A 115,343-nucleotide genomic window follows, 5' to 3' on the forward strand; every position below is an offset into this window, starting at 1 on the left:
AGCGGCCCAGCAACCATGAGAGCACCAACGAGCACACGCTCGAGGACGAGATGAGCAAACTTCTCGAAGAGCTGTCGGAGCAGAAGCACTGATAATTGGCGTTCGACCATTTTCGAACACATGCAAGACAAGAAAAAAGCGCCAGCCCCGAGGGGTGGCGCGTACAAACAAGACAAACTTCCGTCCAAGCCTGTAACAAAATTAATCGTCGCGATAGACTTTCTCACGACGTTCATGTCGTTCCTGCGCTTCGATCGACAGGGTTGCGATCGGGCGTGCATCGAGACGTTTCAGCGAAATGGGTTCACCCGTCTCTTCGCAATACCCATAAGTCCCCTCCTCAATCCGCTGCAGTGCAGCATCGATCTTGGAAATCAGCTTCCGCTGACGGTCACGTGCTCGCAATTCGATCGCACGATCCGTTTCGGACGACGCTCGGTCAGCGAGGTCCGGGTGGTTTGCACTTTCTTGTTGCAGTGCCTCGAGGGTCTCGCGCGCCTCTTTCAGAATATCGCTTTTCCAACGCAGCAATTTCGCACGGAAATATGAACGTTGGCGCTCATTCATGAAGGGCTCGTCCTCGGTGGGCACGTATTCGGCATTACTGAGCTCATTCATCGAGTCACCCTGAGATGTTGTGACGCCCGCGCCTATATATTCACGCACCCCCACAACCACAAGCACAAAGGCCGCAAGCTTCACGCTTTTGTTAATTGCAGCGGAAAAAGTGGATATCTCCTACTCCGGAGGCGTGTTGCGTATAAACTCCTCAAACGGCATCAAGAAGTTTGACAGAGGGCGAAATGACAGAAAAACCGCGCATTCTGAGCTCAATCAGCAGGGTTTTGGGCAAGTTTCCTACAGATTTTATCGGTTTTCTCTGATGCCTCGGCTTCTTTTGCTTCGTCACGCGAAAGCCGGATGGGCGGCCCCAGGCGTCTCGGATTTCGAGCGCACTTTGACCCAATCGGGTCGAAATGATGCCCGGAAACTTGGTTTGCGCATGCGCTCCAGCGATTTGATTCCCGATCTGGTACTGTGCTCACCCGCAAAGCGCGCGGTCGAAACTCTCGAATTCGTTGCTTCCACGCTTTTCGAACAACCGCCTAAAACGGAGATGGTTCGGGAACTGTACAATTCCGATGCTGCCGATTACCTGCAGGCCGTGCGGGAAGCCTCGGCCGTCGAGACATTGCTGGTGGTAGGTCACAATCCCATGATGGAGGACCTTGCGTACGAGCTCCCATCCGCGAGCAGCACGCACGCAATTCAGGCGGCCGCCTCCGGCTTCCCCACATGCGGCCTTGCGGTCATCAGCTTCGATGGTCCGCTAAAGGACGTGCGGCGCAATAGCGGGCAACTCGAAACCTTCCTGAAACCGAACGAATGAGGAAACACTCTTCAATCACGGCTTCGGGTTCCTATATGCAAGGTCTTGCGATTTTTGAGGATTTCGTCATTTGGCTTCATTGACCACATACACCGACGAAGCACGGATCGCTCTCGACACACTGGCTGGACGCGCCGCCGGTCTCATGTCGCCATCGCTCAGAATTGGTGTGACAGGGCTGTCACGCGCGGGCAAGACCGTGTTTATCACCGCATTCGTGCACAATCTTCTGCATGGTGGGCGCCTCCCCCTCTTCGACGCACAAAATTCCGGCCGGATTTCGAAAGCTTTCCTGGAGCATCAGCCCGATGATGCCGTGCCCCGTTTCCAGTACGAAGACCATATCGCCGCGCTGGTCGAAAGCCGTGTCTGGCCGGAGTCCACACGCGCCATCTCCGAACTCCGCCTGACCGTTGAGTTTGAATCCGCGTCCGCCTGGAACCGGCTCCTGTCCCGTGGAAGACTATCCTTCGATATCGTTGATTACCCGGGAGAATGGCTGCTCGACCTCCCACTCCTCTTGAAGGATTTTGAGACCTTCAGCCGTGAAGCATTGGAGATGTCGGCCCTGCCTGGACGAGCAGATCTCTCAAAGGAATGGCGAAGCCAGAACCGCGATTGCGACCCCAATCAACCAGCCGACGAAATGACCGCACGCAAATTGTTCGAGGCTTTCTCGTCCTATCTGCGTGCATGCAAATCTGATCAACGGGCCCTTTCGACCCTGCCGCCAGGCCGGTTCTTGATGCCCGGCGAGCTTGAAGGTTCCCCGGCGCTGACATTCGCTCCCCTCGATGTCCAGCCCGGTGCAAAGGCGAAGCCCGGTTCATTGCACGCCATGATGGAGCGTCGCTATGAGGCCTACAAAACACATGTCATTCGCCCTTTCTTTCGGGAACATATCGCCCGGCTCGACCGACAGATCGTGCTGATCGACGCGATGCAGGCCATGAACGCCGGGACAGAAGCCGTGACCGACCTCGAGCGGGCGCTGACCGAGATCTTGTCCTGTTTTCGTCAAGGCCGCGGAAATCTCCTGACCGGTCTGTTTTCACATCGCATCGACCGGATACTGGTCGCTGCGACCAAGGCCGACCATATTCATCATGAAAGCCATGATCGGTTGCAGGCGATTGTGCGAAGGCTTGCCGACCGCGCCATTGCAAGAGCCGATTTCTCAGGTGCCACAGTGGATGTGCTCGCCATGGCCGCGGTGCGGGCCACACGAGAAGGAACGGTGAAACAAGGGAGGGAGGCACTGCCCGTCATCATCGGGACACCTCTCAAGGGTGAAACCATCGCGGGTGACACCTTCGATGGCGAAACAGAAACGGCGATCTTCCCTGGTGACCTGCCTGAAAAGCCCGGCTTGATCTTTCAACAGCCCAAACCGGGTAAAGACGGTGGCGATCCCCCTGCGGAAGAATCGCTGCGCTTTGTAAGGTTTCGCCCCCCGCGACTGGAAAAGACCGCGGAAGGGATAACCCTGTCCCTACCGCATATCAGGCTAGACCGGGCTCTGCAGTTCCTCGTCGGAGACCACCTCGCATGAAGAGAGCGCCCGCGTCATTTCGTATAGATCCGCCGAAATCCGCCAATCCCGAGAAGCCGGCGAACAAACGGAAACCCCGGTCGATCGAACCCGGCAAGGCGGTAGCCGTGGTCGCAGAGAGCGACGATTTTTTCGCCAGTCCTGACCCGGCGTTCACTGACCCGCCTCCGGTCCCCCCTCGCCGCCGATCCCTGCTCGGGCGCGTATTCTTTGCTGCCTTCGGAATTCTCATTTCACTGGCGATCGGCCTGTGGACCGACCGCTTGATCCGCGATCTCTTCAGCCGTGCCGACTGGCTGGGTTGGCTGGCGCTCGGTGTAGCGACCATCGCCTTGATTGCATTGGTGGCAATCATCGTGCGGGAGATGCTCGGCATTCTGCGGCTCGCCTCCATCGAGACACTCCGCCGTGATGCGGCGGATGCTATTCTTCGAAACGACGCCAGAGAGGCCCGAAAAACGGCGGAGCATCTCATGGAGCTGCTTGCGCACAAGCCCGAGACGGCGGCCGGACGCAAAACCCTTGAGGGCCTCAAAGATGATGTCATCGACGGGGCGGACCTGCTGGCGGTTGCCGAGAAGGAACTCCTTGCGCCCCTCGACGCGATGGCGCGCACGCAAGTCTTGAATGCCGCAAAGCGTGTTTCAGTGGTGACCGCCGTCTCCCCCAGGGCGCTGGTCGATATTGCCTATGTGCTCTTCGAGGCTGCGCGGCTGACAAGACGCATTGCAGACCTCTACGGCGCGCGTCCCGGGTTCCTCGGGTTTATGCGCCTCGTGCGCAGCATTGTCACACATCTTGCCATCACCGGTTCCATGGCCGCTGGGGAGACACTTGTGCAGCAGGTCGTCGGCCACGGGCTGGCTGCACGCCTTTCTGCGAAACTCGGCGAAGGCGTTGTCAATGGCATGATGACGGCGCGCATCGGCATTGCCGCCATGGATGCAGCCCGGCCGCTGCCCTTCAAGAGTGTTCCCAGGCCCGGCATAGGAGATTTTCTTAAAGCGCTGACGAGTTTTGCCACCAGCAAGAAAACGGGCTCTGATAACACTTAAACAGTTCCGAACTCGTTCACTCGAGAACGCTCAAAGTGAGTCACAAAAGACACACTCGCAAAATATGATCTCAGGAAACTGGGCTTGATGCGCGCACTGGCTGCACCGAATCGCCTCGGTATGGTAGATAAAGCCTTAACCAATCTGCGGCAGGATTTCCGACAGATTTTGTTTTAACCTGACCTGGTTCTTTAGCTCATGCTGAAATTCGCGCTCAAGCTTGCCCTTCTGGCCGCTGCTGCTGCCCCAATGTCCGGATTGCCGGGCGCGGCGGAAGCCTCGGAAAGCGAGAGGCGTTTTTTCCAGTCTGTCGAAGGCAGTTGGTCCGGTCCGGGCGAGATTGTCGCCGGTAAATACAAAGGCACGAAATTCGTCTGTAATTTCGACGGCGGCACGCCCGAAAAGAGTATCGGCATGGCGCTGGACGGAAGCTGCCGCGTTGGTGTTTTCACACAGCCCATGAAGGCCAGTGTGGTACGCGAAAAAAGTGGCTACCGCGGCACGTTCCTGGATGGTGCAGGTGGGAAGGGCCTCGATGTCACCGGAGGCAAGGTCATCGGGAATGACGTGGTCTTCGCGCTTCACCGTTCATCACTGAGCGGCGCCATGCGTGCCCGCATCAGCGACAAGAACACCATGCACATCACCATCTCCGTTCAGGTGAATGATGACATGGTACCGGTGATCGGAATGAAGCTGAAGCGCACGGGCTCCAGCAGCGGCGTCGAAGCCATTGCTCGTCAGTGACCGAACACGCCACGGGCAAGCGTTCTCGTTTGAGAATTGAGAATTGAGAATTGAGAATTGAGAAAAGCCGGTAGCGGCTAATTGTTGTCTTCGCCGACATGCCACCACGCGCCGTCTGGCGTGATACGTTGCATGCCGCTTTGATCGAGCGTTCCCACAAGCGCCTCAATCGATTTTCCGCCAATCTCCCGTGCCGGCGCAATCTCTGCCAGCGGAGCAAGCACAAAAGCACGCTCGGCCATTCGTGGATGCGGTATCGTCAGCCCGGCATCATCCACCACGAAATCCCCGTAAAACAAAATGTCCACGTCAATGGGGCGCGGGCCCCAGCGCTCCTGACGCACACGCTTGAGAGCGCGCTCAATCGTCAGGCATTGTTCAAGGAGGGGATAGGGAGCAAGATTGGTACGCACCCAGGCAACAGCGTTGAGAAAATCAGGTTGATCGAGCTTGCCCCAAGGAGGCGTGCGGTAGAGCGACGAAACCGAATGGACTTCGGTGTCATCCCTTGCATCCAACGTAGACAAGACCAACTGCATCGCTTGACGAGGATCGCCGACATTGCCGCCCAACCCCAGATAGACATCCTGCATCTTATTGCGGCCAGGCCAGGGAAACCTCGACATAGTCCAGCACTCCCGGGACGGGTGCATTGGGCTTGCGTATCGTGATTTCAGAGCGTGCGATCTGTGGAAAGCGAGAGGCCAGCGCTTGTGCCACTTCCAGCGCCAAAGCCTCGATCAGAAAACGGCGCTTGCCGGAAATGATCTCTTCGATGACCTTGAAGGCAGCGCCGTAATCAACCGTTCCTTCAAGAGAATCGTCGCTCAGGGCCCGCCCGGGCTCTACGATCAGCTCTGCGTCCACATAGAAACGCTGCCCCAGGCGCTCCTCTTCGTCATGCACGCCGTGTCGCGCGAAGAAAGCGCAATTCTTCATCCGGATTACATACATCATCGCCTCACCGGCCTATCTCTGAGCCGCAAGCATAGCATCCGCAACTCTCAGGGAATCCCTGTTGATTGCGACATTGTGCACGCGAAAAACGGCCGCGCCCTTCATTCTTAGCAGCGCACTGGTCGCAGCCGTTCCAACATCCCGCGCCTCGGCACTCGCCCGGTCTGTGACCGCACCAACGAAGCGCTTCCGCGATGTACCCACAAGAAGAGGAAATGCAAGCCCCGCCAATTCTTCAAAGCGGGCCATGATCTCGATATTCTCTGCCGTGTCCTTGGCGAAACCAAATCCTGGATCCAGCATGATCTGATCGTCTCTCACACCTGCCTCACGAGCAATTTCAAGAGAGCGACGCAGAAACGAGAACTGGTCTGCAATGACATCAGGCAGCTTCTCTCGCTCGCGCCCCGTGTGCATGATGGCGAGCCCTGCCCCGCTGTTCGCAGCGACAGCCGCAATATCCGGCTCGCGCTGAAGCCCCCAGACATCGTTGACGATATGCGCGCCTGCGGCGACCGCGAGCCGGGCCGTCTCGGTCCGATAAGTATCCACGGAGAGTAAGACGTCATCCCGGCCGGCAAGGGCTTCGAACACCGGCAAAATCCGGTCCTGTTCTTCACTTGACGACACCGGGGAACTGCCTGGCCGGGTCGATTCACCGCCAATATCGATGATGTGAGCGCCTTCGCCGATCAATCGGTCAGCTTGACGAAGCGCGGCATCGAGACTGACAAAAGCGCCGCCATCGGAAAAACTGTCGGGAGTCACGTTCAAAATGCCCATAATGATGGCATCAGGGCCGAGAACAAGGTCGCGGCCGTGCGCTAGTCTCCAGACAGAAAAGGTCATTGGGCGTTCACCCTCCGGATAACAACCAAGCGTTTTTGCGGCTCATTGACGCCAAAATCAACCGCAATGTGTTCGGTGGAGCGATTCGGAAACCGCTCACGCCAGACTTGTCATCATGCGTGCGAAATCGCAGGGTGTTTACGGGAGAAAACATGAAACGCATCACGCTGACCCTCGCCCTGATGACCTTCGCAGCAAGTCCTGCCGCAAGCGCCGATGTCGCCCGTACCTACAGCTATTTCTCGATCGGCGGGAGAACGCTCAGTGAAATCGAACAGCAGCTTCGCTCACGCGGTCCGCATGTGCAGAGCACCGGGCAGCGTCACCCCGGCGCGACGCGGATGGAGTTCAAGACCAAGATAACCTACGAGGAGGAAAAGCGCCGCTGCCGTATCGCCGACGTGAAGGTTTCCGTCGACGCGCGCGTCTTCTTGCCGCGCTGGCGCAACCGCAAGACTGCAGGCCCTGAAACGGCTCTTATATGGGACACGCTGTCCAAAGACATCAAACGCCATGAAGAGAGCCATCTGGGCATCGCCAAACGCTACGCACGCAGCATAGAAAACGAAATCGGGAACCTCCCGCCACATTCCGATTGTAAGGCGCTTCAGCAACGCGCGGAGCGCGTGGCACAAAAGAAACTCGATGAGCACGATGCAGCGCAGGTACGCTTCGACCGTATTGAAAGCGGGAACTTCGAATGGCGATTAATGCGCCTGCTGAACTATCGACTGGAGCAGCTTGAGAAAGGGCGAAATCCCGGTTGAGGCGCCTTGAAAATTCGGTAAGGGCGCGGAAATTGTTGCCTCAGGCTTGTCGCTCGGGAATGCGAACGACCAGACCGTCCAGTTCGTCACGCACAATGATCTGACAGGACAGACGTGAAGTCGGCTGCACCTCGTAGGCGAAGTCCAGCATATCCTCTTCCATGGCTTCAGGCTGGCCGACCGTGCCAGACCACTCTTCATCGACATACACATGACAGGTCGCGCAGGCGCAGGCTCCGCCGCACTCCGCTTCGATGCCCGGCACCGCATTGCGAATTGCGTTTTCCATGACCGTGGAACCATTGTCGGCCTCGACATCGAAGCGCGTACCATCGGGGATGATATAGGTGATCTTCGGCATGCGGTCACTCAGCTTTGGTGAAACGGTCGCGGATTGCGCGGCGATGGGATGAGAAACCGCCAATAGGCCAATTTCTCTCAACGTCCGCGCTTCACTTATGTTCTTTAAAGCGTAAAGGCAATCCGTGTCTGCAGATGCAGCATCGGATCAGCGCAATTGTGAAATGAATTCACTGGCTTCGTCGATCAGTTTCGACAATTGCCTTACGCTATTATCATCATCCGGATTCTTTTCGATGACCGCAGCACAGGATGCAATTGCCTCCGCCCCTACCCCACGCGCTGAACCGACAAGCGCATGCGCGATCTCGCGTCTCGATTGAAGGTCAGACGAAAGCATGCGTTCGCGCATGTCCCCTGTTTGAGTTTGAAACATGCCAAGAACTTCAAGCGCCAACTTACGATCACCCATGGTTTGACGCGCCAGATGCGCGAGATTGAAAGGTGCCGGTCCGGTTGCTGCGTGACCCTTGTCGAAAAGCGCGCCTGAAACGGTCTGCACATTCATCCCCAACTTACTCTACGTCAGTCTTTACACCCTATTAATGCCGAATGGACAACGGGTTAACGGCTTTGCTGCAAAGTGACTGTTTCACCATAAACGTCGTTAACCTTATGTTTAAACTTTTACACATCCGAGCGATTGCGTGTTTTCAACAAGGCCTTGTCCCATTACGATACGCTTGGCTCATTTTGGGCATAGTGTCGGAGTACGAGGTTCCTCTAGTTTGCGTATGAGGCTCCGGCTGAGAGTAGCTGAGGTTTGGCGGTATGGCGCGTACAGTAGCAAAGAAAAATCAACCCAAGCGCGATTTTGCGAAGGAACTCGAGGATGCCCTCGATCTGGAGCTTGCAGATGGCTTGGAGAATGGCGACCTCGACATCGCTGCCTCCATGGAGGACCTCGAAGCGCAGATCTCTGCCGCGGCCGAGGAACTCGCGCGGGAAAATCGCGATCAGAACGGAGACGATAAAGTCGCCGTGAGCGAGAAAAAAGACACAGCGCCGTCCTCCAAGGAAAAGGCTGAAACCACACCGGCCGCAAAGGCGAGTACTCCGGCTTCCATCGCCGCTGCGTCTGAAAAGCCTGGCAGCAGTACCGTGGCCAGACCCGAGAAGGCCCAGGAAACGCCTGCCAACCGGAAGAACCTCACACCGGTCGAACCCGCCCCTGAGAACGCTGCTGCCCAGTCATTCGCACCCGCCAACGACGACCGTGCCGGCGACTTCAGTGCTGTCATGCGCAAATTCGACCGACGCGCCCCAAACACCGCCTATTGGCTGGTCGCCATTCTCTCGGCTCTGTGGATCGGCGGAGGCCTTCTCCTTGGCCAGATGCTCTACGGTCCCGAAATTTGGCAGATCCGCTCGACCGACGCCCTTTTGGCGGCTCCGCACGCGATCGCCCTCCTCGTCGGCATTGTGGTTCCGGTCATCCTGTTCTGGGGCTTTGCAGTCATGGTGCGCCGCGCCCAGGAAATGAGGCTCGCCGCGCAATCCATGGCAGAGGCAGCCTTCCGCCTTGCCGAACCTGAAAACCTTGCCCACGAACGCATCATGACCGTTGGTCAAGCTGTTCGTCGCGAAGTTCAGGCCATGGGCGACGGCATGGACCGCACCCTCACCCGTGCCGTCGAACTCGAAACGCTGGTACACACCGAGGTCAGTGAACTCGAACGCGCCTATTCGGAAAACGAAACGCGCATCCGCCATTTGGTTGATGGTCTCGGATCAGAACGCGAAGGCATTGTAGGCCACGCCGAACGCGTCCGGGCGTCGATTGCCGGCGCACACGAAATTTTGAAGGACGAGCTGGACACGGCCGGAGAGCGCATCCGTGCGACCATCGCCGATGCATCCAGACAGCTGGCTGCTTCCGTCAACGCATCAAGCGAAGCTCTGCTGAAGCAGCTCGAAGGCACGGGCGGCACCCTCCACCAGGGCATCGACGATCGTATCCATAGCCTTTCGGAGCGCATCACGACGTCGGGAGATGCGGTTGCGAGCCTTCTCGATACCCGCATCGCCTCCCTCACCAAGGGCACAGAGGACGCAACCCAGAATCTGGCCACCCTGTTCGACACGCGAATGGCCACCCTTGCGCAGAGAACCGACGAAGCCACCGAGAAGATTGGCGGCCTGCTCGATTCACGCGTATCCGCTCTTGCCGATGGCGCAGAAGAAGCTGCCACCAAGCTTGGCAGCGTTCTTGATTCGCGCATCTCTGCCTTCAGCCAGAACACACACGATGCCGAACAGACCCTGACCAAGGTTCTTGATTCGCGTCTCGGTACACTTACCAAGGAAACTCAGGACGCAGCCCAGACACTCGGCAATCTGTTCGATGAGCGCATGGCGACACTCGCCGAACGCACCGACCAGACGACCCGCTCGCTCAGTTCGCTGTTTGAGACCCGCAGTTCCGCTCTGATGTCTTCGTTGGGCGAAGCTACTGAATCCCTGACCGGTGAATTCGACACCCGTCTTGGTCAGTTGGAAAATGCGGTTACCGAGCGGGGCCGCGCTCTCATCGCTGAATTCACCACACGCGCTGAAGCGCTCGACGCTGGCACGCAAAAGCTGAACTCCGCTCTCGAAGCGCGGGCGCGCAGCATCAACGAGACCCTCGTGGAAAGAACGCGCGAAATCGCAAATACGTTTGCGCAAGGAAAGGACGAAGTCTCCGCAGCTGTGGAGGCTGGCAAATCCGCTCTTAGCAGCGAACTGTCCGACCTTGTGGCTTCCACCAGCATCATGCTGGAGAACACAGCGGGCGAATTTGGCAAACGCCTCGACCAGAACTGGTCGCAGATGGCTGCACAGTTCGATGAAGGCATTGAGCGTATCGACGCGACCCAGTCGCGTATGGGCGAGGCAGCACAACGTCAGATTCAGGCTTTTGAAGAGACGCATCAGCGGCTATCCGGCGCATTCAGCGCAGATATGGAGAAACTCGACCTTGCACGCGCAACCTTCGAAGCCGGGATCGGGGAACAGGTACAACAGCTTGCCAAAACACGTGACAGTTTTGGTGAAGCGCTCGACACGAACATTGCCAAGATCGATGAACATCGCAACGCGCTCAACGCCGTGATCGAAGACGAAGCGCTGCGCGTCAACGAGATCTTCACCAAGCAGACGGGGATCATCGAAGAGCGTACACAGACGATGGAGAAAGCGCTTTCCATCGGCGTGGAAAATGTCCGCAGCACACTCGAGAACAGTGCCGTTGTGGTCGCTGGCTCCCTGCGCGACAAGGTCATCGAAGCGACCTCGACACTGAACGAGGAGGCAGCGAAGGTGTTCGAGGACGCAGATAAACGTATTGCCGCGCGTGCCGAACAGACTGCATCGACCCTCGGCGCGCGCATCGAGGACATCGACCGGACCTTTGATGACGCTTCCGCCCGCTTCACCGAACGCGCTGGCGTCTTCGCGCAAACCTTTGCCGAGGTTGACGGCCGCATCGCTGCACGCCTTGAGACGACAGCCGAAACCTTGTCGCAACACACCAAGGCAATCACCGACACCTTTGATGCAGCAGATCGCAAAATTCTGAGCAGGGTTGATCAGACCACAGAACAACTCACCGCGCGCACAGAGGATCTTTCGAAGACCTTCGAGGATTTCGATCAACGCGTTGTTGCCCGCACCCATCAGACATCGGCCGAGCTCGACGCACGCGCCAACGCCATGGGCGAATCGCTTTCGAAGCTGCAGGAACGTCTGTCGAACAGCGCCAGCATGATCGCCAGCACGATCTCCGGAGGCGTAGACGACGCGGATGCACGTCTGCGCGAGAGCGCCGAATCGGTAGCTCAGCACGTCAACCAGCAGCTCTCGACCACGCAGGCCCGGCTCGTCTCCACCGCCGATACCATCGCTCAAACGTTTGCGTCAGTTGACGAACATATCGGCAAGCGCACGAACGAAACCGTGTCCAGCCTGGAGGAGCGCACTCGCGAGCTCAATTCCATCCTGGCAGGCCGCACGGCGGAGATGTCACGTATCCTGGACGAGACGGCCAAGCCACTCGTGGAACGCTTCGCTGCCAGCGGTGGCGAACTGCGTGAGAGCATTCAGGCAATCACGACGGAAACGACGCAGCGTCTGCAATCCGAAAACGCTGCTCTGCTCAATGCACTGACCAACCGTACGAACGAAGCTCTGTCGGCTTTCGAGCATGTTCAGACGAACCTGACCGGACATATCGACGAGCTTCTGCAGAAACTCGGCGTTTCCGGCCAGCGTCTGGGCGCGTTGATTTCCACAGCGTCCAAGAATCTCTCCGAGGTGGACGAGCGCCTCAGCACCACCGCAACCAGCTTTGCCGAGAACGCGGAAAAGGCTGCCGAAACCTTCTCCAACTCGGCAAGCCTCATCAATGCAAACTCCGGCCGTCTGGCAGACTTCTCCGACAGGACCCTTCGTGAAATCTCTGCCATAGCAAGCCGTTTCGAAGATCACAGCAAGGTGCTGGAGACAGCGTCAGAGTTGCTGGAGCGTGCGCAATCGGGCTTGAGCGGCAATCTTGAGGACCGTCAGAAGGCGTTGGAGGCTCTCGCTTCCGGCTTGGCTGAAAAATCCGAGCATATCGAGCGCACGATGAACGCATTCGAGGATTTCGTGGGACGCACCCTCACCACCGCCGAGGGACGCACCCAGCAGTCGGTTGAAGGTATCCGTCAGTCGATTGCCGAGGTCGTTGAATCCGCAACCAGCCGCTTTAGTGGAGCAACGGATGAAATTCGCCGCACGGCTGCAGAGATCCGCAACGAACTGGAGCAGACGCGCAGCGATGTGAAGCGCGGCATTGCCGAACTGCCGGCGGAAGCCAAGCAGTCGACTTCGGCTATGCGCAATGCGATCACCGAACAAGTCAACGCGCTGAAGGAGCTTTCAGATATCGTATCGAAATCCGGCCGCATGCATGGACGTGATCGAGCGAGCGAAAATCGCCTTCCCGCAGACACGCCCCCACTGCGCCAGCCGGCGCCAGCGCCTGCTCCACAGGCGCCGTCTGGAGCCGCACAGCCTGTCATTGAAAGGTCACGCCAGCCGGCAGCGCCGTCTTCGCGCTCCACACAGCCCGCAAGCGCGCCGCAGCAGGGAAGCCAGCCAGCCGCTGGTGGGGGGTGGATTCGCGATCTCCTGCGCAGTGCTTCCAACGATGAAAGTCATGGCGAACGCGAACGCCCGGCCTCTTCCGTTCAGAAGGAAGACCGATCTGCCCTGCATGTCGTGGAATCGCTGAACTCGCTCTCGGTGGATATCGCCCGGGCCATCGATCACGAAGCGTCGATCGATCTTTGGGACCGTTATCGTCGCGGCGAGCGCAACGTCTTCACACGTCGCCTCTACACGCTCAAGGGACAGCAAACCTTCGACGAGATTCAGAACAAGTATCGTTCCGATCCCGAATTTCATGCTGCCGTCGATCTCTACTGCCGTGATTTCGAGAAACTCTTGCGCGATGTCTCCCGTTCGGATCGCGACAATATGATGACCCAGACCTATCTGACCTCCGACACGGGCAAGGTCTACACAATGCTGGCTCATGCCAGCGGCCGCCTCCGCTAGAGGCGGGATTGGACATCAGAATAAGTGAACGGGCCCCTGCGGGCCCGTTTATCTTTTGGCGCCATTCGGATCCGCGCATCCGGTAGTCAGCCATTGATTGCGGTAATCCACTAATCCCGCAGAACCAAAACAGTCTGTCTGAAGATCACACATCGTTGGCACGCATGGAATGAAGGCGCACCATTGTGACACGATGCTCTTCAAGGTGCAGGAAGGCAAACTCCCCCACCGGTCAGCTTGTGGGGCGCCTGCCCAGCCTCAAAATATCAATCGACGCTTTGATGCAGATGGACAAGTTTCCGGCGGTCGGAACGATGGTGAACAACCACTTTCGAACCGGCCACGTTCTCGGCTTCAGATATTCGAGACAGTCCAGTCCACAAGCCCGCTCATGGCCGAGCCGAACGCCCGGTCGAGCGCCGATGCAAATGCCTGTCCGCCGCTACCGCTCACAGGCATGGAAGCACTGAAAATGCGTGAAGCCCGCACCACCCCGTTTCGATCATTCAGAATGCGGACGAAGATCTCGACTTCGGCGCGGTCCTGCCCGTCTACGCGGACATTGAAGGCACGCAGGTCTGCCAGAATCTGGTAATCGATGGCCAGCCCCTCGCCTGGCATACCGACACCTCCGAAGCGACCCGAGCGCTGGTACAGATCGGCCATACGAGTCTGGACAATTCGCGGCAGGCGATCTGCCCACCTCACACCACCAAGATACTGGATGGCACCGCTCGACGTCTTGACGACGATGTCTTGCCCATCCAGCATCTTTATGGCTGTGGGCTCCGTAACCAGAATTTGTTTCCGGCTGACACGACGCCCATCCTGCGCCACTGAGGGTGTAGTGAGGTCAAACGCATCGACGGGCGCAGGCCCGCCGCCTGGCAAGGCAGCACAACCGGACAGAACGCCCCCCAGCGCCAACAGCGCTATAAACCTTGCCCTCGTCCTCAACAAACGCTCCTCAATCCGAACACCGGTGAACCCGGCGGGACCAGCCCCTGAAATCGTTCAAAAAACCAAAGACCTTCTGTCAACTGGTTTGGGATGATGCCGCATGAATGTCAACGTCGCACCCGGCCGTCATAACGACGAATCGTTCCCTCTCCGCCGGTAATGATGCGCTGCGGGTTCTGCTCGAAGTCCGTAACAGCAGTTTCTATCCGGTTGATAGAACGCCGTGCATCGCGAACCAGCGATTCGACCTCTCGCAAGCCGCCACCCGAAAAACGCTCAAGATTTCCGGAGATCGCATCCACCCGCACCGTGAGTGTTTCCGCCATTTTGCGAAACGATTTGAGCGTTTCGCGCGCATCAGCCATCAGGCCGTCGCCGTCACCGGATTCGAGCATGCCGTCGAGCTTGGCGAGAACCGAATCAAGCCGCACCGACGACGTGTTCAACTGGCTCGCCAGCTCGCTGGCGTTGGTGATGAACTGATCGATATCTTCCTTGCGCTTGTCCACAGTTTCGCTAACATCGGCGATGCTTTTCGCGGCACGGTTGACCGTGGCGCTTGCTTCTTCAAAATTTCCGACAGCGGACTTCACCGTAGCAGGATCCACGCTGTCCAGAACACCGTCGAGCTTGGCCAATGTCTGGTTGGCGTTGGTCGAGAATGTACCGATCGAACGCACGGTCTCGTCGACGCTGGACATGACCGTGTCCATGTTGCGGCTCGCCTTCTCCAGACGGCCGGAAAATTCGTCAAAATTGGTGACCATGGATGAAATTTTATCCCTATCCACCGAAGCGATCAGCTCTTCGGCAGCCTTCAGGGTGCTGTCGAGCTGCCCCGACACGTTCGAAATAGTCTCTGAAAGAGAGCTCACATTCGCGAGAAATGAATCGATGCCAGACGCGTTCCGCTCCAACGCCTCGGAAAATCGTTGAACGTTCTTGACTGTGTCGGTCAGAGGCTGCCGGGCGTCCTTTGTGAAACCTTCTAGCTGTGACACGACATTGTCGGCGCGCGTCAAAAGGCTCTGCGCAGTCTGAAGAAGATTGGTCACGGCCGAAGGGCTTGCCTGGATTTCCGCAACTGCATCCCGCTCTTCCGCCAGATCGAAGAGGTTGGGCTCTCTTGGATCGCCTCCCGTCAGCTCGATATTGGCCGTGCCGGTGAGCCCTGCCAATCCGACATCTGCCTTCGTCGAATGCGTGATGGGAGTCAGCCGGTCGACCTCCGCGTCGGCGATCGCGACACTTGGGTTCGAAAGATCCAGATAAACACGCCGAACGTCGCCCACTTTCACGCCATTGAACAGCACCGCACTGCCCCTCGAAAGACCGGATGCGGAGCCAGGAATTCGAAACCTCAGCACTGCCGTCTCGCCCCGATCTCCTATATTTGCGCTCCAATAGACGAAGCCGAACGCTGCCAGAATGACCAGCACGGTGAAAAAGCCGACAAGAACGTAGTTGGCTCTGGTTTCCATAGTAACCCTGCTAACCTCTCGCGGAACGGTCGATCTGCCGTGCCCGCTTTCCTCTAAAATAGGCTTTCACCCAAGGATCGTCGCATGCAAGCATGTCCTCGACCGTGCCTTCCACGAGCACACGTTTGCCACCGAGAACGGCAATGCGGTCACACGCCGTCAAGAGACTGTCGAGATCGTGCGTGACCATATAGACGGTCAGGCCCATCGTGTCGCGCAGTTTCCCGACCAGCTCATCGAACTCGGCCGCGCCGATCGGGTCAAGGCCGGACGTCGGCTCATCGAGGAACACGATATCCGGATCAAGCGCCAGCGCACGCGCCAGCGCCGCACGTTTGATCATGCCGCCTGAAAGCTCGGAAGGGTATTTTGGCGCGGCATTGCGCGGCAAGCCCACGAGCTCAAGCTTCAAATAGGCCAGCTCATCCATCAGCGCGCGCGGCAGGTCCAGATATTCACGCATGGGCACCTGGATGTTCTCGAGGACCGTGAGGGCCGAGAACAACGCGCCGTGCTGAAACAACACTCCCTGATGCATGTCGACTTTCAGCCGCTCTTCATCGGTCGCCGCGTCGAGATCCTGTCCCAGGAGGTGAATGGATCCCGACTGTTTTCGGACAAGACCGAGGATCGTGCGCAGCAGCACGGACTTCCCCGCGCCCGAAGCCCCGACAAAGCCGAGAATTTCACCGCGGTACACGTCCAGCGAAAGACCATCCAGCACCAGCGTCTCACCAAACCCCACGGTCACCTCGCGCACGGAAAGAACCACGTCCCGGGACTGCGCCACCTGATCTTCCTGCCGTTCTTGGGTCAGCACCATCCCGCCACCTAAAAGTCGATCGCTGCGTAAAAAATGGCGAACATTCCATCCACGACGATCACCACGAAGATCGCCTTGACCACCGAAGCGGTGACATGCGTTCCCAACGACTCTGCACTTCCCCCCACCTTCATTCCCTCGATGGAAGCGATAATCCCGACGATCAGAGCCATGAAGGGAGCCTTGATCAGACCAGCGAAGATCGTGGAAAGATCGATGGAATCCCTCAAACGATCGATAAATGCCTCCGGAGGGATGCCCGAATAAAGCCAGGCAATCAGCATCGCGCCTCCAAGCGCGGCGAAATTGGCCACAATGGTGAGGCAGGGAACTCCCACCATGAGCGCGACGAGACGCGGAAAGACGAGAACGCCGACCGGATTAAGACCGATCACCGTCAGCGCATCCACTTCCTCACGCATCTTCATGGAGCCGATTTCGGCGGTGATTGCGCTGCCGGAGCGTCCGGCGATCATGATTGCGGTCATCAACACGCCGAGCTCGCGCAGGATCAGGATCCCAACAAGGTCGACAACAAAGATTTCAGCGCCGAAATACCGCAGCTGGAACGCACCCTGCTGCGCAATGATGGCGCCGACGATGGCCGACATCAGCACGATAATCGGCACCGCTCCCACACCCATGCGATCAATCTGGTTGACGATGGCGGCGGGATTGATTGCGTGCGCGCGGCCAAGCTTCATTTGCGCGCCGCCGATGGTGGCGCCCAGAATATGGGCACCGTAGACAATATCGTCGCGCGCCTCGTACATGGCGTGACCGATACGCTCCAGAAGATGGACAATCAGCGAGCGCTTTTTTGGGGGGTTGCTCTCGCTGTCCTGTTCGACCGCGTCCCGAACCGCGGGCAGAAGTATTTTGGCGGCCTCACTTTCCCCGCGGATCGCGACCTCGGCGCCGCGCTTCTGATGCGCATAAATGAAGCGCTCGATGAGCCAGGCCCCTGCCGTATCGAGGTTGGTGATACCCGAAAGATCCATAAGAAGGCGCTGCGGCTCGTCCTGCGCTTCCAGCTTGCGCATGCGGGCATCGACCCGCGCGACGGTGCGCGTGTTCCATGCGCCTGTGAGCCGGCATGAAAGCACGCCGCCCTCGGTGCCTGTCTCCAGGTGAGGGTCCTCACTCTGGCCACTCGGGCGCCCCGCGTCGCTTGCGTCGTCAACGGAATTGGTCAACATGGCACCATCATTAGTGCGGAGCAGGTCCAAAGGGAACCGCTTGCCGGCTTATACAGCCTCCATATAAGGCATGTTCCTCTGATAGTTCGGATTTTTGCGAGAAGAAGGGCGGAAATGACACGCGAATTGGCCACAGGCACCGAGAGTTTTCCCATCGCTGGCGTTTTCACGATCTCCAGGGGTTCGCGCACCGAGGCGCGAGTCGTCACGTGCACGGTGAGTGAAAACGGAGTCCGTGGGCACGGAGAATGTGTTCCCTACCCGCGTTATGGCGAGTCGGAGGAGAGCGTGATCAGCCAGATCGACGCGATGCGCGAAGATATTGCCAACGGTATCAGCCGCGCTGATCTTGCCAGATCCATGCCAGCGGGAGCGGCACGCAACGCCGTCGACTGCGCATTGTGGGATCTGGAAGCGAAACTCTCCGGTCGGCGCGCTTCCATAACCGCCTGCACCATTCCGCCACGCCCCTTGCAGACCGCTTATACCATTTCTCTCGCTGAGCCTGAGGAGATGGCTGCCCAGGCACGCGCACATGCAACCCGGCCACTGCTGAAAGTGAAGCTAGGGGGCGAAGACGATGCAGCGCGGATTCATGCGGTCGCAGGCGCGGCCCCCGACAGCCGGCTGATCGTCGATGCGAATGAAGGCTGGACGGAAGAGAATATCCGAGAAAACATTCTGGCCGCCGCTGAATTCCACGTGGCCCTGATCGAGCAGCCGCTGCCCGCTGGAAAAGAAGAGATCCTGCGCGAAATTCCGCATCCTGTTCCAATTTGCGCGGACGAAAGCGTACACACCGCAGAGGGCCTTGCCGACCTCGCCGGGCTTTATGATTTCGTCAACATCAAGCTCGACAAGACAGGCGGCCTCACCGCCGCGCTGGAATTGCGAGATCGCGCGCGTGAAATGGGCTTCGGCGTGATGGTGGGCTGCATGGTGGGAACGTCGCTCGCTATGGCGCCCGCTGTATTGCTCGCCCAGGGCGCTGATTTCGTGGATCTGGACGGACCGTTGCTTCTGGCCAAGGATCGCCCCCACGGGCTCTCCTATACCGGTTCGCTGGTTTCGCCACCCTCGCCTCAACTCTGGGGCTAAAAGCGCTACGGCGATCAGGGCCGCTCAAGCAGCTTTGATCCGGTCTCTTTGAAACGCCGTCACCACACCTTGCTCCCGAATCTCTCCGGGAACCGGCTTCACATCAAGAAGCTGTGCCCAGGTGATGATTTCGAAACTCCCGTCGAAATGTTCGACAAGGGCCGTGCAACTCTCGACCCAGTCTCCAGTATTCATGTAGGTGACGCCACGAATATCCTCCATCGCGGCATGGTGGATATGCCCGCAGATAACACCGTCAACCTCAGACCGCTGGGCTTCCTGCGCAAGCACATCCTGGAACGAGCTGATGAATTTCACGGCCTTCTTGACCTTGATCTTTGCCCATGAGGAAAAAGACCAGTATGGGCGCCCCAACATACGCCGGACGCGGGCGATCACGCGGTTGACGACAATGGCAAGATCGTAAGCCTTGTCGCCAAGATAGGCGAGCCAGCGCACATTGTGAACGACCTGATCAAACTGGTCGCCATGGATGACGAGGAACTTTCGCCCGTCCACCGTCTCATGAACCACCCTGTCCACCACGACGATACCGCCAAAATGGACGCCTTGAAACGAGCGAAGAAATTCGTCGTGATTGCCGGCAATATATGTGATCTCGGCTCCTTTTCGCGCCTTGCGCAGGAGCTTTTGCACCACATCATTATGCGTTGCCGGCCAATGCCATGACCGCCTGAGGCGCCAACCGTCCACGATGTCACCGACCAGATAAATCTTGTCTGCATCATGGTAGCGCAAAAAATCGATCAGAAACTCGGCCTTTGCCGGTTTCGAGCCGAGGTGAACGTCTGAGATGAAGAGTGCGCGAAATTTGCGGTGTTCAGCGCCGGTCATTGTCCCGCCTGAGCCTTGTTAAGTCGCGCACTCTATGGCCCGATTCATGTCACAGACATATGACGGGTACCGTTTCGATACGGAAAATCGGTCACACAGGACCGCAAAAAATCCGGTCGCCGCCCAATTCGGGCACATGAAACTGCTTCTCAACATTCAACGCTGGAAAAAGCCTCAGCGAGCGCCTAAGCACAAAGGATGAATCAAACCATTTGAGCGTCGTGACCTTTTCAAAGAATTGGGTGACGCCTGGATGCGATGCCGCAAGTCAAACGGCCAAGCCGCCAGAGCCATAATGTGGAGCCGCCAATGTCGTCCGACAACAAGAAACCGCAGCGATCAGAATTCGACGAAGCCGCGCTCTTCTTTCACCGTCACCCCACCCCCGGCAAGCTGGAAATCCAAGCAACCAAGCCCTTAGGCAATCAGCGCGATCTGGCGCTGGCTTATTCGCCCGGCGTCGCCGCCCCCTGTATGGCGATCCATGATGATCCGAAGAGCGCTGCCGACTACACGGCTCGCGCAAACCTCGTGGCCGTTGTCTCGAACGGTTCGGCGGTGCTCGGGCTCGGCAATATCGGCCCACTCGCTTCCAAGCCGGTGATGGAAGGCAAAGCCGTCCTCTTCAAAAAATTTGCTGGGATCGACGTTTTCGACATCGAGATTGATGCACCCGAAATCGATCGCATGGTGGAAACCGTCGCTGCTCTCGAACCCACATTCGGCGGCATCAACTTGGAAGATATCAAAGCTCCCGAGTGCTTTGAGGTCGAGGAGCAGTTGAAGGCGCGCATGGGAATCCCCGTGTTCCACGACGATCAGCATGGCACTGCAATCATCGTCGCCGCTGCCGTGCTGAACGGTCTCGAACTGGCAGGCAAGGACATAGCTTCGGCCAAGATCGTTTCGTCTGGTGCCGGAGCGGCCGCGCTCGCCTGCCTCAATCTGCTTGTTTCGCTCGGCGCCAAAACCGAAAACATCTGGCTGACAGACCGGCACGGTGTCGTCTACGAAGGCCGCAAGGAAGAGATGGATCGCTGGAAAGCGCCCTATGTGAAGGATACCGAAGCCCGAACACTGGCCGAAGTGATTGGCGGCGCGGATGTGTTCCTCGGTCTTTCGGCGGCCGGTGTTCTCAAGCCGGAAATGCTCGCGAACATGGCTGAAAAGCCGCTGATCCTCGCGCTCGCCAACCCTGTACCCGAAATCATGCCGGACGTGGCGCGCGAAGCGCGGCCTGACGCCATGATCTGCACCGGGCGCTCCGATTTCCCGAATCAGGTGAACAACGTTCTGTGCTTCCCTTACATCTTTAGAGGAGCCCTCGATGTCGGAGCGACAGCCATCAACGAGGAGATGAAACGTGCAGCTGTGAAGGCCATCGCCGGTTTGGCTCGCGAAGAGCCTTCTGACGTGGCAGCGCGTGCCTATTCCGCCGAAACGCCGATCTTCGGTCCGGATTTTCTTATCCCCTCACCTTTTGATCCACGTCTCATCCTGCGCATCGCACCGGCTGTAGCAGAAGCGGCCATGGAAAGCGGTGTCGCCGCACGCCCGATTGAGGACATGGACCAGTATCTCGATCGGCTGAACCGCTTCGTGTTCCGCTCCGGGCTGGTGATGAAGCCCGTCTTCTCCGCGGCCAAGGGCGCAGGAACGAAACGCGTTATCTATGCGGATGGAGAGGACGAGCGCGTGTTGCGCGCAGCCCAGGTGGTCATCGAGGAAGGCATTGCAGAGCCCATCATCATTGGCCGTCCACATGTGGTGGAGACACGCCTGAAGCGTTATGGCCTGCGCATTCGGCCTGGCGAGGATTTTGCCATTATCAACCCCGAGGACGACCCGCGCTATCGCGACTATGTCGACCTTTTGGTGCAACTGGCCGGTCGGCGCGGCGTGACCCCCGAAGCCGCCAGAACGCTGGTCCGCACCAATACAACCGTCATTGCCGCCATCGCCATGATGCGCGACGAGGCCGACGCCATGATCTGCGGTCTCGAAGGGCGCTTTGAGAAGCACCTGCGCTATGTGGACATGATCATCGGCCGGCGGGAAGGTGTATGTGACCTCTCCACCCTTTCCATGCTCATCTCGCAGTTCGGTGTAACATTCTTCACCGACACCTACGTCACGCTCTCCCCGACAGCATCCGAGATCGTGGAAACGACGATCCTGGCGGCTGAGGAAATCCGACGCTTCGGTATCGAACCAAAGGCAGCGCTGCTGTCGCATTCCAATTTCGGCTCACGCGATTCCGAAAGCTCGATCAAGATGCGCGAAGCCGCATTGACACTGAAACGCATTGCGCCTGATCTTGTGTCCGATGGTGAAATGCATGGCGATTCCGCACTCTCAGAAGTGTTGCGCCAGCGCGTCTATCCGCAGGCGTCGCTTTCCGGCGAAGCCAATCTTCTCGTGTTCCCGAGCCTTGATGCAGCCAACATTACGCTCACCACCTTGAAGATCATGACAGATGCGCTGCATGTGGGCCCAATCCTGCTTGGAACCGCCATGCCTGCGCATATTCTCACACCATCGGTTACCTCACGTGGCGTCGTGAACATGACTGCTCTCGCAGCCGTGGAGGCATTGCAGAAAAGTAAGGCGGTCATGACCAGCTGATTTACCGGTCGTGTCTAGCGTGAATTGCAACGCGAGGTCGCGATGGACTGGCGTTTCTAACCGGAGCTTAACCTGGTTGCCCTATCTTCTTCGATCAACCGGCAGTGTTGACGGAAGTGCGAAGCGAAATGCTCGCGCGTCAGCCGGAAAGTGCAGGCGGGGCACACGATGCGTCTGGGTGGCAAATACCTGGTTCGATTGATTTTTCTGGCTTTTGCGGCGGCGCCGATCGCTGCAACTCCGCTTGTGCAAGCGGAGGCAGCATCGCGCATCTGCAAAACACTCGAAGCGCAACTCGCTGCCACCCCCTCCGGCTCTTCAAGCAAAAGCCGCAGCTATGCCCGCGCCATAGCAAAACAGCAGCATCAGCTCGGCATCGTGCGCTCGCGCATGAAGCAGGCAAAATGCGGCTTCGGCATTTTCGGCAACCGTATCGCTCAATGTGCTCAGTTGAGGAAGTCAGCTGCCAGCATGGAGAACAACCTCACAAAACTGCGCCAGATGGAGCGGCGGACCAATGTTGGCTCCAAGGCCGGACGCGCCAGCATTCAGGCGAGACTGCGAGCCAATAATTGCTACGACAAGGGCACGACACGAACGCGCAAAAACAGCAGAGAGCCCGCGAAGAGAACCGCAACATCAGAGCCTCGTAAACGGCACCGCCCAAGCACGGTTTTTCAAACCATGTGTGTGCGGACATGCGACGGGTATTATTTCCCGATCTCGTTTTCCGTGTCCAAGGACAAGTTTTCCCGGGACGAAACGACCTGCATGGCGCGCTGCCCTGGCGCCGAGGTGGCGCTCTATGCACATGACGTTTTGAACGAGGAAGCCGAAGACATGGTTTCGACGGCGGATGGCACCCCTTATCGTGAGCTTCCGAAAGCCTTCAGCTATCGCAGCACGGGCGTCTCGAACAAGGCATGCAGTTGCCGGAAGGATAGGCGATTTACCATCGTTGCTGGAGAAAAAGCGGTCGACGCGCGCCCGATTTCAAACGAAGAATCCACGTCCCTGTCGGAAGTTCAATCCGTTACAAAGGAAATGACCGGAGCAACGTCTTCAAGCTTTTACGTGGCAGTACCTCCAAAACGGGAGGCAGCACAAAGCGAAGTCGCAGAACCGATCGTTGTAGAACCGGTCGCAGACGACAGTCCCCCTCCGACCCGTTCGTTTGATGACGAAGCAGCCCAGCGCCCTGTCAGGATAGTCGGGCCAGCGTTTCTTCCCGACCCAGAAGGGGCAATAGACCTGCGAGCTCCGGCCCCTGTTCCCGCCCCGTAAGGGCAATCCGCAGAGGCATGAAGAGGCCGCGCCCCTTTCGCCCGGTCTCCGTCTTGACGGCTCCGGTCCATTCACGCCAGGTTTCTCCGTCCCACGGCTCCAGCGGTAGGCTTCTGGCAGCGGAGCGCACGAAATCGCGGTCATCTTGTGAAAGCTCCGCGTCGCTGGCCGGTCGATCCTTGACGATCCGCCACCATTCAGCCGCTTCGGCAACCGTGTCGAGATTTCCACGCACGGCGAGCCAGAATGCTTCCGTGTCATCTCCCGCGATGCCGAGCTCCGACAGTCTGTCTGAGACCTTGGTGAACGGCGTGTTCTGGATGATATGGCGGCTCAGCCCGGTCAGCTCCGCCGGGTCGAATTTCGCTGCCGACCTGGAGGTTGCAGTGGGCACGAACAGCGCTGCCAGTTCCTGCATCGAGGAGGCCGCTGTCACGTTCTCGGAGGTGCCGATAAGCACTGCCAGCGAAGCGACCGCCATCGGTTCGATGCCGTTCTCCCGCAGGCTAGCAACCGACAGAGCGCCGCGGCGCTTGGAAAGCCCTTCACCCGAGGCGGTGGTCAGAAGATTGTGATGGCCGAAGGCCGGTGGCGCGGCATCCAGAGCCCTGAACAGGGCGATCTGGGCGCCAGTGTTGGTAACATGATCGTCACCGCGAATGATGTGCGTCACGCCTAGATCAACATCATCGACCACCGAGGGCAGCGTGTAGAGATAGGTGCCATCGGCGCGGATTAGAACAGGATCCGACATCGACGCGAGATCCACCGTCTGCGGTCCACGCACCACGTCGTCCCACTGGACTTCCGTGCGTTCGGTCATAAAGGGATCATGCCGATAATTGGGCAGGAGAAAGCGCCAGTGGGGCTTGCGGCCCTCAGCCTCCAGCGCGGCCCTTTCCTCATCTGTCAGCTTCAACGCCTCGCGGCCGTAAACCGGTGGCAGACGGCGCGACAAGCGGATTTTGCGTCGGCGCTCCAGTTCCTCCGTCGTCTCGTAGCAGGGATAAAGAAGCCCCGCAGCCTTGAGCTTTTCCACCGCCGCGTCGTAGAGGCTAAACCTCTGCGACTGCGTGACGGTCAAATCCGGTTCAATGCCAAGCCATTCAAGATCGCGAGCGATGCCATCGGCATACTCCTGGCGCGAGCGCTCGATATCCGTGTCATCGAAACGCAGTATAAAGCGCCCGCCCTCTTTCTTCGCGTAGAGCCAGTTGAAGAGCGCAGTGCGCGTGTTGCCGATATGAATATGGCCGGTCGGGGACGGCGCGAAACGAACGGTGACTGTCATGGATGCGGGCGTATCCAAAAGCGCTGCGATTGGCAAGGAGAACCGGCTACGCAACTTGCTGACGGGCAGCGAGTCCACGAGACACAAACAGAAGCATCACGCAGGCAACGAGACAGTAGATCCCCATCACGCCAATCTGGAGGGGATAGCTGACGCCCCGATCGATCAAGAAGCCGGTTATGCCTGGGCCCATGGCGGTTGCAAAAACCATGATGGCGACAGTCAGCGCTCGAATGGAGCCCAGATGCCGGATTCCGTAGACCTCCGGCCATAACGCACCAAAAAGGGTGGACGAAAATCCGTACGAAACGCCCATCAGCCCCATAAAGACGAATGCACTCCACTGGGCCTCGCTGGCGGCAAGGATGAGACAGGCCGAGCCAAGGGGAAGCAGAAAGCCGGGCAGAAGCGCGACCGCAGAAAACCGGTCAATCAACTGTCCGGAAATCAGGGCGAACACAACAGTCATCGAGGCCATGAAGGTGAAAGAGGATGCAAACACCTCCAGCGACCAGCCCCGCAACTCTACCAGATAGACCTGATGGAAGAAGATCGTGGTGCCTATGAAGCCCGGCGCCATGACACCGAGCAGGAGCAAATAGAACACGGGATCGCGCAGAACTTCGCCGCGCGTCCAGTCGCGCGTGGTGCTGCGGCGTTCTGCCGGATCGCTGGCGCGCGGCGCACGCTCGACCGCGATCAACCCTGAAATGACGGGCAAGGCAAACAGGACAAGAAGGGCGGCAGCGATGAACCAGCTGTTGCGCCAGCCGACGAGAGCAGCCACGGCCACGAAGGTCAATGGCAGGATCGCCTCGCCAACGTTGTGACCAAGGGTCGCCACCGACACCGCGCGCCCCCGCTGGGCGGAGAACCAACGCCCCATCGCCGTCAATGAGTTGTGCGTCATCATTCCCTGCCCGAACAGGCGCAGCATGTAGATCGTCACCACCAGAACGAGGAGTGAATGCGATAGCGCCATGGAGACGCAAGCCACCGCAAGCAGGGGAACGATAATGAACGTGACCTTGCGCGCCGAATAGCGGTCTACGATCTGCCCGAGCCGTGGCAGCGTGAACGCACTGGCCAGTGTCGCCACCATGTAAAGTGTGCCGAATGTACCGTGAGAGAGACCATATTCTGCGCGGATCTCACCTGCGGAAAGCGAAATGAAGAATGTCTGCCCGAACGAGGAAAACAGCGTCAGCAAAAACCCGCCCGCAAGCCAGCGCGCGTTCTCGCGAAGAAAATTCAGGTAAGACATGGAAAGCTCTGATGTTTGGCCGGGCGGCCGTGGAACTGCCGCAAATGCGGTTGGGCGCATCCTAGCCCCCCGACGCGATTGCGCAATGGGCCAGTTCCAATAAGGCCTCTTGCAAAATACATAAGAATCAACTTATGTTTAAAGCCATGACAGAAGCAGAAATCTTCAAGGCGCTCGCCGATCCGACGCGACGGAAAATCCTGGAACGGTTGAGCAGCGGCGAGCACAACGCAACAGAGTTGCGCGATGGTTTGGCGATGTCGCAGCCGGCGGTGTCGCAGCATCTCGCCGTGTTGCGGACGGCCGGGCTGATTGAAGAGCAGAAACTGGGCCGGCAGATGCGCTACCGCATCAAGGCCGGAGGAATGGAGCCTGTGGTAAGCTGGCTGACACGATATCGCGCTTTCTGGCCTGACAGGGTCGAGAGGCTCCAGATACTGCTCAGGGAGATGGACCAATGAGCAATTCAGAAGTCGAAAAATCAAATGAAACCATAACTCTGGAGTATCTTCTGGACTCGTCTCCAGAGAAGGTCTGGCGTGCGCTCACCATCCGCGAGCTCGCTGAAATCTGGCTTGGGGAGCCGGATGGCGTCACAGGCATGCCAGAATATGAAATGCTCGACACGATACCCTTTTCCAAAGTTCGCTACGCCTTGCGCGACATTGAGACGGATGCGCCGCACACGCTGGTGACCTTCGAGATTGCTCCGGCACCTGGCGGCAAGACCTGGTTCCGACTTACACACAGTCCGCGCGCCCTAACCCGCATGGCTGCGAACACAAATGGGGCCCCCACGGCGCTCGCCGCGTAAGGTCCATTCCAAACGACATCGACAAAAAAGGAGATCGCGCATGCGCGACACGATGGCGCTCGTCCCCATGGTGGTGGAGCAATCGCCGAGAGGCGAACGCTCCTTCGACATCTATTCCCGGCTCCTGCGGGAGCGGATCATTTTTCTAAACGGAGAGGTAACCGACGAATCGGCGGCGCTCATTTGCGCGCAGCTCCTGTTTCTGGAATCGGAAAACCCGGATCGGGAAATTTCCTTCTACATCAATTCGCCGGGCGGCGTGGTGTCGAGCGGCCTTGCCATCTATGACACGATGAATTTCATCAACAGCCCCGTGGCGACGGTCTGCATGGGGACAGCCGGTTCCATGGGATCGTTTCTTCTGATGGCGGGCGAGCCCGGTCGGCGCGCGGCCCTTGCCAATGCCAGCATCGTCCTCCACCAACCCTCCGGCGGGTTTCGTGGCCAGGCCTCCGACGTGCAGCGCCACGCAGAAGACATATTGAAGCTGAAGCGGAGGCTGATCCGGCTTTATGCTGAGCATTGCGGGCGCACCGAAGAGGAGGTGGAGCGCACGCTCGATCGAGACTTCTTCATGAGTGCACAGGACGCCTGTGACTGGGGTCTCGTCGACCGGGTCTATTCAACCCGAAAGGAGCTGGAGGCCCTGACGGAACACCAGCCTGAATGAACCAGACAAATCGCTAAAAAACAGACACTTAGGACCGGTCTCTGAATCTGTTTGTGATCGGATAACGGCGGTCACGACCAAAATTCTTCCGGGTAATCTTCACACCGGGTGCAGCCTGCCGGCGCTTGTACTCGGCAATGTAGAGAAGATGCTCAACCCTATGCACCGTTTCGCGATCGTGCCCGCGCGAGACGATCGCGTCGACGCTCATTTCCCCTTCGACGAGGCATTCCAGAATATCGTCGAGCACCGGATAGGGTGGCAGGGAATCCTGATCCGTCTGATCCGGACGCAGCTCGGCAGACGGCGCCTTGTCGATGATGTTTTGCGGAATGACTTCTCCGGAAGGCCCCAGCGCGCCAGGCGGAACGGTGGTGTTGCGCCAGGCCGACAGGGCATAGACCTGCATCTTGTAAACATCCTTGATCGGATTGAAGCCGCCATTCATGTCGCCATAGAGCGTGGCGTAACCGACGGACATTTCTGACTTGTTGCCCGTGGTGACGACCATGGAGCCGAACTTGTTCGAGACAGCCATGAGAATGGTGCCACGGGTGCGACTTTGCAGGTTTTCCTCCGTCACGCCTTCCTTTGTGCCTTCGAAGAGTTGGCCAAGCGCATTGGAAAACCCCTCCACCGGCTCGAAGATCGGAACGATGTCGTAGCGGCAGCCGAGCGCACGGGCACAGTCTTCCGCATCCTTGAGCGAATCCTTGGAGGTGTAGCGGTACGGCATCATGATGCAGCGGACCCGCTCCTCGCCCAACGCATCGACCGCCAAGGCCGCGCAGATGGCAGAATCGATGCCGCCCGAAAGACCAAGAACCACATTCTTGAAGCCGTTCTTGTTCACATAATCGCGCAGGCCCAGCATGCAGGCGCGATAGTCGGCCTCTTCCTTTTCGGGGATCTTCGACATGGGGCCATCATCGCAGCGCCATCCCCCCCCCTCGCGCTTCCAGGTCGAGATGGAAACTGCTTCCTCGAACTGGCTCATCTGAAACGCGAGAGACTTGTCAGCCTGGATGGCAAAGGAGGCGCCGTCGAAAACGAGTTCATCCTGCCCGCCGAGCTGATTGGCGTAAAGAACCGGCAGCCCGCTTTCGATCACCTGGCGAATGACCACCTGATGCCGCACCTCAACCTTGCCGCGGTAATAGGGCGACCCGTTCGGCACCAGAAGCATCTCGGCACCGGATTCGGCCAACGTCTCGCATACGCCGAGTTCTCCCCATATGTCCTCGCAAACGGGGATGCCGATGCGAACACCACGGAAATTCACCGGCCCCGGCATATGCGGCCCTGGCTGAAAGACACGCTTTTCATCGAACTCGCCGTAATTGGGAAGGTCGAGTTTGAAGCGCTCGGCGATCACCTCACCACCGTCGACTACCATCACTGCATTGTGCAGCCCGCTGTCGCGTTTCAGCGGCACCCCGATGATGACGCCCGGTCCACCATCCTTTGTCTCGGCGGCAAGCTCACGAACCGCCCTTTCACATGCCTCGACGAAGGCCGGCTTCAGGACCAGGTCTTCCGGAGGATAACCGGCGATGAAAAGCTCGGTGAAAAGAACCAGATCGGCGCCGTGGCGCGCGGCCTCCGCCCGGGCCTCACGTGCTTTTTCCAGGTTTCCCGCGATGTCACCGACAACCGGATTGAGCTGAGCGGTGGCGATGCGCAGAATGTCGGAGGGGGCAGAGTTGGGGGCCATGACGTTCCTGTTCGATATGCCTGAGGACGCGAAGTGCCTTAAGCGTGTAGCCGCTGCTCCCCCTGCTGGCAACACTGCGGTCTTTGTCAGATACCGACGCCAAGCCCCTCTTCGCTTCGGTCCAGAATGAGCGGTATAATCAGGTCTTCCTCATCGTTGAGATGCCGCAAGAGCATGCCAAGCAACGCCTCATTCTCCCGAGCATAGGCATCTGCAGAAAAGCGTTCGCGAGAATTGTCGGCCTGCAGTGCGTGTAGGAAGGTCGTCCCGGCCTGTGCATTGCGCTCCAAGGCGTCATGAATCACATGATGATCGCTGTCGAGCAGATCGAAACCCCGTTTCATGCGCGGCTCGGCTTTCGCAAAAACCGGGAAGTAGTGCATGTCCTCGATCTGGTGATGTCCATGAAGCTGCTGCAGGAAGAAGCGCAGGCGCGGCGCAAACCAGCCAGCAAAATCACGCGGTGCAAGCCTGCCCTCTCGATAGTCGTCCATGCCTGTCTGTAGCATTCCGCCCAATTCACGAAACATGTCGTGTCGCTGAAGCCAGAAGCGGGCCATTTCACCGAGATTGGGATGCCCTTGCCAGACCTCGCGCGGATATTTGTCGACGAGATAGCGAAGATCCACCGGAAGACCAACGCGCTTTTCGAGTTTCAGGGCGTCCGAATTGTCAGTCATTCCTGCTCACATTCCTTCGCAACAATGACGCCAGGGCTGCCGCGCTGATACTGAGGCAACCCATCCGCGATATCATAGAAATCGCCCTTGTCCGCCACGAAAATATGGCTTTCGGCGGTGAGCCCGACCGGGAGGTCGAACGCACCAGCCAATATTGAGAGCTTATCCGCCCCAAGCCGTTTCCAGAACAAGGCTGAGCCGCATATCTTGCAAAATCCACGTCGCGCAAAGTCGGAAGCCGCATACCAGGTTAGTTGATCCTCGCCTTCGATCGTCACATTCGAGACGTCGACATCCGTCGCCGCATAGTAGAGCCCCGTCTGCTTGCGGCACTGCGAACAATGGCAATAGACCACACCGCGCAATATACCCTTGGTACGAAAACGGACCGCACCACACAGGCACGATCCGCTACATTCGTTTGTCATGGTTCTCTCCCAACGCGACCAGGTCGTATCGAGACCATGTTTACCAGTGGCACGCCCCAAGCGACATCAACTATCGCTGAAGCTATGGCTCAAACCGTTTCAGCCGTTGGCGACCTTGCCCGCCGGCAATGACTCTCGGTCTTTCTTCAAGAGCTCCGCCACCAGGAAGGACAGTTCCAACGCCTGATCGGCGTTGAGACGCGGGTCGCAATGGGTATGGTAGCGATCCTGCAGTTCCTCGTCGCGGATGGCGCGCGCACCGCCCGTGCATTCGGTCACGTTCTTGCCGGTCATCTCCACATGGAGGCCGCCCGGATGAGATCCCTCAGCGCGGTGCACCTCGAAGAAGGTCTGAACCTCCTTGAGGATGCGGTCGAAGGGCCGCGTCTTGTAGCCGGCGGCAGTGACGGTGTTGCCGTGCATCGGATCGCACGACCAGACGACCTTGCGACCTTCTTTCTCCACCGCGCGAATGAGCTTGGGAAGATATTCGCCCACCTTGTCCGCGCCGAAACGCGCAATCAGGGTCAGGCGACCTGGTTCGTTTTCCGGATTCAGAATGTCGATCAGCTCAAGCAGACCGTCCGGCGAGAGCGAGGGGCCGCATTTGAGCCCGAGCGGGTTCTTGATGCCGCGGCAGTATTCCACATGAGCGTGATCGGGCTGGCGCGTGCGGTCGCCGATCCAGATCATGTGGCCGGAAGTGGCGTACCAGTCGCCGGAGGTGGAATCGACGCGCGTAAGCGCCTCTTCATACCCCAGAAGCAGGCCCTCATGACTGGTGTAGAAATCCGTCTCGCGCAGCGCGTGCGTGCTCTCGCCCGTGATGCCGATGGCGCGCATGAAGTCGACCGTCTCGGAAATACGGTTGGCCAACTCCTGATAACGCTCGGCCTGCGGGCTGTCGGACAGGAAGCCGAGCATCCACTTGTGAACGTTTTCCAGATTGGCGAACCCACCCTGCGCAAAGGCGCGCAGAAGGTTCAGCGTTGCCGCCGACTGACGGTACACCATTTCCTGACGTGCCGGATCGGGAATACGCGAGGCTTCGTCGAATTCAATTCCATTGATGATGTCACCGCGATAACTCGGCAGCACCACGTCACCTTTGGTCTCGTTATCTGAGGAGCGTGGCTTGGCGAACTGGCCGGCAATGCGCCCGACCTTCACAACGGGCTGAGATCCGGCATAGGTCAGGACCACAGCCATCTGCAGGAAGGCGCGGAAGAAATCGCGGATGTTGTCAGCGCCATGTTCAGCAAAGCTTTCGGCGCAATCGCCACCCTGAAGCAGAAAACCATTGCCCTCGGCCACCGAAGCAAGCTGCTTCTTCAACTTGCGCGCCTCGCCTGCAAAAACGAGCGGCGGATACGTGGCCATGCGCGCCTCGACCTCGGCCAGCGCGTCAGCGTCCGGATAAGCCGGGACCTGCAGGATTGGCTTGTTTCTCCACGAATTCGGCGACCACTTCGTCATCTTGCTTACTCGACAGTTGCTACAGGATCATGCCCTCTATCCGCTCAAACTCTCCAAGACGGATACTGGAAGGCCGCTTCTTAACCAAAGGCGGCGGCTGATACTAGCCCACAATTGTGGCGCGGAGGAAACACTAACGCACGAAAGATGCAAAATCAGGGATTTTTTGCATCAACAATGCATCGAAATAGACCTCTTCCTCATGCCGGAGCGTCACTGCACGCGGATAGGTCGGCGCCTTGCGATCTGCAATCACAGCAAGGTCAAACCCATCGGTCTCGTGAACGAAACGCTCAACGCCGTCACGGCCATGTTCTCGCAGAAATCCCTGCAACACGGCATCGAGATAGGACTGGATGATCTCCAGAGGCTCCGCCCCATCGAACACGCACGCTTCATATACATAGAGCGCACAACCGGCAGGCACCGCCCCAGATAATTCGAGTTCGTCCGCCGTGATGGAGACCCGCTTGTAACGCTCTTCGCGCAGGTCGACCGCGGGAAGGTTCTCCGCCCGATCCAGGACCAGCAGACCGTCCACGACCGCCCCGGGCTCCCGGCGCACGCTCAGAAGCGCTCTATTGCTTTCACCATCCCGGCGAACCCAATGGCGCCGCCAGCCCCTGAGCCGTGCAGGCAGTGCATCAACGATCTCGGTGCGATGAGTGTCACGGTTGACGAGCGACCCGTAACCGAAATAGCCGACCAGATCACCCGGTATGTCACCCGCGCCCATGTCAGTCGACTCGCTTCAGTCGACTCGCTGGCCTTTTTCGACATGGTAGGTCGGCTGATACATGGTGACCAATTCTTCCGCCGCAGACGGGTGCACCGCCATGGTACGATCGAAATCGTCCTTGGTCAGCCGTGCCTTGAGCGAAATTCCCAGAACCTGAGCCATTTCGCCGGCGTCCGGTCCCATTACATGCGCGCCAAGAACGCGTCGGCTCTCAGCGTCGACAACAAGCTTCATGAGCATCTTTTCCTGACGGCCGGAAAGCGTGTGCCGCATGGGGCGGAAGCTGGCGCGATAAATCTCCAGTCGGTCGAAACGCTGCGCGGCCTCGTCCTCGGAAAGCCCGACCGTGCCGATCTCCGGCTGAGAGAACACGGCGGTGGCAATCGTCTCATGGTCGACTTCAGTCGGATTATCCTTGTACTCGGTCTCGATGAAGCACATCGCTTCGTGTATTGCGACCGGCGTCAGCTGCACCCGGTTGGTGACATCGCCCAGCGCCCAGATATTGTCGACATTGGTGCGTGAATACGCATCCACGATGATCTCACCGGTCTTCCCCGTTTCAACGCCAGCCGCTTCGAGTCCCAGCCCTTCAGTGTTGGGAATACGGCCAATGGCCAGCATCACCTGACCCGCTTTCAGCGTTTCACCCGACTTAAGATGAACACCCAGTTGACCGTCCGAGCGCTTTTCAACCTGCGTGAGGACGTCCTGGCAGATGATGCGGATCCCCTTTGCCTCCATGGTCGCGTGAAGTTCGCGCCGCAAATCGAGATCAAAGCGGGACAGGATTTCCTTGCCGCGATAGACCAGTGTCGTGTCGACACCCAGGCCGTGGAAAATGTTTGCAAACTCGACAGCGATATAACCACCACCTTCAATCACAATGCTCGAAGGCAGTTCAGGAAGATCAAATGCCTCATTGGAGGAAATGCAGAGCTCCTGACCAGGCAATGCGACGTGCGGGTTGGGGCGGCCGCCCACCGCGACAATAATCTTGTCTGCGGTTACCCGTTTCCCGCCCATATCGATGGTGTGCCTGTCTACCAGCGTGGCGCGTGTTTCAAAGATCTCAGCGCCCGCATTCTCGAGCCCCTTGCGATAGAGACCTTCCAGGCGGGTAATCTCACGGTCTTTGTTGGTGACCAGTGTCTTCCAGTCAAATGTGGGCTTTGGGACGGACCAGCCATACCCGGCAGCATCCTCGAAATGCTCCGGAAACTGGGAAGCATAGACATAGAGTTTTTTCGGCACGCAGCCGCGGATGACACATGTGCCGCCGAACCGGTATTCCTCGGCAATTGCGACGCGCTTTCCAAGCCCCGCGGCAACGCGTGCTGCCCGCACGCCGCCCGAACCGCCACCAATCACAAAAAGATCGTAATCGAAATCGCTCATCGTCTGTTTCTCGCCCCTTGGATATCAGAAGTTCGCCACGTCGGCGCAGTTCAGCGCACCTGCTACGACCTGATTGCAGCACTCACTTAGAAACGCCCATAGAAGAATAAAAGCCCGGTGCGAAGACCGGGCTCTAACTGTTTCGTGATCGAAAGCTTACTGAGCCGTCGTGCCCTCTTCGGAAGCTTCGCCATTTCCGGTCGCCTCGGTCGCCGCCTGGATCTGCTGCCCCACCATCTGTGCGAGATCGCGAGCGACCCCTCTCCGCCAGATTTCCCCGGCTTTCAGGACCTCACGGGTCACGATCGGGCCATCCTCAATCAACTTGATGCCAGTCGGAGATGAGTAAAATTGCGCGATCTCCGTAAGCTCCTGCTCGGAGAATACACGCGCATAGGCCTGCGCTGCTTCGCGCTCCAGATCGACCCGGCGACTGGCCAGTTCGATGGCCTTCTCGTCCACCGTGGCATTGATCAGGGCAACCATATCCGGATTTTTGCGGATCAGTTCTGACTTCAAGGCAGCGGCGGCCTGTGGCAGAACGCCATCGAAATCATCAGTGGCATTGATCGCATTGATCGCGGAGCGCGCCGCGGCAAGATGCGAAGCAGAAATCTCCTGCGCAACGGCAGGGGTGAAAGCGAACGTCATCGCCAAGGCTGTGGACGCTGCAACAAGGCGGATGCGGGTTGCCAGATTCATATGTTTCTCACTCCATTCTTTTTCATGCGGCCCGGAGGGTTCGCACCTCGCCATCACCAGCCACAAAAGCGGTGTCTGCAAGGTCGAGGAACAGGCCGTGTTCTACAACACCCGGTATGGCGTTCAAAGCGCTTGCCAATGCTCTTGGATCGGGAATGCGGCCAAAAGATGCATCAACGATCAGATGTCCCCCGTCGGTAACGAACGGTTCTCCGCCCCTCTCCCGAACATCCAGAGGCCCATCAAGCCCGAGCGCGTCTGCAGCTTTGCTGATGGCCCGCATCGTGGCACCAAGGCCGAAGGCATTGACCTCGATGGGCAATGAAAAATGACCCAGCGCTTCAACGATTTTGGACTTGTCGGCAATGACGATCATCCGTTTTGAGGCCGCCGCGACGATCTTTTCACGCAGTAGCGCACCTCCGCCCCCCTTGATCAACCCGAGTTGAGGTCCGATTTCATCGGCACCATCGACAGTCAGGTCCAGTTCGGGCGTTTCCTCAAGCGTGGTGAGCGGCACGCCAAGTTCGCTGCAAAGCGTCGCCGTCCGCTCCGAAGTAGGAACACCGATTATGGACAGGCCTCCCGCTACACGCTCGGCCAACAGGCGCACGAACTCCTCGGCGGTGGACCCCGTGCCGATTCCCAGTCGCATCCCGCCTACAACTTGATCAAGCGCTGCCCGAGCGGCTTCGATCTTCAATTCCCGCATATCCGCCGACATTTTGCCCCCGGTCATATCTCAGCGGTTCCTAACTCGTTTTATCGCTCCCCGCAATGCAGGCTTGCCGCTGTACGCCTCTGGAGAGTGCCCAACTTGCTTCACCCCGCCTTGCGCGGTATCCCAGTGAAGCTCAACCAAGGGAACACCATGTCAGCGCCAATCATTGTCTTCGATCTCGATGGAACACTGGTCGACACGGCTCCAGACCTGCTCGACAGCCTCAATCACTGCCTCGAGACTGTCGACATGGAACCGGTGAAGCAGGAAGACATCAACCGTATCGTCGGTTTTGGCAGCCGAGTGATGATCGAGCGGGCGTTCGCTCTCCGAAGAAGGCATCTTGCCGGGAACCAGTTGGATGCGCTTCAGGCGATCTTTCTCGATCACTACACAGCCAATGTCCCCGGACATTCCCGACCCTTTCCCGGAGCAGTCGATACCATCGAACGCTTTCGGACGGCCGGATACACTGCGGCTGTGTGCACCAACAAGCTCGAAGGCATGTCCCTGTCACTTCTTGAAGCGCTCGGCCTTGTCGAACATTTCCAGGCGATTTGTGGTGGCGATACCTTTCCCATGCGCAAGCCCGACCCCGGCCATCTCCTGCGGACGATCGCCATGGCCGGTGCGGATCCGCAACGGGCAGTGATGGTGGGCGATTCGCGTACGGATATCGACACCGCGAAGGCTGCCGGCATTCCCGTTATCGCAGTGGATTTTGGCTATACCGATCAGCATGTAAGCGCATTCGAACCCTCGCGTGTGATCTCAGGTTTTGACGAGCTCACGGTCGAAATGGTGGAGAATCTGATCGCTGCGACGGCATCCTGACCGAGCCAACGAAAGCCCGCTTGACACCCACCCTCCCCGCCCCTTATATCGCGGCTCGCTTGACGACACGTCGTCAGCGGGCGCGTAGCTCAGCGGGAGAGCACACCCTTCACACGGGTGGGGTCGCAGGTTCAATCCCTGCCGCGCCCACCATCACCATTCCCCTTACAGCTTTTCTGACCGGTCTGAAGCGCACGCTTTCGGTGAGCTGCAAAATCAGCCATTTCGTTAAAATTTTATTCTTATCCTATTGTTTTTACTTACTTCTCTTTCATCAGAATCATTGATCTCTCATTAGGCGACGCACAGAGATCAACCCGATGAAGGAGACGGGAGATGAAACCCCGTTACGAGATAATCCTGGACCCTTCAGAACTCTGGACCGTTTGGGACAACCTTCGCGAGGAGCCGGCAGTGATCGGCATGACTATTGTAGCCGGCATCAGCAAATCTGAAGCGGAAGACGCGTGCTATGTTCTAAACGAGGTGGAGAAACGACGCCTCGCGCGGGAAGAGCGCAAAAAGGTCGCCAACTCCTGACGGATACAGACTTTGGTCGGCCGCCGGCGCCAAACACTCCATCCGTGGTCTCGCATCAAGACACGCACGATCTTGAGCTGCATTTCCCATTACCGGCCTTTTCAAGATCCGCAGATCATCCTAAGCGGTGGGAGTGATCCTACACCGGAGTGAGCCCGCATGAACCGAACAGCGTCCGCCTTCCTTCTCGTTGCCGTCCTGACGGGATCGCTGGTCGCCCTTGGGTTTGCACTACAGATAAAAGGGTACGGTGTCGGCAACCTCGGCAATGAGAGACTTGATGGTCTCGCCAGCGCATCAAGTTTCGTGCCACTGGCCGCTCTCTATGCCCTCGCAGCCATGCTGGTCACGATACTGCCCATCCGGGCAGCAGCTATGGTTCATTCCAGCGGTACCACCCCGCTCTATCTGGCGGCCATCGTGCTATTTGCGACAATTGTCGGTGTGCAGGGTGCAAGGCTGGCTTTCGGCAACACGGAGGCGCTGCGGGCGCTTCTCGACTGGCAGTTCCTTTTCGTCGCAGGGATCGTGGCGGCTCATCTGTCGCTCGACACACTGCGGCGCAATGTGCTTTTGCGGACTTTGGCCTTTATCGGCTTCGGGCTGTCTACGCTCGCCTGTCTTTACTGGACTTTCCGCTTCTGACCGATTTCACCGAATCGCGGTGATCCCAATCAGTTCGCCCAGCAGGTACAAAGCTGTGAAAAGCGGCATAGTCCTGTCACGCTTTCTCCGACTCACCCAAACCTGGCTACCCCACCTCTACCCATTTTGATGTGGTGGGTGGACCTATGGTCAGGCCTCGGTGAGCCTCAATCGACCGAATTTGCAGGTTTTTTGTTGGCTGTCCCGGCACGACAATTCCTCTCGTCGGATAACCCGTCCCCGCTGTGAAGACTGTTCGCGGGTCGCAACGATGATGTGGGCGGTGGGGATTCACACCGGGATCACGGGTCTCATTCGACAGAGGGAGGAGTGCATCTTCATTCGTTCTCCGAACGTTGCTCTGCACTTCCAAAGGCGGCCCAAGGGCCGCGAAACAGCAGGACCGTGTAGGCACAATATCACCTGAGAGATGAACAGTGATCGTGTCCACACGGTTCTCATTTTGAGGATGAGGACACGATCATGCCTAAGCAAAACGGTTTTGGCGTTTTCTTCCCTGGCTGGCCTGGCAACAATCAGGACCAGGATCAACACCAGCATCAACATCAGGGTGAATGGCAGCATCAGGGCCAGGAACAGACCGCAATCAACACCGCGGATAACACCGCCGGCAACAATGCGGACAATGGCGCTACCAATGATGCGGACAACACCAGCAACAACGCTGGGACGAACGTCGCATCCAACGCGGCGCAGAATGGCGCAACCAATCAGGCTGACAACACTGCTGAAAACGCGGCGACCAATGCGGCCGACAACACGGCGAGCAACAGCGCCCGCAATGCCGCGCAGAACAGCGCCGAGAACAACGCGACAAACAACACCGATGTGGCCACCAACGTCGCCACCTCAGTCAATACATCCGTGAACGTCGGTCTGGACGGCTTTGTGCCTACCGACAACGACTTCGCAGATGTGGACATTTACGGGGGCTCGACCGTCGATCAGTTGTTCATCAACCGGGACGGTGAGATTTCATACGACCCAGGCGATGACATGTCCTTTGAGGACATTCTCAACGATTCCCTCAATGGTGGTGGAAACGACAACGCCTTCGTGATCGGTCAGGTGAACGACCTGGTTGATAACGACAATCTTGAGAACCCGAACGTGTCGAATGAGGCAGCCTTCAATCAGAACGGCGACGCCACGGGCGGAAATGCGACAGCCGATGACGGCATCGTGGCCGGTGGCGACGGTGGCGAAGGTGGCGGCGATGCCGATGCCGATGGCGGCAATGGCGCGCACGGCTATGCCGATGGTGGCTATGCCCGTGGCGGCATGGCTGACGACGCCAAGGCCTACGGCGGCAATGGCAACGGCGCCGCAGGCGGTTCAGGCGGAACAGCCACCGGCACAGGTCTCGGCCTTGGCGGCCTCGGCGTCGGCGTTGGCCTTGGCGGCGACGGCGGCGCAGGTGGTGCTGGTGGCGCAGGTGGTGCTGGCGGCGCAGGCGGCCTCGGTGGCTATGGCACTGGCGGCACGGGTGGCACCGGAACGGGGGGCGCCGGCGGTGAAGGCTCAGGCGGCGAAGGTGGCTCGGGTGGCGAAGCCGGCAGCGGCGGAAACGCCGCGGCAGACGCTGCCGCTGCAGCCGATGCGGCCGCGGCATCCGGCGGTCTCGGACTTGGCGGTGCAGCAGACGCTGCCGCTGCAGCCGATGCGGCAGCGGCCGCAGGTGGTGCTGGCGGTGCAGCTGGCGCCGGCGGCGCAGGCGGCACCGGCACCGGTGCAGCAGGTGGTGAAGGCTCCGGCGGAAACGGTGGAACCGGCACTGGCGGCGACGGCGGTGTAGGCGGCATGGGCGGCATCGGTGGTCTGGGCGGCGCGGCTGACGGCGGCGCAGGCCTTGGCTTCGGCCTCGGCGAAGGTGAAGGCTTCGGTCTTGGCGCCGCACGCGGCGGCGACGGTGGCAATGGTGGCAACGGCGCAGGCGGTTGGGCTTCTGCAATCGGCGGAGACGCTGGTGACGCATGGGCCGGACCGGTCTCAGGCGGCAACGGCGGCGCCGGCGGCATGGGCGGTATCGCGACCACAGGTGCGGGCGGCGCAGGCGGCGCTGGCGGCATGTGGGGCTCCAACAATGGCGATGACGGCTATGTAAACGGCATCTCCGAAGCGAGCGCTGATGCGCTTGTGGATACCAGTGCCTTCAATCAGCAGATTGTCATGGGTGCAAACGTGCTTGGAAACTCCGTGGACACAACAGTGGTCGGCGGCAATCTCAACAGCACGGTCGTCGGTGAAGACGACGCCTAGAGGACAAGCAACTTCCGGCGCCCGCCCCCCTGGGCGCCGGTCTCGGAGGTTTGCGCCATTCACCCTTCGTCTGACACCCGCAAACCTCCGCACCTTTCAACCGGTGCGCACAGGCAATGATGGTCGGCAGGATGTCGATCCAGCCAGGGTCGAAGCAAGGTGATGCTTTATGCATATGGATCAAACCACAGAAGCGATCGCCCACTTCATAGGACTGTTCTCCCAGGCCATTGAGGAAGCCAGGCTGCGGCTTGACTATGCAGACTTCAAGGCACTGTCCGATATTCCCTTGGAGCCCAACGAACTTCTCAATGTCCGCATCAACATTGTCAGTCCTTACGCCCTTGAAGGTTTCTCCCCTCGAATCGAATACGCACCGCCGCCAATCGATGGATTTGACGCGCATGTCATCGTCCATGTCCATTACGATCCAATCCCAATACAGCTTGACGGTCAAAGCGCTGTCCCTCCTCTGACGGGTGGCAGCACCCCCTTCACGGCAGGTGGCACAGAGGTTTTTGGTGACTACCAGCCGCTCGGCTCGCTTGCTTTTTATCTCAAGCAGCAGGCGTATTTGGAGGACAATGACTATCTGAGCATTGGCGATCACGGGCTGCGCCTCAATCCCGTCGGTGAGGCTGACTCAGCACTCGCAGATCTGATCGACGAAGCCTCGTCTCTCCAGCCGTTTGCGGATCTAGAGGAGCCAGGCTCCACGGCTGAGATCGGGGACTTTATCATGCATGCGCCCGACCTTGCTGACGCATTCATCGAGACGCTGGGCGAAGGCGACGGTGTGTTTGTCCTGCGGAGCGAAGCCTTAGAGGGCAAGTTCGTGAACGGTCAGGAAGTCGAGGATTTGCCTGTACTGGATGCCCATCTCCCAACAAAAATCGCGGAAGATGAAAGTTCCGAAGCGGACGTGACCGATTTCTCGACGCACTCGACAATGAATGTCGAGGCAGGAGCAAACCTTCTCGTCAACGAAGCAATACTGGTGAATGACTGGTATGGAGCCCCGGTGCTCGTCGTAGCCGGCGACTACGTCCATTTCAACGTCATCAGCCAATTGAATGTGTGGAGCGACAACGACACGACGAGCGAAGCACTCGACGGCTGGCAATCTTTGACGGAAACGTCGACCGAAGCTTTCAACACCGCCACCATCCAGACGATCGACAATCCGCCTCCGGCCGGCGTCCAGAATGCCGAAGGCGATCCGGTATTTCCCGCCCACTGGCAGGTCTCACGGATCGACGGCGATCTGATGCTGACCAACTGGATCAAGCAGGTCAGCTTCGTGGAGGACAATGACATCACGATAATGTCGGCTTCCGGTGGCGGAACGGAAATCGTTCTCGGCGACAACACGGTCATAAACGCCTCGTCGCTCGCCGAACTGGGGAACTATTACGACCTCATCATCGTCGGCGGTAACGTCTACCATGCCAACATCATAAGCCAGACGAACATACTTTTGGATGACGATATCGTTGGTACGGTCGGGGATTTTCAGACTGTAGGCTCGGCCAGCCTGTCGACCAGCGGAAATCTCCTATGGAACGAGGCTTCCATCACCCAGTATGGAACCATGTCGTTCGATGAAATGCCCCCTTCCTATCTGGAAGCGTTGAACCAGCTGGCCGAGGGCACAGGCCCCGCCCCACAATCGCTTCTTTCGGAAATGGATTTCGCCGGGGTGCCTAGCATCCGGGTTCTCTATATTTCCGGCGACGTGGTCGATCTACAATATGTTAGCCAGACCAATGTTTTGGGCGATGCGGACCAGGTCGCGCTTGCAAAGAGCCAGGCCGCTGAAAATGCCGACGCGACTTGGGATGTCTCCACCGGCTCCAACGCACTTGTCAATCAGGCTTCCATCATCGAGGGCGGTGTTGATTCCACGACATATACCGCAGGGTCGGTCTACTCCGATGAGCTGCTCATTCAGGCTGAGCTGATCTCGCACGACACGGGCCTCTATACCAAGAGCGCCGACACGCTGATCAGCGAGGCGGTGGTGTTTTTGAGCGATGATCTCGTAGCACCAGGCGAAGGGGACGCCGGACAAAATTCACCCGACGCGTCGATCCCTGACGGTGGCACCGCGGATGTGATGCAGACGATGCTTGGGTAGCAAAGGCCGGGGGGAAAAACATGCTGGACAAACCGACAAAGCGGCTGGCCCATGTGAATGACGCCTCTTCCTGTGCGTTTGGCACGGAAGAGGAGGCGCGCAAACAACGAATTCTGCGCGCTGCTGATGAAGAGATTTCTCGCATCTTCAAGGAAGTGGATGCACGCGCGGGAGGACAAAGCGCAGAGATCGGAAAGGCCGAGTCCAGTGACGATCCGCCCCCCGCGGATGACAGCGCGTCGGGGGCACTCGAGGACAAACCGTCTACCGGCTCACAGCGGTCCGGGGATAGCACCGCAGAAGCGGGCACCCCGCATCCGGGTCGTGAGGGTGGTAGAACCGAGATCGACGACACCCGAGCAGGCACCGAAAAAGCGGAAGTTTCCAAGAGCAAAGACACCAAAGGCTCGTTTCACCGCCGGCTTGGCCCAGTCGACTTTTCTAAAAGCCTGACCGCAGGCCTCTCGGCAGTTCGCAAAAACATGCTCATGGTGCTCCTTTTCACAAATGCCAGCAACATTCTCGTGCTTGCCATCCCGATCTACCTCTTTCAAATCTCCGACCGCGTTCTAACCAGCCGCTCAACCGACACTCTCATCATGTTGACGATCGTCATTGTGGGCGCCGTGCTGCTGCAAGCCGTTTTCGATGCGATACGACGATTTATCCTCATGCGTACGGCGGTCGAAGTGGCGGCTCAATTGGGGGCACCGATTCTGAGTGCTGCCGCGCGCGCCTCGCTTCATGGAAGCGGACGGGAATACCAAACCCTCGGAGACCTCCAGCAATTGCGCTCATTCCTGGTATCGGGCACCCTGCTCGCCTTTCTCGACATCCCCTTCGCCCCGATCTTTGTGCTGGCCGTATTCCTTGTTCACCCCCATCTGGGAAGCATCGTGGTCCTGTCGGCACTCCTCCTCACCCTGGTCGCGTTCATCAATCAGCGCGCCACCGCAGCCCCGTTCGGCGAAGCGAATGTCTTTCAGAGCAAAGCCAATCTGCATCTGGACTCCATGGCGCGAAACTCCCAGATCATCAACGCGCTGGCGATGATCCCGGAAGCGGTGAAAATCTGGGGGCAGGATACGGCTGGTTCCCTGAAGGCTCAGGTCAAGGCGCAGGACCGCAACATCGTTTCAGCCGCCACCTCCCGCGCCATCCGTCTTCTGACCCAGGTGGCTCTGCTCGGCTGGGGCGCATATCTCGCCATTCAGGGGCACATAACTGGTGGCATGGTAATCGCGGCCTCCATCATCGCGGGCCGGGCACTGGCGCCGATCGAAGGCTCCATCGAGGGCTGGAACCAGTTCATTCTCTCGCGGGGGGCCTATCGGCGCATCAGCACACTGCTCCGTTCCTCTCCCCTGAATCTTGAACGGCTGGTTCTGCCCAAGCCCGAAGGCAGGCTGGATGTCGAACGGGTGCTTTATGTGCCACAAGGCACCAAGCGGGTCGTTCTCAACGGCATCAATTTTTCTCTTCGGCCGGGAGATTCACTTGCAGTCATCGGCAATTCCGGCGCCGGGAAAACGACACTCGGTAAAATGCTCGTCGGGTCGATCTTGCCCACCTCGGGCAGCGTTCGCCTGGACCTCATGGACCTGCGCAACTGGGATCAGCGTCAATTCGGCGACAATATCGGCTATCTTCCGCAAGACGTTCAGCTCTTCCCCGGTTCGATCAAAGCCAACATTGCCCGAATGCGCGATGATGTAGCTGATCAGGAGATCTATCAGGCCGCGATCCTTGCCGATGTGCATGAGATGATCGCAACATTCCCGCAGGGATACGAAACAATCGTTGCCGCCGACGGCTCCCCCCTGTCGGGTGGACAAAAGCAACGTATCGCCCTCGCCCGTGCGTTCTTCGGCAATCCGCGCATGATCGTTCTCGACGAACCGAATTCGAATCTGGACAGTGCCGGCGATGCCGCCCTTGCGCGGGCGTTGAAGCACGCCAAGCAGAACCGGATCACCGCGATCGTCATTACGCAGCGCCCGTCCCTGCTCCAGCATGTCGACAAGATCCTGCTGATGACGAACGGAACGATCTCCATGTTCGGCCGCCGCGAGGACGTGCTGCGCGCGCTTGCAGCCCACCAGGCCGGCCAATTGCAAAATGGCCCTCTGGCCACCCAGCTTCCTTAAAGGCAGACCTCCCATGAGCTCCGCAGATATTGCTAAACTCCAGGACATGACGTGGTATGCGGACGTTCCGCGTTCGATCCGCAAGCAATCGATAGCCGGGATCATTCTGCTGGTCGCGTGCTTCGGCGGTTTCGGTCTCTGGGCAAGCTTCGCCCCTCTGGCCGCAGCCGTCATCTCGCAAGGCAGTTTTGTCGCAACTGGTCAGAACAAGATCGTCCAGCACCTCGAAGGCGGCGTCATCAAGGAAATACTGGTTTCGGAAGGCGATCACATTGTTGCCGGTCAACCCTTGCTCCAGCTTGATGAGACCTCGGCTCTCGCCAACGAACGACAGCTTTTTCTCAGGCGCGCCCGCCTGCTGGCCATCGTCGCCCGATTGAGCGCGGAATATCAGGAAAGGGATAGTATCGACTTTCCCGACGAGTTGACGGAGCGAATGATCGATCCGGAAGTCGCTGAAATCCTCGATAGCCAGAAACTCAACTTCGCGTCCTCGAAACGCAAATTGAACAGTGAGTTGGAGCTGCTCAACAACAATATCACGGCACTTGAAATTCGCGGACGCGGTTACGAGGCTCAACATCAGGCACTCAGCCGCCAACTTGACTTTCTTTCCGACGAATTTACCGGCAAGCAAAAGCTCTATGAGCAAGGACTGATGCGCAAGCCGGAGATTTCGGCGATCAAACGGGCCATGGCCGAAGCGGAGGGGCAGATCGGACGACTTGCCGCCGAGGTAGATGAAACACAGGCCCAGATCGCCCGGTATCGTCAACAGGCAGCTCAAACCCTTGCGGCCTATCGGCAGGCCGCCCTCGATGAGTTGCAGGCAATCGAGGCAGAGCTTGATGCGGTGCGCGAACAATCACGCGCAGCCGAGAACGTCTTGCGACGCGCCACCATCAATGCGCCCGTTACCGGCACCGTTATACGGCTGTATTACCACACCCCCGGTGGGGTCATTGAAAGCGGCAAAAGCATTGCCGAGATTCTCCCCTCCGATGTCCCCCTCATCATCGAAACCCAGATTCCGCGAACCAAGATCGACAGTGTGCGAGTTGGCCAGGAGGCCACCGTTCGGCTGACCGCCCTCAATCAGCGCACCACACCGGTCCTGATGGGCGAGGTTTTCTATGTTTCAGCCGACGCCCTGCGTGATCAGTCGGCGGCCGACAAGCGTGAGATCTACCTTGCGCGCGTTCGCCTGCCCCCAAGTGAACTCGCCCGCGTCCGCGGGTTTCTGCCCACACCAGGCATGCCTGCCGAAGTTCTGATCCAGACAGCGGAACGCACGTTCTTCGAATATCTCTCGAAACCGATCATGGACAGCATGAACCGCGCTTTCCGCGAGGATTGAAGCGCCATCGTTCGTTGGCGTGGACGCTTGAAATCCGCAGTGTTAGCATGCGTTTCATCGGGCCATTCAAGGTGAGTGCGAGCACTCTTGCGATGAAGGAAGGCAATCAGCGTTTCCGCGACGTGCTGACCCTGCTGGGGCAGTTGAACTACACGTGGACGAACACGGAAAGTCTTCTCATCCATCTTATCGCGGGGCTTGCGCGCGTGGACATGGAAACCGCCACCGTGATTTTCCTGACCCTCAACACCTCCAGGGCGCGTGTGGATCTGGTCGAGCGACTCGCCAAGCTTGAACGAACCGATCCGCAGACACGCCAGGATGTGCTCAGCGTCACACGAAGCATGATGAGCGAGGCCCGGCTTCGGAACAAATACAATCACTGCATCTATTCCTTCGATGACACCGGAGAAAATGTCTCGACACTGCTCATGCGGATCTCGGATTCGGGCGATCGATTGAAGTATGGAAAGGTCGACGCCATCGATGACGCCGAGATCGCCAACATCACCAGTTCCATCAATCGCCTGATCGCCACGAACCGCGATATCTGGGCGCTGGCAAAGAAGCATGGGTTTCCGGTTTGAAGCCTTCTGAATTGTTCATCCTCCCCGCTCTCTAACCCGATCGGTCCGGGCCTCAGCCGGATTGATGAATTGGTGGAAACGGGGCGGAAAGGCTACGTTCTTGTCAGAACATCCGGTTTTCAGAGAGAACGGGCCGAAATATCAGAAATGTCGCTGAGCCACATCAAACAGGGTATCAAACGAGTGCATGGAACAGCGCTTCTGCCGTTTCAGGCGGCAGCGGGGCGCATGCGGATGGTCGCGCATAGTTCGGTTCGCTTTTCCGGCGTCTACGCCAACTATCACGACGCCTTGAGCGCCGCCAGCCGGCGTGGTCTTGCCGGCTACGATCATGACACAGTCGCTGGCGTGGCTTTCGAGCAGATGTGCCGATTGATGCCGTGGGACTACCCGGTTCTGTTCTGGCTCAGTCAACTCCGGCAAGACATCCGTTCACTGCTGGATGCAGGTGGCCATATGGGCACGAAGTTCCGCGCGTTCAGAGGCCTTCTACCTGAAATCGACCATCTTCAGTGGACCGTTTATGACGTTCCTGCCATTGTCAAAGCTGGAGAAAAACGCGCTCGCGACGATGGTATCGAGAGTTTGCGCTTTACAGGTAGCCTGGACGATCGCGGCCCCTACGACCTGTTTCTCGGATCGGGCTTGCTGCAATATCTAGATCTCCCCTTGCCCGATCTTCTTGGGCGTTTGGTTGCGCCGCCAAAACACCTTCTCTTGAACAAGGTGGCACTGCGAAAGGGGCGAACGATTGTCACGCTGGAACGGATCGGGCCTGCCTTGGTCCCTTATCAAATCCGTAGCGAAGCTTCTTTTCTAGAAGCGGTCGAGGGCATGGGCTACCGGGTCGTCGACCGTTGGACTATTCCCTCACTTTCTCATGTCATCGACACACATCCCGAATATGGCGCGAGCGAAAGTGCCGGTTTTTATTGCGTAAGAGACTGACCGCCATGTCTTGCCCGGCGCCTGCGCCCAAAGTCATGCTGATTGTGCATGTCTGCACTGCTTTTGAAGTCTCTTTCCTTGATGCTCAATCTCCTCTACCACGGAGCCGGTTCATTTCGAGGTAGAGAAAGTGCAACCATCCACAATCCGGACGGCCACTTACCCAGCGGCCATTTTCGCTGTTTATGTCGCCGCTTCGATGCTTCTGCCAGCCGCAGTTGACCTCTATTACGCGAATGACGACTGGCAGATCTTTGTCGTCTGCTCATTGGCAACCGGCGCCATTGCACTCACCATCGCTGCAGCCACACGCGCACCACTCACCCGAGGTTCCACCCAGACCACTTTTCTGGTCGTGGTGCTGCTTTGGCTGATGCTGGGCCTCGTTGGAGCCCTCCCATTCTACACGGCGTCGCTGAAACTCAACCTTGCCGAAGCCGTTTTTGAATCGGTGTCTGCCATAACCACAACCGGATCCACCGTCATTGCGGGGCTGGACACCTTGCCGCCCGGACTTCTGCTATGGCGTTCGATCCTGCAATGGATTGGCGGGATTGGCGTGGTCGCACTCGGCCTTTTCCTGCTTCCGCTGCTCAAGGTGGGCGGCTTTTCCTACTTCCGCGTCGAGTCATCAGACATTGAAAACCGGCCCTTTGAACGCTTTATCAGCTTTCTCATCGCTCTTGTCGGCATCTATTGTCTTTTGACGGCACTGTGCGCCCTCGCATATGCGGCGGCTGGCATGAGCAATTTCGACGCAATCAATCACGCCATGACCACCATCGCAACGGGTGGTTTCTCCACACACGACGCGTCGTTCGGTTATTTCCAAGGCAATGCCGTCTTGTGGGTCGGAACGGTCTTCATGTTGCTCGCCGCCCTTCCCTTTTCCATTCTGGTGCTGTTCTTCGCGCGTGGGCGACTTGATGCCCTGCGTGACCCGCAGATCAGGCTTTTCCTCAGCTATGTGGCGACGATCGTTCTTGTTCTGGCGGTGCAGCGTCGCATCACCACCGGTGATCCGTTCGACGACATTCTTGCCTCTACGGCCTTCAATTTTGCGTCGATCATCACCACGACCGGCTTTGCAAGCGAGGATTATACGCTTTGGGGGCCATTTGCGGTTACGCTGGCCTTCTTCGCCACTTTTTTGGGAGGTTGTTCCGGTTCTACTTCCGGCGGCATCAAAGCGTATCGCTTTCTCATTCTGGGAGCGATGCTGCGCAACGGCTTGCTCTTGCTCATTCACCCCCATTCCGTTCAGGCCTTGCGATATGGCAAACGCGTCGTGGACGAAGAGATGCAACGCTCCGTCGTCCTTTTCGTCACCAGCTTTCTCATATCGTGGGTGGTTGCAACGCTTTTGCTGGCTACGACAGGTCTCGATTTCCTCACCTCGATAACCGGTTCACTCACCGCATTGACCAATGTCGGTCCCGGATTGGGCACGACGATCGGCCCCGCCGGCAATTTCGTTCCGCTCAGCGATTTCGCAAAATGGGTTCTTTCTGCAACGATGCTGCTCGGTCGGCTGGAGATCCTCGCCGTCGTGGTTCTCTTGGTTCCCGCTTTCTGGCGTGATTGAAGGACAGCCGTATCCCACCCGGCGGACGGCCTGGTCCGCCGGTCAGTGCGGGATCAGATGCTCGAAGAGCGTATATCCGTGGTTTTCTCCAGCGCAGCTTTCAAATGGGCGTCACGCTCATAAATATCGCCGTGATAGGCAATCACGCCATCGGTCTGCGGCCAGGCCGTGAAATAGCCGACATACACTGGAATATCGCGTTCGACCTTGCGCCGGGTAGGACGACTGCGATCTCCAGTCTCGATGGCGCGCGAGACCTCATCGACGGAAACATCAAGAACCGCCGCGGCCATGGCGCGTGGATCGGCCAGCCGAACACAACCATGGCTGAACGCGCGTGTGTCTCGCTGAAACAGACTCTTGGCTGGTGTGTCGTGCATGTAGATCGCATGGCGGTTGGGAAACAGTATCTTGAGTTCGCCCAGCGCATTGCTTCGTCCCGGCTTTTGGCGAACACCGAAGGGAACATTGGCTCCATAGCGCCCCCAGTTCACAGAGGAGGAGGAGACCTTGCGACCCTGGCTGTTGATCACCTCATAGCCGTTCCTGTCGAGGTAGCTTGGGTCACGCCAGAGCTTAGGAAGCATTTCATTGACGATGATCGACCGTGGAACGCCCCAATATGGATTGAACTCCACGGTTTCCAGCTTGTCGTAGAAAAACGTGGTCTGGTTGCTATTCCGCCCGACCACCGTGCGCATGGAAAGCCGCGGCTTTCCATTCTCGAAGAAATCGACGTTAAAGGCGGCGGCGTTGATCACTACACGCGTGTCGCCCAGTTCCGAGGGATGCCAACGCAACCGTTCAAGCGTGTAAAGCACCTTTTCGATACGCGCTGTTTTTGAAACGCCCGCGATCGCCGCGACCGTCCGTGGTCCTATGATGCCATCCGGTTTAAGACCATGACTCTCCTGCGCTGCCTTGATCACCGGAACCAAAGCTTCGTCATAGGCTTCACTTCCCTGATGGTCCTTCAACATCGCACCATGAGCCTTCAAGAAGGCGTCATCGGCGTCGCGTTCGATGATCTTTAGCAATTTGGCGAACTCGGCCGACTTTCCACCCGGCCGAACAATCGTCTTCGGGTCGACGATGATCTCACGCTCGGCAGCACCACGTAAAACTTCCAACTCAGCACGAAGCTGGCGGTAATCGTCATTGCGCGGATGCAAACCCTCAAGATAGCGGTCCGCCTCCGTCATGTTTGCCATGAAACCAATGCTCTGAACCAGATCCATCGGCTTCTCTGGAAAATCATGATAACCTGAGAGCTTGTTGGGTTTGACACGGCCTGCATGCGCATCGCGCGCATAACGCAGAGCGCGAGCAGTCAGCGTCATCTCGAAACGGATCAGCTCTTTCTGGCGGCTTGCGAGGTCGTCATAGGAAAAGTCGCTCGATGGAACCCCGACAGTGTAGTCGACATCGGAGAGCCCGTGGCTGGAAGCTTCAGAGAGCACCCGCAACACGCGCCTTGCCCGCTCGTTGATCTGGTGACCGGAGACCCAGATGAAGTCGGGCCTCTTCGAGTAAAATGCCACGATTGCTTCAGTGATTTCCTTCTCAGCATACAGCTCGACGCCTTCCAGCATCGGAAGGGCCTCACGAAAGGACACGCCTTCAAGTGCCGGCGCGAACGTGTCCTCGGTCGCGGGGATCGAAATTTCGGAAAATGCCACGGGAACGAGCGGCTCCGGCTTATAACTGTAATAGGACGGGCCTGATATCTTTGGCGCTTTGGCAGGACTTCTTTTTACCGGAGCGGGCTGGGCGTTGCGCGGGGGCTCGCTTCGGGCGCGGTCAGGTTTTCTCATACCCCCGCCAAACAGCATGTCAAAAAGATTATCCGACTGCGCATGGGCCTGCCCCATACCTCCAGCGAACAGCACGGCTGCCATACAAACCAGCCCGCTTTTGCGCATGGACTTCAACATGATTGATCACCCCGCCGAGATTTGTGCCCGTTGCCACAACCAAAAAGTTTTGTTTCACAACCAAAATAACAGGTCTCGGCTCCGAGGTCGCGGGCTGATAGATAAAATTGTTTTGAAATCCTCACTCAATCGGGGACTGGTAAACGATCTTCTAACGGGGCTCCTACCGTGGACTTCAGCCATCGGTCCCTGTGCGTCGCCACGAATGCCGCCGCCTGCGCGGCGATACCTGTGTCAGCGATAATGCGACGATGTCCAAGGCCCGGCGCCCAGACCACTGAAACATGCTCCCCCACCCCGCCCATCGCGATGGCGTCCGGTGCGGGCACCTCCTTGTCTTCGGGAGCGTGAACGATCAGTGTCGGAATCTGGACCTGCCGCAGTTGATCAACGGCCACGAATTCCCGCAAAGGCAATCCGGCGATGTCTTCGACACAGCCTTCAAATTCGTTTTGAGTTCTCACACCGAGCCCCAGGAACGCGCCGAACTGCAAAAAGAGCTCAGGAAGCGCATTGGGGGAGGCAACCATTACGAGACGTCTTACACGCACAGGCGCAATTCCGGCCACAGAACCGGCGATTGCGTTGAGCGCAACCGCTCCACCGAAGGAGTGTCCCACCATTGCATCGAACGGCCCGAGCCATTCGTTGGCGGAACTCACCGCGGCTACTGCATTGACGATGTTCAGGGATCTTCCACCCGATGCTCCGTGGCCAGGCAGGTCCAGAGAAACGACGCGAAACCCCCGTCGAAGCAACGCTTCCACAACGGCCTGCATATGTTCGGCACGTGAACGCCACCCGTGAAGAACAAGAACTGCCGGTCCGTCACGCCGAGCGCCCCAGTTCACGAACTCATGCGCTACGATTTCGCCATGTGTTGTCGTCAGGTGGTGCCTGCGTGCCTGTTGCATGAAGTTCTTGGACCGCGCGAGCCGGTGTCTTTCCTTCTCAGACAGCTGCATCGGATCAGGGGTTCGGCAAAACCACCAGAACGCCAAACGCCCGCCGAGACTTGGCGCGACATATTCGAATGTGCCAAAAAGGATTTTCAGAAAGCGTACGCTGAAACGAGTCATGGTAGGAACCCAGATAATGTTCAAGCATGAACAAAGTTAGTTCAATCATGAACAAAATACAAGAACTCCCCTGGGACAATCCGCGCTTTCGCACATGGATCGCCGTCGCACGTGCTGAGAAAGCCATCGTACGGGCGCTCAGCAAATCGCTCGAGCCCCTCGGCCTCAAGATTGCGCAGCTCGACATGCTTATGAACCTGTATCGGCATCCCGGCCAATCCCAGCACGATCTCGCCCGCCGTCTTCTGGTCGGCCGCTCGAACATCACCATGCTGTTACCTCAACTGGAAACTCAGGGATTGGTGCGCCGTGAAAACGACGCCAATGACCGACGTGTCTTGCGCCTGTACCTGACCCAGAATGGCGAACAGCGGCTGATGGAAGCGCTAGCGGTTTATACAAAGCTCATTGATCGGGTGATGGCGCAATCAACGCCAGCACAATGCGAAGCAATGGGAGAGCAGATGCGCCGCATCAGTGAGGCACTCGCCGAAGAGTGAAGGACCGACTTTCAACAAACGCGGGCTATACCTCGGCCGCGCTTTCTGCCTCCGGCTCTCTCAAATAATTGCGCGGCGAAGCACCCAGCATTCTTTTGAACATGGTGGTGAAGGCGGCGACGCTTTCATAGCCCAGGTCCAGAGCCACGGTGGTCACGGCTTCTCCGCTTGCCAGTCTCGGCAACGCGGCAAACAGGCTGGCCTGCTGACGCCAAAGCGAGAGGCTGAGCCCCACCTCCTGCTTGAAACGTCGCGTAAACGTGCGCCTGCTCATGCCCGCCGAATGCGCCCAATGATCGATGATGACACGGCTCTCCGGTGCTTCAAGAAAGGTTCGGCACATGCGTGCAAGACGGGGATCTGAGGGAAATGGCAATCCCAGCGGCAACTCGGGCAAACGTGGTATCTCATGCATGATGAGCCCGTAGAGCAGACCGTTTCGTCCGGTTGGACGCACGATATGTGGCAATGTCGCCACCTCCTCCAGAAGGCTTCGCATGAGCGGGGTTATTCGAACGACACGGGGCCTCGATGGCAGATCAGGGATCGCTTCAGGCAAAACATAAACCGACTGCACACGCACATCGGTCATCATCTCCACCGCATGCTCCAGCCCGGAAGGTATCCAGATGGCCTGTCCGGTTGGCACGATCCAATGACCAAACCTGGTCTTGACCAGCACCACCCCGCGGCTGGCGTGAAGGAGTTGCCCCCGCGTATGACGATGGGCAGGCACCTCGGCATGCGCGGACTGCGCGATCTCACCGATGACAAGATCACCCTCCATGTCCTCCAGCCATGAGCGACGCTTTTCATCGTCGACCGGCCTGTCGCTATTGAAGACAACTTTATTGGGGCTAGAGGGAGAAATCATTTGGCCCACTTGCGAAAAAACTAGACCAAATCACCGAGGCAGGTCATTTGCAAGGGGCGTATAAGCGGCTGCCGTCCATTCGGCGAAGTTTTCCCATGGAGCATTGACGTGACCGACACCACCGCCGACCGGCCCGCCGCACCAGCAGAACAGACCGCGTTTGCGGTTCTACTGGCCGTCAGCTTCTGCCACATGCTGAACGACATCATGCAGTCGATGCTCGCGGCGATCTATCCGATGCTCAAAAGCGATTATGGGTTGGATTTCTGGCAAATCGGCCTCTTGACCATGGCGTTTCAGGTGACCGCGTCGCTGCTCCAGCCGGCTATCGGGCTAACCACTGACAAGAAGCCCATGCCGTACTCCCTGCCCGTCGGCATGGGGTCGACCTTCATCGGACTGCTTCTGTTGGCCACGGCCGCCAATTATCCGCTGCTCCTGATCGGGGCCATGTTCATTGGTCTGGGATCTGCGATCTTTCACCCTGAATCCTCCCGTGTGGCCCGTCTTGCATCGGGTGGTCGGTATGGGCTGGCGCAGGCGGTCTTTCAGGTGGGTGGCAATGCGGGCACGGCAATCGGTCCGCTGCTCGCCGCCTTTATCGTGGTGCCACGAGGTCAGGGCAGTGTCGCGTGGTTCTCTCTTGCTGCACTCCTCGGCATGATCGTTCTGTGGCGCGTAAGCGCGTGGTATGCAGCATACCGCCAGCGCACCGCAAAACGTGCAGCACCCTCCCAGGTCGTTGCCCTTCCACGCGGCAAGATCGCCATGTCGCTCGCAATTCTGGTCTCTCTGGTCTTCGCGAAGAATGTCTACATGGCTGGAATTTCAAGCTATTACACGTTTTTTCTGATCGAGAAATTCGGGATCAGTGTCCAGCAGTCCCAGATTCTTCTGTTCGTTTTCCTGGGATCGGTCGCAGCCGGAACCGTTCTGGGTGGGTTGATCGGTGATCGTATCGGATCGAAAACCGTGATCTGGTTCTCCATACTCGGCGTCCTGCCATTCACCCTGGCTCTCCCTTATGCCAACCTGTTCTGGACCCCGGTCCTTAGCGTTGCAATCGGCCTTATTCTCGCGTCCGCTTTCCCGCAGATCGTGGTTTTCGCGCAGGAGCTGTTGCCGGGCCGCGTGGGGATGGTCGCCGGCATGTTCTTTGGCTTTGCCTTTGGCCTCGGTGGCCTTGGGGCAGCGGTGCTGGGCATCGTCGCAGACAGCACCGGGATCGAATTCGTCTACAGGATCTGCTCCTTCTTGCCATTGCTCGGCCTGTTGACCGTGTTTCTCCCAAACCTCAAAAAGACGGGATGAGATCGAACGGAGACATGTCGTGCAAGTGAAGCGGATTGTCGCCAACATAGCCTCGGACCAGGTCGACAAGGCGAGGCAATTCTACGCCGATGTCCTTGGGCTCGACATCCTGATGCATCAGGGCTGGATCGCGACCTATGGCGCGCAGGAAAAGATGACCCTGCAGGTGAGCATCATGTCACAGGGAGGATCGGACACGCCTGTGCCCGATCTTTCCATTGAGGTGGACGATCTCGATGAGGCGCTTGGGAGGGTCCGGAAGGCAGGATATCCCGTTGAATACGGCCCGGCCGAGGAGCCTTGGGGCGTCAGGCGCTTCTACACCCGCGACCCCTTCGGAAAGCTGGTGAACATTCTCGTTCACCGCTGAGGTGAGCTACCACATGCTCTTTCGGGCACGGTCAGGCCATTCCCTGTCATAGGAAACACCATCGATCTCAGCCCGGCTTGTCACCTGAAGGATTTGCCCAAGCGTCGGCAGGTTCTTCGGATCGACATGCTTTTCGCTGTTCCAGAGGTCGGAGCGAACGATCGCCCGCGCGCACTGAAAATAAACCTCCACCACCGAAAGGACGATGACCGATCGCGGTGCGGCTTCATCAACAGCAAAGGAAGCACACAAATCAGGATCGATCGAAAGCCTCGCACGGCCGTTGACGCGCAACGTCGTACCGGATCCCGGAATCAGGAAAAGAAAGGCGGCCCGTTCATCACGAACAATGTTGCGTAGCGAATCCATACGGTTGTTGCCGCGCCGATCGGGCATCATGAGCGTTTTCTCATCATGAATGCGCACGACGCCGGGTTTGTCGCCGCGCGGCGAGCAGTCAATCCCCTCAGAACCGATGGTGGCGAGCGCCACAAAGGGCGACGCTGCAACCAGCGTTGCATACTCCGGTATCACCCGGTCCGTGACCTTGACGAGAGAGGCTTGGCCGGCCGTCCCGTAAAGCGCTTCAAGGGCCTCAATCGACGTAATGGAATGTGCGTCCGGCTCAAGCATCACGGCTCAATCCTTTTTGCTTCAGATCGTCCAGATACCACTGCCACTTGGCCTCTTTGCTGGTGGAGAGTTCATGCAGATAGGCCCAGGTGAAAATGCCGCTTTGGTGTCCGTCGCTGAACACAAGTCTTACCGCATAATTGCCGACGGGCTCGGCCCGGCTTATGGTTACGTGACGTTTTCCTGAAACCGTTACGCGCTGTTCGGGCGAGTGTCCCTGCACCTCGGCCGAAGGGGACAACACGCGAAGCATTTCAGCCGACAGCTCGACTGGTTCGGCATCCGAAAACAGAACCGCCATCACCGAGCGGTCCTTTGAAACACGCAGTTCCTTGGGAGGTTTCATGAGCCACCGCCTTTCGGATCTAGACCTATTCAGCTTTGGCCCAAGTGAAAAGCCCTTCCCTGCAATTGCCCGGACAATTGCACCAATGCTAGCCTGTGGCGCTTGACGGGCGAGCCGTATGTCACGACATAACAGAGTACCAACCCGATGAAGAATGCCAGCGGAAGCGAGCCTATGACGCAAAGCACCATGACCGATCCTTTTGGGCGCGCCATTGACTATCTGCGCGTTTCGGTCACCGATCGCTGCGATTTCCGTTGCGTGTATTGCATGGCGGAGGACATGACGTTCCTCCCCAAGCGGGACTTGCTGAGCCTCGAGGAACTGGACCGGCTCTGCACCGTCTTTATCGAGAAAGGCGTTCGACGCCTGCGTCTCACCGGCGGAGAACCATTGGTACGCAAAAACATCATGCATCTGGTGCGCCAGCTCTCACGGCATTTGAAAACCGGGGCGCTTGACGAGCTTACCTTGACCAGCAACGGCTCGCAGCTCGAGCGTTTTGCGGGTGAGCTGGCCGACTGCGGTGTGAAACGCATCAACGTCTCGATCGACACGCTGGACCCGGGCAAATTCCATGCAATCACCCGGTGGGGCAAGCTGGAAAAGGTTATGCGCGGAATTGAGGCTGCGGAAGAAGCCGGGCTGAAGATCAAGCTCAATACCGTGGCACTCAAGGGTTTCAACGAAGATGAGATTCCCACCATGTTGCGCTGGGCGCATGGTCGCGGAATGGACATGACCGTGATCGAAACAATGCCCATGGGTGAGATAGACGGTGATCGAACCGACCAGTATCTCCCACTGTCCCTCCTTCGCGCTCAACTGGAGCGGCAATTCACGTTGACAGACATTCCCTTCAAGACGGGCGGCCCGGCGCGCTACGTGGACATTGCCGAAACGGGTGGCAAGCTCGGCTTCATTACACCGATGACACACAATTTCTGTGAAAGCTGCAACCGCGTGCGCATCACATGCACCGGCATGCTCTATATGTGCCTCGGCCAGGACGATTCAGCCGATTTGCGCGCCGCGCTGAGAGCATCGGAAGGCAATGATCTTCTCGCCACGGCTATCGACAATGCCATTGCGCGCAAACCCAAGGGGCATGATTTCGTCATTGACCGGCGCACCAATCGCCCATCGGTCTCACGGCATATGAGCGTCACTGGCGGTTAGGTCGCAGCCTCCGGTTTTTCAGCCACGAACCGATTGCCAATTCAATAAGGTATACTTAGCATCGGATCCCATTGTGGAGGTGGGATTCGTTTTTTCCCGAACACCATAGGAACTCATTCAAGGTGGGCACGGTACGTTGAAAACCGTCACCTGTTCGCCATTGTGCACTGCGGGGTGGTCGTGTCGTTTTCGCCGAATGCGCGCGGTGCGCTTTTTATGTCCGTTGCCATGGCTGGCTTTACCGTCAATGACGGCCTGACAAAGCTAGTGGCCGAAAACATGAATATGGCGCAGGTCATGCTGGTGCGCGGGGTCATGGCTACGCTGGTCATGATGCTGCTCGCATGGCACTGGAAAGCGCTGAAAGCGCCGCGCGCCATCTTCCACCCCATGGTAGCCTTGCGCGTCGCGGGCGAGACCGGTGCCACCATCTGTTTCCTTTCGGCCCTTGCCCATATGCCGATTGCCAACCTTGCAGCCGTCATGCAGGCACTTCCACTAGCTGTGACACTCGGCGCGGCCTTCGTTTTGGGCGAGCCCGTTGGTTGGCGCCGCTGGAGCGCCATTCTGGTGGGTTTCATCGGCATCTTGATCATCATTCGGCCCGGCTTCGATGCCTTCAATGCCTATTCGCTCTACGGTGTGGCAGCAGTGGCCTTTGCCACGATGCGTGATCTCACGACCCGGAAGATACCGCCAGATATCCCCTCTCCCTTGATTTCTGCTGCGACCGCCGCCTCGGTGACGATTGCCGGCGCCGTTTTACTCGCACCCTACGGAGGCTGGACACCGATGAGCGGAGCCGATTTCACTGTTCTTGTGGGCGCCACATTGTGCATTGTTTGCGGCTACCATTTCATCGTGCTGTCGCTGCGGGCAGGCGAGCTCTCCTTCATCGCACCCTTCCGCTATACAGCGCTCTTATGGGCCATCGGGCTTGGCATTGTGTTTTTTGCCGACTGGCCCGATCGCGTGATGATTGCAGGCGCCCTGTTGGTCGTATGTTCAGGTCTCTACACGCTTTACCGCGAACAGATCGTCAACCGAACGAAGCCTGCCGCAAAAAGCACCAGTCCCGGAATGGCCACTGAAGGCACATGACGTGATTCATTAAGTCGTTCAATTCCGCCGGCCCAAACGAGCATCTTCAAAAAATGCCGGCACCACTCGGCCACAGTCGTCAGGCCGATGAACATGCAAGGTTCGCAAGACGTTATGGAAAAAAAAATCCTATCTCGCTCAGCAACACCGCCTCACATCGTGACACTCGTGATCGCGACCGCGACGGCGGCCGTTTCCATGAACGTTTTCCTGCCCTCCCTTCCTGGCATGGCTTTGTATTTCCAAGCGGACTACAGCATCGTTCAACTGGCGGTTTCGCTTTACCTTGCGGCCACAGCCGTCCTTCAGCTGGGGATCGGCCCCGCTTCGGATCATTTCGGTCGCCGTCCGGTCATGCTTACCTGTTTCGCAATATTCATTCTGGCAACCATCGCCGCACTGATTGCGCCCAACATCACCGTTTTCCTGATCTGTCGGGTGATGCAGGCCTTCGCCGCCGCCGGCATGGTTCTCTCAAGGGCTATCGTGCGCGACACGGTCGGTGCGGATGAAGCGGCAAGCCGAATAGGCTATATCACCATGGGCATGACGCTCGCTCCCATGCTTGGGCCCCTGATCGGAGGGTTTCTGGATGAGCTCTACGGATGGAAAGCAACGTTTTACCTGATCCTCGGCTTCGGGATCATCTCGTTCGTGGTGGTGTATCTCGACCTGGGCGAAACAAACCGCAACCCATCCGCCAGCATGACGGCCCAGGTAAAAAACTATCCCGAGCTTTTCCGCGCCAGACGTTTCTGGGGCTACACGGCAACCGCCGCCATGGCGTCAGGAGCATTTTTTGCATTCCTCGGCGGCGGCCCCTACGTCGCCACGGAAATTCTCGATCTGACGCCATCTCAATACGGGATGTATTTCATCCTGATCTCGGTCGGTTACATGATCGGAAATTTTCTTACTGCTCGCTTCTCGAGGCGGATCGGTATCAATCCCATGATGCTTGCGGGCAATATTCTTGCCTCTCTCGGACTTGTTCTTTCGCTGGTGCTTTTTGCAGCAGGGCTTCTTCATCCGATGTCGCTTTTTGGTCCCTCATTCTTCGTTGGCATCGGTAACGGCATGACCATGCCAAATGCCAATGCGGGCATTGTCAGCGTCAGGCCGCATCTTGCCGGTTCGGCCTCGGGCCTCGGCGGGGCCCTGCAGATCGGCGGAGGAGCGGCGCTTTCAGTTATTGCCGGGTTAGTGCTTTCTCGGGAAACCGGCCCATTCCCGTTGATATGGGTGATGCTCGCATCCTCCACGCTCGCCATCGTCGCATCGCTTTATGTGATCTATGTTGCCCGCCAGGCAGGAAACATCTGAGGGAGCGATGAGTTTGGGCGTAGCAGGGGTCATCCTCGCCGGTGGAACGGCGCAGCGCATGGGTGGCGGCGACAAGGGACTGCTGCGTCTCAACACTAAAACGATCATCGAAACGGTGATGGAGCGGCTAGCACCTCAGGTCGACCGCATGGTGCTCAACGCCAACGGCGACCCGCAGAGGTTCGCTTCGCTGGGGCTTGAGGTGGTTGCAGATCCCCTCCCCGAACCCATGGGTCCGTTGGGCGGCGTTCTGGCGGGCCTTGAATGGGCGGAAGAGAACGCACCCGGGCTTTCCCATATCGTGACAGCTGCAGCAGACACGCCTTTTCTTCCTGCAGACCTTGTTCCGCGCCTGATGGATGCGGCTCTTGTTTCAGGAGGGCCCGCAATGGCGCGCAGCAACGGCGCACTTCATCCGGTCTTCGCTCTCTGGCCTCTGCCACTCGCCAATGACCTAGCCCGCCATCTTATCAGCGGCGGAACCCGTCGCCTCCGCGCCTATGCTTGCGAGCGACACAATACGGCTTTCGTGGACTTTCCCTGCAGTCCCGACGCCGATCCGTTCTTCAATATCAACACGCCCGAAGATCTCCAGACGGCGCGTGAAAGACACCAAAGGGAAGCAATGTGATACAGGCGGTTTTTGGCATTGTAGGCTGGAAGAATTCCGGAAAAACCACCCTTGCGGCGGCTCTTGTCACGGAGTTGACGAAGCGCGGTTTCCGCATTGCCACCCTGAAACACGCTCACCATGCTTTCGACATAGATCATGAAGGCACCGATTCTCACCGCCACCGAACCGCGGGAGCCAAGGAGGTGGCAATCGTCTCCGGAAAACGCTGGGCGATCATTCACGAATTGGACGGAGCACAAGAGCCGCCCCTGACCGAAATGCTCGCACGCCTTTCACCGTGCGACCTCGTCCTGATCGAAGGTTTCAAACGCGAAAATCATCCAAAGCTGGAATGTAGGCGGCAAGAAGCGCGCAATCTGACCTTCCTGGCAGCAGAAGAGCCGACCATCGTCGCTGTTGCCGCAGACCACGAGACTGAGACAGGCGATCTTCCATCGTTTGATCTCGGAGAGGTGGAGCAGATCGCCGATTTTATCGTTCGCCACACAGGTATCGGCCGGCCAGCTCGCTAGGAGAACGAACCCTCTCTTCATTGCATGGGACCAGTCACCTTTAAGGTTGCAATTTGAATAGGATCGGTGGGAATATCCGGCTTCATGTTCCGCCCGGCAGGAGGCCGGAAGCGGCAGATAATAAAATTGAGAGGAACCAGAATGCGAATTTCAAGGCGTATCGCGCTTGCACTGCCTGCGGCAGCTTTGGCTCTGGCAGTGGGCTCGGCTCATGCCCAGGACATGATGAAGCTCAAGATCGGCACCGAAGGCGCCTATCCCCCCTTCAACAACCTGACCGCAGACGGCTCTCTTGAAGGGTTTGACATCGATATCGCCAAAGCGCTTTGCGAAGAGATGAAGGCTGAATGCGAGTTCGTCACGCAGGACTGGGACGGTATTATTCCCGCGTTGCAGGCGGGCAAGTTCGACGCCATCGTGGCTTCCATGTCAATCACGGAAGAGCGCAAGAAACAGGTCGACTTCACCAACAAGTATTACAACACACCACCCGCACTGGTCGTGCCCAGGGAGTCGGATATTGCCGGCACCTCCCCGGAGGATCTGGCGGGCAAGGTCATCGGCGCACAGGGGGCGACGACCCACGCGAACTTTGCCGAAACCACCTTCGCCGATAGCGATGTGAAGGTCTATCCGACCGCGGAGGAATACAAACTCGATATGGTCAATGGACGGCTCGATGCCGTCATCGATGACATCATCGTTCTGCAAGAGTTTCTCGACAGCGACGACGGCGCCTGCTGCAAGGTTCTGGGCACACTTACCCCGCGTGAGGACATTTACGGCCCAGGGATCGGCATTGCTGTGCGTCAGGGCGAAGACGAGCTTCGCGAAAAACTGAATGCCGCCATCACAGTCATTCGCGAGAATGGAAAATACAAGGAAATCAACGACAAGTATTTCACGTTCGACGCTTACGGCGACTGAGCGTCGTTATGTCCTGATGATACTGTCACAGGCGGCCGCCTCCGGGAGTGCGGCCGCCTGAATTGCATGCGGCTCTGGTGTGAGAGCCCGAACAAAAAAATCGCCAATTCGCATCAAATGCCGGGTCAGGCGGTTCGGACAGGGGTGTTGGGAGATGGAAAGGGTCTGGACCCTTTTGAGTTTTGGGCCGGAAGGCTGGGGCGATGATATAGCCAAGGGCGTGCTTCTGACGGTTTCTTTGGCATTGGCAACGTTGCCGCTGGGACTGGCAATCGGTTTTTTCGTCGCCTTGGGAAAGCGCTCGAGCGACAAGGCCTTACGTCTTGCGGCCAACATCTATACGACGATCTTTCGCGGGTTGCCTGAGCTTTTGACGCTCTTCCTCGTTTTCTACGGCGCGCAGATTGGCCTTCAGCAGATCGTGCGGCTGTTCAATCCAGAGGCGAGCATAGAGATCAATGCTTTTGTGGCAGGCATGGTCGCGCTCGGCGCCGTGTTCTCCTCCTACGCCAGCGAAGTGTTTCTGGCCGCGTTCCGGGCCATTCCGCAGGGTCAGTATGAGGGCGGTCAGGCGATCGGTCTTTCGAACGGGCAGACCATGCGCCTCATCATCCTGCCGCAACTCCTGAGACTGGCGCTGCCTGGCCTTTCAAATCTCTGGCTCATCCTATTGAAAGACACCGCGCTCGTTTCGGTGATCGGCCTCGCCGATATCCTGCGCCAGACCGGCATTGCCGCACGCGTCACAAAGGAAGCTTTCCTGTTCTTTGGGATAGCCTGCCTGCTTTATCTCGTGTTGGCCATGCTATCCTCAATCGTGCTCGGAATGATCGAGAACTGGACCAAACGTCATGGAGTCCAGCGATGAGTGTCGAAACACAAGCAGCAGTCGAGCGTCCGCCCGTCATCAAACAGGGTTGGACGCGCGCCCGCATGATCGGCGTGGTCCTGCTTGCGATCTGGGCAGCACTAGGTCTTGCTGTTCTGGGCTTCATGATCAACAGCTGGGACCCGGACATTTTCACCCGCTACGCGCCGCGCTACCTCTCAGGCCTGTGGATCACCGTCCAGCTTGTCGTCGTTTCAGTGTTCCTGGGCGCAATCCTTTCCGTGCCCATCGCTCTTGGGCGCTCCTCGAAGAACAAGCTGGTCGGCACCCTCGCCTACGCCTATGTCTACTTTTTCCGTGGAACCCCTCTGCTCGCCCAGACCTTCCTGGTCTACTACGGCCTCGGTTCATTCAGACCGGAACTCCAGGCTGTCGGATTGTGGACGTTCTTCCGGGAAGCCTGGTACTGCGCCGTCTTCGCTTTCACGCTCAACACTGCCGCCTACCAGGCAGAGATCCTGCGCGGAGCCATCGAAAGCGTCGGCAAGGGCCAATGGGAAGCGGCGGCGGCAATGGGCCTGTCCAGATTTCAAACCGCGCGAAAAATCATCCTCCCGCAGGCGCTTATTGTCGCGCTCAGGCCCTATGGCAATGAGATCATACTGATGATCAAGGGATCGGCCATCGTCGCTATCATCACGGTCTATGACCTGATGGGCGAGACACGCCGCGCCTACGCACGCACCTTCGATTTCCAAACTTACATCTGGGCGGCGATCATCTATCTTGGCCTCGTCGAGATCCTCCGCAACGCCGTTGATTGGATCGAACGTCGAATTACCAAGCATTTGAAGCGCTGACGCGCGCAACACAGCATACAAGGGAGAAGGTTTCGAAATGGCGGAAGTCGCATTCATCGGACTCGGGGTCATGGGATATCCGATGGCCGCACATCTTCAGAACAAGGGCGGTCATGCGGTTACCGTGTACAATCGCACGGCAGCGAAGGCCGAGAGCTGGGTCAAGGAGCATGGAGGCGCGTACGCGCCGACACCGCGGGAAGCAGCGATCGACAAGGATTTCGTCTTCGCCTGTGTGGGCAATGACGACGATCTTCGCTCGGTGACGCTCGGCGAAGATGGCGCCTTCCAGAGCATGAAGCAGGGCGCGGTCTTTATCGACAACACCACAGCGTCGCCAGAGGTTGCGCGCGAGCTCGCCGACGAGGCGAAGAAGCGTGGCTTCGCTTTCATCGACGCACCCGTCTCAGGTGGACAGGCCGGTGCGGAAAATGGCGTCCTGACCGTGATGTGCGGCGGCGAAGAGGCAGTCTTTGACAAGGCCAAACCGGTGATCGAAACCTTTGCACGTATGGTTGGCCTGATGGGTCCGGCCGGCGCGGGGCAATTGACGAAAATGATCAACCAGATCTGCATCGCAGGGCTGGTGCAAGGGCTTGCCGAAGGCATTCACTTTGGCCAGAAGGCCGGACTCGATATCGAGAAAGTCGTCGACGTCATCTCCAAGGGAGCGGCCGGCTCCTGGCAGATGGAGAACCGTCACAAGACCATGAGTGAAGGGAAATACGACTTCGGCTTCGCGGTTGACTGGATGCGCAAGGATCTGGGCATTTGCCTGGCAGAGGCTGATCGCAACGGCGCCAGCCTGCCCGTCACCGCGCTGGTGGATCAGTTTTACAAGGATATACAGAAAATGGGCGGAAATCGCTGGGATACGTCGTCCTTGCTCGCCCGGCTTGCGAAATAGGAGCCGATAATGACCAGGCGATGCGCGGCATGTCTGGCAGCAGCACTTGCTGCTCTGCCCGCATCGGTCTGTTCCACTTCAACGGCTAACGGTTCCGGAATTCCCGAGCACTCGGAAGGCGTTCCTCTGATCACATGGAGCGATCTTGCCTCGCCCGCTCCTGTGGAGAAACGAAACACTCGCTCAGCCGATCTCAGAGGGCAGACTGTCAGCCTCTCCGGCTTTCTTCTAGCTGCCGACTTGGAAGGTGAGCTTGTCTATTCCTTCATCCTGGTGGCCCGCCGTGGTGCGTGCAGCCACATGCAGCAACCATCTCCCGATCAGGTCGTCCGAGTCGTTCCGTCGACCCCGTACCGGTTGAGCTCCAACTATGAGCCAGTAACAATAACCGGCTCTCTCCAGTCCGGACATGAAAAAACTCAGCTTTTCATTCTCGACGGCCCAGCGATTATAGAGTCGGCCTACACGATGCGGCGTGCAACGGTCACTCCAAACAAGAGTTCGCCGGCACAGCGGACGCCCTTCTTCGGCAATCCCTGGCATCGTGTCGTGAACGACGACGAATAGCCTGCTCAGCCACCATTGCCGCCGCCTGAATCCTTGTCCAGTACAAGATAGTCGAGCGGCAGTTCGGTCGTGTATTTGATCTGCTCCATGGCGAATGTGGATGACACATCGCGGATTTCGATCTTCGCGATCAGCTTCTTGTAAAATGCATCATAGGCGGCGATGTCCGGCACCACGACACGAAGCAGATAGTCCACCTCGCCACTCATCCGGTAAAACTCGACAACCTCGGGAAATTGCTGGATCACCTCGGAGAAACGCTTCAACCATTCGTGGCTGTGCATGTTGGTGCGGATCGAGACGAAAACGTTGACCCGGGCATTGACCCTTTCCGGATCAAGCACCGCGACGCGCCGGCGAATGACGCCTTCTTCCTCCAGCTTCTGGATACGCCTCCAGCACGGCGTGGTGGAGAGCCCGACCTTTTTTGCCACATCGGCTACGGCAAGGGTGGAATTTTCCTGCAGCAAACGCAGGATCTTGCGATCAAGGCGGTCCATAATCAACTCCGAGGAAAATGATTTCCTAAAATGACAAGAGATCGCGCTGGCAACAAGAAATTTTTTGCCCGTATCGAACGATACTCAATCGGATATTCCTCATTTTTCGGAAAGAAGCCGATGAATTTCCTCACGCAGCACCGGCAATAATTCGCGTTCAAACCAGGGATTCTTTTTTAGCCACCCTGTGTTGCGCCATGAAGGATGAGGCAGCGGCAAAACGCGGGGGCGCAGGTCCAGCGAGATCAGGCGACGCCAGTCAAGCACGGTTTCGGTCAGGGTCCTGGATTTCTCGAACCCGAGGTGCCAGGCTTGTGCATACTGCCCGATGACGAGAACAAGCTCGATCTGCGGCATTGCCGCCATCAGTTGCGCCCGCCATGCCGGTGCACACTCGCGACGGGGCGGCAGATCCCCGCCTTTGGCATCAAGACCCGGGAAGCAAAATCCCATCGGCGCAATGGCAAAGCAGGCGGGGTCATAAAATTGAGACCGCTCCACCTGAAGCCAGTCCCGCAAGCGATCCCCGGACCGATCGTCGAATGGCAGACCCGAGGCGTGGACCCGCGTCCCCGGTGCCTGCCCGGCAATGAGGATGCGAGCCTTTTTCGACCCTACCACAACAGGGCGGGGCTCATGCGGCAGAGGGGCGCCCATCGGTTGCTCGACGCAAATCCGGCAACTGCGAATTCGCGCCAGCAATGGTTCAAGTTGCGGCTTCTGCACGTCGGGCCTCTCAGGCCTTCGCGCTCGGGCGGCCGGCGACGGTGTGATACCAGCGCATCAAATGATCGAGCCCATCCGGCACTGACAGGCGTGCAAGCTTCATGAAATCGATGCTGACAAGCCCGGTAATGTCGGCGATTGAGTAAACTTCACCCGCAATGAATGGACGGTCGGCCAACGCCTTATTGAGATAGTCAAGAAATTCCAGAGCCTTGGGTTTGTTTGCTTCCCCCCATTCCGCAATCTGCGGCACTTCCCAATCCTTCATGGCCGGATGCAAATGCCGGAAGGCTTGCGCAATGGGATGAAACAGATGCATTTCAACACGGCGCTGCCACATTTCTACGGTTGCGCTGCCGAGTGCACCATTGCCGAAAAGTGCCGGCTCGGGCTGGAGCCCCTCAAAATAGCGGCATATGGCAACCGTTTCAGTCAAAACAGTCCCGTCGTCCAACTCCAGAACAGGCAGACGTTGCAGCGGGTTGAGACGTGTCAGCGTTTCAGACTTGTGCTCCATGTCGCCCATGTCGACCGGCTCGATCGGCACTTCAATCGCCTTCTCCGCAAGAAATATCCGCACGCGCCTCGGGTTGGGTGCCCGGCCACCATCATAGAGCTTCATGTTCTGCTCCCCTTACCTGAAAACCAACCCATGCCCCACTCCCAAAGGCGCCTCAATAAATCGCCGTCGCCGGTAAGTGGCTCTCCCTGATGTTGCTCTCGCCAATCGCGCGGCGCCTCGAAGCTGCCCGCCCATATGCCGTTCTGGGCCCTGCGCGCATCCGCTTCAACCGCATCATAATCGCCATAGGCCAATGCCCAGCCTGATGCTACGAGCGCCTCCCCCAGATCGGCATCCTGGACCCTACAGCGCGCGAGCAAGCGATCATAGCGATCACGCTGATAGCCCTCGCAAATGACCTCCCTACCACTCACCAGCTGGCGCAAAGCCCGAAGCGCCTCGCGCCCGCAAGCATAGTCCTTACCATCGCGGGTGCACCGTTGCTGTAATTCCGGAGCATCAATACCTTCCAGGCGAATGCGCTCGCCCGCGAGCGTCAGCGTATCGCCATCATGTACGATCACGTTACCTCTCAGCGTCTGCCCGCCAAGGCGTTGCACCCTGTCGACCAAGAGCGCAATTCCGCCCAACAACAAGAGTGTCAGCAGGATATCCGTGAAGCGAATTGATCTGCGGCCGCGGCTCCCTCTGTTTCGTCGGCCTCTCATGCTTTGAAGGGTCTCTTAATCATTCACGAATAAGTTGAGCAATGAATAGCGGGAATTCAATATCGGGTTATGGTGCCGGAAGCGTCAAAATCGGCCAACAAGTTCGCCGACAAGTTCATTGTGGACCGCACCAAGCCACATCGCAACAGCAATGTGGGGCTTGCCGTGCGGCGTACGCGCGACAGGCTGTCTCAAACTCTTGGGCCACCCGACTTCAATCGCGACATGCTGAAACTCCACGCGCGCGATATTGTCTCAAACGCCGTCAAGCCGACTTTACTCATACTGGCGATGAGCCTCGGCGGCATCTATCTTGGGCTTGATCCGATAGCCACATGTCTCTGGGCCCTCACCTGCCTTGTCTGTTATGCGCCGCTTTTCTTGCTCGCACGTCACGTGGAGCGGATGTTGGAAAACGAGATTGAAGTCACGCGCATGCGGCAATGGTTGTTTGCCGCCCATTTCATCAGCGGCCTTGGCTGGGCGTATTTCGCATATCTGTCTCTTCCTGCCAGCACATTCTCCGAACCACAAATCATGCAGGGCGCGCTTCTCCTTCTCGTCATCGCCGGGACCGCAATTGCGACGGCGACCCTGGGCGGTGCCCTGGTGGCAGCGTTCGCGCTTCCGATCTGCATGTTTGCCTTTAAAGTCAGCGAGGGCCCGACAACGGGTTCGATGATGATGTGTCTGGTTCTGGCGGCTTCGCTCCCATTTCTCGCCTACGTCGCACACCATCGAAATCGTGCCGCATTGACGCTGCTTTCGTTTCAAAGTGAGAAGAATGCGTTGGTAGGAGAGCTGGAAACTGCCAAATCCATGTCCGACGAAGCCCGCCGGCGCGCCGAGGAAGCCAATCTGGCAAAATCGCGCTTTCTCGCATCCATGAGCCATGAGCTTCGAACGCCGCTTAATGCCATTCTGGGATTCTCAGAAGTTATGGCAAACCAAGTTCTGGGACCGCTTGAGAACACCACGTATCGCGAATATGCGAACGATATTCACAGTTCCGGCAAACACCTGCTTAGTCTGATCAATGAGATACTCGATCTCTCGCGCATCGAAGCTGGGCGCTATCGGCTCAACGAAGAACCATTGTCCCTCGACGCGATTGTGGAGGATTGCTGCCGCCTGATGGAAATGAAGGCGCGTGGCAAGGACATTTCTTTCAGGATTGATGTCGAGCCCACTTTGTTGAGACTTTTTGCCGACGAACGCGCGGTTCGCCAGATCACACTCAATCTTCTGTCAAACGCGATCAAGTTCAGTCCGACGGGAAGTGCTGTCCACATCAGGGTTGGATGGACGGCAGGAGGCGGCCAATACATCGCGATAAAGGACAATGGTCCTGGCATCCCGGAGGACGAACTCGCAGTGGTGCTTTCCGCGTTCGGACAAGGTTCCATAGCCATCAAGAGCGCTGAACAGGGCACAGGCCTCGGCTTGCCTATTGTGCAGGGCCTGGCGGCTCTGCACAACGGCGTTTTCGAGCTCAATTCGAAACTTCGTTCAGGCACCGATGCCATCGTTGCCTTTCCGCGTTCGCGCGTGATGGAGGAACTCCCGGCTGTACCGACTGAGCGCAGGCGCTCAGCAAGCGGGAGTGTCTGAACCTGAATCTTGCGGAAATGGTTCGCTTAGTGCAGGCGCTTGGCGACCTCCGCGACGCCACCGGCAAGCGCGGCCGCTGACTTGACAAGCCCCGCCGCCACAGCACCTGCGCACCCCGCCTCCCCCGTAAACTGCAGCTCGAGCACTGGTTGAAGCGCAAGCTCCTCAGCCACCCATGCTTCAAACGGGTCGTGGCAGTTTGCGAGAGCGCAATGAGAAATCGCGTGCGGCGCTAATTTGTGGAGTACTGCAGCCGCCGCCAGAGCCGGCAAACCGTCCAGAATGACAGGAATGTTCTGAGCACGGGATGCAAGGATGGCGCCCGTAAGCGCGGAGATGTCCCGCCCCCCCAATCTCCGCAACACTTCGAGTGGGTCAGTCAGATGTTCGGCATGGTGTGAGAACGCTTCGGAAATAACATCCCCATCAGACTGGCTTAGCTGCGCTAACTCCCCATTCAAAAGAGTAAGAAGAATAGCCCTTGCGGCAACTGATGCCTGCTCTCCCAAAGCTCCGACGCAGAGTAGATCCCCTCCCTCGGCGGTGGCTTCCATCCCGAATGCGATCGTCGCAGCACAGGCCCGCTCGTCCAGAGAGGCATCGTTGCGCATGTCATTCGAGGGCAGATCAAGCGCCAGATCGAACACATTGAGAGAAAGGTCATTGGCCACGCACAGATGCGACACCGCGGCAGCCCCCGCTGCTACCGCATCCACTCGCGCCCGCTGCTCGGAAAGACCCGTATCGCTAAAACCATGGGTCGCCGCATAGAGTGCAACACCGGATTTGCCGATCAAGGGCGGCACTGCGCCCCGTGTGCGAGCGAGCCAGACGCCAATCTCGTGCAACCGCCCCAGCTCCTTGCCGGTGTAACCTGCTCGAGCGAATGCCTTCGACATCGCCGCGGCGGCCCCCTCGTCAGGTGCATTCAATTGCGAAAGCAGGGAGCGGACATCGTCGAAAGGCAATCCAGAAAAGGACATTGAGTTGTTTCCCGTTTGGTATCGCAAACGAGATAGCCACCAAGCGCGCCAAGCGCAATGGTACACCGACCGCTTGCGTCGATGGACATCATGCCCCATGTCTGTTGAAAATATTGGAAAGAAGATGGTCGACGTCAAATCTCCGTGCATCCTTGTTTGCTCAATCGATGTGATTTCCGGATGCTGCTTCGGTTGTGGACGCACGCGCGCTGAAATCGCAAATTGGCTCTCTATGAGTTCGCAGGAGCGCGACACGGTCATGGAGGAACTTTCTGCGCGCCTGGAACAGGTGGAACGTAGACCGCGCCGCGAAACCCGGCGCGCGCGCATCGCGCGCCAACGAATGGAGGGTCAATAGGAGCCATGCGCCTGTTCTGGTTGTTGATGTCGGCGCTTGGCGGAGGCTTGATCCTGCTGATTGCCAATCACGATTCTGGCCGGGTGTTTGGGCTTGAAAACTCGGCCTTCGCTGCCACCCTGTATCTAGGCCTCTGGGCAGCCGTCCTTATCGTGGGCTTCTTGGGGTCGGGACTGAGGATCGGAGACGTTGCAAGAACCCTCGCCTTCTGGGTTTTTCTGCTTCTGGCATTGGTGGCTGCCTATCAATACCGTTATGAACTTCAGGATTTTGCCAGTCGCGTAACGGCTGGCCTGATGCCCGGCAGCCCAATGACCACTGTCAGCAAGAACGGCCAAATCCATGTGATCGTTGAGCGATCCTCTAGCGGCCAGTTCGAGGTTATCGCAGACGTGAATGGCACCCGTCTGCGAATGCTGATCGACACGGGCGCCAGCAGCATGGTTTTGTCGGATGAAGATGCTCGCGCCGCAGGTTTCGAACCTGAGAGATTGCGCTTCGTAGTACCGGTGGCAACAGCAAATGGCACCACAGTTGTCGCCCGGGCAAGAGCTGATACGGTCAATGTAGGAGCCATTTCGCGCAATGACATCCCGATTTATATGGCACAAGCGGGGCGCCTTGACCAAAGCCTGCTCGGCATGAGCTTCATAAACACATTGAATGGCTTCGATCTGCGGGGCGACCGCATCGTTCTTCGCGACTGAGCACGGCATAAAACGGAGACAGGGTCTATTTGTAGACTGCATTCCTGGCGGATCTCGCATCGCGAGGGGCTGCACTCTGAACACGCGTTTCGACTTCCAAGTGATAGCGACGACCGACATCCCGCCATTCGTTCGCAATCAATCTGCGCAACGCACGCACACGCCTGTTCGCAAGTCGTCTTCCTTCACCTCCTTCCGCATAGACGAGACGAAGTGTCGAAGGCTCTTTTTCCAGAAGGTTGATGAGTTGTGAAACCTGGTGCTGCCACTCCGTCATGAGGTCATGTGCCCCCCGGACGAAGGCAGCATCGGTCAGGTCCACTCGCACCACGCGGCCGATTGAGGCTCCAAACATAAACTCCGATGCCTTGCCCGCCGTGAGGCGAACCACACGTGGATTTTCCGTCGTAAGGCGGTACCCGGATGGAAGCGAGCGCGGATCGAGCTTCATTATGTAATTGCTCCCGATCCGCCGATCGGGCAAATCCGCACAGGCGACATGGAAATGCCCGTGAACGTCTGCCGTGAGCAACAGGCCCTTGACCGTGGCGACCCGCACGCCAGGCAAGCCCGCCTCCCCGGCATCCTGGTATCCATTGCGGTTACGGTCGTCGAAGACCTTCCCAAGAATGTCACCACAATCGAAAACAGCTTCCACCACCACCTCAACGGTTGCTTCTGCAACTCGTGAAACGACTTCTCCAGATAGATCCTCTACCCAAGCCTGGTTTACATATTCTCCAGGCTTGGCAGCGGCGGTCACGCCCAGTTCGAGATCGATCAGAACCTCTCCTCCGGCAGGAAGGGCGACATCCTTAAATGTTAGCTTCCGCCCTTCCGCTACGGGTGTGACAGAACTGCCGTTCAACAAAGCAGAACCGCGTACAAACGTTAGCCCCGGGGGCGTCATGTCGGTGACGGTGATGGTACTGTCTGTCGAGAGGCCAAGGGACTTGACGCGGATCGTGTAAGGAACACGACCACCGCGTGCCACTTCCGCCATCGGGGTCTCATTGGCGATGGCATAGCCAGGCAGATCAACAACAGCTTCATCCTCGGGTGAGATCACCTCCTGCCCTACAGGACCTTTGCCTCTTGCAGTCGCAGTGTTCTTTCTGCCCCCTTCGATACCTTGCGCTTCGTCGATGTCACTTTGTGTCATCGTATTCGTCCCCTCGAATGTGATACTATCCCCTGCCCCCAATTCCCCAACAGCCGGTGTGAATGACGACAGTTTACCGCTACCTGGCTGTCCGTTGAAGCGAGGTCCGGGATCGGATGGAACTACATCTGTGGCGGTTACATTGCCGTCGTTTGTCACCTTGAACGTATAAGGAACGGTATCTCCCGGCTCGGCAAACTCTTCGTCGGCAGACTGAAGCTCACCATGTTTTTCCAGCGCTAGGGAGATATTTTGCGGCAACGGCGTCGGGGTTGCATCGTCAGGCTCCCTGTCTCCTTCCAAATCAACGTCAGCTGTCTCCTCAGGATCATCAGATATGTCGGAGACCGGCGTATTGTTGGGTGCAACGCCATCCGCGGTGGCGGTCGCGACGATCCCGCCAGCATCGATGTCGGCCTGAGTGATCTCGTAGGCCCCGGTCAAATCGGTTTTGTTGTCCCTTGGGAGCAGCAAGGCAATCGGAGTATTGGAGAGCGCGATTTTGTCATCCGTCACGACAATGTCCGTGAGCGTCACGTTGCCAGTATTTTCGACGCTGAAAGTATAGTTGATCAGTTGCCCCGCATCCGCCAGTCCATTGCCATTGGTATCTTCCAGCTCCCCTTGCTTGACAAAATCGTCGTCGGGATTGGGTGGGAACATTACACTGGTAGGGTTCTCGTCTACGCCTGCCGCATCACTGGAAATTTCGCTGAAAAGATTGCCGTTCTCATCCGTCCCTTCTGCGGTCGCCTGATTGGACAATTCACCCGCATCAATGTCCTCTTGTGTGAGTGTGTAGGTCAGCGTGTAAGTGGCCGTCTCCCCCTCAACCAGCGTGCCTTCGGAGGAACCGGATGACGCGGATACGAATGTCGGACCGCTGTCAGCCGTCAGGGGCGTACCGTCAGCACGCGCCAGGTTCTCTTCGCTGATCGCAACGCCGGTCAATGAACCGATACCTTGGTTCTCTACAGTCATCGTGAAGGTCAAGACATCGCCAGCTTTATCACCCTCCGAAACCGTTTTGATAATCTCAATGACCTCCGCGCCCAAGACGAAACTAATCAGGCAGTTGGAGGTGCCCTCTGCGGCAACGTCAAGGGTTTGCGAGCTCGACACGGCAGTGAAGACAAAAACAGACTGTTCCCAAGCAGTCGTATCGGGAAACATGATTGTTTCATTGGCACCGCTTGTCGTCAGCTTGAGCCCTTCACAGGCACTTGGGTGATTGCCGGCAGCCGATGCGCGTCCAATCCCATAGAGCGGAATTCGATATGTACGGCCAGGTACAAGCCCGTTGATCGTGGTGAGGATGGATTCGTAATAGTCTGGTCCGCCGATCATGGAGAGGAACGTCGTATCACCTGTTGGAACGGCCGGCAGTGGCGCGTCATCCCAGGCATAGGTTGCGCCCCACTCCTCAGGCGTCGAACAATCCGGACTGCCTTCCCCGTCCGTCCATCCGGCAGGCGTCTGACCGATACCCGGCGTACAGGGTGACGTGGGCGGAATGTCCTGCGCGTTCGTCTGCCCCACGCCAAAAGTGATGGAGCCAAAGGCAATGAGAAGAACAAGCACCATCACGCGAACTGCCAATCCCGCCCATAGGCTCATCTGCAGTTTCCAGCCGGTTATGGGGCTAAAACATCCCCTCAATGGACCAATTTTTCTTTCCCTCTGATGTTTCGACAGACCACATGTAGCCCAGCCAAAATTTTGATGGGAACTAATTGTTTTTAACACCCCGTGCTGCTCAAGTGATGTCGTCTGGTGAATTCTCAACATGACAAGCCTCATCATACCATCGTTCATGGTTCGGTTTCTGATTAGGCCTCCTGGCCAGACGCGAAACTTGAGACTGGGACACTGGTCGTTCGAACGGCAAAGGAATTTGCGAGCACTAGGGCAGGCGCACGCGGCACACGAGTTACAGAGAGGTAGCGTTACAGTTGAGGCTCTCTAATGCGCTTTCCTCTGCAGGTGCCGCAATCATTTGAACTTTTCTTGTTGGGCGGAGGGCTCCACGCTCTGAGGCTGAAATCGCGTTTCAATCGCCAGGTGATAGCCTCGCCCGGCTCGGCCCCATGCCGCAGCAATCATCCGGCGGATTTCCCGCAAGCGCTTCAGTGCCGTCCGGTTGTTATCCTCGGAACCCGTATAGATGAGGCGCAGAACGGACGGCTCCTGATCGAGCAGCACTATCATTTGATTGATTTGCCGTTCCCATTGCGGGTTCAACTTCGCGGAGCCTTGCAAAAACGCTGCGTCGGTCAGATCGAGTCGAACCACACGGCCGATTGTCGCGCCGAACAGGAACTCCGACCCCTTACCGGCTGTGAGCCTTACCACACGTGGATTCTCCGTGGTGAGACGGTAGCCGGAAGGCAATGACCGAGGATCAAGCTTCAGAATGTAGTTCGCGCCAATCCTTTGATCAGGCAGATCCGCACAGGCGACATGGAAGCGCCCTTGAGCGTCTGATGTCAGCAACAGGCCTTTTATCGTCGCGAGCCTCACCCCCGGCAGACCTGGCTCGTTTTCCTCCTGGTATCCATTCCGGTTCCTGTCATCGAACACCTTTCCGATGATGTCGCCGCAATCGAAAACAGCTTCGACAACCACCTCTACGACTGCCGTTGCAATACGGGAAGCAACGCCTCCTTCCGTCGTTTCCACCCAGGCCTTGTTTACGTACTCTCCAGGCTTGGCGGCTCCAGTCACGACGAGGTCGAGCTCAACAATTGCCGCTTCGTCAGGGGATAGTGTGACGTTTTCGAATGTCAGTCTGCGGCCTTCGACCAATGGCTCTGCAGCATTGCCGTTCAGCTTCGCGCTTCCACGGGCGAATGTCAGCCCCGCCGGTGTCATGTCGATGATTTTGACAGCGCTGCCGCCGGCAGACCCAAGCTGCTTCACGGTGATCGTGTAGGGAACCCGATCACCACGCCGCACCTCCGCCAGCGGTGTCGTTTTGCCAACAGCGTAGCCCGGCAACACCACGGTAGCCCCTGCAACCGGTGAGAAGACTTCCCGCCCATCCGCCCCACGGCCGGAGGCTTTTGCAGAGTTTTGAATGCCGTTTTCAAGACCCTCCGCTGCATCAATGTCGCGCTGAGTGAGTGTGTATGTCGCGGTGAAGGTCTTGGTTTCTCCTGCAGCAAGATCCGCACTGGCTGGAGAGAAAGGCGTGAAACTCCCACTGCCCGGCTGCCCGTCAAATCGTGGTCCTGGATCCTCAGGTCTGACACCCGAGACGGTCACGTTGCCTTCGTTGGTCGCAGTCAACGTGTATAGGATGGTATCGCCAGGTCTAGCGAGCCGTCCGGCGCCCCCCTTTAATACACCTGACTTCTTCAGTCCAAGTGCACTGACCTGCAGTAGCGGAGTGTAGTTGGGATCATCCGGCTCCCCATCGCCATCGAGATCCTCATCTGATGTGTTATTCGGGTCATCGGACGTATCCGAAACCACCGTACCATCTCGGGTGCTACCGCTTATCCTGGTCGTAGCGGCAACACCGCCAGCGTCGATATCAGCCTGCGTTATAGGGTAGGAAACCTCCGGTAGGGAATCCACTTGCGCCCCCGGCTTGAGAGCTGGAATTAAGCCACTGTAGACAGATGCGGCTCTCGCCGCCGGGCGGACTCCGGACTTTTTCCAATCGATCGAATCGATCGCGAGGTCCTCCAACGTTGTATTGCCAGTGTTGCGAACCGAGAATGAATACTGAATGGGTTCACCTGGATCTGGAAATCCGTTTGAGTTTGTGTCGATCCATTCTCCTGAAAGCTCAAGCTCTAAGGACGGGACTATCTCGAAAGGTATGGTCGTTGCATCGCCGGGTCGCCCCCCCGGCGGTCGAGCATGTCTGACCACGTCTTCGCCCTTGGGATTTTGAGCTACGGCGGCCGCATTGTTCGAAAACGAGCCTTCATCAATGTCTTCTTGAGTGATGACATGCTCGCCTGTGACGTTGGAATCACTCTGCCCCGGCGCCAACGACGCTATAGGGCTGTTTTTGATCTCCGCTTTGTCGTCAGTTACCGCGATGTTGCTGAGTGTGACATTGCCCGTGTTCAGAGCGGTGAATGTGTATTCGATTACCTCACCAGCATCGGCAAATCCGTTTCCGTTGGCATCGATATGCTCTGCTTTCTTGACAAGATCGTAGTCAGACACGGTTGCCAGGCCGCCAGGTGGCGGTGTGGGCTCGCCTGCTTCTCCGCCTGGAGGACGCGACTGCTTGGATAGGCGATCTCCATTGGGCAACTTGGCGTTCGAGGTGGCAAGGTTATCGAGATCACCGGCATCGATATCTGACTGGGTGACCTCATAGGTGCCGGATATGCTTTCTTCGTCCTTCTGGCCTGGAGCGAGAGGCCCGGCCACCGGGCTGCCTTCCACCCTGGCCCGCGAATCCGTTACCACGATGTCGGTGAGCGAAACATTCCCCGTGTTTTCAACGGTGAACCTATACCTGATCACCTCACCAGCATCGATCAAACCGTTTCCATTCGCATCCTCATGTTCCGATTGCTTGACGAAATCGTAGTCGCCCTCCAGGAGCGTTTCGACGCGTGTTGCCTCCCCTTCCCGACCACCTGGGGGGCGCGATTGCTTATCGAAATCCTCGCCGTCCGGTCCCTTCGCAGTCGCCAGCGCGACATTGTCTATGCTGCCCGCAGCCAGATCTTCTTCGGTGATCTCGTGAACTCCCTTGACCGAATCCGAGTCAACTTGCCCTGGCGCCAAGGAAGCAATCGGACTTCCTGATATCTCGGCGTTCGGGTCCGATATGTCCACATTGGTCAAAGTCGTGTTGCCGGTGTTTGCCACCGTGAAATCGTACTTGATCTCCTCACCAACATCAGCTCGACCGTTACCATTCGCATCGTCGTGCACCGCGCTTTTGACCACATCATAATCGGTTTCCTGCTCCAAGCCCCCAGGCGGTCTGGTGGGGTCGCCGGCATCGCCCCCAGGCGGACGGGATTGCTTCGTGACGTCGTCGCCGGTCGGCAGCTTTGCGGTTGAATCGGCAACGTTGTCGAGATCACCAGCATCAACATCATCCTGTGTTACGACGTAGGTGCCTTTGACACTTTCCTCGTCTTTAGCACCGGGCTCCAGCGGTCCCGCTAGCGGGCTGCCTTCAATCGTCGCTCGAGAATCCGTAACCACAATATCCGTCAGCGGAACATTGCCGGTGTTCTCCACGATGAACTTGTAGCTGATCGTTTCGCCGGCATCGATCCGCCCATTACCATTTGCGTCTACGTGCTCTGCCTCCTTTACGAAGTCGTAGTCACCTTCCATTGGGGTTTCGATGCTTGTGGGATCTCCCGGGTTGCCGTTCGGTGCCCGAGATTTTGCGGTGACGTCTTGACCGTCTGGCCCTTTCGCTGAACCTGAAGCGAGATTGTCGATCTTCCCTTCGATCAGGTCCGCTTCGGTGACCGTGTAGTATCCCTTCACGGTTTCGCTGTCGCTTGCCCCTGGAGCTATGGAGAGAATTGGATTTCCCTCGATTCTCACCTTTGAATCGGTGACCTCGATGTCGGTAAGCGTCGCGCCACCGGTATTTTCAACTGTGAAGTCGTAAACGATCTCCTCGCCGATATCGACTTTGCCATTTCCGTTGGCGTCAACATGTCTGGCTGCCTTGATAATCGACATCGAGGCTTCAAGGTCGGTGTCGGTATCACTGTTGTCTTCTGGAGAATTGTCGATGATCGTGTCAGGAAGATTGAGCGTCGCCGTGTTGATCAAATCTCCCGAATGATCCGCTGGGATTGAAATCGTCAGATTATACGTGACCACGCCCCCCACCGGAAGACTGGCGGTCTGATTGTCAAGCGCGCCTGTTCCGCTTGCCGCGTCACACACGCCGTCGTTTAATCCGAAACAGGTCCAGTTCGCTCCGGTGACCCCTGCTGGCAACGGGTCATCCACCCCAATGTCGGTAGCCCCGAATGGACCGTTGTTGACCACTGTTATGGCGTAGGTCACGTCCTCCCCGGGGAGGTAAGCCTCCTTCCCATCCGTTTTGGAAATGGCGATGTCCGCTGGAAAGCTGAGTATTGTTGTCGCGCACTTCATGCCGTCGTTGATTGACGAACCCGGGGAGTTGGAAATGCGGGTTGCGCGCCCGGTAGCAGTATCAAACTCGAAAAAGCCCTCTCCGCTATTTCCGGAGCCATAGACGGTATTTGGTGTGCCGAACATGCACCGAAGAGGCTGCTCGCAGCAAGCCCTGTATCACCAATATTTTTAACCGCCCCGGTCACCGGGTTGATGGAAATCAGTTGGCGCGAGTCACCTTCTTTGGCGTAAAGAAGCCCGTTGGACCACGCCAGATCCGTAAGAAACACACTTCTAGTTAGAGGTATTCTGATTGCTGATGCTGAAGAGATATCTACTTTGTATAAACTGTTATCATGAGTTCTACTATATATATAGTAAGAGCCATCATCAGATATATCTCCCGTATTCGCCTTAAAACCCGACGGTAGACCGGTAATAGTTCCAATATTTTGAGCCTGAGCGTTAGAACCAATTCTATAAAGGGTTGGCGAATTATTATTTACAGCATACCCGTAATTGTCCAACGGGTTGTAAGCCGTTGCGTTATAGGTGAAGGACACGCTCCCCAGGTTCACAAATGTGAAAGGGTTCGTGGACGTATCGATTGCATTCAAGCTGGTCTGCGTTCCCTGAGACAACCACATGCGAGAATCGCACGTTCCAAAATCAGGCAAAGTTTGAGCGCCGGCGCCCCCTCCTGATATTCCAGGAAAGCCCCCCAGGAAGGCGCCCCCCCAAAAGCAGACCACTGAAAAGAACTTCATAAAATCAAATATTGATGATCTAATAATTTTTATCATATTTTATTTCCCAAAATTAGGGAAAAACTATTTAATAATAAATTTATATTAAAATAATCTTCTAACTCATCTCCGTACATGGAAGTTTCAGCAGTCCTCGCTCAGCCTTCCATCACATGGGCTCGTGAAAACACCCAAATTTCAAAAGCGGAAGTCTCTCGTCTCTTTATCCTTTAGGTCACTTCATGCACGAGCATCACGAGGGAGACAGAGACCGTTTGTACGTTTTTGGAGACCGCCCCTGAAACACCCGGCTTGACTTTCCGCGCGTACCCTTTATGTGTCCGCCAGACTCTTTAAGCGCTGGTGGAGAGATTCTGCTTTTGCGCAACCGACAAACCACCAGAAACGGACGACAGACATGGCGAAGGCCACGACCATCAAGATCAAGCTGCAGTCTACGGCTGACACGGGCTTCTTCTACGTCACGAAGAAGAACAGCCGCACGATGACCGACAAGATGACCAAGCGGAAGTATGACCCCATTGCCAAGAAGCATGTGGAGTTCAAGGAAACCAAGATCAAATAGATCCGTTTTCACCGCATTCTATCGGAACGCCGCCTTCGGGCGGCGTTTTTTTTTGAGACAGCAACATTTGTGCGGCCCCGAAGATGCGCGCTGCAAAGTGTTTTTCAGCTACGCCGTAGCCAGTCGTCTGGATTTTCTGAAAATTAGGGCCGGAAGAAAAAGGGGGCCGGTCGGCAAACTGGCAGCGGTACGAGGAGGCCACTATGAACCAGCGCCGGCCGGCCGACCCCACGGACCCAGGAGATGCGGCGGACCTGAGCATCATGGGGTATTCTGAAGCGGCGGCCCGACAATAACGCCGAGATATGAAGCCCGCCCCTTTCGGCCGAGATTTGCGCAGGGTGGTCAGAAAATCAACACTTACTTAACCATTCCCGCCAACTCCCTGACGTTAGGGTTAAATATGGGGCGGATGCGGCGCTCCGTCAGCCCCCAAAATTGGTGGAGTGCTTCATCACTCTTTCGTGCTTGTGCCGTAACCGAGCCCCACCATGGATTACTGCGACTGCGGAGAACGGCCGCATGATTGCAAGCCCGTGTTCGTTGCGGTTCAAACAGGCGCGGTGGTAAGTGCCAAATTCAGGCTGCGGACGCCACAACGCGGTTACGGCCTTTGCTCTTCGCATCATAAAGCGCAATGTCCGCGCGCTTTATCAGTTCGGCCGGATCAACGTTGCCGTTCCTGCAGCCGACAACCCCCACGCTGGTCGTAACGGCAATCGCATTCTTGCCTCTGTCGACCGTGAAGGGCTCACTGGCAATGGCGGCGCGCAAACGCTCGGCCACCTTCTCCGCCATGTCGCGTTCGGTATCTGGCATCACCACAACAAACTCTTCGCCCCCGAAGCGGCAAATCAAATCGATACCACGGATGTTCTGACGTAATCGGTCGGCAAACTCGCGCAGCACATCGTCACCGCTGGGGTGACCCCAACGGTCGTTGATCACCTTGAACCGGTCTATATCGACCATCATCACCGATAGGGGGCGTCGCCGGGCGACAGCGCGCGCCAGAAGCTTTGGCAGATGCGTGTCCAGATAGCGGCGATTGTAAAGTCCTGTCAGCGGGTCAGTGACCGCCATTCGAAAACTCTGGCTGACACTTGAGCGCAGGCGGTCGTTGTAGCGCTTGCGTCGCAGCTGTGTGCGCAGACGCGCCTGCAACTCCTGTTCGTCGATGGGACGAACGATGTAATCGTTCACGCCCAGTTCCAGCGCCCTGGAAATCAGTGTTTCCTCATTCCTATCAACCACCAGCATCACCGGCAGAAGTCGGGTGCGGTCCAGCGCCCGCAACTGAGCACAAAGCCGCAGCGGATCGTAAGAAGCGTAACTGGAGGTAACGAGAACGCATTCATAACCGCCTTCTGCCGCTCGAAACAAACCCGCCTGCGGATCGTCCTCGACGTCGAGTGAAAAGCGTTCCTGCAACATGCCGGAAATCGCTGCAGAAGACCGGGCATCTTCGTCAATCAACAGAACAGTAGGCAGGCCGCGCCGGTCCCCCTCCAACCCCGGTGCAAACCCCAGATTGTCGATCGTCTCGGTGCGCAGACGCAATTCATCCGTAAGCATTTTCAGACGAACAAGGCTTTTGACCCTTGTGACCAGCTGGAGATCGTCGACCGGCTTCGACAGGAAGTCGTCAGCACCGGCTTGTAGACCTCGCACCCGGTCCGGTGTTTCACCCAACGTTGTCAGCATGACAACCGGTATGTGTTGGGTGGCATTGTCTGATTTCAGCCTGCTACAAACCTCGAATCCGTCCATTTCCGGCATCATGACGTCCAGCAGGACGACGTCCACTTTTCCATCAGCGCAGATTTTGAGCGCCTCTGCGCCGCTATAGGCACAGACGACGTCGAAATACTCCGCCATAAGCCGGCTTTCGAGCAGTTTCACATTGGAAGCGACGTCGTCGACAACCAGAACGCGCGCGGTCATGGCCGGCTCCTCACGAATGTCTTCGGGAAGCCATCCAAGACATCAGGCATCCCCCAGATAGGATTTGATCGTTTCTATGAAACTCGGCACGGAAATGGGTTTCGAGATATAGGCCTCGCAGCCGCCCTGGCGAATACGCTCCTCATCGCCTTTCATTGCGAAGGCCGTCACCGCAATTACGGGGATCGTATGGAGATCATCGTCCTGTTTGAGCCATTTCGTGACCTCAAGGCCCGAAACCTCCGGCAACTGAATATCCATCAGAATTAGATCGGGGCGATGCTCACGGGCGAGGTCCAGAGCATGCAGCCCGTCGCGGGTCCGCACGGTGTCATAACCGCTTGCCTCGATAAGATCGCGAAAGAGCTTCATGTTGAGCTCATTGTCTTCGACGATCATGACCTTCTTCGACATTTCACCCCGTCCCACTCAACCCCGCATCGCCGCTTGGCACCTGCCCTCGTCGACACCGTACCAAATCGCGAAATTTCGGGCACTACCCTTGCACGATTTGATTTATGAATCGGTAATGGGCGCCTGCGAATCGTAGCTTTACAGCATAGCGGCCCAGGCTTGGTGCGCAATTCGTCTGATCGAACGGCCACAAAGGCTTTTGATGTCCAATGGAGAAGGTCCACCATGCAACGAGAGGAAGCCGAGACTATTGCCGTTTCCGCCCTGGCATTTATAGCGGCAGATGATCAGCTCCTCCCCCGGTTTCTCTCACTCACCGGCATCGAGGCAAATCAAATTCGCGCAGCGGCTGCCGAACCGGGGTTTTTGAACGGGGTTCTGCAGTTCATCCTCGCGCATGAACCGACACTGCTCCGTTTTTCCGAGGAGAGTGGCATCGCGCCTGAGGTCGTCGCGCGCGCGCCGACCTTCCTGCCTCATGGCCACACATCCTACGACATCCAGCCTTGATACGATTTTGGACGGAATACATGACCATTGATCCTGAGACCTCCAGGCAGATTGACGAGCTATCCCTGAGCAATGATCCACTGCTTGTGCTCGATGTCGACGACGTGGTCCTGGAGTTCATCAGACCGTTTCCGGAATATCTGCGCACCCGAGGCTTCGAACTCAAGCTCGAGAATTTTGGCCTGAACGGGAACATCGTTGACCTTTCCTCCGGTGATCGCGCCACTGACAAAGCGGTCTCACAGCTCGTCGATGCCTTTTTCGAGGTCCAGCATGATTGGCAGAAACTCGCCGAAAATGCCTCCGAAACCATCGCACGTCTGTCCAAAGCAAGTCAGGTTGTCCTTCTGACCGCCATGCCGCACCGCTATCGGCAGACACGGCGAACATTGCTCGATCAACTCGAAATGCACTATCCGCTGCTGACGACTGAACGCGCCAAGGGTCCTGCAATCAAGCGCCTGCGTGGAGATCAACTCCGCCCCGTCGCCTTCGTTGATGACATGTATTACAATCTCGTCTCCGTGCGCGACACGGTTGAGGATGCTCATCTTTTTCATCTCATGGCCGACAATTCCGTCCGCGCGCTCATGCCGCCAATCCCCGAGGGCATTACGGTGGTGGAACACTGGAAAGAAGCCGGTGAAAAGATCGCGCGCGCGCTCAACCTTTAGCTGACCGTCTCACCGCCGTCGATTAGGCGGGAAACCGCGCATGGTAATGCCGGTAAACGCTACAGTGTCATAGGGTCAAGCGCATGAGTGGGCGCCCCACCTTGCGCTCGAGAACCGTCTTGAAACCCGCCTTTTCAAAAACCCGCGTCGCCCCCACGAAAAGGCCGATGGAGCGCGCATCCTTGGAGCATGTGATTGGACAGGCTTCCAGAATGCGGGCACCTTCATGACGGGCATAGTCGATCCCCGCTGCCACAAGCTGGTGCGACAGCCCCTTCCGGCGCACAGAAGGCCTGAGAAAAAAACAGGACACTGCCCAGACCCCAGGATCCCCGGCATCGCCATCCTCCACCGGTGCTGATACCCTACCCTTGTTGTTCCACTCCGGAATGTCCGCGCGCGGACCGATCTGCATCCAGCCATCCGCACGGCCGCTCTCGATCAACAGCAGCCCGGGCGGCGGGCCGGTCTCGATCCGAGCCTTGATGTGATCCTTGTTACGCTCGCGATTGTTCTCGCGCCTTACCGCAGGCGGCAACCGAAAATGCGTGCACCAACACCCGTAGCAGGCGCCCTGCTTACCAAACAGATCCTCGAATATCAGCCACAGATCCGACGTCAGAGGTGCAACTTCATGGGTCACCCAATACACCTCCACGCCGCAGCTTGTGCTGCGCCAGCGTTTCCAGTAATATGCATGTTCACTTTATGTTCACATGATCCGCCATGCCTGTCAACGCCCTCCCGCACGGCCTTTGCCGTGACTGCCTCAGTCCGGCGCAGACGGCGTCCAGGCGGTGCCGGTCGTGCGGCAGTCCACGTATGCTCGTCCATGCGGAACTGGACGCCCTTTCCCTCGCACATATCGATTGCGACGCCTTCTACGCCGCTGTTGAAAAGCGTGACAATCCTGCGTTGCGTAACAGACCCGTCATCATTGGCGGCGGAAAACGGGGAGTGGTGTCCACGGCCTGTTACATCGCCAGGATCAACGGTGTGCACTCAGCCATGCCCATGTTCAAAGCGCTTGAGGCCTGTCCGGAAGCAGTCGTTATCAAGCCAGATATGGAGAAATATGTACGCGTCGGACGCCAGGTGCGCTCGATGATGGAAGCGCTCACTCCGATGGTGGAGCCGATCTCGATTGACGAGGCCTTTCTGGATCTTTCCGGCACAGAAAAACTTCACGGTGCTCCACCCGCACTGGTGCTCGCACGGTTTGCTCGCCAAGTGGAAGAAGAAGCCGGGATCACCGTTTCGGTTGGGCTGTCCTATTGCAAATTTCTGGCCAAGGTTGCCTCCGACCTGGACAAACCGAAGGGCTTCTCGGTCATTGGAAAAGCAGAAGCTTTTTCCTTCCTTTCGCAAAAGCCTGTCACCCTCATCTGGGGTGTGGGCAAGGCTTTTGCCGCAACATTGGCGCGGGACGGACTTAAAACCATCGGACAGCTACAGACCATGGAGCGTGGCGACCTCATGCGCCGCTATGGCACCATGGGAGATCGTCTTTATCATCTGTCGCGCGGACTGGACGCCCGTATCGTAAAGCCGCGCGGTGAGGCCAAGAGTGTTTCTTCGGAAACCACGTTCAATACCGATCTTTCAAGCGCTGAAGATCTGGTTCCGGTGCTGCGCGCACTGTCAGAGCGAGTATCAACACGTCTCAAGAAAGCAGACATTGCAGGGCGTACGATTGTCCTGAAACTCAAAACCACCGATTTCCGTATTCGAACGCGCAACCGGCAATTGGGAGACCCTACCCGCCTGGCCGACCGGATTTTTCATACGGGGCTGGACCTGCTGAAGCGGGAGATTGACGGCACGCGCTTTCGTCTCCTCGGCATCGGTGTGAGCGACCTTACGGATGCAGGCAAGGCCGATCCTCCCGATCTGGTGGACCGTCTCTCTCACAAACGCGCGCTTGCAGAAGGCGCGATGGACAGTCTTCGTGAAAAATTCGGCAAACAGGCCGTGGAAACCGGCTACACATTCGGTCACGGTCGCGCAGGCCGTCCGCAGCGCGATGAAGAAACCTGACCGCTGGCAGACATGTGCACCAGCCCCTGCTCAGCCGTCGGGAAGGAAAGCTGTCGGAACTTAGACGAGTTCGACCTCGACGACGCCCGGCACAGCCCGCATCGCGGCTGCTATCTGCGGCGATATGCGGTATCGGTTGGGCAGACCAACCTCGATCTCGCCCTGCCCGCCTTCCTTGATGACGACGAGGCTGACCTGGGCGTCACCGCGCTGTGTCAGTTGCGATGAGATTGCGGCCAACGGCTTCGGGTCGCGCAGATAGATGCGCAACGCCTTCTGCATGCGGCAGGCCTCTTCCTCCAGGGACTGCACGGCCTGGATGCGAAGATTGACGCCTTCCGGCCTATTCTCTGCGCCCACCATGATCACCACTGAGGAGCCTGCTTCCAGAAGGTCGCGGTACTGCGCCAGTGCCTCGGAGAACAACACCGCCTCATACTGTCCCGTAGCGTCGGAAAGCTGGATGATGCCCATCTTGTTGCCGGTGCGCGTGCGCCGTTCCTGTTTAGACGTAACGGTGCCGGCAAGGCGGCCGGCACTGGCACCACGCTTCACGGCAGCCTGGAAATCCCCCCAGTTCTGCACCCGCATCTTTTCCAGAATCTCTGCATATTCATCCAGCGGATGCGCCGAGAGATAACAGCCGACAACCTGGAACTCGCGGTGAAGTTTGTCGGCAGCCGGCCATGGCTCGACCGTCGGCAGGTGTATTGTCTGTGGCTCGCCGCCACCCGACATCCCGAAAATGTCGCCCTGCCCCATGGCGGCATCTTCCGCAGCGCGTGCTGCCATGCCCATCAATCGGTCGATGCCGCCAAAGAGAGCCGCGCGGTCGTGTCCGAAACAGTCGAAGGCACCGGCCTGGATGAGACTTTCGAAGACGCGCTTTCCAACAATCTTCGGGTCAATGCGGGCGCAGAAATCCTCAAGGCTCTCGAACTGCTTCTCGTTGCGTTTTTCGACGATGTGCTCGACCGCAGCGTCGCCAACGCCCTTGATCGCGGCCAGGGCATAATAAATCCTGTTCTCGCCCACTTCGAACGGGCGATGCGATGTCAGAACCGAAGGCGAAACCACTTCAATGCCGAGCCGCATGGCGTCGCGGCGGAAGTCGTTGAGCTTGTCCGTATTGGCCATGTCGTAGGTCATGGACGCGGCCAGGAACTCGACCGGGTAATGCGCCTTCAGATAGGCCGTCTGATAAGAGACGATGGCATAGGCGGCCGCATGCGACTTGTTGAAGCCGTAGTCGGCGAACTTGGCCAGAAGGTCGAAAATGAAATCGGCCCCCTGTTTGCTCACGCCCCGCTCGGTGGCACCATCAACGAAGATGCTCCGCTGCTTTTCCATCTCCGAGCGGATCTTCTTGCCCATGGCACGACGCAGAAGATCGGCCTGTCCGAGCGTGTAGCCGGCGAGCTCCTGCGCGATCTGCATCACCTGCTCCTGGTAGACGATGACACCCTGCGTCTCCTTCACCAGATGGTCGATCTTGGGATGGATCGAGGCGATTTCCTCTTCGCCGTGCTTGCGCGCATTGTAGGTCGGGATGTTCTCCATCGGACCTGGACGGTAAAGCGCCACAAGCGCGATGATGTCCTCGATCCGGTCCGGCTTCATGCCGATCAGCGCCTTGCGCATGCCCGCCGATTCCACCTGGAACACGCCGACCGTCTCACCGCGCGAGAGCATGGCATAGGTGTCCGGATCATCGAGCGGAATGCGCGACAGATCGATCTCGATCCCGCGCCGGCGGATGAGCTTCACCGCCGTTTCCAGAACAGTCAGTGTCTTGAGGCCAAGAAAGTCGAACTTCACCAGTCCCGCCTGCTCGACCCATTTCATGTTGAACTGGGTGACCGGCATGTCGGACCGCGGGTCTCGATACATCGGCACCAGTTCCGACAGCGGCCGGTCACCGATCACGATGCCGGCGGCGTGCGTCGAGGCGTGGCGGTAAAGGCCCTCAAGTTTCTGGGCATAGTCGAGAAGCGTACCGACAATCGGCTCCTTCTCCACCTCCTCGGCAAAGCGCGGCTCGTCCTCGATCGCCTTGGGCAGCGGGGTGGGATTGGCTGGATTGGACGGCACCATCTTGCACAGGCGGTCCACCTGCCCATAGGGCATCTGCAGCACGCGCCCCACATCGCGCAGTACAGCACGGGCCTGCAGCGTACCGAAGGTGATGATCTGCCCCACCTGATCGCGGCCATACTTCTCCTGCACGTAGCGGATCACCTCCTCGCGGCGGTCCTGGCAAAAGTCGATATCAAAGTCGGGCATCGACACGCGGTCTGGATTGAGAAAGCGCTCGAACAGCAGCGAGAAGCGCAGCGGATCCACATCCGTAATCGTCAACGCATAGGCCACCAGCGAGCCGGCACCCGAACCACGCCCCGGCCCCACCGGAATATCCTGAGCCTTTGCCCATTTGATGAAATCGGCAACGATCAGGAAGTAGCCAGGGAATTTCATCCGTTCGATGATGCCGAGCTCGTAGTCAAGCCGCTCGACATAAGTCTCGCGCGTGTAACCTTCCGCCAACCCCTGTGTTTCAAGCCGATGCTGCAGCCCCTCATGGGCCTGCCGCCGCAACTCGTCGGCTTCTGCCTGAAGAGCAGCTTCCGCATCGGCGGCGTCCGCGCCCGTAAAGCGTGGCAGAATCGGCGGATGCGTTTGCGTGAAATAGGAACAGCGCCGGGCAATCTCGATTGTGTTGTCGATGGCCTCGGGCAGATCGGAAAAAAGCCGTGCCATTTCGGCCTGGCTCTTGAGGTAATTGTCCGGAGTGAGTTGCCGGCGGTCATCCATGGCGATGACCGCCCCTTCCGCGATGGCGATCAGCGCGTCATGGGCTTCATAATCGTCGCGGGCGGGAAAAAATGCCTCATTGGTGGCAACCAACGGCAGTTCATGCCTGTAAGCAAGCTCGACCGTGGCCGCTTCCAAAGCTCGGTCGTATCCCTCAAACCGCTCCAACTCCACATAGAGGCGATTTCCGAAACAGTTTCTGAGAAACAGCAGCCGCTGCTCGGCCACCTCCGGACGGTCAGCCTTCAGCGCCGCACCGACCGGTCCGCGCGGGCCTCCGGTCAGGCAGATAATCCCTTCGGCCAGCTCGGACAACCATGCCGTGGTGATATGGGTGGCTTCCCCCGGTTCGTTCTCCAGATAAGCACGGCTCACCAATCGGACGAGATTGGCGTAACCAAGTTCTGTCGCCGCGATCAGAACCAGCGGTTCATACTGCGTTCCACCAGATTTTCGGCCATTGCCGCGCCGTGCCTCGGCCAGAGCATCCTCGAATGCACAATCGAGTTGGCATCCGACGATCGGTTGCAGTCCTTCCTTGGAAGCCTTCTGCGAAAATTCCAGCGCCCCGAACAGATTGTTGGTGTCCGTGATGGCGATTGCCGGCGCTTCGTCCTTCAACGCGTGGCCAATGATCTTTCCAAGCGGAAGCGCGCCTTCGAGAAGCGAATAGGCCGAGTGCACCCTCAGATGAATGAAGGGCCGCTCGGGCCTGTTTCTCTCACGCTCTGCTGCCGCAAAGATCGGATCGCGCAAACGTCGGTCGCTCGCCATGAATTGATGCCGCTCGGTATATGAAGACTCAGGCTGTCATTGTTCCGCATCCAGCGGAACGGGTAAAGGCCCGCGCGCGAGCATCGCACGGCTTTCTGGGATCAAGCCGCAGGTTCGACTTCCAAAACCCGGTCAATCGCCGACGCAAGTTCGCTGGGCTTTTCAACGACAGACACCGCACCCGCCTCTTCGAGTTCGGTCCTGTCACCAAACCCCCACAACACACCGATTGTCGGAACTCCATTGGCTTTGCCCCCGGCGATATCGTGAAGACGGTCTCCGATCATCACGGCCTTTGATGGATCGATGGGTTCGTTCGACAGAATATGCCTGATCAGGTGGGCCTTGTTTGAATTGGTTCCATCGGGCGCGGAGCCATGAATGGCATGAAAATATTCTGAAAGGCCGAAATGGACGATGATATCCCTGCTGTAGCTCTCCATCTTCGATGTCGCTACGGACAGAAAATACCCTGCATCCACGCAATGGATAAGGGCATCCTTGATCCCGGGAATAAGTTCGTTCTCGAACTTTCCGACTTCCTGATAGCGCTCACGATAGTGGCCGACCGCTTCCCAGATCCGCGCTTCGTCATCCGTTTCCAGGAAGGCTGCGAAGGTCACTTGCAGAGGCGGCCCGATGTGAGAACGGATGGCATCATCGTCAGGAGCGGCTCGTCCCATTTTTTGCATCGCGTGGCGGATGCCATTTGAAATTCCGGTAAACGGGTTCGTCAACGTACCATCGAGATCGAACAGCGCCGCTGCCCGCTTTGTGTTCTCCGCCATTCGGAAAAAAACTCCTATTCGAATTCCATGATGACCGCGTCCACGGCAAGACTATCGCCCGGCGCTGCATTGATCTTGGAGACGGTAGCATCTCGCTCCGCACGCAAGACATTTTCCATTTTCATCGCCTCAACGACAGCAAGCGTCTCGCCCGACTTCACCTCCTGCCCCTCCGAAACGGCGACGGAGACGACCAACCCCGGCATGGGACAGAGCAACATTTTGGACGTGTCCGGTGCTTCGCGCACCGGCATCAGTCGATCCAGTTCGGCAATGCGCGGCAGCATGACACGAACATCTGCAGACACCCCCTGCCAGGCGAGGCGCACGCCATTCAATATGGGGCGCACCTGAACCGCAACAGTGCGACCATTCACCTCTCCCTCCCAGACCGCTTCGCCCGGTCTCCAGGAGGAGCGCACTGTCTGCGGATCGGCGCCGTCGATTTGAATGTCCATTTCCAGCGGGATCGAGATCATACCCTCGACAACGCTGACGGAAAGGTAGTCGTCCTCCAGCCGCACAAGCCAGTCGCGCTTCAGTTCGCCCGAATGCGGGGCCAGGCGACCGGTCAGCCGGTCCAGCCGCTCGCGCCGCAGAAGCTCGACAGCCAGCGCTACGGCGGCAAGCACCGTGCGCTCGCCCGTCGTGGGCGCAGGAGGAGCAAAGCCGTCAGGAAACTCCTCTGCGATAAAACCCGTGGACAACCGCCCTTCGCGCCAGCGCGGATGGCTCATCAGGGCGGAAAGGAAGGGTATGTTGTGCTCGATCCCATCGATCACAAAACGGTCGAGCGCCTCCCCCATGGCATTGATCGCATCGAGACGCTCCGGCGCCCAGGTACACAGTTTTGCGATCATGGGATCATAGAACATCGAGATTTCGGAGCCTTCGGTGACACCGGTATCATTGCGCAGCACCGCATCCCCGAAACGCCCTTCCTGAGGCGGACGATACCGTGTGAGCCGGCCGATGGAAGGCAGGAAATTGCGCACCGGATCCTCGGCATAGATGCGGCTTTCGATCGCCCAGCCATTGAGCTTGACGTCGGCCTGCTTGAAGGAAAGCGCCTCTCCCGCCGCCACCCGCAGCATCTGCTCCACCAGGTCAATCCCCGTGACAAGTTCGGTGACCGGATGCTCCACCTGAAGGCGCGTGTTCATTTCCAGAAAGTAGAAGTTGCGGTTCTTGTCGACGATAAACTCGACCGTGCCAGCACTCTGATAATCAACGGCTTTTGCGAGCGCCACCGATTGGGCGCCCATGGCAACGCGGGTTTCCGCATCAAGAAAGGGTGATGGCGCTTCCTCCACCACTTTCTGATTGCGGCGCTGAATGGAGCATTCGCGCTCGCCCAAATAGAGGCAGTTACCATGCGCGTCGGCCAACACCTGAATTTCGATGTGCCGCGGCTCCTCGACGAATTTTTCGATAAAAATCCGGTCATCGCCGAAGGATGACGCCGCCTCCGATTTGGAGCGCTCGAACCCCTCGCGCGCCTCATCATCGTTCCACGCGATCCGCATGCCCTTGCCACCGCCGCCAGCCGATGCCTTGATCATCACCGGATAACCGATCTCACCGGCAATCGTCACCGCATGCTCGGCATCGTCGATCAGTCCCATGAAACCGGGAACGGTTGAAACCCCGGCTTCCGCAGCGATCTTCTTGGACGTGATCTTGTCGCCCATGGCCTGAATGGCCTTTGGCTTGGGACCTATGAAGACAATGCCTTCCGCCTCAAGTTTTTCGCAGAAGGCAGCATTCTCTGAAAGAAACCCGTAGCCTGGATGAACGGCTTCAGCGCCTGTCTGTTTGCAGGCAGCGATGATGCGATCGCCCAGCAGATAGCTTTGGTTGGCAGCAGCAGGGCCGATATGCACCGCCTCGTCGGCCATTTCCACATGCACGGCGTCCGCATCGGCGTCCGAGTAAACAGCAACCGTGGCGATGCCCATGCGTTTTGCTGTCTTCATCACCCGGCAGGCAATTTCACCGCGATTGGCAACGAGGATCTTCTTGAACATGAACGGTGGTTCCCCCCAACGAGCAGCTTTGACACTGTTCTATGACCTGACGCGCGCTCACTCAAGCGCTTAGCAACTCGGTCGTGTGCGAAGCCGCTTTGCCAGTTTCCTTCCTTCCGTGATCTGATCGGGCTTGCGACATGATGCGTTTCCTGAAACTTTCAGGTGAGATTCCGGAATTGCAGGAGAAGTGTCCATGAAAACCCGCGCCGCTGTTGCCGTCCAGGCAGGAAAACCACTGGAAATCATGGAGGTCGATCTCGAAGGCCCGCGCGCAGGCGAAGTGCTGATCGAGGTGAAAGCCACCGGCATCTGCCACACGGACGAGTTCACGCTGTCGGGTGCCGACCCCGAGGGCATTTTCCCGGCGATTCTTGGTCATGAAGGCGCTGGCGTGGTCGTCGATGTCGGCCCCGGTGTGACAAGCCTCAAGAAGGGCGATCATGTGATCCCGCTCTACACGCCCGAGTGTCGTGAGTGCCCGTCCTGCCTGTCGCAAAAAACCAATTTGTGCACCGCCATCCGCTCGACTCAGGGCCAGGGCCTGATGCCGGACGGCACAAGCCGCTTCTCCATCAACGGCGAAAAGCTCCATCATTATATGGGCTGTTCGACCTTCTCGAACTTCACCGTTCTTCCCGAGATCGCCGTGGCGAAGGTCAACCCTGACGCGCCCTTCGACAAGATCTGCTATATCGGCTGCGGCGTGACCACGGGCGTTGGAGCCGTTATCAACACGGCCAAGGTGGAAATCGGCGCGACCGCTATCGTCTTTGGTCTCGGCGGCATTGGCCTCAATGTCATTCAGGGCCTGCGGCTTGCCGGCGCCGACATGATCATCGGTGTCGACCTCAACAACGACAAGAAGGAATGGGGCGAAAAATTCGGCATGACGCATTTCGTCAATCCGAAGGAAGTCGGCGAAGACCTCGTTCCCTATCTCGTCAACATGACCAAACGTGGAGCCGACCAGATCGGCGGCGCGGATTACACGTTCGATTGCACGGGCAATGTCACCGTTATGCGCCAGGCGCTGGAGAGCGCTCATCGCGGGTGGGGTGAATCCATCATCATCGGTGTGGCTGGTGCGGGCCAGGAAATCTCCACCCGCCCCTTCCAACTCGTCACCGGACGCACATGGAAAGGCACAGCTTTCGGTGGTGCGCGCGGCCGTACGGACGTGCCAAAAATCGTCGATTGGTATATGGAGGGCAAAATCGACATCGATCCGATGATCACCCACACGCTGGCACTCGACGAGATCAACAAGGGCTTCGACCTGATGCATGCGGGCGAGTCCATCCGTTCCGTGGTCGTCTACTGAGGCTGAAGCCTTGCCGACCCTCTATGTCGATGCGGACGCCTGTCCGGTGAAGCAGGAAGCAGCCCGTGTCGCCGAGCGGCATGGGCTTGTGATCGTTTATGTCTCCAATGGCGGTCTGCGCCCTTCGCGCGATCCCATGGTGCGCCATGTGGTGGTGCCTGGCACCGCTGATGCCGCTGACGACTGGATCGTGGAGAATGCGGAGGCTGGAGACGTCGCCATCACTGCGGACGTGCCGCTGGCCGCGCGTCTCGTTGAGCGGGAGGTGCATGTGTTAGGCCCGACGGGCCGGGCCTTCACACCCGCAAGCATCGGCATGGATGTCGCCATGCGCAACCTGAAGCAGGATCTGCGCGAAGCCGGTGAGATCAAGGGGTACAATGCGGGCTTTACCGCCCGCGACCGCTCCGATTTCCTGCAGGCCCTCGACCGCACCGTTCGGCGCGCTATGAAAGAATCAAAGGACTGAACCTATGAAAACCGTCTCCACCGCCCTTTCGCATGGCGGCGTTCAGGGCGTTTACAGCCATTCATCCGAGACCTGTCAATGCGACATGACCTTCGCCGTCTTCGTCCCCCCTCAAGCTGAAGATGGCCCCTGCCCGGTGCTCTGGTATCTCTCTGGCCTCACCTGCACGCACGCCAATGTCATGGACAAGGGCGAATACCGGCGCATGGCCGCCGAGTTGGGCATGATCGTCGTCTGCCCGGACACCAGCCCGCGGGGCGACAATGTACCGGATGAGCCGGACAACTGGCAGTTCGGCAAGGGGGCCGGCTTCTATGTCGACGCGACGCAAGAGCCCTTTGCCAAGAACTACCGCATGTATTCCTACATCACCGAGGAACTGCCGGCACTGATCGCAGGAAATTTCCCGGCGGACATGAATCGTCAAAGCATTTTCGGCCATTCCATGGGTGGCCATGGTGCCCTGATCATCGCACTCAAGAATACTGACCGGTTCAAAAGCTGCTCCGCCTTCGCCCCCATCGTAGAACCCTCGACGGCCGGCTGGTCGAAACCTGCGCTCGAGAAGTATCTGGGAGCGGACGCAACAGTCTGGCGCCAATACGACGCGTGCGCGCTCGTCGCCGACGGCGCACGCTTCTCCGAATTCCTGATCGATCAGGGTTCAGCCGATGGCTTCCTTGATGAGGGACTCCGTCCGTGGCTGTTCGACAAGGCATGCTCTGAGGCAGGTATTCCGCTCACGCTCAACATGCGTGAAGGATATGATCATTCCTACTTCTTTATCTCGACCTTTATGGACAACCATCTCGCCTGGCATGCAAGGCGCCTCGCCGCAGACTGACCTGAATCATCGCATCAACTTGATGAATCAAAACACCATGTTCTGCACCTAACACATTGGATCCCAAAAGCTTTCAGGGCCCAATCCTGACCGACATACTGACGCGAACTTGTGCCGGCGCATCGCATCGGTCATGTTCATGGTGGCAGAACCGCCCTATCGTGCGGGGCCAGCCAGCTCAAGGTGATCGACAAAGGGAGGTGCCGACCGATGCAGGACACCGCACATATCTATTCCGATGCACCCGACCGCGACACTATGGGCGGTCGCCTTTCTCGAGCCCGTGACGCGGCTGGGCTGCCGGTCGCCGAACTCGCCCGCCGTCTGGGCGTAAAAACGGCAACCATACAGGCTTGGGAAAGCGACCGGGCGCAACCTCGCGCCAATCGTCTGGCCATGCTTGCCGGCGTGTTGAATGTCAGCCTTTCCTGGTTGCTGCATGGCGTGGGCGTCTCGCCCGCCGACGAAAGCCGCTCGGAACTGGTCAATGCCGTTTCTGCCAATCTGAAACGCATCCGCAAACTTCAGGACGAAACAAACCGGCTCATCGCTCAGATCGAAGTCGATCTCTCCCGCGCAGGGAACACTGGCTAGCCTTGTTGGCGAAACCGCACGGCTTGTGCACAGAAACCGTCCTGGCGAAGAGCGCCACAAGCTTTATGGCAGGTGACAAACCCGACGGGCTGCGCTAGTTTCCAGCCGTCGAGGGCAGAAGCCCTGCCTGTCTGCGGGAGAGAGCCAAACCGGCAAATGCTGGAGCGGACGCCGAAGGGGAAATCGCCCGAAATCTCTCAGGCAAAAGAACCGTAGACGGGTCAAGACACTCTGGAAAGTCGGGGAGAAATCCCCGCGCCGAAGGTGTAAGCGTGGTCGACAGGGTTCCGACTGCGCGAGTCTCTCAGGCTTCCGACAGAGGGGCACGAACATGTCGCTAGCTGCGGTATGCGTGCGATTCTGGAGGAATGATGAGCGATACGAAACCCCAAAAACATTTGCCGCTGGAAGCGTTGCATGAAGATGCAAACGCGCGCTTCGGTACATTTGCCGGCTGGCGCATGCCACTGACCTATCCTGCCGGTGTGATGAAAGAGCACTTGCACACGCGCGAAAGCGCGGGGCTCTTCGATATTTCCCACATGCAGCTTTTCGAAGTCGAAGGCGCGGGTGCCGCAGACTTCCTGTCTCGCGCCTGTCCCCTCGATGCAGCAGCCCTGAAGCCAGGCCAGTCGAAATACACCGTTCTACTCAATGAGAACGCCGGCATCATCGACGATCTGATTGTCACGCGCCTTGGCGAAAGCCGCTTCATGGTCGTTGCCAATGCCGGCAATGCCAACAAGGACGAAGCGCATTTCCGCGCCATTGCAACCGCGTTCAAGGTTTCACTCACCCCGCTAGAGCGCGTGCTCGTCGCACTGCAGGGCCCTGAAGCCGAAGCGGCCATGATTGCGGCAGGCCTCGATCTGAGCGATCTGACCTTCATGACCGGTACCGAGCCCCGCGCGGGCTGGTTCGCGGCCCGGTCGGGCTACACGGGCGAAGACGGTTTCGAAATTGCCCTTCCTCTTGATGAGGCGGAGCGCTTTGTCCGCACCCTGCTTGATGACGAGCGGGTGCAGTGGGTCGGCCTTGCCGCCCGCGACAGCCTGAGGCTGGAAGCAGGCCTGTGCCTGCATGGCCAGGACCTTGACGAAGACACCGATCCGGCAAGCGCAGCCATTCTGTGGGCGGTCCCGAAGGCTTTGCGCGCAGAAGGCAAATTCATCGGTGCTCAGGCCTTGCAAGAGATCATCGCCGATGGCGCCAGCGAAAAACGTGTCGGCCTGAAGCCTGAAGGCCGACAGCCGGTCCGTGCCGGTGCGCCGCTCATCAATGAGGCGGGCGAGATGGTCGGTCGCGTAACCTCCGGCGGGTTCGGCCCTTCGGCGGGGCATCCTGTGGCGATGGGCTATGTCGCCAAATCGCTCTCCGAGCCCGGCACCCGTCTCTATACCGAAGTGCGCGGCAACCGCATCGCACTGGACGTCCATCCCCTTCCCTTCACGCCGCAGCGCTACAAAAAAGGATAACAGCCAGATGAGCCAGACCTATTTCACGGAAGATCACGAGTGGATCAAAGTCGAGAACGGCGTCGCAACTGTCGGCATCACCGACTACGCGCAGGAACAGCTTGGCGATCTGGTCTTTGTCGAACTGCCGGAATCCGGTGCCACGCTTTCCAAGGGCGACACGGCCGTTGTGGTGGAATCCGTCAAGGCCGCATCTGACGTTTATGCACCGGCCGATGGCGAAGTCGCGGAGGTGAACGATGCCCTGACCGGCGATCCCGCCCTCGTGAACTCCGCCCCCACCGGCGATGGCTGGCTGTGGAAAATGAAGCTCACCGATGAGAGCCAGCTTGAAGGCCTCATGGACGAAGCTGCCTACAAGGCATCGATTGCCTGAGGAACGAATATGTCTCAGAACAAAATCCCTTTCGCCGCACGCCACATCGGCCCCCGCGGCGAGGAAACCAAATCCATGCTGGCAGCACTCGGCGTTCCTTCACTGGAAACGTTGATTTCGCAGGCCGTACCAAACTCCATACGCCTCGACCGACCGCTCGACCTGCCGCCTGCGGCCAGCGAATCTGAGGCTCTTTTTGAGCTCGGCGCCGCCATGCGCCAAAACAAGGTTCTGAAAAGCTTCATTGGTACCGGCTATCACGGCGTGAAAGTGCCGCCGGTCATCCAGCGCAATCTGTTCGAGAACCCGGCCTGGTACACTGCTTACACGCCCTACCAATCGGAAATCAGCCAGGGCCGTCTGGAACTTCTGTTCCACTTTCAGACCCTTGTGACCGAACTGACCGGCCTACCTGTCGCCTCCGCTTCGCTGCTGGATGAGGGATCGGCAGTGGCTGAAGCCGTGGGCATTGCCTGGCGGCACCATCGCTCCAAGCGCAACAGGCTGGCACTCGCTGGCGAACTCCATCCGCAAACGCATGATGTGGTCGTCACCCGCGCCGAACCATTGGGCATAGAGGTCGACGGCAACACGATCGGCGAAGACACGTTCGCCCTCATCGTGCCTTGGGCTGATACATATGGTGTCTATGGCGATCACAGCGCGCTTATTTCAGAAGCGAAAGACAAGGGCGCCATTGTCATCATGGTGGCCGATCCTCTCGGTCTCCTGCTCAGCGAGACGCCGGCATCGCTTGGAGCTGACATCGCAGTGGGCTCGATGCAGCGTTTCGGGGTGCCCATGGGCTTTGGCGGCCCGCATGCCGCTTACTGCGCCGTCTCCGACAAGCTCACACGCCTGATGCCAGGCCGCCTTGTCGGCCAGTCGGTCGACGCACATGGCCGTCCGGGTTACCGCCTCGCACTGCAGACCCGCGAGCAGCACATTCGCCGCGACAAGGCGACATCCAACATCTGCACCGCACAAGCCCTGCTCGCGAACATGGCCGCAGCCTTCGCCATCTGGCACGGACCGGAAGGTCTCGTGGCCATCGCCGAAAGCATCCACGCGCGAGCGAGGCGTCTTCATGCAGCGCTGAAAACCGCCGGCATAAAGCTCGCGGGCAACACGATCTTCGATACGGTGACCGCCACCGTTCCGGGTAAGGCCAAGGAAATCGCCCAGAAAGCAGAGGCTGGCGGCCGTCTCCTTCGCGTGATCGACGCGGATCGCATCGGCATCAATGTCGACGAGACCACCGATGAGGATGATCTTGCGGCCATTGCTGCCCTGTTCGGCGCACAGCTTCCGGATGAAGCACCGCGCCTTGCTCCGTCCAAGGCGCGTGGCGAAGGCTTCCTCACCCAACCCGACTTCCATGCCCACCGCTCGGAAACGGAAATGATGCGCTTCCTGCGCCGGCTCGCCGACAAGGATCTGGCACTCGACCGCGCCATGATTCCGCTCGGCTCCTGCACCATGAAGCTGAACGCCGCCGCCGAAATGATGCCGGTCAGCTGGCCGGAAGTGGCAGGGCTGCATCCGTTTGCTCCTGCCGAACACACGGCAGGCTATAGCCGGATGATCGACGATCTCGACCGCTGGCTTTCGGAAATCACCGGCTTCGATGCGGTATCGTTGCAGCCCAATGCCGGCAGTCAGGGCGAATATGCAGGTCTTCTGGCGATCCGTCGTTACCATGCCGAGCGTGGTGAGACCGGTCGCGACATCTGTCTCATCCCCTCCTCGGCTCATGGCACCAACCCGGCATCCGCCTCCATGGCGGGTATGCAGGTGGTGGTCGTGCGCTGCACGGAAGATGGCAATATCGATCAGGACGATCTGAAGGCCAAGGCGGCAGAACATTCGGACAGGCTTGCCGCTCTCATGCTTACCTACCCATCCACCCACGGTGTGTTTGAGGAAGGCGTGCGCGATATGTGCACGGTCATCCACGAGCATGGCGGTCAGGTCTATTTCGACGGCGCCAATCTAAACGCCATGGTCGGGCTTGCCCGTCCGGGCGATCTGGGCGCGGATGTCTGTCACCTGAACCTGCACAAGACCTTCTGCATCCCCCATGGTGGCGGGGGGCCCGGTGTCGGTCCCATCGGCGTCAAGGCACATCTGAAACCGTTCGTGCCCGGCCATGTGGCGCTGGGCAGCGATCAGGCAGTGGCGGCCGCGCCCTATGGCAGCGCGTCGATCCTGCCAATCACCTGGATGTATATCCGCATGATGGGTGGAGACGGGCTCAAACGGGCGACGGAAATGGCAATCCTCAACGCCAACTACATTGCTCACAGGCTGAAAGAGTACTATCCGGTGCTGTATAAAGGCCGCAATGACCGGGTCGCGCATGAGTGCATTCTCGACACGCGCGTCTTCAAGGATCGTGCCGGCATCACCGTAGACGATATCGCCAAGCGGCTCATCGACTATGGCTTCCATGCCCCGACCATGAGCTTTCCCGTTGCGGGAACATTGATGGTCGAGCCGACGGAATCGGAGCCAAAAAGCGAGGTTGATCGCTTCTGTCAGGCGATGATCTCCATTGCCGAGGAAGCAGCAAAGGTTGAAAAGGGCCAATGGCCGAAGGAGGACAATCCTCTCGTCAACGCACCCCACACGGCGATGGAGCTGATGGGCGACGAGTGGACACGCCCCTACAGCCGCAGTGAAGCCGCCTTCCCCGAAGGTGGGCTCGCCTCCGCTTCCAAATACTGGCCGCCGGTTTCCCGTGTCGACAATGTCAGCGGAGACCGCAATCTGGTCTGCGCCTGCCCGCCCATCGAGGCATTGGCCAGCTGAGCCCAACACCACAGATCATCTCCCCTGTCCGGGGAGATGATCGCTCTTTTTGCCGCATGCACTTGGCTGAGGCCCGCGCTATCTGATAAAGCGTCGTCCACACGCTCCGAACGGAACCGGAACAGGCTTCGCTTTGCCTTGGAATCCATGGCAAACTGCGATGTGATTCGCGGACAGGACACAACACGCTTCATGGACGACAACAACGACCTCTTCGCCGGGATGACCGCAAATGTGGAACGTGCGAAAGCGCCGGAGCCGGCAGCGCCCGAACGCAAACCCGCGCCGCGCCCTGCGCCGTCCACCTCGCCCGCATCGTCCGGCGAGGGCTACAGTGCAGCCGACATCGAGGTTCTGGAAGGCCTTGAGCCTGTCCGCCGCCGTCCCGGCATGTATATCGGCGGCACCGACGACAAGGCGCTGCATCACCTCTTCGCCGAGATCATCGACAACTCCATGGACGAGGCGGTGGCCGGTCACGCCACCTTCATCGAGGTGGAGTTGGACGCGGAAGGCTTTCTTTCTGTCACGGATAATGGTCGCGGTATTCCCGTGGACCCGCACCCCAAGTTCAAGGACAAGTCGGCGCTCGAAGTCATCATGACCACTCTGCATGCCGGCGGCAAATTCGATTCCAAGGTCTATGAGACCTCCGGCGGCCTGCACGGCGTGGGCGTCTCCGTCGTGAATGCGCTCTCTGAACTCCTTGAAGTCGAGGTCGCCCGCAATCGCCAGCTCTTCCGCCAGACCTTTTCGCGCGGCCTGCCGCAGGGCGGGCTCGAAAAGCTCGGCGACGTTCACAACCGCCGCGGCACAAAGGTGCGCTTCAAGCCAGACGAACAGATTTTCGGCAAGGGAGCGAAGTTCGAACCCGCGCGCCTTTACCGAATGGCCCGCTCCAAAGCCTATCTCTTCGGCGGTGTCGAGATACGCTGGGTGTGCGCGCCCGAACTGATCGGCGAAAAAGATCAGACGCCTGACAAGGCCACCTTCCACTTCCCGGGCGGTCTGAAAGACTATCTCATCGCATCGCTGGACGGACAGTTTCAGGTCACGAAGGAAGTGTTTTCCGGCCGCAGCGAAAAGAGCTCCGGCCATGGCGCGGTGGAATGGGCGATCACCTGGTATGGCGGCGACGCCATGCTCAATTCCTACTGTAACACCGTGCCCACACCGGAGGGCGGAACGCACGAGACCGGTTTCCGAAATGCGCTGCTGCGCGGCCTGCGCGGCTATGCCGAACTGACCGGCAACAAGCGCGCCTCCATCATCACCTCCGAAGACGTGATGATCTCGGCTGCCGGCATGCTCTCCGTCTTCGTGCGCGAACCGGAATTTGTCGGCCAGACCAAGGACAAGCTGGCAACGGCGGCTGCCATGCGCATTGTCGAAAACGCTGTGCGCGACCCCTTCGACCACTGGCTGGCAGAGAACCCTCAGGAAGCCTCCAAGCTTCTCGATTGGGTTGTCGCCCGCGCCGACGAGCGCCTGCGCCGCCGCCAGGAACGCGAAGTCAGCCGCAAGAGCGCCGTGCGCAAGCTGCGCTTGCCCGGAAAGCTCGCCGACTGCACAATGGGCGCGGCAGCGGGTGCCGAAATCTTCATCGTCGAAGGCGACTCGGCCGGCGGCTCCGCGAAACAGGCGCGCAACCGCGCCAGCCAGGCGGTGCTGCCACTGCGCGGCAAGATCCTGAACGTCGCCAGCGCCGGCACAGGCAAGCTGGCCGCCAACCAGCAAATCTCCGACATTACCCAGGCGCTCGGCTGCGGCACGCGCTCGAAATACCGCGAAGACGATTTGCGCTACGACCGCGTCATCATCATGACGGATGCCGATGTCGACGGCGCGCATATCGCTTCTCTGCTCATCACCTTCTTTTATCAGGAGATGCCGCAACTCATCGAGAATGGCCACCTCTACATGGCAGTCCCCCCGCTCTACCGCATCAGCCAGGGCGGCAAGACCATGTATGCGCGCGATGACGCGCACAAGGACGAGCTTCTCGAAACGGAGTTCACGGGTCGCGGCAAGGTCGAGATCGGGCGCTTCAAGGGTCTGGGCGAGATGATGGCGAGCCAGCTCAAGGAAACGACCATGGACCCGGCCAAGCGCACATTGCTGCGCGTATCGGTTCTCAATGGCGAGGAAGCGACAAAGAGCGCCATTGATTCTCTGATGGGAACGAAACCCGAGGCGCGTTTCCGCTTCATTCAGGAAAACGCAGAGTTCGCGGACGAACTGGATATTTGATCTGAACTCAGCCTGTCAGGCCGCTGCGATCGCTTGTGCCTGGATACGCGCATTCTCGCGCAAGGCGTCGAGATGAATGGACCGCAACAGCCCGGCCAATTCCGCAGAGCCCACCGAAGGGCCACCCTGCCCCGGCGTTGCTCCGATGCTCTCAAGCATCAGCCAGGAAACCTCTTGTGCGCCTGCTATCCGTTTACCCTGCGCAACCTCACGCCAGACGGCCAAGGCTCGAATGACCGGAGCATGAACAGGCTTTGCAAGGCCTGCTTTTTTGAACAGCGCGGCCAGCGGTAGATCGCGTCCACTTACCAGAAGCCCCCCGATCCTTGCCAGAGACTCTCCTGTCAATGTCATAAGGACATGGCCAAAAAAATCGATCTTCCCATGCGCCACAAGTCGCACGATGAAACTGGTTGTCAGTTCCCCCTGGATGCGAAGATGCTCAACCATTGCCCCATGTTCTTCGGCGTCGATAGTCTCGATCAACGTCAACGAAGCACGGATACATGCATCCCGAGTGAGCTTTTCCGCACGCGCTGCGCCCACCAGCGCTCGCACGAAAGGAGCGTCCCGCAAGGTTTCTCCCAACTGGCGCAAGAGCACATGGCGGCAGTCTGATGGCAAGTGAGGGTCAGCAGCCAGTCTTTCCCGCAAACGAGGGTCGTTCCCATGGCGTTCGATCATACGGCGAAAACTTACGGCCGCGATGTCCGCACTCGAATTTTCCGCCAATGCTAAACAAGCCTCAAGCGTCCCAACCTCAGCTAAGGCGGCGGATACACTCATGCTCAAATGCGGACGGCGCGCTATAAGGCATTGGGTTGCCTCTCTCTCGTCCGCGACCCGGTCAATGAGATCGGTATCGGACAAAACAGGAGAGCGCGCCAGGATAGGCGCTGCGACGTCCGGCTGGTCAGACGCCAGAGCCGCCACCACCTGCACGGGCGCGTGCCGGCTCATGGAAAGCGCCTCTGCAAGCGCGAACCGCACCTTGGAAGATGGATCGTCAAGCAAAGCCGTCAATGCGGCCTCTGCCGCATAGCGATCCTCGAAGGGCAGCTCTCCTTCGAGATAGGCTCTGGCGAGGGCCGCTGCCGCGCCCGCGCGTTCGGACACCTTTGCCGTCTGCGTCCACTTGAGAAAATGCTGAACCACTTGCACGAAGTCATACTCCCGCCCTGTCTGAAACAAGCCTAGCGTGAATTCGTATAGGAAACGTTTACCATAAGTGCCGACTTGCAGCCCGCGCCCGCCCCCCCTATCAAGAGACAGATCATCCTTTGGACGGGAGGAGCCCAATGGCGGGCCTTTATCTTGAGGAATTCCAGCCTGGACAGGTGTTTCAGCACACCTTGCGCAAAAGCGTCACCGAGAGCGATAACATGCTGTTTTCGACCATGACGCTGAACCCACAGCCCCTGCACATCGATTTCAATTTTGCAGAGAAGACCGAATGGGGCAAACCTCTGGTCAATTCACTCTTCACCCTCGGTCTGATGATCGGCATATCGGTACACGACACCACGCTCGGCACAACGATAGCCAATCTTGGAATGACAGAAACCAGTTTTCCGAACCCGGTGTTCCACGGCGACACGATCCGCGTCGAGACGGAGGTGAAATCGGTACGTGAATCCAAATCAAAGCCCGATCGGGGCATCGTGGAATTCGAGCATCGGGCCTTCAATCAGAATGACACGCTGGTGGCCCGCTGTCTGCGGCAAGCCATGATCCTGAAAAAAACGAGCGCTTGAACATGCGTTCTCTTCTCTTTGTACCGGGCGATTCCGAACGCAAGCTGGAAAAGGCCTTGCACACGTCGAGCGACGTTCTGATTGTTGATCTGGAGGATTCGGTAGGCCTCGACAAGAAAGAAGAAGCCCGCCGCGTCACCGCTGCGTTTCTGGAACAAGCGCGAGCGCACACGAAGGCTCGGCTTTTTGTGCGGGTGAACGACCTGTCCTCTGGTCTCACCGATATAGACCTCGATGGCGTCATGAAGGCCAAACCGGATGGCATCATGCTTCCCAAAGCCGAAGGCGGCGGCGACGTGGCGCGTCTCGCGACGGCGCTGCGCGTTCACGAGGCAGAAAATGGAATTGAAGACGGCAGAACCCGCATTCTCCCGATCATCACGGAAACTGCCCTTGGCGTTCTGAATGCTGCCAGCTACCGCGATTGCAGCCCGCGTCTCTGTGGACTGACCTGGGGAGCAGAAGATCTCTCCGCGCATATCGGCGCGCTCACCGCTCGCCACGAAGACGGAAGCTATACATCACTCTTCCAGCTCGCGCGCAGCATGACGCTTCTGGCTGCCGCGGCAGCGGGAGTCCCGGCCATCGACACGGTGTTTCCCGACTTTTCCGACAGCGAAGCCTTTGAAAAGGAATGCAGCACAGCCGCCCATGATGGGTTCGTCGCCAAAATGGCGATTCATCCGGCTCAGATCGACCCCATTAACACCATTTTCACCCCCTCGGCGAGAGAGGTAGAGGATGCGCGCGCGGTGGTGGAGGCATTTTTGGCCGCGGGCGATGCCGGCGTGGTCAATATCGGAGGGCGCATGTACGACCGCCCGCACCTCGCCCTTGCCAGACGGGTCCTTGAACGCGCCGGTACGGTCTCTCCGGACTGACCGAACAGGCTCAGTCGCCCTTCCATTGCGGCCGCGTCATCTCGAAAGTCTCGGTGATCGCCGCATAGTCGCGATAGCCGAGACGCGCGAGATTGCTTGCTGCAACGGCATCGAACTGGCCGTCCTTCAGCACGGCCTCGCTGATATGCACGCCCACAACCTCACCCGTAACAACAATCACGCCTGCCGGTGACCCATCGAGCCCCAACGGGCGCCTCACCTCGGTTACCTTGCATTCAAGCGCCGCATGGCATTCGGCCACGCGTGGCGGCCTTACGAGCTTTGAAGGAGCTTCAGTGAGACCGGCAAAATCAAACTCGTTGACACCGCGCGGTGCATCAACCGAGCTGGCGTTCAGTTGGTCCGCTAGATGGCGGCTGGCGAGGTTGACGACGAACTCGCCACTCTCTTCGGCGTGGGTCGCGCTGTCTTTTGCCCCTTCCGAGGAAAAGAACACCAGATGCGGATTGGACGAGATCGCATTGAAGAAGGAATAGGGGGCGAGGTTGGCAACTCCCTCATGCGAGAGAGTGGAAATCCAGCCAATCGGGCGCGGCGACACGATAGCCTTGAACGGGTCGTGCGGTAGCCCATGGCCCTTGGAGGGTTCGTAAAAAATCATTCCTCCCACGCTCCGGTGTATTCGGAGACAATATCAGCAAGATCCGGACGCGGGCGTTCCAGAAGTTCACCGTCAAAAGAGCCAATGTGCACAAAGCCGATCACGCGCTCCTGCGGCGCAAGCCCCAGTATGCGACGCCCTTCGGCATCATCCGAATACCAGTTTGTAATGAGATTGGTGCCGTAGCCCAGAGCGTTGGCGGCAATCATCAGGTTCATTGCAGCCATGCCACCGGAGAGGAACATCTCCCACTCGGGAATCGTCGGGCTTTCTTTGGGAACGCACACCACGCCAATCACCAGGGGTGCGCGCGAGAATCGGGTTTTCTCCTGCTCGATCCGCGCCTCGGGCAAATCCTGTTCCCGCTCGATGGCGCGCGCGGCCAGCGCCTCACCCACCTGTCTTCTGACATCGCCCCGATAAAGTATGAAACGCCACGGCGTTAAACGACCATGATCGGGCACCCGCGATGCCACTTTCAATATGGTCTCGATTTCCTTGTCGGACGGCGCCGGCTCCGCAAGGTCTTTGACCGGCGTGGAACGGCGCGCAAGCATGAAATCAAGCACGGATGGGTGCAATTGTCTGTCTCCTGTAGGATATGATGGCCTGAATCAGGCAGAATGTTTCGCGAAAGCTTTCCTTCGTGAAATTCAGATCGCACAATCGCCTTGAAATTGCCACCGCCTTGGGCTTCTTGTCAGACATGCGCAGTTCTTTAAGATCGACACTCTCCTTTTTTGCCCTGTGTGCTTCTCCCCTGATGGCCTGCTCCGCTTATGCACAGGAAGACGCGGAAAAAGCAGTCGATGGTCTGCGCCTTCCCGGCCTTAACAATTACGCCCCAGCCTCGGTGGATGATGCGTTGGCCATTGCGCAGACCGGCGAGGTCACACTTGTCGCTCATCTCAATGAAGGTGGCGAAGATATCCCCAACGGTCTCGTGTGGCGCATTTTTGGGACTCAGCAGGGAGCTGATGAGAAGCTCCCTCTCGTGGCGACAGCGCGTGGGGGCAACACCGTTTTTCAACTCGCTCCCGGGAGTTATCTGGTCCATGCCGCCTATGGTCGGGCCGGCGTCACCAAGCGTATTACGGTCGGTCATGAGCCGATGCGTGAGGATCTCTTCCTTGACGCGGGCGGCCTGAAACTGAACGCAATCCTCCCTGGCGGCGTGCGGATTCCCCAGAATCAACTTCGTTTTTCCATCTACGAGGCCGGTGAAGACAATATCGGCGACGGTACCCTGATCCTGCCAGACGTTGAGCCTGGCAGCATTGTGCGCCTCAATGCCGGCACATACCACGTGGTCGCCAAGTATGGCGGCATGAATGCCGTGATCCGCTCCGATATTCGGGTTGAAGCGGGAAAGCTCACCGAAGCAACGGTGGAGCACCGGGCCGCGGACCTCACCATGAAGCTCGTGCGCGAGCGTGGTGGCGAAGCCATTGCCGACACCGCCTGGTCTGTGCTCACCGACACCGGTGAAATCGTCTATGAAACTGTCAGCGCCTATGCATCCATGGTGCTCGCAGAAGGCGACTACACCATCGTCGCGAAGAATCGTGACCGAATCTACCAACGCGATTTCTCGGTCGTCCCTGGTCGCAATCAGGATGTGGAGCTTCTCCCCACAGACCTGCTGGACACGCGCAATCAGTTTCCGGATTGACACGACCGTCGCTTCAAATGAAAAAGCCGCGCGCAAGCACGGCTCTTTCCAGTCATGAACTCAGAGCGTCTTATGCAGCGGCTGCCTTTGCAGCCTTCCGCTTGAGATCGGGCGGCGTTGCCTCTTCAGAGAGCATCGCAGTCACATCCGCGAGCGACATGGAAGCCTGATCGCGGCTGCCGAGGCGCCGGATATTGACGGTGCCCTCTTCCGCCTCACGCTTGCCGCAGACGAGAATGACCGGAACCTTGGCCAGCGAATGCTCGCGGACCTTGTAGTTGATCTTCTCGTTTCGCAGATCCGCTTCGGCAAGCAGCCCCGCTTCCTTCAGCGTCTCCGTCACTTTCAGCGCATAGTCATCCGCGTCGGAGGTGATCGTCGCCACCACCACCTGCACCGGCGCAAACCAGAGCGGGAAATGTCCGGCATAGTTCTCGATCAAAATGCCAAGGAAGCGCTCCATCGAGCCGCAGATCGCCCGGTGAACCATCACTGGCTGCTTCTTCTCTGAATCCTGATCGATATAGAACGCGCCAAAGCGCTCCGGCAGATTGAAGTCGATCTGGGTCGTACCGCACTGCCACTGGCGGCCGATTGCATCCTTCAGCACATAGTCGAACTTCGGACCATAAAATGCCCCGTCGCCGGGATTGATGGCCGTCTTGATGCGCCCGCCCGACTGTTCGGCGATCTGCACCAGAACCTTGCTCATGATCTCCTCGGCATGATCCCAGAGCGCGTCGGAACCAACACGCTTTTCGGGTCGGGTGGAGAAATAGACCGTGATTTCCTCAAAGCCGAAATCGGCATAGGTGGAGAGGATCAGATTGTTGATCTTCAGGCACTCGGCCGCAAGCTGCTCTTCCGTGCAGAAAATGTGTGCATCATCCTGCGTGAAGCCGCGAACGCGCATCAGCCCGTGCAGCGCGCCTGACGGCTCATAGCGGTGCACATTCCCGAATTCGGCCAGCCGGATCGGCAGATCGCGATAGGATTTGAGGCCGTGCTTGAATATCTGAACGTGGCCGGGACAGTTCATCGGCTTCAGCGCGAAGGTGCGGGTGTCTTCCGCCTCGTCATCGGCGCACTCCACCTTGAACATGTTTTCCTTGTACCAGCCCCAGTGGCCAGACGTCTCCCACAGGCTCTTGTCGAGTACCTGCGGTGCGTTCACCTCATCATAGCCATCGGTCGCAAGCCTGCGACGCATGTAGCTCACAAGGTTCTGGAACATGCGCCAGCCCTTGGAGTGCCAGAAAACAACGCCCGGTCCCTCCTCCTGGAAATGGAAAAGGTCCATTTCGCGGCCAAGGCGGCGATGATCGCGTTTCTCGGCCTCTTCCAGCATGTGGAGATACTGATCGAGCTCTTCCTGCGTCTGCCAGGCCGTTCCGTAGATGCGAGTGAGCATCGGATTTTTGGAATCGCCACGCCAATAGGCGCCGGCCACCTTCATCAGCTTGAAAGCCTTGCCGATCTGGCCGGTGGAGACCATGTGTGGACCACGGCACAGGTCGAACCAGTCGCCCTGCGCGTAGATCTTGACGTCCTGATCCTCGGGGATCGCGTCGATCAGTTCGACCTTGTAGCTCTCGCCTTTCTCAGCGAACACGTTCTTGGCCTTGTCGCGCGACCAGACTTCCTTGGTGAAAGGCTTGTTGCGCGCAATGATCTCCGCCATCTTCTTCTCGATGACCGGCAGGTCTTCGGGCGTGAAGGGTTCGTTGCGGGCGAAATCGTAATAGAATCCGTTCTCGATTACCGGACCGATGGTGACCTGGGTACCGGGCCACAATTCCTGCACGGCTTCGGCGAGCACATGCGCGGCATCGTGCCGGATCAGTTCCAGCGCGCGCGGGTCGTCGCGGGTGATGATCTCAAGATCGCCGGACATACCAACAGGGTCCGAAAGATCGCGCACCGTGCCATCGAGCGCATAGGCGACGGACTTCTTGGCGAGCGATTTTGAGATGCCGGCGGCTATGTCAGCGCCGGTCGTCGCCGCGTCATATTCGCGAACGGATCCATCGGGAAATTTTAGGGAAACGGCCTCGGCCATCAGTCTTCTCCTTATCCAGTCCCGCCAACGAGCGCGGGTGGTCTTGGTGTTTGTGAGCAAGGGGCGTTTAGCGTCATCGGCGGATGGCGTAAACCCCTTTCAGCGCGTTCAAGGCCGCCAGTAGCGCCAGGGTGTCCACCATTTCAGGCGGTCGGCCAGATGATCCGGAACCGGATCGACACCATGGGTCCCGCCCGGCCCACACCGAGCCACGCGGAAAAGTCCCATCCAACCGCCAGCCCATAAGCCATGCCGGGCGATTGCCTCATAGGCATATTCCGAACATGTAGGGAAATGCCGGCAGGAATTGCCGATGAAACCAGACAGAGTAAGCTGGTAGGATCGCACCAAAGCCGTACCCACAACGCGCCCCGGGGTCTTCGGCCAGGGCCCCTGCCAATTGCGGCTTCGCACGGTTGGGGCCATTTGATCAGGCGGCAGCGCCAGCGCGCGCCTTCTCGATCTGGTCGATTGCATCCACCACCGCATCGAAAGTCAAAAGCGTCGAGGCGTGCCGCGCCTTGTAACCCCGCACCGGCTCCAGATATTTCAGGTCCTCGAAACGGCCGGCTGGTGGCGCGCCCTCTTCCTTCAGCATGGCGTACATCTGATCGCGGACGTGTCGCAACTCGTCAAACTTCGCTCCCACCACATGAGCGGCCATGATCGACGATGAAGCCTGCCCAAGAGCGCAGGCTTTTACCTCATGTGCGAAATCGACAACCGTATCATTTTCGACCCTGAGGTCGATCAAGACCGTCGAACCACAGAGTTTGGAATGTGCCTTCGCGGAAGCATCCGGTGCTTCCAACCGCCCTATCCGCTGAATATTGCCGGCAAAACCAAGAATTTTCGCGTTGTAGACGTCGTCGAGCATAGAATTTCCGTTCTGCCGCGACCGAAACACATCAAAGTCGCTTCGGCACCTTCCCTTCTGCTTCAAGCCACATATATAATGAACGCTGTGGGCCCGCGACAAGGCATGATGCCATTGTGGGTACCAGTTTCGTGCACGCCGCTGTCGGGCCGGGCTGAGATTTTTCTCCATTACCCGCTGGATAAGGCCGTGAACCGTTCAACTCGTCCCTGCCGAGACAGGGACTACGGGAGACGCCTTCTATGGACGCTGTTATCAAGAACTTTCCGCCTCATGCCGAAAAGGGTGAGAAAATCGCGGAGACAAAATCTTACATGGACAAGCCGGCCACCGATCGTCCATCTCAGGAAGAGGTGGAGAACGCCGTGCGCACCCTTCTGCGCTGGACCGGTGACGACATCGCCCGTGAAGGCCTGATCGAAACGCCCAAGCGTGTGGCCAAAGCCTACCGCGAAATGTTCTCCGGTTACGACCAGTGCCCCGCCGAGGAACTGGGGCGAACTTTTGAAGAGGTGCAGGGCTACAACGATATGGTCCTCATCAAGGACATCTCGTTCCACTCGCACTGCGAGCATCACATGGTGCCCATCATCGGAAAGGCACATGTGGCCTATTTACCGGATGGAAAAGTGGTCGGCCTGTCCAAGATCGCCCGCGTGGTCGATATTTTCGCACGCCGCCTGCAGACGCAGGAAGCCATGACGGCACAGATCGCCCATGTCATTCAGGATGTCCTGAAACCGCGCGGCGTGGCCGTGCTGGTCGAGGCAGAACACATGTGCATGGCCATGCGTGGCATCCGCAAGCAAGGCTCCGTGACGCTCACCACCACGTTTACGGGAGCATATAGGGAAGATCTTCAAGAGCAGGCGCGCTTCATGACCATGCTGCGGGACAATCACCGCTGATGACGACCACCTTGAGTTTTCCTCCAGCCCCATCCGACAAAGCCGCGCTTGAAGAAGGCGCGGCTTTTTCGCCGCGCTTTGATGCCAACGGCCTTCTTACGGCGGTTGTGACGGATGCCGAAACGAATGCGCTCCTGATGGTTGCACACATGAATGCCGAGGCATTGGCAATGACATTGGAAACCGGCATTGCCCATTATTGGTCGCGCTCGCGAGGCAAGCTCTGGAAGAAGGGCGAGACCTCCGGCAACGTCCAGCACATTGTCTCCATCGCCACGGACTGCGATCAGGATGCGGTCCATCTGAGCGTGAAGGTTGCGGGCGACGGTGCGACCTGCCACACCGGTCGTCGATCCTGTTTCTACAGGAACGTGTCGGTGCGTGAGGGCAAAGCCGTTCTCATCGACCTCGGCATGAAGCCCTTGGATCATAAAGACGGACGCGCTTGACCAAAAGTCGGTCTCGATTTCTTGATCGGCCGCGGCGTAGACTTTCCGTTCGGGAGCGCACATCTAGAGTCTGGCATATCCGCATGTTCCCCGGTGAGGCAGCGTTGAACCGTTCGGTTCGCCAAAGCGACGCACATTCACCAATTTGATACAGTTCCCGGGCATGATGCCGTGGGGACGAGGAGATGATCATGCTCGATTGGGCATCTCTACGCAGAAAGCAAGACAGCAGGCAGGGCGACCTGGGTTCGCGTGAGCCACCCGTGGCCGAGCGGATGCCTGCACCAAATCCTCACAACGGTATTGCACTTGCACTGGGCGGCGGCGCTGCACGCGGCTGGGCTCATATCGGTGTCCTGCGCGCTCTCGACGAAGCGAACATCCCCATCGGCATGATTGCCGGCACCTCCATAGGCGCGCTGGTGGGCGGTTGTTATCTGGCGGGCAAACTGGATGAACTGGAAGATTTCGCGCGCTCCCTGACCAAGCGGCGCATCTTCGGATTGCTGGATATCAATTTCGGCGGCAGCGGCCTGTTCGGAGGGATGAAGCTCACGGCCCGCATGGAAGAACATCTAAGGGGCGTGACCTTTGATGATCTCTCAAAGCCGTTTGTCTGCGTCGCTGCCGAAATTCGCACCGGCCACGAAATCTGGCTATCGAGCGGATCGCTGATCACAGCAATGCGAGCCTCATATGCACTGCCCGGCGTTTTCGAACCCGTCACCTGCAACGGCCGGGTGCTTGTGGATGGTGCGCTGGTCAACCCGGTGCCTGTTTCGGCCTGCCGATCCTATGAGCAGCCTCTCGTCATGGCCGTCAATCTTCACTACGACCTGTTCGGACGCGCGGCAGTCATCAAGCACGCAGCCGATATGCCTCGGGAATCGGAGCAAATCGAAAAAGCTCCGCTTGTGGTCGAGAAAGGTCCGCATCAGCGTGATCAGCGGCTTGGCATTACCGGCGTAATGGTCGAAGCCTTCAACATCATTCAGGATCGAATTTCGCGCGCGCGGATGGCGGGCGACCCGCCCGATCTTTCGCTTCAGCCCAAGCTCGGCCACATCGGCCTTACCGAGTTCCACCGTGCCGATGAAGCCATTGCGATCGGATACGAGACCACCCAGGCCCGCCTCTCCGAGCTCGACCGGATCATCACCGTTCTGGGGTGACCCGCTCTTTCATGCGCTCGCCGCATCCTGAAGCCGCATCTGGATGCGCTTCGTGCCGTTCCAGTGATTGACCGCCAAAGTTCCCGCAACATGGATCGTCGCACCGCGATTGGCGAAAAGGAAATTGCCAAGATCGGTCTCGGCAGCCCGGAAGGCAATGGCCTCCATACGCGTGCCTGTTTGCGAGCGCAAATCGACCCGGACATGTCCGTTGCCCACGATACGCGCATCGGCAAGGCGATGGCGCGGCAGCGCCATAACCGGCGTCGGATGACCCGAGCCAAATGGCCCTGCAGTCTCCAACGCGTCAAGCAGCGCAAGGTTCGCGCCATCGGCAGAGAGCGCCGCATCGATCTTCAGGCTTTCCGCGTCCCGTAGTTTCTTTACGGCATCGGCCGCTCGCTCTTCGAAAAACGCCCGAAGTGGGCCAAGCTTACCGCGCTCGATGGTAATGCCGGCAGCCATGGCATGGCCGCCGCCTTTGACCAACAGCCCCTCGGAGACCGCTTCCCGAACGATCTTGCCCAGGTCGAAACCCGCAATGGAACGCCCCGACCCCGTTCCTTTGCCGCTTGGATCGAAAGCGATCGCAAAGGTCGGACGCCTTGCGTGATCCTTGAGACGAGAGGCCAGAAGCCCGACAATACCCGGATGCCAGCGGTCGCTTGCCGTAACCAGCACGGCAGGCCCCTCTCCCGCCATCAATTCGGCGTCCGCCTCAGCCTTCGCCTCCGCAAGCATCACCGTTTCCATGTCTTGACGCTCGGTGTTCAGCCGGTCGAGTGTCTCTGCGATTTTCGCGGCTTCGGCCAGATCGTCGCTGGCGAGCAGATTGCTGCCCAACGCCGCGTTGCCGATACGGCCACCCGCATTGATGCGCGGCCCGATCATGAAGCCGAGATGGTAGGGGTTGAGCGGTTCGCCAATGCGCGACACGCGCGCCAGTGCGGCAAGCCCAGGTGTTTTCATCTGACGTGCAGCAAGTAGCCCCTTCACCACGAAGGCGCGGTTGACGCCCACCAACGGCACCACATCGCACACTGTTCCCAGTGCAACGAGATCGAGAAGCCCCAAAAGATCCGGCGGCGCCTTGGCCGCGCCATGCTGCCGGAGACATTTGACCGTTTGTACCAGAGCAAGAAACACAACACCGGCGGCACACAAGAAACCTTGCCCCGAAAGGTCATCCTCCCGGTTCGGGTTCACGACCGCGACCGCCTCCGGCAAATCGCCGCCTACCTGGTGATGATCGAGCACCACAACATCGGCGCCCGCTTCCGTCGCTGCAGCAATCGCCGCAGCACTGTTGACACCGCAGTCAACAGTGACAATCAGGCTCGCCCTGCCGGCAAGCTCTCTCATCGCCTCGGGATTTGGTCCATAGCCTTCGAAGATCCTGTCCGGAATGTAGATTTCGGATGCAATGCCGTAGTGCGCCAGAAAGCGCTTCATCATGGCCGAGGAAACAGCGCCATCGACATCGTAGTCGCCGAAGATCGCGACCCTCTCGCCGTGCTGAACAGCGCGAGCCAGCCTTTCGGCGGCTTTCTCCATGTCGGTCAAACTCGCTGGATCGGGGAGGAGATCACGAATTGTCGGGTCGAGAAACCGCTTGGCCTCGTCCATCTCCACCCCACGCCCAGCCAGAACCCGTGCAACGATTTCAGGAATGCCATGGGTCTGTGCCATCGCCAACGCGACATTCTCGCCGCGCAGGTCGAGCCGGTGCTCCCACGCAAGGCCGCGTGCCGAGTGCCGCACATCCAGGAAATATCGCTTGTCGCCAGTCATCGCCGACTAGGTTTCACAGAGGACGAAGAATGGCAAGCGGCCTCGAGGTTCTCAGAACTTGTCCAGGTCCTGATGGCGGGCGATGATTTCGCGCACCGTCTGAGAGGAGGAACGCATGACGATGGTGTGCGTGGATATCTGGTCGCGGCCGAACTTGACGCCGGAAAGCAGATTCCCGTCCGTCACACCGGTTGCGGCAAACAATACATCGCCCTTGGCCATCTCATCCATGCGATAGACCTTCTTCGGGTCGGAAATGCCCATCTTTTCCGCGCGCGCGATTTTCTCCTCGGTATTGAGCTGCAGGCGTCCCTGCATCTGCCCACCAATACAGCGCAGCGCTGCCGCCGCCAGAACGCCCTCGGGCGCACCACCAATGCCAAGATAGATATCGATACCGGTTTCATCCGGATCAGTCGTGTGAATCACGCCGGCCACGTCACCATCGCCGATCAGTCGGATCGCCGCACCCGTTCCGCGCACCTCCTCGATCAGACGCGCATGGCGGGGTCGGTCGAGAATGCAGGCCGTGATCTCGTTGATCGGCACACCCTTGGCCTTTGCCAACGCCTCGATGTTTTCAACGGCAGGTGCGTCGAGATCCACGACGCCCTCAGGATAACCGGGACCGACAGCGATCTTTTCCATGTAGACGTCAGGCGCATAAAGCAGACTGCCGCGCTCGGCGATGGCGATGACCGCCAGCGAGTTGGGGAGGTTTTTCGCGCAGATCGTGGTTCCCTCAAGCGGATCGAGCGCAATATCGACCTCGGGCCCCTCGCCCACACCCACTTCTTCTCCAATATAGAGCATCGGCGCTTCGTCGCGCTCGCCCTCGCCGATCACCACCGTGCCCTTGATCGGCAAACGGTTGAGCTCCGAACGCATGGCATCAACGGCCACCTGATCCGCCGCTTTCTCGTCGCCACGGCCCCGTAGCCTTGCCGCAGCAACAGCCGCGCGCTCCGTCACACGAACGAGTTCCAGTGTGAGAATGCGGTCGAGACCCGCCTGCGTGGCTTTCAACATGTATCCAGATCCTGATGTTCACCACCTTCCATGGGCGGCGGCTTCTTGTGACAAAGACGGCGCGGCACGGCAAGACCCCGGCCGCCCCGTCAAAAACATGAATCGATTGAATAAATGTGACAGGCTCGAAATGTGCGTCAGGCTGCCCGCTCGATGCGGATAACTTGCGGCTTGTCCACGAGATGACCGTCCTTCATCACACCATCGACTGCCTTGCGGACGGCTGCTTCGGTCGTCTCGTGGGTCACGAGAATCACATTCTTCTGCTCGTCCGGCAAGCCGCCATCAGCATGCTGGACGATCGATTCGAGCGAAATGTCATTGTCAGCCATACGCTTGGCAATGGCCGCGAAGACACCGGCCCGGTCATGCACAGTCATGCGGATGAAATAGCCCCCTTCATGTGAGCGCATACGCGCCCGCTTGTAGGGTTTCAGCTTGGCAGCGGGTCGCCCGAAAACCGGACCGTGCTGAAAACCCGGGCGGCTTTTCGCAATGTCGGCCATATCGCCGATGACCGCGGAGGCCGTTGCATTTCCTCCCGCGCCGGGTCCCGAAAGCAGAAGCTCGCCAAGTACATCCGTCTCAATCGCCACGGCATTGGTCACACCATGGACCTGCGCGATGACAGATTGCGTCGGCACCATGGTGGGGTGAACTCGCTGCTCGATCCCGCTGTCGGTCTTGACGGCCACACCCAGGAGCTTGATCCGGTAACCAAGCTCGCTGGCTGCGCGGATATCAGCCTGACTGATATTTGAGATACCCTCCATATAGATATCGTCAGCAGAGATCTTGCACCCAAAGGCGAGGCTGGTCAGGATTGAAAGCTTGTGAGCAGTGTCATGGCCTTCAATGTCGAAGGTCGGATCGGCTTCGGCATATCCAA

At 58.4% G+C, this 115,343-nt stretch carries 106 protein-coding genes, 1 tRNA gene and 1 riboswitch (2 of these 108 only partly in view); of the genes, 58 read left to right on the plus strand and 49 right to left on the minus strand.

The window, feature by feature from the left end:
* On the plus strand, nt 1-92 hold the 3' portion of the coding sequence (locus KW403_RS00280; protein WP_223020817.1) for a flagellar biosynthetic protein FliO. Its footprint begins 748 nt before the window's first position; the window shows 92 of its 840 coding nt (coding positions 749-840); the start codon falls outside the window, past its left edge; it ends in the stop codon at nt 90-92.
* A 109-nt stretch (nt 93-201) separates the two neighbouring features.
* Here the strand turns inward: KW403_RS00280 and dksA are convergent, their stop codons facing one another.
* Nucleotides 202-618 carry an RNA polymerase-binding protein DksA gene (gene dksA, locus KW403_RS00285; protein WP_223020818.1) on the minus strand — a complete coding sequence of 139 codons (417 nt, stop codon included), beginning with the start codon at nt 616-618 and terminating at the stop codon, nt 202-204.
* A gap of 19 nt (nt 619-637) precedes the next feature.
* On the opposite strand from dksA, the gene KW403_RS00290 reads away from it, so the two are divergent.
* The 4 genes from KW403_RS00290 (at nt 638) to KW403_RS00305 (ending at nt 4,744) form a co-directional block, all read left to right on the plus strand.
* On the plus strand, nt 638-1,390 hold the full coding sequence (locus KW403_RS00290) for a SixA phosphatase family protein (RefSeq protein ID WP_246637833.1): 753 nt from the start codon (nt 638-640) through the stop codon (nt 1,388-1,390).
* A gap of 70 nt (nt 1,391-1,460) precedes the next feature.
* Complete coding sequence (locus KW403_RS00295) at nt 1,461-2,942, plus strand: YcjX family GTP-binding protein (protein ID WP_223020819.1); 1,482 nt, start codon at nt 1,461-1,463, stop codon at nt 2,940-2,942.
* Entirely contained in the window at nt 2,939-3,997 is a 1,059-nt protein-coding gene (locus tag KW403_RS00300; protein ID WP_223020820.1) for a YcjF family protein, read from the plus strand. The genes KW403_RS00295 and KW403_RS00300 overlap by 4 nt, the downstream gene beginning before the upstream one ends.
* A gap of 198 nt (nt 3,998-4,195) precedes the next feature.
* Nucleotides 4,196-4,744, plus strand: a complete 549-nt coding sequence (locus KW403_RS00305) for a hypothetical protein (RefSeq protein ID WP_223020821.1) — start codon at nt 4,196-4,198, stop codon at nt 4,742-4,744.
* A gap of 77 nt (nt 4,745-4,821) precedes the next feature.
* Here the strand turns inward: KW403_RS00305 and folK are convergent, their stop codons facing one another.
* From folK to folP, 3 genes are read right to left on the minus strand one after another with little or no spacing between them, the layout of a single operon-like run.
* On the minus strand, nt 4,822-5,370 hold the full coding sequence (gene folK / locus KW403_RS00310) for a 2-amino-4-hydroxy-6-hydroxymethyldihydropteridine diphosphokinase (RefSeq protein WP_246637834.1): 549 nt from the start codon (nt 5,368-5,370) through the stop codon (nt 4,822-4,824).
* Nucleotides 5,339-5,698, minus strand: coding sequence for a dihydroneopterin aldolase (gene folB / locus KW403_RS00315; protein WP_223022368.1), 360 nt, complete (start codon nt 5,696-5,698; stop codon nt 5,339-5,341). The genes folK and folB overlap by 32 nt, the downstream gene beginning before the upstream one ends.
* Nucleotides 5,699-5,713: 15 nt before the next feature.
* Complete coding sequence (gene folP / locus KW403_RS00320) at nt 5,714-6,550, minus strand: dihydropteroate synthase (RefSeq protein WP_223020822.1); 837 nt, start codon at nt 6,548-6,550, stop codon at nt 5,714-5,716.
* A gap of 152 nt (nt 6,551-6,702) precedes the next feature.
* Between folP and KW403_RS00325 the strand changes: the two genes are divergently transcribed.
* Complete coding sequence (locus KW403_RS00325) at nt 6,703-7,317, plus strand: DUF922 domain-containing Zn-dependent protease (RefSeq protein ID WP_223020823.1); 615 nt, start codon at nt 6,703-6,705, stop codon at nt 7,315-7,317.
* A 40-nt stretch (nt 7,318-7,357) separates the two neighbouring features.
* Here KW403_RS00325 and KW403_RS00330 read toward each other — a convergent pair whose 3' ends face one another.
* Complete coding sequence (locus KW403_RS00330; protein ID WP_223020824.1) at nt 7,358-7,678, minus strand: 2Fe-2S iron-sulfur cluster-binding protein; 321 nt, start codon at nt 7,676-7,678, stop codon at nt 7,358-7,360.
* 147 nt (nt 7,679-7,825) lie between these two features.
* Nucleotides 7,826-8,185: an Hpt domain-containing protein gene (locus tag KW403_RS00335; RefSeq protein WP_223020825.1), complete on the minus strand. Its 360-nt coding sequence runs from the start codon at nt 8,183-8,185 to the stop codon at nt 7,826-7,828.
* Nucleotides 8,186-8,448: 263 nt separating this feature from the next.
* Here KW403_RS00335 and KW403_RS00340 point away from each other — a divergent pair, with 263 nt between their 5' ends.
* Nucleotides 8,449-13,257: an apolipoprotein A-IV repeat region-like domain-containing protein gene (locus tag KW403_RS00340; RefSeq protein WP_223020826.1), complete on the plus strand. Its 4,809-nt coding sequence runs from the start codon at nt 8,449-8,451 to the stop codon at nt 13,255-13,257.
* A 354-nt stretch (nt 13,258-13,611) separates the two neighbouring features.
* Here KW403_RS00340 and KW403_RS00345 read toward each other — a convergent pair whose 3' ends face one another.
* The 4 genes from KW403_RS00345 to KW403_RS00360 form a co-directional block, all read right to left on the minus strand.
* Nucleotides 13,612-14,214 carry an ABC-type transport auxiliary lipoprotein family protein gene (locus KW403_RS00345; protein WP_223020827.1) on the minus strand — a complete coding sequence of 201 codons (603 nt, stop codon included), beginning with the start codon at nt 14,212-14,214 and terminating at the stop codon, nt 13,612-13,614.
* Nucleotides 14,215-14,324: 110 nt separating this feature from the next.
* A complete protein-coding gene (locus KW403_RS00350; protein ID WP_223020828.1) occupies nt 14,325-15,698 on the minus strand; it encodes an MlaD family protein in 1,374 nt (457 codons plus the stop codon).
* Nucleotides 15,699-15,708: 10 nt separating this feature from the next.
* Entirely contained in the window at nt 15,709-16,521 is an 813-nt protein-coding gene (locus KW403_RS00355; protein WP_223020829.1) for an ABC transporter ATP-binding protein, read from the minus strand.
* Nucleotides 16,522-16,529: 8 nt separating this feature from the next.
* Nucleotides 16,530-17,720: an ABC transporter permease gene (locus tag KW403_RS00360; RefSeq protein ID WP_223020830.1), complete on the minus strand. Its 1,191-nt coding sequence runs from the start codon at nt 17,718-17,720 to the stop codon at nt 16,530-16,532.
* 114 nt (nt 17,721-17,834) lie between these two features.
* Here KW403_RS00360 and dgcA point away from each other — a divergent pair, with 114 nt between their 5' ends.
* Nucleotides 17,835-18,818 (plus strand): N-acetyl-D-Glu racemase DgcA, encoded by a 984-nt coding sequence (dgcA, locus tag KW403_RS00365; RefSeq protein ID WP_223020831.1) that lies wholly within the window; start codon nt 17,835-17,837, stop codon nt 18,816-18,818.
* 24 nt (nt 18,819-18,842) lie between these two features.
* Here the strand turns inward: dgcA and KW403_RS00370 are convergent, their stop codons facing one another.
* The gene (locus tag KW403_RS00370; RefSeq protein ID WP_223020832.1) at nt 18,843-19,673 is read right to left on the minus strand and encodes a UDP-2,3-diacylglucosamine diphosphatase; all 831 of its coding nucleotides are present in this window, start codon (nt 19,671-19,673) and stop codon (nt 18,843-18,845) included.
* Nucleotides 19,674-19,982: 309 nt separating this feature from the next.
* Between KW403_RS00370 and KW403_RS00375 the strand changes: the two genes are divergently transcribed.
* Together KW403_RS00375 and KW403_RS00380 are read left to right on the plus strand one after the other, a co-directional pair.
* A complete protein-coding gene (locus KW403_RS00375) occupies nt 19,983-22,298 on the plus strand; it encodes an NADP-dependent malic enzyme (protein ID WP_223020833.1) in 2,316 nt (771 codons plus the stop codon).
* 168 nt (nt 22,299-22,466) lie between these two features.
* On the plus strand, nt 22,467-23,582 hold the full coding sequence (locus KW403_RS00380; protein WP_223020834.1) for a DUF2865 domain-containing protein: 1,116 nt from the start codon (nt 22,467-22,469) through the stop codon (nt 23,580-23,582).
* On the opposite strand, the gene gltX is transcribed toward KW403_RS00380, so the two are convergent.
* Nucleotides 23,500-24,873 (minus strand): glutamate--tRNA ligase, encoded by a 1,374-nt coding sequence (gene gltX, locus KW403_RS00385; RefSeq protein ID WP_223020835.1) that lies wholly within the window; start codon nt 24,871-24,873, stop codon nt 23,500-23,502. The genes KW403_RS00380 and gltX overlap by 83 nt on opposite strands.
* Nucleotides 24,874-24,919: 46 nt before the next feature.
* Complete coding sequence (locus KW403_RS00390) at nt 24,920-26,137, minus strand: MFS transporter (RefSeq protein ID WP_223020836.1); 1,218 nt, start codon at nt 26,135-26,137, stop codon at nt 24,920-24,922.
* 146 nt (nt 26,138-26,283) lie between these two features.
* Here KW403_RS00390 and KW403_RS00395 point away from each other — a divergent pair, with 146 nt between their 5' ends.
* From KW403_RS00395 to KW403_RS00405, 3 genes are read left to right on the plus strand one after another with little or no spacing between them, the layout of a single operon-like run.
* Nucleotides 26,284-26,598 (plus strand): ArsR/SmtB family transcription factor, encoded by a 315-nt coding sequence (locus KW403_RS00395; protein ID WP_223020837.1) that lies wholly within the window; start codon nt 26,284-26,286, stop codon nt 26,596-26,598.
* Entirely contained in the window at nt 26,595-26,951 is a 357-nt protein-coding gene (locus tag KW403_RS00400) for an SRPBCC family protein (protein WP_223020838.1), read from the plus strand. The genes KW403_RS00395 and KW403_RS00400 overlap by 4 nt, the downstream gene beginning before the upstream one ends.
* 40 nt (nt 26,952-26,991) lie before the next feature.
* Nucleotides 26,992-27,621, plus strand: a complete 630-nt coding sequence (locus tag KW403_RS00405; protein WP_223020839.1) for an ATP-dependent Clp protease proteolytic subunit — start codon at nt 26,992-26,994, stop codon at nt 27,619-27,621.
* A 28-nt stretch (nt 27,622-27,649) separates the two neighbouring features.
* Here KW403_RS00405 and KW403_RS00410 read toward each other — a convergent pair whose 3' ends face one another.
* From KW403_RS00410 to rpiA, 8 genes are all read right to left on the minus strand, one after another.
* Nucleotides 27,650-29,335 (minus strand): NAD+ synthase, encoded by a 1,686-nt coding sequence (locus KW403_RS00410; RefSeq protein ID WP_223020840.1) that lies wholly within the window; start codon nt 29,333-29,335, stop codon nt 27,650-27,652.
* A gap of 86 nt (nt 29,336-29,421) precedes the next feature.
* The gene (locus KW403_RS00415; protein WP_223020841.1) at nt 29,422-30,015 is read right to left on the minus strand and encodes a hemerythrin domain-containing protein; all 594 of its coding nucleotides are present in this window, start codon (nt 30,013-30,015) and stop codon (nt 29,422-29,424) included.
* Nucleotides 30,012-30,443, minus strand: coding sequence for a GFA family protein (locus tag KW403_RS00420; protein WP_223020842.1), 432 nt, complete (start codon nt 30,441-30,443; stop codon nt 30,012-30,014). The genes KW403_RS00415 and KW403_RS00420 overlap by 4 nt, the downstream gene beginning before the upstream one ends.
* A 99-nt stretch (nt 30,444-30,542) precedes the next feature.
* A complete protein-coding gene (locus KW403_RS00425; RefSeq protein WP_223020843.1) occupies nt 30,543-31,919 on the minus strand; it encodes a class II 3-deoxy-7-phosphoheptulonate synthase in 1,377 nt (458 codons plus the stop codon).
* 133 nt (nt 31,920-32,052) lie between these two features.
* On the minus strand, nt 32,053-32,655 hold the full coding sequence (locus KW403_RS00430) for a gamma-glutamylcyclotransferase family protein (RefSeq protein ID WP_223020844.1): 603 nt from the start codon (nt 32,653-32,655) through the stop codon (nt 32,053-32,055).
* A gap of 15 nt (nt 32,656-32,670) precedes the next feature.
* On the minus strand, nt 32,671-34,056 hold the full coding sequence (gene gor / locus KW403_RS00435) for a glutathione-disulfide reductase (protein WP_223020845.1): 1,386 nt from the start codon (nt 34,054-34,056) through the stop codon (nt 32,671-32,673).
* A gap of 156 nt (nt 34,057-34,212) precedes the next feature.
* The gene (locus KW403_RS00440; RefSeq protein ID WP_223020846.1) at nt 34,213-34,758 is read right to left on the minus strand and encodes a DUF2059 domain-containing protein; all 546 of its coding nucleotides are present in this window, start codon (nt 34,756-34,758) and stop codon (nt 34,213-34,215) included.
* Between the two features lie 22 nt (nt 34,759-34,780).
* Nucleotides 34,781-35,482, minus strand: coding sequence for a ribose-5-phosphate isomerase RpiA (gene rpiA, locus KW403_RS00445; RefSeq protein WP_223022370.1), 702 nt, complete (start codon nt 35,480-35,482; stop codon nt 34,781-34,783).
* A 147-nt stretch (nt 35,483-35,629) separates the two neighbouring features.
* Between rpiA and gph the strand changes: the two genes are divergently transcribed.
* The 11 genes from gph (at nt 35,630) to KW403_RS00500 (ending at nt 48,539) form a co-directional block, all read left to right on the plus strand.
* Nucleotides 35,630-36,313 (plus strand): phosphoglycolate phosphatase, encoded by a 684-nt coding sequence (gene gph / locus KW403_RS00450; RefSeq protein WP_223020847.1) that lies wholly within the window; start codon nt 35,630-35,632, stop codon nt 36,311-36,313.
* 78 nt (nt 36,314-36,391) lie between these two features.
* Nucleotides 36,392-36,466, plus strand: a tRNA-Val gene (locus KW403_RS00455).
* 183 nt (nt 36,467-36,649) lie between these two features.
* Complete coding sequence (locus KW403_RS00460) at nt 36,650-36,853, plus strand: hypothetical protein (RefSeq protein WP_223020848.1); 204 nt, start codon at nt 36,650-36,652, stop codon at nt 36,851-36,853.
* A 159-nt stretch (nt 36,854-37,012) separates the two neighbouring features.
* On the plus strand, nt 37,013-37,498 hold the full coding sequence (locus KW403_RS00465) for a hypothetical protein (RefSeq protein WP_223020849.1): 486 nt from the start codon (nt 37,013-37,015) through the stop codon (nt 37,496-37,498).
* 483 nt (nt 37,499-37,981) lie between these two features.
* Nucleotides 37,982-39,778: a hypothetical protein gene (locus KW403_RS00470; protein ID WP_223020850.1), complete on the plus strand. Its 1,797-nt coding sequence runs from the start codon at nt 37,982-37,984 to the stop codon at nt 39,776-39,778.
* 175 nt (nt 39,779-39,953) lie between these two features.
* Complete coding sequence (locus tag KW403_RS00475) at nt 39,954-41,915, plus strand: type I secretion protein (RefSeq protein ID WP_223020851.1); 1,962 nt, start codon at nt 39,954-39,956, stop codon at nt 41,913-41,915.
* 20 nt (nt 41,916-41,935) lie between these two features.
* Nucleotides 41,936-44,062: a type I secretion system permease/ATPase gene (locus KW403_RS00480; protein WP_223020852.1), complete on the plus strand. Its 2,127-nt coding sequence runs from the start codon at nt 41,936-41,938 to the stop codon at nt 44,060-44,062.
* 13 nt (nt 44,063-44,075) lie between these two features.
* A complete protein-coding gene (locus tag KW403_RS00485) occupies nt 44,076-45,419 on the plus strand; it encodes an HlyD family type I secretion periplasmic adaptor subunit (RefSeq protein ID WP_223020853.1) in 1,344 nt (447 codons plus the stop codon).
* A 47-nt stretch (nt 45,420-45,466) separates the two neighbouring features.
* On the plus strand, nt 45,467-46,006 hold the full coding sequence (locus KW403_RS00490) for a hypothetical protein (protein WP_246637835.1): 540 nt from the start codon (nt 45,467-45,469) through the stop codon (nt 46,004-46,006).
* Between the two features lie 147 nt (nt 46,007-46,153).
* Nucleotides 46,154-46,954, plus strand: coding sequence for a methyltransferase, TIGR04325 family (locus KW403_RS00495; RefSeq protein WP_223020854.1), 801 nt, complete (start codon nt 46,154-46,156; stop codon nt 46,952-46,954).
* 130 nt (nt 46,955-47,084) lie between these two features.
* Nucleotides 47,085-48,539 (plus strand): TrkH family potassium uptake protein, encoded by a 1,455-nt coding sequence (locus KW403_RS00500; RefSeq protein ID WP_223020855.1) that lies wholly within the window; start codon nt 47,085-47,087, stop codon nt 48,537-48,539.
* A gap of 53 nt (nt 48,540-48,592) precedes the next feature.
* Here the strand turns inward: KW403_RS00500 and KW403_RS00505 are convergent, their stop codons facing one another.
* Nucleotides 48,593-50,473: a L,D-transpeptidase family protein gene (locus KW403_RS00505; RefSeq protein ID WP_223020856.1), complete on the minus strand. Its 1,881-nt coding sequence runs from the start codon at nt 50,471-50,473 to the stop codon at nt 48,593-48,595.
* Between the two features lie 125 nt (nt 50,474-50,598).
* Nucleotides 50,599-51,552: an alpha/beta hydrolase gene (locus tag KW403_RS00510; RefSeq protein WP_223020857.1), complete on the minus strand. Its 954-nt coding sequence runs from the start codon at nt 51,550-51,552 to the stop codon at nt 50,599-50,601.
* Nucleotides 51,553-51,599: 47 nt separating this feature from the next.
* Here KW403_RS00510 and KW403_RS00515 point away from each other — a divergent pair, with 47 nt between their 5' ends.
* Entirely contained in the window at nt 51,600-52,052 is a 453-nt protein-coding gene (locus tag KW403_RS00515) for a MarR family winged helix-turn-helix transcriptional regulator (protein ID WP_223020858.1), read from the plus strand.
* Between the two features lie 25 nt (nt 52,053-52,077).
* Here KW403_RS00515 and KW403_RS00520 read toward each other — a convergent pair whose 3' ends face one another.
* On the minus strand, nt 52,078-52,926 hold the full coding sequence (locus tag KW403_RS00520) for an AraC family transcriptional regulator (protein WP_223020859.1): 849 nt from the start codon (nt 52,924-52,926) through the stop codon (nt 52,078-52,080).
* A gap of 108 nt (nt 52,927-53,034) precedes the next feature.
* On the opposite strand from KW403_RS00520, the gene KW403_RS00525 reads away from it, so the two are divergent.
* A complete protein-coding gene (locus KW403_RS00525) occupies nt 53,035-54,237 on the plus strand; it encodes an MFS transporter (RefSeq protein WP_281425618.1) in 1,203 nt (400 codons plus the stop codon).
* 19 nt (nt 54,238-54,256) lie between these two features.
* A complete protein-coding gene (locus tag KW403_RS00530) occupies nt 54,257-54,607 on the plus strand; it encodes a VOC family protein (RefSeq protein ID WP_223020860.1) in 351 nt (116 codons plus the stop codon).
* A gap of 6 nt (nt 54,608-54,613) precedes the next feature.
* On the opposite strand, the gene KW403_RS00535 is transcribed toward KW403_RS00530, so the two are convergent.
* Nucleotides 54,614-55,240: a pyridoxamine 5'-phosphate oxidase family protein gene (locus KW403_RS00535; protein ID WP_223020861.1), complete on the minus strand. Its 627-nt coding sequence runs from the start codon at nt 55,238-55,240 to the stop codon at nt 54,614-54,616.
* A complete protein-coding gene (locus KW403_RS00540; RefSeq protein ID WP_223020862.1) occupies nt 55,233-55,586 on the minus strand; it encodes a gamma-butyrobetaine hydroxylase family protein in 354 nt (117 codons plus the stop codon). Before KW403_RS00540 ends, KW403_RS00535 begins: the two co-directional genes overlap by 8 nt.
* Nucleotides 55,587-55,775: 189 nt before the next feature.
* On the opposite strand from KW403_RS00540, the gene moaA reads away from it, so the two are divergent.
* The 10 genes from moaA to KW403_RS00590 all read left to right on the plus strand — a co-directional run bounded on the left by moaA (nt 55,776) and on the right by KW403_RS00590 (nt 64,425).
* On the plus strand, nt 55,776-56,765 hold the full coding sequence (gene moaA, locus KW403_RS00545; RefSeq protein WP_246637837.1) for a GTP 3',8-cyclase MoaA: 990 nt from the start codon (nt 55,776-55,778) through the stop codon (nt 56,763-56,765).
* Nucleotides 56,766-56,945: 180 nt separating this feature from the next.
* Nucleotides 56,946-57,866, plus strand: coding sequence for a DMT family transporter (locus KW403_RS00550; protein ID WP_223020864.1), 921 nt, complete (start codon nt 56,946-56,948; stop codon nt 57,864-57,866).
* A gap of 114 nt (nt 57,867-57,980) precedes the next feature.
* Nucleotides 57,981-59,189, plus strand: coding sequence for a multidrug effflux MFS transporter (locus tag KW403_RS00555; protein ID WP_223020865.1), 1,209 nt, complete (start codon nt 57,981-57,983; stop codon nt 59,187-59,189).
* Between the two features lie 7 nt (nt 59,190-59,196).
* Nucleotides 59,197-59,820 carry a molybdenum cofactor guanylyltransferase MobA gene (gene mobA / locus KW403_RS00560; protein ID WP_223020866.1) on the plus strand — a complete coding sequence of 208 codons (624 nt, stop codon included), beginning with the start codon at nt 59,197-59,199 and terminating at the stop codon, nt 59,818-59,820.
* Nucleotides 59,817-60,335 (plus strand): molybdopterin-guanine dinucleotide biosynthesis protein B, encoded by a 519-nt coding sequence (gene mobB, locus KW403_RS00565; RefSeq protein WP_223020867.1) that lies wholly within the window; start codon nt 59,817-59,819, stop codon nt 60,333-60,335. Before mobA ends, mobB begins: the two co-directional genes overlap by 4 nt.
* A 141-nt stretch (nt 60,336-60,476) precedes the next feature.
* Nucleotides 60,477-61,262: an ABC transporter substrate-binding protein gene (locus KW403_RS00570; RefSeq protein ID WP_223020868.1), complete on the plus strand. Its 786-nt coding sequence runs from the start codon at nt 60,477-60,479 to the stop codon at nt 61,260-61,262.
* A 154-nt stretch (nt 61,263-61,416) separates the two neighbouring features.
* On the plus strand, nt 61,417-62,130 hold the full coding sequence (locus tag KW403_RS00575) for an ABC transporter permease (RefSeq protein WP_223020869.1): 714 nt from the start codon (nt 61,417-61,419) through the stop codon (nt 62,128-62,130).
* Nucleotides 62,127-62,951 carry an ABC transporter permease gene (locus KW403_RS00580; RefSeq protein ID WP_223020870.1) on the plus strand — a complete coding sequence of 275 codons (825 nt, stop codon included), beginning with the start codon at nt 62,127-62,129 and terminating at the stop codon, nt 62,949-62,951. The genes KW403_RS00575 and KW403_RS00580 overlap by 4 nt, the downstream gene beginning before the upstream one ends.
* Nucleotides 62,952-62,988: 37 nt before the next feature.
* Complete coding sequence (locus tag KW403_RS00585; protein WP_223020871.1) at nt 62,989-63,858, plus strand: NAD(P)-dependent oxidoreductase; 870 nt, start codon at nt 62,989-62,991, stop codon at nt 63,856-63,858.
* A 9-nt stretch (nt 63,859-63,867) separates the two neighbouring features.
* Nucleotides 63,868-64,425 carry a DUF3299 domain-containing protein gene (locus KW403_RS00590; RefSeq protein ID WP_223020872.1) on the plus strand — a complete coding sequence of 186 codons (558 nt, stop codon included), beginning with the start codon at nt 63,868-63,870 and terminating at the stop codon, nt 64,423-64,425.
* Between the two features lie 5 nt (nt 64,426-64,430).
* Here the strand turns inward: KW403_RS00590 and KW403_RS00595 are convergent, their stop codons facing one another.
* From KW403_RS00595 to KW403_RS00610, 4 genes are all read right to left on the minus strand, one after another.
* The gene (locus KW403_RS00595) at nt 64,431-64,925 is read right to left on the minus strand and encodes an Lrp/AsnC family transcriptional regulator (protein WP_223020873.1); all 495 of its coding nucleotides are present in this window, start codon (nt 64,923-64,925) and stop codon (nt 64,431-64,433) included.
* Between the two features lie 99 nt (nt 64,926-65,024).
* Nucleotides 65,025-65,582, minus strand: a complete 558-nt coding sequence (locus KW403_RS00600) for a uracil-DNA glycosylase family protein (protein ID WP_343224042.1) — start codon at nt 65,580-65,582, stop codon at nt 65,025-65,027.
* A 79-nt stretch (nt 65,583-65,661) separates the two neighbouring features.
* Nucleotides 65,662-66,273, minus strand: a complete 612-nt coding sequence (locus KW403_RS00605; RefSeq protein ID WP_223020875.1) for a glutathione S-transferase — start codon at nt 66,271-66,273, stop codon at nt 65,662-65,664.
* Entirely contained in the window at nt 66,270-66,737 is a 468-nt protein-coding gene (locus KW403_RS00610) for a thermonuclease family protein (RefSeq protein ID WP_246637838.1), read from the minus strand. The genes KW403_RS00605 and KW403_RS00610 overlap by 4 nt, the downstream gene beginning before the upstream one ends.
* A gap of 213 nt (nt 66,738-66,950) precedes the next feature.
* On the opposite strand from KW403_RS00610, the gene KW403_RS00615 reads away from it, so the two are divergent.
* Entirely contained in the window at nt 66,951-68,492 is a 1,542-nt protein-coding gene (locus KW403_RS00615) for a sensor histidine kinase (RefSeq protein ID WP_223020876.1), read from the plus strand.
* 26 nt (nt 68,493-68,518) lie between these two features.
* Here KW403_RS00615 and KW403_RS00620 read toward each other — a convergent pair whose 3' ends face one another.
* Entirely contained in the window at nt 68,519-69,475 is a 957-nt protein-coding gene (locus KW403_RS00620; protein ID WP_223020877.1) for a nicotinate-nucleotide--dimethylbenzimidazole phosphoribosyltransferase, read from the minus strand.
* A 124-nt stretch (nt 69,476-69,599) separates the two neighbouring features.
* On the opposite strand from KW403_RS00620, the gene KW403_RS00625 reads away from it, so the two are divergent.
* A complete protein-coding gene (locus tag KW403_RS00625) occupies nt 69,600-69,833 on the plus strand; it encodes a DUF1289 domain-containing protein (protein WP_223022374.1) in 234 nt (77 codons plus the stop codon).
* 5 nt (nt 69,834-69,838) lie between these two features.
* Entirely contained in the window at nt 69,839-70,540 is a 702-nt protein-coding gene (locus KW403_RS00630) for a retropepsin-like aspartic protease family protein (protein WP_223020878.1), read from the plus strand.
* 25 nt (nt 70,541-70,565) lie between these two features.
* Here the strand turns inward: KW403_RS00630 and KW403_RS00635 are convergent, their stop codons facing one another.
* From KW403_RS00635 to KW403_RS19290, 3 genes are all read right to left on the minus strand, one after another.
* The gene (locus KW403_RS00635) at nt 70,566-73,517 is read right to left on the minus strand and encodes a DUF7507 domain-containing protein (RefSeq protein ID WP_246637839.1); all 2,952 of its coding nucleotides are present in this window, start codon (nt 73,515-73,517) and stop codon (nt 70,566-70,568) included.
* 177 nt (nt 73,518-73,694) lie between these two features.
* Nucleotides 73,695-77,804 (minus strand): DUF7507 domain-containing protein, encoded by a 4,110-nt coding sequence (locus KW403_RS00640; protein ID WP_246637986.1) that lies wholly within the window; start codon nt 77,802-77,804, stop codon nt 73,695-73,697.
* The gene (locus KW403_RS19290) at nt 77,801-78,589 is read right to left on the minus strand and encodes a DUF6923 family protein (RefSeq protein ID WP_246637840.1); all 789 of its coding nucleotides are present in this window, start codon (nt 78,587-78,589) and stop codon (nt 77,801-77,803) included. The genes KW403_RS00640 and KW403_RS19290 overlap by 4 nt, the downstream gene beginning before the upstream one ends.
* A 361-nt stretch (nt 78,590-78,950) precedes the next feature.
* Between KW403_RS19290 and rpmG the strand changes: the two genes are divergently transcribed.
* Nucleotides 78,951-79,118 (plus strand): 50S ribosomal protein L33, encoded by a 168-nt coding sequence (gene rpmG, locus KW403_RS00645; RefSeq protein ID WP_007008183.1) that lies wholly within the window; start codon nt 78,951-78,953, stop codon nt 79,116-79,118.
* A gap of 579 nt (nt 79,119-79,697) precedes the next feature.
* Here the strand turns inward: rpmG and KW403_RS00650 are convergent.
* Together KW403_RS00650 and KW403_RS00655 are read right to left on the minus strand one after the other, a co-directional pair.
* The gene (locus KW403_RS00650; protein ID WP_223020880.1) at nt 79,698-81,062 is read right to left on the minus strand and encodes a PleD family two-component system response regulator; all 1,365 of its coding nucleotides are present in this window, start codon (nt 81,060-81,062) and stop codon (nt 79,698-79,700) included.
* A 42-nt stretch (nt 81,063-81,104) separates the two neighbouring features.
* A complete protein-coding gene (locus tag KW403_RS00655; protein ID WP_065815141.1) occupies nt 81,105-81,476 on the minus strand; it encodes a response regulator in 372 nt (123 codons plus the stop codon).
* 225 nt (nt 81,477-81,701) lie between these two features.
* Between KW403_RS00655 and KW403_RS00660 the strand changes: the two genes are divergently transcribed.
* Nucleotides 81,702-81,986, plus strand: coding sequence for a DUF3572 domain-containing protein (locus KW403_RS00660; protein WP_223020881.1), 285 nt, complete (start codon nt 81,702-81,704; stop codon nt 81,984-81,986).
* A gap of 20 nt (nt 81,987-82,006) precedes the next feature.
* Nucleotides 82,007-82,660, plus strand: coding sequence for a hypothetical protein (locus tag KW403_RS00665; protein WP_223020882.1), 654 nt, complete (start codon nt 82,007-82,009; stop codon nt 82,658-82,660).
* A 67-nt stretch (nt 82,661-82,727) separates the two neighbouring features.
* Here the strand turns inward: KW403_RS00665 and KW403_RS00670 are convergent, their stop codons facing one another.
* Entirely contained in the window at nt 82,728-83,303 is a 576-nt protein-coding gene (locus KW403_RS00670) for a GNAT family N-acetyltransferase (RefSeq protein WP_223020883.1), read from the minus strand.
* Nucleotides 83,304-83,386: 83 nt separating this feature from the next.
* Here KW403_RS00670 and KW403_RS00675 point away from each other — a divergent pair, with 83 nt between their 5' ends.
* Nucleotides 83,387-84,697 carry a DNA polymerase IV gene (locus KW403_RS00675; protein ID WP_223020884.1) on the plus strand — a complete coding sequence of 437 codons (1,311 nt, stop codon included), beginning with the start codon at nt 83,387-83,389 and terminating at the stop codon, nt 84,695-84,697.
* Nucleotides 84,698-84,757: 60 nt separating this feature from the next.
* Here the strand turns inward: KW403_RS00675 and dnaE are convergent, their stop codons facing one another.
* The 3 genes from dnaE to KW403_RS00690 form a co-directional block, all read right to left on the minus strand.
* Nucleotides 84,758-88,282, minus strand: coding sequence for a DNA polymerase III subunit alpha (dnaE, locus tag KW403_RS00680; protein WP_246637841.1), 3,525 nt, complete (start codon nt 88,280-88,282; stop codon nt 84,758-84,760).
* Between the two features lie 101 nt (nt 88,283-88,383).
* A complete protein-coding gene (locus KW403_RS00685; protein ID WP_223020885.1) occupies nt 88,384-89,070 on the minus strand; it encodes an HAD hydrolase-like protein in 687 nt (228 codons plus the stop codon).
* A gap of 14 nt (nt 89,071-89,084) precedes the next feature.
* On the minus strand, nt 89,085-91,097 hold the full coding sequence (locus tag KW403_RS00690; RefSeq protein WP_223020886.1) for an acetyl-CoA carboxylase biotin carboxylase subunit: 2,013 nt from the start codon (nt 91,095-91,097) through the stop codon (nt 89,085-89,087).
* A gap of 196 nt (nt 91,098-91,293) precedes the next feature.
* Here KW403_RS00690 and KW403_RS00695 point away from each other — a divergent pair, with 196 nt between their 5' ends.
* From KW403_RS00695 to parE, 8 genes are all read left to right on the plus strand, one after another.
* A complete protein-coding gene (locus KW403_RS00695; protein WP_223020887.1) occupies nt 91,294-92,421 on the plus strand; it encodes an S-(hydroxymethyl)glutathione dehydrogenase/class III alcohol dehydrogenase in 1,128 nt (375 codons plus the stop codon).
* Nucleotides 92,384-92,890, plus strand: a complete 507-nt coding sequence (locus tag KW403_RS00700; protein ID WP_223020888.1) for a YaiI/YqxD family protein — start codon at nt 92,384-92,386, stop codon at nt 92,888-92,890. Before KW403_RS00695 ends, KW403_RS00700 begins: the two co-directional genes overlap by 38 nt.
* A gap of 4 nt (nt 92,891-92,894) precedes the next feature.
* Nucleotides 92,895-93,734 carry an S-formylglutathione hydrolase gene (fghA, locus tag KW403_RS00705; protein ID WP_223020889.1) on the plus strand — a complete coding sequence of 280 codons (840 nt, stop codon included), beginning with the start codon at nt 92,895-92,897 and terminating at the stop codon, nt 93,732-93,734.
* Between the two features lie 210 nt (nt 93,735-93,944).
* Entirely contained in the window at nt 93,945-94,328 is a 384-nt protein-coding gene (locus KW403_RS00710; RefSeq protein ID WP_223020890.1) for a helix-turn-helix domain-containing protein, read from the plus strand.
* Nucleotides 94,329-94,452: 124 nt separating this feature from the next.
* A riboswitch (glycine riboswitch) is annotated at nt 94,453-94,551 on the plus strand.
* A gap of 148 nt (nt 94,552-94,699) precedes the next feature.
* Complete coding sequence (gcvT, locus tag KW403_RS00715) at nt 94,700-95,803, plus strand: glycine cleavage system aminomethyltransferase GcvT (RefSeq protein ID WP_223020891.1); 1,104 nt, start codon at nt 94,700-94,702, stop codon at nt 95,801-95,803.
* Nucleotides 95,804-95,810: 7 nt separating this feature from the next.
* Nucleotides 95,811-96,179, plus strand: coding sequence for a glycine cleavage system protein GcvH (gcvH, locus tag KW403_RS00720; protein WP_223020892.1), 369 nt, complete (start codon nt 95,811-95,813; stop codon nt 96,177-96,179).
* 9 nt (nt 96,180-96,188) lie between these two features.
* Nucleotides 96,189-98,990: an aminomethyl-transferring glycine dehydrogenase gene (gcvP, locus tag KW403_RS00725; protein WP_223020893.1), complete on the plus strand. Its 2,802-nt coding sequence runs from the start codon at nt 96,189-96,191 to the stop codon at nt 98,988-98,990.
* 192 nt (nt 98,991-99,182) lie between these two features.
* A complete protein-coding gene (gene parE, locus KW403_RS00730; RefSeq protein WP_223020894.1) occupies nt 99,183-101,240 on the plus strand; it encodes a DNA topoisomerase IV subunit B in 2,058 nt (685 codons plus the stop codon).
* Nucleotides 101,241-101,255: 15 nt separating this feature from the next.
* Here the strand turns inward: parE and KW403_RS00735 are convergent, their stop codons facing one another.
* The gene (locus KW403_RS00735; RefSeq protein ID WP_223020895.1) at nt 101,256-102,401 is read right to left on the minus strand and encodes a DUF2336 domain-containing protein; all 1,146 of its coding nucleotides are present in this window, start codon (nt 102,399-102,401) and stop codon (nt 101,256-101,258) included.
* Between the two features lie 137 nt (nt 102,402-102,538).
* Between KW403_RS00735 and KW403_RS00740 the strand changes: the two genes are divergently transcribed.
* On the plus strand, nt 102,539-102,994 hold the full coding sequence (locus KW403_RS00740) for a MaoC family dehydratase (protein WP_223020896.1): 456 nt from the start codon (nt 102,539-102,541) through the stop codon (nt 102,992-102,994).
* 2 nt (nt 102,995-102,996) lie between these two features.
* On the plus strand, nt 102,997-103,875 hold the full coding sequence (locus KW403_RS00745) for an HpcH/HpaI aldolase/citrate lyase family protein (RefSeq protein ID WP_223020897.1): 879 nt from the start codon (nt 102,997-102,999) through the stop codon (nt 103,873-103,875).
* A gap of 10 nt (nt 103,876-103,885) precedes the next feature.
* Here KW403_RS00745 and KW403_RS00750 read toward each other — a convergent pair whose 3' ends face one another.
* Nucleotides 103,886-104,494 (minus strand): flavin reductase family protein, encoded by a 609-nt coding sequence (locus tag KW403_RS00750; RefSeq protein ID WP_223022377.1) that lies wholly within the window; start codon nt 104,492-104,494, stop codon nt 103,886-103,888.
* A complete protein-coding gene (locus tag KW403_RS00755) occupies nt 104,494-105,054 on the minus strand; it encodes a nitroreductase family protein (RefSeq protein WP_378596830.1) in 561 nt (186 codons plus the stop codon). Before KW403_RS00755 ends, KW403_RS00750 begins: the two co-directional genes overlap by 1 nt.
* Before the next feature lie 149 nt (nt 105,055-105,203).
* Between KW403_RS00755 and KW403_RS00760 the strand changes: the two genes are divergently transcribed.
* Entirely contained in the window at nt 105,204-106,169 is a 966-nt protein-coding gene (locus KW403_RS00760) for a hypothetical protein (protein ID WP_378596722.1), read from the plus strand.
* 70 nt (nt 106,170-106,239) lie between these two features.
* Here the strand turns inward: KW403_RS00760 and thrS are convergent, their stop codons facing one another.
* The 3 genes from thrS to KW403_RS00775 all read right to left on the minus strand — a co-directional run bounded on the left by thrS (nt 106,240) and on the right by KW403_RS00775 (nt 109,105).
* The gene (gene thrS / locus KW403_RS00765; protein WP_223020899.1) at nt 106,240-108,228 is read right to left on the minus strand and encodes a threonine--tRNA ligase; all 1,989 of its coding nucleotides are present in this window, start codon (nt 108,226-108,228) and stop codon (nt 106,240-106,242) included.
* A gap of 108 nt (nt 108,229-108,336) precedes the next feature.
* Nucleotides 108,337-108,654 (minus strand): membrane protein insertion efficiency factor YidD, encoded by a 318-nt coding sequence (gene yidD / locus KW403_RS00770; RefSeq protein ID WP_223020900.1) that lies wholly within the window; start codon nt 108,652-108,654, stop codon nt 108,337-108,339.
* A gap of 4 nt (nt 108,655-108,658) precedes the next feature.
* Complete coding sequence (locus KW403_RS00775) at nt 108,659-109,105, minus strand: iron-sulfur cluster assembly scaffold protein (RefSeq protein ID WP_223020901.1); 447 nt, start codon at nt 109,103-109,105, stop codon at nt 108,659-108,661.
* A 242-nt stretch (nt 109,106-109,347) separates the two neighbouring features.
* Here KW403_RS00775 and folE point away from each other — a divergent pair, with 242 nt between their 5' ends.
* The 3 genes from folE (at nt 109,348) to KW403_RS00790 (ending at nt 111,634) form a co-directional block, all read left to right on the plus strand.
* Nucleotides 109,348-110,013, plus strand: a complete 666-nt coding sequence (gene folE / locus KW403_RS00780; RefSeq protein WP_223020902.1) for a GTP cyclohydrolase I FolE — start codon at nt 109,348-109,350, stop codon at nt 110,011-110,013.
* A complete protein-coding gene (gene hisI, locus KW403_RS00785; protein ID WP_223020903.1) occupies nt 110,013-110,462 on the plus strand; it encodes a phosphoribosyl-AMP cyclohydrolase in 450 nt (149 codons plus the stop codon). Before folE ends, hisI begins: the two co-directional genes overlap by 1 nt.
* A gap of 275 nt (nt 110,463-110,737) precedes the next feature.
* On the plus strand, nt 110,738-111,634 hold the full coding sequence (locus KW403_RS00790; RefSeq protein WP_378596829.1) for a patatin family protein: 897 nt from the start codon (nt 110,738-110,740) through the stop codon (nt 111,632-111,634).
* Nucleotides 111,635-111,643: 9 nt separating this feature from the next.
* Here the strand turns inward: KW403_RS00790 and recJ are convergent, their stop codons facing one another.
* From recJ to KW403_RS00805, 3 genes are all read right to left on the minus strand, one after another.
* Nucleotides 111,644-113,425 carry a single-stranded-DNA-specific exonuclease RecJ gene (gene recJ, locus KW403_RS00795; protein WP_223020905.1) on the minus strand — a complete coding sequence of 594 codons (1,782 nt, stop codon included), beginning with the start codon at nt 113,423-113,425 and terminating at the stop codon, nt 111,644-111,646.
* Between the two features lie 51 nt (nt 113,426-113,476).
* The gene (gene glpX, locus KW403_RS00800) at nt 113,477-114,454 is read right to left on the minus strand and encodes a class II fructose-bisphosphatase (protein WP_223020906.1); all 978 of its coding nucleotides are present in this window, start codon (nt 114,452-114,454) and stop codon (nt 113,477-113,479) included.
* Between the two features lie 137 nt (nt 114,455-114,591).
* Nucleotides 114,592-115,343 carry the 3' portion of a homoserine dehydrogenase gene (locus KW403_RS00805; protein WP_223020907.1) on the minus strand. It continues 562 nt past the right edge of the window, so only the last 752 of its 1,314 coding nucleotides appear in the window; the start codon falls outside the window, past its right edge; the stop codon is at nt 114,592-114,594.

The organism is Nitratireductor kimnyeongensis (assembly GCF_019891395.1).
GTDB classification, from domain to species: domain Bacteria; phylum Pseudomonadota; class Alphaproteobacteria; order Rhizobiales; family Rhizobiaceae; genus Nitratireductor; species Nitratireductor kimnyeongensis.

Coding starts and splice junctions, on each gene's coding strand:
- KW403_RS00390 (WP_223020836.1), bottom strand. CDS start 26,137: ATGTCTTACCTGAATTTTCTTCGCGAGAACGCGCGCTGGCTTGCGGGC.
- KW403_RS00395 (WP_223020837.1), top strand. CDS start 26,284: ATGACAGAAGCAGAAATCTTCAAGGCGCTCGCCGATCCGACGCGACGG.
- KW403_RS00590 (WP_223020872.1), top strand. CDS start 63,868: ATGACCAGGCGATGCGCGGCATGTCTGGCAGCAGCACTTGCTGCTCTG.
- KW403_RS00430 (WP_223020844.1), bottom strand. CDS start 32,655: ATGGGCGCGGGTGACATACCGGGTGATCTGGTCGGCTATTTCGGTTAC.
- KW403_RS00360 (WP_223020830.1), bottom strand. CDS start 17,720: ATGTTGACCAATTCCGTTGACGACGCAAGCGACGCGGGGCGCCCGAGT.
- KW403_RS00640 (WP_246637986.1), bottom strand. CDS start 77,804: ATGAAGTGCGCGACAACAATACTCAGCTTTCCAGCGGACATCGCCATT.
- KW403_RS00410 (WP_223020840.1), bottom strand. CDS start 29,335: ATGGCCCCCAACTCTGCCCCCTCCGACATTCTGCGCATCGCCACCGCT.
- KW403_RS00440 (WP_223020846.1), bottom strand. CDS start 34,758: ATGAATCTGGCAACCCGCATCCGCCTTGTTGCAGCGTCCACAGCCTTG.
- KW403_RS00665 (WP_223020882.1), top strand. CDS start 82,007: ATGACCATTGATCCTGAGACCTCCAGGCAGATTGACGAGCTATCCCTG.
- KW403_RS00760 (WP_378596722.1), top strand. CDS start 105,204: ATGCGCAGTTCTTTAAGATCGACACTCTCCTTTTTTGCCCTGTGTGCT.
- folK (WP_246637834.1), bottom strand. CDS start 5,370: ATGTCGAGGTTTCCCTGGCCTGGCCGCAATAAGATGCAGGATGTCTAT.
- glpX (WP_223020906.1), bottom strand. CDS start 114,454: ATGTTGAAAGCCACGCAGGCGGGTCTCGACCGCATTCTCACACTGGAA.
- mobA (WP_223020866.1), top strand. CDS start 59,197: ATGAGTTTGGGCGTAGCAGGGGTCATCCTCGCCGGTGGAACGGCGCAG.
- yidD (WP_223020900.1), bottom strand. CDS start 108,654: ATGGCCCCAACCGTGCGAAGCCGCAATTGGCAGGGGCCCTGGCCGAAG.
- KW403_RS00660 (WP_223020881.1), top strand. CDS start 81,702: ATGCAACGAGAGGAAGCCGAGACTATTGCCGTTTCCGCCCTGGCATTT.
- KW403_RS00520 (WP_223020859.1), bottom strand. CDS start 52,926: ATGATTTCTCCCTCTAGCCCCAATAAAGTTGTCTTCAATAGCGACAGG.
- dksA (WP_223020818.1), bottom strand. CDS start 618: ATGAATGAGCTCAGTAATGCCGAATACGTGCCCACCGAGGACGAGCCC.
- KW403_RS00745 (WP_223020897.1), top strand. CDS start 102,997: ATGCGTTCTCTTCTCTTTGTACCGGGCGATTCCGAACGCAAGCTGGAA.
- KW403_RS00490 (WP_246637835.1), top strand. CDS start 45,467: ATGCGTTTCATCGGGCCATTCAAGGTGAGTGCGAGCACTCTTGCGATG.
- KW403_RS00505 (WP_223020856.1), bottom strand. CDS start 50,473: ATGTTGAAGTCCATGCGCAAAAGCGGGCTGGTTTGTATGGCAGCCGTG.
- KW403_RS00485 (WP_223020853.1), top strand. CDS start 44,076: ATGAGCTCCGCAGATATTGCTAAACTCCAGGACATGACGTGGTATGCG.
- KW403_RS00570 (WP_223020868.1), top strand. CDS start 60,477: ATGCGAATTTCAAGGCGTATCGCGCTTGCACTGCCTGCGGCAGCTTTG.
- KW403_RS00535 (WP_223020861.1), bottom strand. CDS start 55,240: ATGCTTGAGCCGGACGCACATTCCATTACGTCGATTGAGGCCCTTGAA.
- KW403_RS00420 (WP_223020842.1), bottom strand. CDS start 30,443: ATGACAAACGAATGTAGCGGATCGTGCCTGTGTGGTGCGGTCCGTTTT.
- KW403_RS00575 (WP_223020869.1), top strand. CDS start 61,417: ATGGAAAGGGTCTGGACCCTTTTGAGTTTTGGGCCGGAAGGCTGGGGC.
- KW403_RS00740 (WP_223020896.1), top strand. CDS start 102,539: ATGGCGGGCCTTTATCTTGAGGAATTCCAGCCTGGACAGGTGTTTCAG.
- KW403_RS00380 (WP_223020834.1), top strand. CDS start 22,467: ATGCGTCTGGGTGGCAAATACCTGGTTCGATTGATTTTTCTGGCTTTT.
- KW403_RS00655 (WP_065815141.1), bottom strand. CDS start 81,476: ATGTCGAAGAAGGTCATGATCGTCGAAGACAATGAGCTCAACATGAAG.
- KW403_RS00595 (WP_223020873.1), bottom strand. CDS start 64,925: ATGGACCGCCTTGATCGCAAGATCCTGCGTTTGCTGCAGGAAAATTCC.
- KW403_RS00685 (WP_223020885.1), bottom strand. CDS start 89,070: ATGGCGGAGAACACAAAGCGGGCAGCGGCGCTGTTCGATCTCGATGGT.
- KW403_RS00330 (WP_223020824.1), bottom strand. CDS start 7,678: ATGCCGAAGATCACCTATATCATCCCCGATGGTACGCGCTTCGATGTC.
- KW403_RS00615 (WP_223020876.1), top strand. CDS start 66,951: ATGGTGCCGGAAGCGTCAAAATCGGCCAACAAGTTCGCCGACAAGTTC.
- KW403_RS00340 (WP_223020826.1), top strand. CDS start 8,449: ATGGCGCGTACAGTAGCAAAGAAAAATCAACCCAAGCGCGATTTTGCG.
- KW403_RS00425 (WP_223020843.1), bottom strand. CDS start 31,919: ATGACGAAGTGGTCGCCGAATTCGTGGAGAAACAAGCCAATCCTGCAG.
- rpmG (WP_007008183.1), top strand. CDS start 78,951: ATGGCGAAGGCCACGACCATCAAGATCAAGCTGCAGTCTACGGCTGAC.
- KW403_RS00630 (WP_223020878.1), top strand. CDS start 69,839: ATGCGCCTGTTCTGGTTGTTGATGTCGGCGCTTGGCGGAGGCTTGATC.
- KW403_RS00415 (WP_223020841.1), bottom strand. CDS start 30,015: ATGACTGACAATTCGGACGCCCTGAAACTCGAAAAGCGCGTTGGTCTT.
- KW403_RS00335 (WP_223020825.1), bottom strand. CDS start 8,185: ATGAATGTGCAGACCGTTTCAGGCGCGCTTTTCGACAAGGGTCACGCA.
- KW403_RS00540 (WP_223020862.1), bottom strand. CDS start 55,586: ATGAAACCTCCCAAGGAACTGCGTGTTTCAAAGGACCGCTCGGTGATG.
- KW403_RS00555 (WP_223020865.1), top strand. CDS start 57,981: ATGGAAAAAAAAATCCTATCTCGCTCAGCAACACCGCCTCACATCGTG.
- parE (WP_223020894.1), top strand. CDS start 99,183: ATGGACGACAACAACGACCTCTTCGCCGGGATGACCGCAAATGTGGAA.
- KW403_RS00620 (WP_223020877.1), bottom strand. CDS start 69,475: ATGTCCTTTTCTGGATTGCCTTTCGACGATGTCCGCTCCCTGCTTTCG.
- KW403_RS00675 (WP_223020884.1), top strand. CDS start 83,387: ATGCCTGTCAACGCCCTCCCGCACGGCCTTTGCCGTGACTGCCTCAGT.
- folE (WP_223020902.1), top strand. CDS start 109,348: ATGGACGCTGTTATCAAGAACTTTCCGCCTCATGCCGAAAAGGGTGAG.
- KW403_RS00400 (WP_223020838.1), top strand. CDS start 26,595: ATGAGCAATTCAGAAGTCGAAAAATCAAATGAAACCATAACTCTGGAG.
- KW403_RS00605 (WP_223020875.1), bottom strand. CDS start 66,273: ATGAAGCTCTATGATGGTGGCCGGGCACCCAACCCGAGGCGCGTGCGG.
- recJ (WP_223020905.1), bottom strand. CDS start 113,425: ATGACTGGCGACAAGCGATATTTCCTGGATGTGCGGCACTCGGCACGC.
- KW403_RS00625 (WP_223022374.1), top strand. CDS start 69,600: ATGGTCGACGTCAAATCTCCGTGCATCCTTGTTTGCTCAATCGATGTG.
- dnaE (WP_246637841.1), bottom strand. CDS start 88,282: ATGGCGAGCGACCGACGTTTGCGCGATCCGATCTTTGCGGCAGCAGAG.
- fghA (WP_223020889.1), top strand. CDS start 92,895: ATGAAAACCGTCTCCACCGCCCTTTCGCATGGCGGCGTTCAGGGCGTT.
- KW403_RS00475 (WP_223020851.1), top strand. CDS start 39,954: ATGGATCAAACCACAGAAGCGATCGCCCACTTCATAGGACTGTTCTCC.
- KW403_RS00755 (WP_378596830.1), bottom strand. CDS start 105,054: ATGCTTGCGCGCCGTTCCACGCCGGTCAAAGACCTTGCGGAGCCGGCG.
- KW403_RS19290 (WP_246637840.1), bottom strand. CDS start 78,589: ATGATAAAAATTATTAGATCATCAATATTTGATTTTATGAAGTTCTTT.
- rpiA (WP_223022370.1), bottom strand. CDS start 35,482: ATGTCGGCGGATATGCGGGAATTGAAGATCGAAGCCGCTCGGGCAGCG.
- thrS (WP_223020899.1), bottom strand. CDS start 108,228: ATGGCCGAGGCCGTTTCCCTAAAATTTCCCGATGGATCCGTTCGCGAA.
- KW403_RS00510 (WP_223020857.1), bottom strand. CDS start 51,552: ATGACTCGTTTCAGCGTACGCTTTCTGAAAATCCTTTTTGGCACATTC.
- KW403_RS00480 (WP_223020852.1), top strand. CDS start 41,936: ATGCTGGACAAACCGACAAAGCGGCTGGCCCATGTGAATGACGCCTCT.
- KW403_RS00585 (WP_223020871.1), top strand. CDS start 62,989: ATGGCGGAAGTCGCATTCATCGGACTCGGGGTCATGGGATATCCGATG.
- KW403_RS00495 (WP_223020854.1), top strand. CDS start 46,154: ATGTCGCTGAGCCACATCAAACAGGGTATCAAACGAGTGCATGGAACA.
- KW403_RS00690 (WP_223020886.1), bottom strand. CDS start 91,097: ATGTTCAAGAAGATCCTCGTTGCCAATCGCGGTGAAATTGCCTGCCGG.
- KW403_RS00405 (WP_223020839.1), top strand. CDS start 26,992: ATGCGCGACACGATGGCGCTCGTCCCCATGGTGGTGGAGCAATCGCCG.
- KW403_RS00350 (WP_223020828.1), bottom strand. CDS start 15,698: ATGGAAACCAGAGCCAACTACGTTCTTGTCGGCTTTTTCACCGTGCTG.
- KW403_RS00790 (WP_378596829.1), top strand. CDS start 110,738: ATGCCTGCACCAAATCCTCACAACGGTATTGCACTTGCACTGGGCGGC.
- KW403_RS00775 (WP_223020901.1), bottom strand. CDS start 109,105: ATGCTCGACGACGTCTACAACGCGAAAATTCTTGGTTTTGCCGGCAAT.
- KW403_RS00650 (WP_223020880.1), bottom strand. CDS start 81,062: ATGACCGCGCGCGTTCTGGTTGTCGACGACGTCGCTTCCAATGTGAAA.
- folB (WP_223022368.1), bottom strand. CDS start 5,698: ATGTATGTAATCCGGATGAAGAATTGCGCTTTCTTCGCGCGACACGGC.
- KW403_RS00635 (WP_246637839.1), bottom strand. CDS start 73,517: ATGAACGATGGTATGATGAGGCTTGTCATGTTGAGAATTCACCAGACG.
- KW403_RS00695 (WP_223020887.1), top strand. CDS start 91,294: ATGAAAACCCGCGCCGCTGTTGCCGTCCAGGCAGGAAAACCACTGGAA.
- KW403_RS00325 (WP_223020823.1), top strand. CDS start 6,703: ATGAAACGCATCACGCTGACCCTCGCCCTGATGACCTTCGCAGCAAGT.
- KW403_RS00700 (WP_223020888.1), top strand. CDS start 92,384: ATGCGGGCGAGTCCATCCGTTCCGTGGTCGTCTACTGAGGCTGAAGCC.
- gor (WP_223020845.1), bottom strand. CDS start 34,056: ATGAGCGATTTCGATTACGATCTTTTTGTGATTGGTGGCGGTTCGGGC.
- KW403_RS00710 (WP_223020890.1), top strand. CDS start 93,945: ATGCAGGACACCGCACATATCTATTCCGATGCACCCGACCGCGACACT.
- KW403_RS00465 (WP_223020849.1), top strand. CDS start 37,013: ATGAACCGAACAGCGTCCGCCTTCCTTCTCGTTGCCGTCCTGACGGGA.
- KW403_RS00515 (WP_223020858.1), top strand. CDS start 51,600: ATGAACAAAATACAAGAACTCCCCTGGGACAATCCGCGCTTTCGCACA.
- dgcA (WP_223020831.1), top strand. CDS start 17,835: ATGACACGCGAATTGGCCACAGGCACCGAGAGTTTTCCCATCGCTGGC.
- KW403_RS00375 (WP_223020833.1), top strand. CDS start 19,983: ATGTCGTCCGACAACAAGAAACCGCAGCGATCAGAATTCGACGAAGCC.
- gcvT (WP_223020891.1), top strand. CDS start 94,700: ATGAGCGATACGAAACCCCAAAAACATTTGCCGCTGGAAGCGTTGCAT.
- KW403_RS00470 (WP_223020850.1), top strand. CDS start 37,982: ATGCCTAAGCAAAACGGTTTTGGCGTTTTCTTCCCTGGCTGGCCTGGC.
- KW403_RS00600 (WP_343224042.1), bottom strand. CDS start 65,582: ATGGGCGCCCCTCTGCCGCATGAGCCCCGCCCTGTTGTGGTAGGGTCG.
- KW403_RS00300 (WP_223020820.1), top strand. CDS start 2,939: ATGAAGAGAGCGCCCGCGTCATTTCGTATAGATCCGCCGAAATCCGCC.
- moaA (WP_246637837.1), top strand. CDS start 55,776: ATGACCGATCCTTTTGGGCGCGCCATTGACTATCTGCGCGTTTCGGTC.
- gph (WP_223020847.1), top strand. CDS start 35,630: ATGTCAGCGCCAATCATTGTCTTCGATCTCGATGGAACACTGGTCGAC.
- gltX (WP_223020835.1), bottom strand. CDS start 24,873: ATGACAGTCACCGTTCGTTTCGCGCCGTCCCCGACCGGCCATATTCAT.
- gcvP (WP_223020893.1), top strand. CDS start 96,189: ATGTCTCAGAACAAAATCCCTTTCGCCGCACGCCACATCGGCCCCCGC.
- KW403_RS00460 (WP_223020848.1), top strand. CDS start 36,650: ATGAAACCCCGTTACGAGATAATCCTGGACCCTTCAGAACTCTGGACC.
- KW403_RS00580 (WP_223020870.1), top strand. CDS start 62,127: ATGAGTGTCGAAACACAAGCAGCAGTCGAGCGTCCGCCCGTCATCAAA.
- hisI (WP_223020903.1), top strand. CDS start 110,013: ATGACGACCACCTTGAGTTTTCCTCCAGCCCCATCCGACAAAGCCGCG.
- KW403_RS00305 (WP_223020821.1), top strand. CDS start 4,196: ATGCTGAAATTCGCGCTCAAGCTTGCCCTTCTGGCCGCTGCTGCTGCC.
- KW403_RS00370 (WP_223020832.1), bottom strand. CDS start 19,673: ATGACCGGCGCTGAACACCGCAAATTTCGCGCACTCTTCATCTCAGAC.
- gcvH (WP_223020892.1), top strand. CDS start 95,811: ATGAGCCAGACCTATTTCACGGAAGATCACGAGTGGATCAAAGTCGAG.
- folP (WP_223020822.1), bottom strand. CDS start 6,550: ATGACCTTTTCTGTCTGGAGACTAGCGCACGGCCGCGACCTTGTTCTC.
- KW403_RS00355 (WP_223020829.1), bottom strand. CDS start 16,521: ATGGTGCTGACCCAAGAACGGCAGGAAGATCAGGTGGCGCAGTCCCGG.